The following is a 114,341-nucleotide window of genomic DNA, read 5'->3' on the forward strand; positions in this document are numbered from 1 at the left end:
GGAAAACGCCAAGGCCCGGCTGGAGATCATGCGCGCCACCGAGGATGGTTTCTTGATCGCCGAGGAAGATTTGCGTCTGCGCGGCGGCGGAGAAATCCTGGGGACGCGGCAAAGTGGCCTGCCAGAATTCAAACTGGCTGATTTGGCGTTGCATGACGACCTGCTGGCCGTCGCCCGTGACGACGCCAACCTGATCCTGACCCGCGACCCCGATCTGGCCAGCGAACGCGGTCAGGCGCTTAGAGTGCTGCTTTATCTGTTTGAACGCGACGCGGCCATTCACACCATCAGGTCAGGCTGAGTTCCGGCTGATCAGCGTTCTTGCGGTTGGGCGGAACCAGAATTCCGGTGGAAATCACCATCTTAAGCCCCTCCTCCACGTTCATATCCAAAACCCGGACCTCGCTGCGCGGCAAGAACAGCAAAAAGCCAGAGGTCGGGTTGGGCGTGGTCGGGACGAAAACGTTGACCATGTCCTCGGCAAACATAGTGCCGATTTCACCCGAGGTTCTGCCGGTAATGAAGGCCATGGTCCACATGCCCTTGCGCGGATATTCGATCAACGCCACCTCGCGGAAGGCATTGGCCTTTTGCGCCAGCATGGTCTCGAAGATCTGTTTGACGGCGGAATAAATCCCCGACAGCACCGGCATGCGCTGCAAAAAGATGTCGTAGACCCTGACCAGGAAGCGACCGACGAAACCGGCCGTCAGCATGCCGATTAGGGTCAAACCGACAATCACCGCGATCAGGCCGAAACCGGGGAACCCCCAATATTGCGGGTTGATCTCGGGCGGCACCAGCGGCGACACCTGATTATCCATGAACTTGATGAATTGCCAGGCAAGATAAAAGGTGATGGAGACCGGCGCCGTCACCAAAATACCGGCGAAGAAATAGGCGCGCAGACGCGCCATCAGACCGATGTGAAAGGGCACACCCTTGGCTTTCTTCGCCGGGCTTTCCTGGTTCTGCTCGCTCATGGGAGGCGTCGCTTACCGTTCGTGGAAGGATTGTTGAAGCTGGGTGAAGATAGGTTTGAGCATGTACTGGAACAAGGTCTTATCACCAGTAATGATTTCCGCCGACACCGTCATGCCGGGAGAGATGGTGAAATGGCTGGGGTCCGCGCCCACGTGATTGGTTTCCAGGCTGATCTGAGCCTTGAAGAAAGGCTCGCCCTTTTCGTTGAGAAAAGTCGACGCCGACAGGCGTTCCAGCTTTCCGGTCACCGAACCATAGCGGGCAAAGTCATAGGTGGTGACCTTGATCCGCACTTTTTGGCCTACCTTCAAATGACCGATGTCACGCGGCAGAACCTTGGCCTCAACCCGTAATTCGCGGTCAACCGGAACAATCTCACTGACCAGACCGCCGGGCTGAATGACCGCCCCCTGATTCTTGACCGTCAGCCCCTTGATGTGACCGCGGGCCGGCGCCTCGATGATCAGGCGGGTAACCCGATCTTCCAGACGGGAAATGGTTTCCTGCACCTGGGCGAGTTCGGCGATCGTCACCCCCATTTCGTCCAGGTTCTGCTTTTGCAGAATGGATTGGCTGTCGATCAGACGGTTTTCCATTTCCGAAACCGCTTCCCGCGCCGACACCGTTTGACCAAGAATGCGGGTCAGTTCCCCTTCGGCTCGGGCCAGTTCACGCCTGGTATCGAGATGGGTAATGCGGGTCACCAGCCCCTTGGCCACCAACTCGTCCCGGATTTTCATTTCCTCGGCCAGGGCAGCCACCTGCTCACGCAGGCTTTTGTGCTGGGATTCCATTTGCCGCAGATCGGCACGCTTTTGTTCGATCTGGGCCAAGATGATCGAGCGCGCCGTATTCCGCGCCTGGGTCTGAGCGTCGTAAATGGACTTATTATCGTTAACCAGCGACAGGTAATGCGGGCCGGCGAAGCTGAAATCGGGCTGACGACCTTCGACGAAAGCGCGCAAACGCTCTGATTTCAGCAACAGGGTCATTTCGCGGGCGCGGGTCTGGTCCAGTTCGGCCAGGGCCTGGGCCGGCGACAACTTGATGATCGGCTGGCCGATCTCGACCAATTCGCCCTCTTTGACCAAGATTTGATCGACGATGCCGCCTTCCAGATGCTGCACCGTCTGCACCGATCCTTGCGGGACAATCTCGCCCTCGGCCACAGCCACTTCATCGACGGTGGTGATGGCGCTCCACACCAAAAAGACGGCACAGGCGGCACAGGCCAAATAAAGGGTCAGCCGGATCAGCGGCGCCGTCCCGCTTTCCTCGAGCTGAACGGCTTGGGCCAGATGCCGGGCCACCCGGCTGGATTGCTTGATGGTGGCGACGGCACGATGCTCGCCCTCGGGGACCGGGGGCGATGATTGCGGGACGTTCACAAGGCTTTGACTGGTCATAGCTAAATCAAATCCGGAGGAATGCGGGCACGGACTTCGTCGGCGGGGCCGGCCAAACGCAGATAGCCGCCATCAAAAACCAGAATCTTATCGGCAAAGCGCAAATGGCTGGGCCGGTGGGTCACCATGAAGATGGTGGATTGGCCGCGGAAGAATTCAACCGCCTGCATGAACTGGCGATCACCTTCAAAATCCAAGCCGTTGACCGGTTCGTCGAACAACATCAACGGGCTGCGCTTGAGATAACAGCGCGCCAGCGACAGTTTTTGCACGAAACTGGTCGGCAGATGGTCGATGGTGCCGTCGCCAACCCGAGTCTCCATGCCCCGAGGCAGCCCCATGATCTCGTCCCAGACATCGGCCAGTTCGCAGGCCCAGCGGATATCAGATTCCGTCGCCGTCGGTTGGGCCAGTCGCAGGTTCTGGGCAATAGTGCCAAAAAACAGATTGCACACCTGCGGCACATAGCCGATGGCATGGCGCAATTCCAATGGATCGATCTGACGCATGTCGGAATTGTCGATGCGGATAGATCCAGCCTGTGGCGCGTACAATCCCATCATCAGCTTGATAATGGTGGATTTCCCCGAACCATTGCGCCCCGTGACCGCGACCACTTCGCCCGGTTCGATATCGAACGACACGCCGACCAAAGCCGGATCGGCGTCGTTGGAATAACGCAACGACACGCGGGAGAACGACACCCTGCCCTTCAGATTCTTCAAGGGCGCGACCATGGCCTTGGGATCGCGTTCGGGCTTCAAATTCATCAATTGGTCAATCTGGGTGATTGACCCACGCACCTGCTCGACCCGCTGGATCAGGGTGAAGGCGGTCTGCAACGGCCCCAAAACCCGCCAGACCAGCATCATGGCGGCGATCAGGCCGCCGGTGGTCATCACCCCGTCGATCACGCCGAGAACACCGGTGGCGATGGTGGCCAAGCCCGAAGAAACGATCAAGATATTGGAACCGGTGGTGATCATGGCGGTGAAGATGCCGTTCTTAAACCCGCCATAAGCCGCGCGCGCCGACATTTCCCGATAGCGCTTGACCCAATTGTGCTCGACCCCCGACAACTTGACCGCACGCAGCTTGCCCAAGGTCTCGATCAGGAATTCCTGGCGCCGCGATGCCGCGCGCGACGCGATCGAAACGTTCTTGCGCACCACCGGCATGACCAAAAAACCACCGATCAGGAACAAGAAGGTGGAAATCACCGGGACCAAGGCCAAAACACCGCCCAGCATGAAGATGATGGCGAAATAAAAGATGGCGAAGGGCAGTTCCATGAACACCGTCGCCAATGGCCCGGTGAAAAATTCGCGGACCGATTCGAAATCCTTGATGCGCGCCACTTGGGCGCCAATGGTGGCGCGCTCGGTGAAACCGGGCGGCAGAGACAAGATGTGCTGAAAGATATTGTTGCCCATGATGTTGTCGAGACGGGCGCCGATAAAGGCCAGAATGCGGGCCCTGACCGCGCGCAAGATGGCGTCGAAGGTCAGCGCGAAGGCCACCCCCGCGCACAAGGCCACCAGCAACGGCATGGAATTGGTGCCGATCACCTTGTCATAGACGTTCATGACGAAAATCGGCGTCGCCAGGGCCATGACGTTCAGGAACAAGGTGACGAAAAAGGCCTGCCAGAATAACGGGCGGAAACGGTCGAGCACGGTCCGGAACCACCCCACCCGGCTTGGCGCGGCTTCGCCCATGGCGGTGAAGAAAAAGGCGGTGCCTTTAAGGCTCAGGTTCTCCATGTGCCGGGTTTCGCCGCTGGCGCTGTCGAACACCTCGACGCCGCTGTCATCCTTGGCGCGAACCACCAGGGCCGGTTGCTTGTCGGGCAGGAACAGGCACGGCAACAGACGCTTGTCGATATCGGCCAAGGCCACCCGCAACGGCCGGCTGGAATAATTCAACTGGGCCATGACGTTGCGCAGCCCGGTCAAATCCAGTTCGTTGGCGAAATGCGGCAGCGATTCGGCGACGTGACGGGGATCGCCCTTCCAGCCCAACGCCTTGAGCAGCGGCAACAGACACGCGGCCAGATCCGAAGCGGCGCTGAACCCGCCCAGGATGGAATGGGCCATTTGCGCTTGATAATGCTCGATGGCCTGCTGGCTGGCCTTGACCGTGGTGGCGGCGGCGGCGACCTGATTCATGCCGTCCCCCCGGCGGCTGCGGTCAGCGCCATGAACGGCCGCGTCTCATCCTTGGCGGTCTTGGGGCTCAGGCGGCCATGATCCAGATCGAACACGCGGTCGGCCAGCTTGACCAGGGATGGCCGGTGGGTGACCAAAACCAGGGTACGCTTGCCTTTGGCCCGTTCCAGCCACACCCGCAGAAAATTGTCCCCTGCCGAATCGACGGCGGTATTGGCTTCGTCGAACAAAACGATGCGCGGATTGTTGACCAAAGAGCGGGCGATGGCGATGCGTTGCTTGATGCCGCGCGGCAAAGAATCATAGGCGCCATCGCCGACCGGGGTGTCGAAACCATAGGCCATGGTCGCCACCACCTCATCCAGCCCTAACAAGCCGGCGGTTTCCACCGCGATATCGTCAAATTCCGGCCGGAACATGGTGATGTTCTGCAAGATGGTTCCCTGGAACAAAATGCCCGATTGCGGCAAATACGCGATCTGATCGCGCACGGATTGCGGTTCATACTCGGTCATATCGACGCCATCGACCAGGACCCGCCCCTGGGTCGGCCGCAACGCCCCCTGCATCAGCGTCAATAACGTGGTCTTGCCCGATCCATTGCCGCCGGCAATGGCGATGCACTCGCCTTCTTCAATCTGAATAGAGGCGTTGTCGATCACAATCGGCATTTTTTCGCCAAAGCCGAAGCTGACCCCGTCCAATTCCAGCTTGCCCTTGGTCGCCGGCATCTTGGGCAGGCCGGCGGCGGATTCCGGCGGCAGGGCGAACAGTTTTTGCAGACGGCCACGGGCAAGAACAAAACTTTGAAAGCGGGTCCACACCCCCAAGGCTTTTTGCAGCGGCGCCATGGAACGCCCCGCCAGCAACGACGACGCCGCCAAGCCACCGGTGGTCATATCGCCCTGCATGACGATGATGCTGCCCACGGCGGCCACGGCGATGGTGGTCAATTGCGAAAAGAACGAAGAAACCCCCAAGGCGTTGGAACTGCGCAAGGCCACGGTGTAATAGCCCTCGGCGCAGCTTTCTTGCAGGCGCTCATAGCGCCGGACCATCTGCGATTCCATCGCCATGGCCTTGACGCTGTGGATGCCGCCCAAGACTTCGATGAGAAAATTGAAGCGGCGATCATCGGCGACCATGCGTTTTTCGATGGCGTCGCGCAAGGAGGTGCCAATGCGCATGGCCGACAAGCCGAACAAGACCAGCAAGACAATGGGCACCATGACCAGCCAGCCGCCCATGAACGCGACCAGCGCCAGGTAAATCAGGGCGAAAGGCAAATCCAGCAAGGTCAATAAAGCTTGGCCCGCATAAAATTCGCGCACGGTGGCCAGCGAATTAAGCCGTTCAAGATGAACGCCCGAGCCTTCCTTTTCGAAATTGTCGATACTGGTCATCACCAGTCGATCCAAGGCCTGACAGCTGGCCTTGTGTTCGAAACGGGCGCCGATCCAGCCGGTGATATAGGACCGGCCAAAATTCAACAACGATTCCAACAGCAAGGCACCCAGAACGCCGGCCATCAGCAGCACCATGGTGCCGGTGGATTTGTTGGGCAAAATGCGGTCATAGACCTGCAACAGCGACATGGGCAGGGCAAGACCAAGGACGTTCAGGAACAGCGAGGCCAGCGCCAAATCGAACATGTTCGATTTCAGCGTGGAAAACGCGCCCAGCGAAAAAGCCGGCTTTTGACTTTTTTTACCCGCCGCGGCGGCGGTCTCAGCTTCGCTCATTCGCCTCGTTCCGAATTGGCTGACATCCTCTTTGCTGGCACCCTTGCCTCCAGCACCTTATGATAGCCACGCACAACATTGTACAGCACGACGCAGCGCCGAATCTTGAGCCAGAAAGCAGGACCAGACATGCCGGAAAGCATGGACATGATCGAACGCCTTATCAGCTTCGACACCACCAGTTACAAAACAAACATTCAACTCATCCAATTCGCCGCTGACGTGTTGTCCCGCCTTGGCGCCGATGTACGTTTGACTTATGACGATGCCCACGAAAAGGCAAATCTATTCGCGACTATAGGCCCATCTCACCTGCCTGGCATTGTTTTATCCGGGCATACCGACGTAGTACCTGTTGAGGGGCAAGATTGGTCCAGCGATCCTTTTCGGCTTTTACAGCGCGACGACAAGCTGTTTGGTCGCGGCACCGCCGATATGAAAAGCTTTATTGCCATTTGTTTGGCCCTTGCCCCTGAATTCGCCGCCGCCGCCCTGCGGATGCCCATCCACTTTGCTTTTTCCTATGACGAGGAAATCGGCTGTATCGGCGTTCGCCGGCTAATCCAGGATCTAACGAACCTCCCCGTCAAGCCCAGGCTGTGCATTGTCGGTGAACCCACCGAGATGAGGGTGATTGTCGGCCATAAGGGTAAAAAAAACGTTCGCTGCCACGTTCACGGCAAAGAATGTCATTCCGCCCTTAATCACCAGGGCGTCAACGCCATCGAGATCGCCGCCGAGATGGTCACCTTCCTGCGCGCCCTGCAAAAGCGCATTCGACAAGTGGGGCCTTTCGACGCCGGTTACCAGCCCCCCTATACCACCATTCACACCGGACTGATCAAGGGCGGCACCGCCTTGAATATCGTACCGGCCCAATGTTCGTTCGAGTTCGAATTCCGCAACCTGCCCAACCATGACCCCGAGGAATTGATGGCGGAATTGCGCGGCTTTGCCCAGGATCTGGTGCCGGAGATGCTGGCCATCGACGGCGCCACCGGCATCATGTTCGATGAATACAACACCACTGCCGGGCTGCTGACCGACGATGCCGACGAAGCGGCGGTGCTGGCCCGGCAATTGTCGGGCAACAACGATACCGCCAAGGTCAGCTTCACCACCGAGGCCGGGCTGTTCAACAAGGCCGGTATCCCCACCGTGGTCTGCGGCCCCGGCTCCATCACCCAGGCCCATAAACCCGACGAGTTCATCACCATCGAGCAAATCCGCCAAGGCGAGGCTTTTATCCGCCGTCTGCTGGCGCGGATGATTACGGGATAGACCGCGCCCAGGTGCTGGCCCCACTTTCTGCCGCCAGCAAGGTTGGCAGCAACGACGGGTCTTTCAGGTTAAGTTCGGGCACCCGTTCCAATATGCCGGCCCGAAGCTCGGCCAGACGGCGCTTGAGCGCCGCGACCTCCGACGGATCACAATCGGCGCTCAAAAGCTTGCGTTGCATGGCCGCCACTTCGACGATGCATTGCTTGATTTCCGCGTCGTGAAAGGCCTCCTTGATCGGCTTGCCGCGAAACCAGCGCAAAGCGATCATGCCGCCCGACATCAACGAAAACGCCAAGCCTGCCGCCGCCTTCAGCTTTTCCAGCAATTCACTGGACAATAACGGATCCTTGCGGGCGGCAAACGACAAGGTGCCCGGCGAGATCGGATAGCCCGATGGCAGCAAGATGTTCGCCTCGTCGAAGGAAAGGTGAGTGCGGCTGGCCACCGTCGGGCTATACAACGCCTCAAGCACGGCCTGAATGGCGCGGGGCGGCACCTGGGCATTGGCCAGCAGATGCAGGTTCACACCAACCGTTTTGATGTCTTGGGCCGGAACCGGCGGATCAATGCCATAGGTATAGCCCAAGATCGTGGCATCGGCGACCCAGCCCATGCGCAAAGCCAAAGAGCCGGGGAAAGGCAGCTCCAACACGGTATAGCCGCGTTCCTTGACCAGAAAGTCAGCGAGAAACGAGGGCTGGAACGAAACATTCACCACCGCGTCGGGCAATTCATCCGCCCGCATGCCAATGATGCGGTCGTTGCTGAAATTGGTTTCGACATAATCAATGCCATCGGCCAATCCTGACGTCCGCAGGATATTTTGGGCAACCACGCGGGTCCCGCCGGATTTGCTGCCCAGGTTGACCACCTTGCCCCGCAACTCGCTAACCGATGTGATGTTCGGCTTGACGATGAAATGAATGAGTTCGGGGGCCAAGGTGGCGACATGGACGACATTGTTGAAGCTCGGCTCCAGTCCGCCTTGCGACAGCGCCAGATCCAACTCGCCGGCTTCAAGCATTTCCAGCGCCGCCAAGGTGCCGTGGGTCGGCACGATCTTCAGCGAAACCCCTTGTTGAACCGCTTCATCTTGCAGAACCTTGGCCAAGAAGTGCCGATTCCCGGTGATTTCACCGCCGGTGATGGTCAGTTCGTGCCGCCGGGGTAACAAATCATAGATGAAATAGCCCGCGGCCCCGACAAAGACCGTCACCATCAAGATACCGATGGCTTTGCGGGCGATCTGGCTGTCTTGGAGACGCGCCAAGGTGTTTTGGAGGATCAGCGTGTAATCAGGCTCCTCAGACATCGGCTATCCCCCTTATTGAACCGCGATCAGGCCAAGGCTGACCAGCAAGGCCTGCCCCGCCGGCCCCTGCGCGAAATCCATGAACTCCCGTACCGCCTTTTTTTCCGTTCCATGCGTGATGCAAAAGAACGACCGGCTAAACGGATAGCGGCCCGACAAAATGGTCCCCCGGTTCATGGGGACGCCGTCGATGGCCAGCACCTTGACCGCCGGAGTGATATCGTGCAGCGACAGAAAACCAAGGCCGCGCGGGTCGGCGGCGATCCGTTCGCGCATGGCGACGCCGCTTTCCACCACGGTGGCTTCCAAGCCCATGCGGGCGTGGTCAAGCACCAGCTTTTCCAGCGCTTTTTGCGTTCCCACCTCGGCTTTGCGGCTGTAAACCTGAACCGGACCAGGCTGGCCAGCCACACGCCCCCAATCGCGCACATTTCCCAGCAGCAACGAGGCCGCCGTTTTCCGGTCCAGGCCGGCAAGCGGATTGGCCGGATTAACCACCAGGGCAATGGCGTCCCGAGACAGCATGTATGATCGGGTCAGCTTTTCATCCTCGGTGGCTTTCAACTCGCGGGAAGCCAGGGCAATGTCGATCGCCCCGCGTTTGAGCGCCAATAAGCCCAGATCGGTTCCGCCGGCCTCGACCACCACGTCGATTCCGGGCTTGGTCTTCACGAACGCGTCGATCAGCTTCTTGGCATAGGGCAAAAACTCGTCGGATCCGGCGATCAGCAGGGATTCGTGCGGTGTGCCGCCAAAATCAATGGAACTGGTGGCGCCGCCAAGAAAGGTGACGCAAAGGGCACTGCCGCCCATGACGAAAGCCCGCCGTTTGATATCCATGAGGGATTTCCTTACTTAATCGGAAGCAGGCCGGACGCGGCCACCACCGCCTGACCTTCGGCGGACAGGAACAAAGCGACGACCCGCCGCGCCTGGGGCGTACTGGCCGAGGTGGTCACCAAGGACAATTGTCGACGGATGGGATAACGCCCGTCGCGGAGCGTTTCGCTGGTGGCGGCGATTCCATCGATGGCCAATGCCTTGACCGTGGAATCCAGCGCCCCCTGGCTGAGATAGCCCAAAGCCAAGGGATCGGTCGCCACCTTGGCTTTAATGTCCTTTTGCGTCAGCGTTTCCGCCTTGGCGCTGGGGATGGCGTCGCCGATGACCGCTTGCTTCCACCCCAAGGCGGTGCCGGAATTGGCCGGCATCACCAAGACGGTCAGCCCGGCGTCATGTCCGCCAAGTTCAGACCAGGAGCCGACCGCCCCCTGGTAGATCGCCCCCAATTGTCGCATGGTCAGCGACGAGACGGCATTGGACGGATGAACCACCGGAACAATCCCATCCAGGGCGACAGGCTGGACATCCAGGGTCAGATTGGCGGCCTTGGCCCGCTTCTCGATCTCGGGCGGAATATCCGATGAGATCATGGCGATGTCGGTGGTGCCGTCCAGCAAGGATTTTAGTCCGGGCAGGCTGTCGCTGCCGCGCACCACGACGATGGCGTCGGGATGCTGCTCCATTTGCGATTCCGCGATTTTTTGGGCAATGCGAACCAGCGATGAACTGCCGGAAAGATGCACCGCTTCCCCGGCCGAGGCCGAGACCGAAGCGGCAAGGGCAAGCGCCCCGGTCAAAAGGCCAATCCACACACTGCAATGCTTCATCGCGGCACTCTCACCAAGGGAACGGTGGAACAAAACTTGTTCCAGGATAAGTATCCGCCGACAGAAAGACCATGATGATTTTTTGATATGAAAATCCATCCGCGCCGCGCGGCGCTTTGCGCCCAACCAAGTCCCGATGAGTTGAACTCAGCCGGACTTGGTCTTATACCAGCCGCCCTTTGAAATGATCCGTTTGGGCGGCCGGCAAGCCCGCGCGGCGTTGAGCGAAACCATCTCGGCATGAACGGACCCAACGGGTCAGTTCATTGGCCGGGTGGTATTAGCGTCGGATCACCAAGGCCACCCCCAAGGCGGCCAAGCCCATGCCGGCCAAGCCGCTGAGGGTCAAAACCTCGCCGAACAGGCCCCAGGCCAAGGCCGCGGTGACCGGCGGCACCAGATAGAACAGACTGGCCACCCGCGCCGCCTCGCCGTTGCGGATCAACATCATCAACAAGGTGATCGCCCCCAGCGACAGCACCAGAACCAGCCAAGCCAGGGCGAGGACGAATTGCAACGACCACTGAACCTGCATGGTTTCCGTCGCCATGGCCACCGGCAGCAATACCAGCAGCGCCCCGACATATTGAACCGCCGAGCCGGTGCGCAGATCCATGCCGGCGCCAAAGCGTTTCTGATACAGCGTCCCGATGGTGATACCGGCCAGGGCGATCATGGCGAAACCGACCCCCAGCCACGAGACCCCGTCAACGGAAAAGCCGCCCTGGCGGGACGCCAGGACCAGGGAAACACCGACCAGCCCAAGCACCAGCCCACCCCATTGCCGGAGGCTGATGCGCTCTCCGAACAGCGGTCCGGCGACCAAGGCGGTCAGCAGCGGCTGCAAGCCAACCAGCAAGGCGGCCATGCCCGACGGCAAGCCGTGATGAATGGCGGCGAACACCCCGCCCAAATAGGCGGCATGGACCAAGCTGCCCGAGACCAGCAGATGCAGGATTTGCTTGCCTCCACGCGGCCACGGCGCCTTGGCGACCCAGCCCAGGCCGACCAGCACGACGATGATCAGGACCAGCCGGATGCTGAGAAAGGTGAAGGGTTCGGCATAGGGCAAACCGTACTTGGCGCCGATGAAGCCGGTGCTCCACAACAAAACGAACAAAGCTGGCATGGTCTTGGTGAAAACTGCCGAACGCATGACCAAGCCACCTTTAAAGCGAAACGGGCGGCAGGATAGCCGCCGCCCGTTTCAGAAACAACCTGATGAAAAGCATGGGGATCAGGGACGGACGGCGGTGTAATTGACCACTTTTTTCACGCCATTGCCGTCCCGGACACGCGCCAGGGCTTTTTTCGCCTCTTCGCCGGAGCGGGCGCGCCCCAGCAAATAGACCGTGCCATAAGCATCGGTGGTGGTGCGGAAATTGACATCGGCGACGCCGGCGGTGCCGACCAGCCGGCCTTGCGCCTTGGTCGCCATGACGGTGACGTCGGCCCAATCCAGCAGCGCTTTGCGCTTGGCGTCATCCTTGGCCAGATAGGTCACGTGCCAATACAGTTTCTTGATCCCTTGGACCTGACGAACGTCTCGCTCGAAGCGGTCGTACAATGCCTTGTCGTCGAAAATGCCGGTGATCAGCAGCCGCTGTTCGTAGATTTCGGTCGATGCCTTGATCGTCGCCAATTTCCCCATAATGCCGTTGACCTTGACGACGATCTCGTTGTCCTTGGCGATATCACCGGCCGAACGGGCTTCGATGGCACGGTCGAACAGGGTTTTCGGCGCCGTCAGCACGTCCATCAACTGCGCTTGGGCTGGTGCAATCGTCAGCAGAACCAGCAGGCTTGCCGTCAACAATGAACGCATGACGCCCTCCCTATGATTTCAGATGTTTGTGTACCGCTTGACGGGAAATGCCCAATTCCTTGCCGATCCGCGCCAAGGACCAATGCGGGTTATCGCGGCGCAGGCGATGACACTTGCTCTTGCTGCCTTCACTTTGCCCCAAGGCGATGCCCTGGGCGGTCAAACGGGCCAAATCAGCGGCCAGAACGCCATAGCCGCGGCCGTCATCCCCTCCCCGGCTGGTCCAGAAATCCAGCCGCGCATGGAGCTCGGTCACGGTCTGTGCCGGCAGCTCCCGCGCCCATAAATCCTGCACCAATCGGTGACGGGCCGTGCAGGCGGTCGGCAGCACGGCGTTGCCGGGACCGTCGGCCAGCACCGCCAGTTCCGCCAGACGTTCTTCCCAGCTCAGGCATTCCGCCCGAGCATCGGCGATGCTTTCCGGCAACGGACAGGCGATGGTGACGCTATGGGCCAATTCGTCGGGGATGGGGTGCCACGGCACCGACCAGCCGGCCAGCGGCGCCCACGGATCGGCGCTGTCGTCGGACAGAAATTCCGCCGCCTGGATGAACATCAGTTCCAGCGCCGTCGGCCCCAGCGCCGCCTCTTCCGAGCCATAGCGGCTGATAATGGCGCTGCGCTCATCGGTCATCTTGGCCGCTTCGGCCAAGGCGGTCTCGGTCTGACGGATCAAGGTGCCCGGATCTTCGGCTTCTTCGCGCAGGCGCAGGGCTGGCAACGGCTGGTCGCGGCTTTCATGTCGGGCGGCCAGAAGGTCCAGCCCGGCGGCATAGCCGCCCCATTCCTTCCCGCAAAACACCATGGCCCGGCCCATGGCTTCCTCGCGCACGGCCGGATCGTCGGATTGATAAAGCGCGACGATTGCTTCCAGCCGGTCCAGCGCCTTATGGCGCTGGTCCTCGGCATTGTCCATCAGTTGCAACAAATCCATCGCACACCCCGTCAACAAGCGGGTTGACGGTGCGCCGCATGGGAAGTGTTGTCAAGCCGGCTGCTTGCGCTCGATCAGCTCGATTTTATAGCCGTCCGGGTCTTCGATGAAGGCAATGACGGTCGCGCCATGCTTCATCGGTCCCGGTGGCCGGGTGATCTTGGCCCCGGCTGCCGCCAAGGCGTCACACGTAGCGTAAATGTCAGGCACGCCCAGGGCGACGTGACCGAATCCGGTGCCCACGTCATAGCTGGCGGTGTCCCAATTATGGGTCAGTTCGATCACCGCGTTGTCGGCTTCGCCGCCGTAGCCGACAAAGGCCAAGGTGAAGCGGCCATCGGGATAATCCTGCCGCCGCAGCAGGCTCATGCCCAGCAGGCGGGTGTAGAAATCAATGGAGGCATCCAGATTGCCCACCCGGATCATGGTGTGCAGCATGCGCCAGCTCATGGGCGTTTCCTTTCAGCGATATAATCCAAAACCACTTGGGCGGCACGGTCGCCGGGCGACGGCCCGCCCAATCCCAACCGGGTCATGGCCTCGGCCATATGGCGACGGCGGCGGTCGCGATCGTCGGCATCGGTCAACATACGCTCCAGCACCGGGGCAATTTTAGCGGCGTCACAGTTTTCTTGCAGGAATTCCGGCATCACCGGCCGGTCCAGCATCATGTTGATCAGCGTCGCCCACCTGATCTTGAAGCCGAAGAAGCGGCGGGCGACAAAGGCGGTCAACGCCGACAGGCGATAGGCGATCACTGTCGGCAGACCGGCCATGGCCAGCTCCAACGCCACCGTTCCCGACGCTGCCAAGGCGCAATCAGCGGCGGCGAAGGCGTCGTATTTCTCGGCCGCATCTTCAAGGATCAGCGGCGAAAATGGCCAGGATGAAGCCGCTTGCCGGATTTCCTCGACCAAATGCGGCACTGCCGGCACCACCACACGCAAATGCGGCTGGGAAAGGCGCAGACGTTCCAAGACGGCGGCGAAGACCGGCAGTAACCTGCCGCTTTCCGAATGCCGGCTGCCGGGCAGCACCGCCAACAGCTTGGTGTCAGCCGCCAGATGATGGCGTTGACGAAACCTTGCGCCATCGCCCTGCCCGGCCCCGCATTCGATCACCGGATGGCCGACATGGATGGTCCGCAAGCCTTCCTTTTCGAAGTAAGGCGGCTCGAACGGCAGCAATGTCATCAACAAATCCAGCACGCCGGCCAGTTCGGCCGCCCGCTTGGGCTTCCATGCCCAGACCATGGGAGCAACGTAATGGATGCGGGGAAGATCGCCGTATTGACGCTGACAGCGCTTTTGCACCCGGCCGGTAAAGCCCCAGGAATCGATGGTGATCAACGCCGCCGGCTGGCATTGCCCGATATCGTCCACGGTCTCGCGCACCCGGCGCAAAATACGGGGAATGCGCGGCACAACCTCGGTCAACCCCATCACCGTCAGCTCGGTCATGGGAAACAGTGATTGCAATCCTTGCTCTTGCATGTGCGGACCGCCGATGCCGGCAAAGCGGATAGCACCGCCGGCGCGGGCCTTCAGGGCGGCCATCAACCGCCCGCCGAGCAAATCCCCCGAAGGTTCGCCGGCAATAATATAGATCAACGGCTCCGCCATCATGTGCGGCCCAGAATGAACAATCCGGCACTGTCGGCCAGTTCCGCTATCTGCGTTCGGTCCAGCACCAAGGTGCCGCCGGCCTCGACGCAGATGCCACGCAATCCGGCGGCGATTGCCTCCCGCAAAGTGCCCAAACCGATGGTGGGCAAATCCAGGCGGCGATCCTGGCCGGGCTTCTTGACCTTGACCAGAACGCCGCCGGGACCGTCGCGGCGCAACTCGGCGCAGCGACGGATCAGGCGGTCGGTGCCCTCGATGGCTTCGACCCCCAGCACGATGCCTTGTTGCACGATAACCGATTGCCCGACATCCAGGGCGCCAAGACCCTTGGCCACCTCCCAGCCACGGCGGATATCGGCTTCGGCCTCGTCATCGGGGGCATGACGACCGAACAGCCCCTGGGGGGCCAAGCAATCGGCCAGCACGTCATCGATGCCGACCAGGCGAAAGCCCTCTTGTTCGATTTCGCCGGCGACCGCACGCAACAAGCCGTCATCGCCCAAGGCTTTTAGCCCGACTTTGGCGAAAAACTTGGTGGTGCGGAAATCGGGGGCCAATTCCTTCAAGCTCGGCCGGCGCACCGGACCGATCATCACCAAGTCGGTGACGCCGGCTTCGTGCAGTTTTTTGAAGCCGGTCCCGGCTTCACCCAGCCGGATCCAATCAACCGGGGCGTCGCCGATCACTTTTGGATCGGCGTGACCGGACAGGGCCAAAACATGAAACGGCCGGTCTTGCGAGCGACAAGCGGCGATGGCGAGTCCTGGGAACTCGCCGCCGCCGGCAATGATGCCGAGCTTACTTGCCATCCTCGAAGCCGGGTGTGCACAGCGAACGGGACGAATCATCGCGAATGAATTCGATGACTTCCATCACTGCGGCGTTGTTTTGAAACTGCTCCGAGACATCGGCCAAGCGTTCCTGAAGCGTGCCTTCCGGCCCGAACAGCAGGCGATAGGCGTTGCGCAGGCTGTGAATCTCGTCGCGGGAAAACCCTCGGCGCTTCAAGCCGACGATATTGAGACCGTTCAGATGGGCGCGATTGCCGATAACCATGCCGAAGGGAATGATGTCAGCCTCGACCCCGGACATGCCGCCGACCATGGCGTGCTTGCCGATGCGCACGAATTGATGCACCGCCGACAACCCGCCCAGAAAGGCATACTCGCCGACCATCACATGACCGGCCAAGGTGGCGTTGTTGGCCATGATGACGTTATTGCCCAAGATACAATCATGAGCGACGTGAGCACTGGCCATGAACAGGCAATTATCGCCGACGCGGGTGATCATGCCGCCGCCTTCGGTCCCCGGCTGCATGGTCACATATTCACGGATCTGGTTGTTGCTGCCGATTTCCAGCGTCGACGGCTCGCCGTGATATTTCAGATCCTGCGGCTGATGGCCGATGGAAGCGAAGGGGAAAATCCGGGTGCCTTCGCCAATGGTGGTGCGACCTTCGACCACCACATGCGACAGCAATTCGACGTTTTCGCCCAAACGGACATGCGGCCCGACAACGCAGAACGGGCCGATGGAAACCGATCCGGCGATATCCGCCTGGGGATCGACTATGGCGGTGGGATGAATATTGGGCATCAGTTGTCCAGAATCATGGCGGCATAGGTGGCTTCGGCCATCAAGGTCTCACCGACCTTGGCCTCGGCGCGGAACTTCCACACGTTACCACGCGAGCGCTCTTTGAACACGTGAACCGACAACTGATCCCCCGGCCCCACCGGCTTGCGAAAACGGGCGCTGTCGACGCTCATGAAATAAACCAGTTTGCCTTCGGCCGACGGGCCCAAGGTTTCCACCACCAGCACAGCGGCGGTCTGCGCCATGGATTCGATGATCAGAACACCGGGCATGACCGGACGCTGGGGGAAATGGCCCTGGAAGAACGGCTCGTTGATGGTGACGTTCTTGATCCCGATGGCGCTGACATTGGGGATGATCCCGATCACCTTATCGACCATCAGGAACGGATATCGGTGCGGAATCATTTCCATGATCCGATTGATATCAATCGCCTTCCCGGTCTCGGTTTCGTTCACCATGCTGTCCATCCTGTGCTTCCTTGAATGCTGATCTTTTTCAACGCTTGGTCCGCGCCATCTTACCCAGAATGACCGATTGGCGCAGCCATTCCAGGCGCGGCACCGCCGGATAGCCGCCATAGGTCTGTCCCGCCGGAACGTCGCCGATAACCCCGGCCTGCGCGGCGATCTTGGCGCCGGAACCGATCTTTAGATGGCCGGCAAAACCAGATTGCCCACCCGCGGCGACAAAGTCACCGAACTGAGTAGAGCCGGAAATGCCGACCTGGGCGACAACGACGCAGCCTCGGCCCAATTGGACGTTGTGACCGATTTGCACCAGATTGTCGATCCAGCAACCATCACCGATCACCGTATCCGGGCCGGCGCCACGGTCGATCGTGGTGTTGGCGCCGATTTCCACATTGTTGCCGATAACCACCCGGCCCAATTGCGGCACCTTAAGGTGCCCTTGCACCCCCATGGCAAAGCCGAAACCATCCTGGCCGATACGGGCGCCGGGATAGATGTTCACCTTGGCGCCGATCAGCGCGCATTGAATGGTGGCGTTGGCGCCGATGGCGCCGTCGGCGCCGATGACCACGCCGGCACCGATCACCGCATGGGATCCAATCCGGCAGCGATCGCCGATTTCAGCCCCGGCACCAATAATGACGCCATGATCGATCCAGCAATCGGCACCAATGCGGGCGCTGCCATCCACATGAGCCGAAGGCGAAATCCAGGCAACCGGCGCCGGGCTGGGATAGAAGGTCTGGGCGACCATGGCATAGGCGCGGTACGGATCCTTGGACAACAGCAACGCCGTCCCCGCCGGTCCACGCTCGGCCAGATCGGGGTGAACAATCACCGCCCCGGCGGCGGTCGCGGCAAAGGCGCTGACATATTTTCGGTTGTCGAGAAAGCTGATCTGATCGGTGGAAGCGCCCTCAAGCGCGGCGACATCGCTGATCACCTTGCCGGCATCGGCACCGGCCGACAATTCCGCTCCGCAGATTTCAGCCAATTGCCCCAGGGTGAACGGCCCCGCGACCTGAAAAAACCGAGGATCGGCCATAATTATTTCTTTCCTTTGGCAGGCGCGCCTTCCGGTTGGCTGGGTTTTTCCACATCGGGAACCGGAAAGGGAACCGAACTCAACCGCTTGTTCAGGCGTTCGATGACGGTGTTGGTGATGTCCATGCGTTCGTCGTGCAGGAAGACATGCTGCTTATGCAGCACCAACCCCACCCCTTGTTCCGAGGCCACCTCGCTGGTGACGGCGACGACGGCTTTTTGCAATTCATTGCTGGCCGCCGCGCTGGACTTGTCCAAAGCCCGCACCGCCCCTTGATATTGCCGTTGGAATTCGGCAACACGGGAATTCAAGGCGCGAACCTTTTCCTGGAACACCTCGGCCGGCAACGACGTTCGCTGCTGAGCCAGTTCTTTTTCCGAGACCTGCAATTGCTTACGCGCCGTCTCGAATTCATTGTTGAAGGTCTGCTGATAACGCTCGCGCTCGGCCACAACCGCCTTCCCGGCCAGACTTTCACGCTGGATCCGGTTGGCATCGACGACGACGATGACCGTCGGCGTGTTGGCGCCGCTGCGGGCTGGCGGATTTTCGGCCAGCGCCGCAGAAGACAACACCATGCAGACCAAACCCGCCGCGAAGCGGATGGCCCTGAAATCGGCCATCCTAGAACCTCGTGCCGAAATTGAAGTGGAAGAACTCGTCTTCGTCGAACGATTCCTTCAACACCGGCACAGCCAGATCAAGAGCGACCGGCCCCATGGGCGATTTCCACGTTACGCCCACGCCAACCGAGGCACGCAAGGAACTGGCCTGATTGATGGAGGAGGAATTGGGGTAATCCTCGGTCGGGCCAATGGCGCCGAAATCAGTGAAGACCTGGCCGGCGAAACCCAATTCTTCCGGCAATCCCAGCGGGAATTTCATCTGCACCGATCCGGTAGCCTGCCACAAGCCACCCAAGGCGTCATCCGAACTCTTGTCGCGCGGGCTGACACCCGAGCTGGCGAAACCGCGCAGGGAATCACCGCCAAGGAAATAACGTTCGGTAATCCGCACTTTTTCGTCGCCAAAGCTGGAAATCATGCCGGCGGTGCCGCTGACGCCCAACACCACCTGCTCATCCAGCATGAAATACTGGGCGCCGCTGATGTTATTGCGAATCCACTTCTGGGTCCCGCCGAAACCGGCCAGTTCATTGTTCAGCTTGATGACATAACCTTCCGTCGGCTCCAGCTTGCTGTCGCGGTAATCCCACGTCAGAGTTTGCTGGATCGACGAGGTGACCGAGCTTCCCATTTGTTCGCGAACGAAGATGGAGGCATTGTTATCAACGTTTTCAACCTTGTCGCGCTTAAGCTGATAGCGCAAATCCTGGCGCAGGTTGTCGTTGATGTAATAGCCCGTGCGCATGGCCACGCCCATGGTGCTGTGATCATACGAGCTTTCGCTTTGCAACTTACGGGTCAGGGCGAAGATATCAGCGCCAGCCGACAGCTTTCGATCGAGAAAATAAGGCTCGGTGAACGACAGCTCGGTGCTGGTGCGGCGCGTGCCCAACGAAGCCGAGAGCTTGAGATCCTGCCCCTTGCCCAACAGATTGCGTTCGCGAATGGAAGCCTCGACCAAGGGACCGACCACGGTCGACCAGCCGACACCGAAAGACAACTCGCCCGTGGATTTTTCCTGCAAATCGACCTTGACGATCGTGCGGTCAGGGGCGGTTTCCGACGGCACATTGGTGACTTCGGCTTTGTCGAAGAAGCCCAAATCCTTGATGCGCTGACGCGAGCGGCGCAACTTGGCGGTGTTGAAGGCATCGCCCTCCACCAAGCGGAATTCACGCCGGATCACCTTGTCCAAGGTGCGGACATTGCCGGTGATGTCGATGCGCTCGACATAGACGCGGGGGCCTTCCTTGACGTCATAGGTGATGTTGATCACCTTGTTATCAGGGTCACGGCTGACCTGCGGCCGCACATCGACGAAGGCGAAGCCCTTCGACCCAAGGGAATCCGTCAAATTCTGGACGATGTCTTCGACTTGATCGGCGTTGTACCACTCACCCGGAACGCTGGTCAGCATCGGGTTGAGCTCGTTCGAATCCAGGTCGCGCAGGTTGGCGTTGATGGTCGCGTTGCCAAATTTATAGCGCTCGCCCTCTTCCACCGTGAAGGTCAGGAAGAAGCCGCCGCGATCCGGGGTCAGTTCGGCGACGCCGGAAACCACGCGGAAATCGGCGAAGCCGTGCTTGAGGTAATAGCGGCGCAGCAATTCGCGATCATAGGTCAGACGGTCGGGATCATAGGTGTCGTCCGACGACAAAAAGCGATACCAACGTTCTTCCTTGGTCGACAGCACCTCACGCAGACGCGAATCGCGATAAAAGCGATTGCCGACAAAATTGATGCGCTTGACGTAAGTGGGCTCGCCTTCGGTGATCTCATAGGCCAAGTCGACGCGGTTTTGCTCGAGTTGGATCAGCTTGGGCTCGACCGTGGCGGCGAAGCGGCCGTTGCGGCGATAAAGGTCAAGGATGCGCTTGACGTCGTTTTGCACCTTGCTGCGGGTATAGACGACGCGCGGCCGCAGCTGGGTTTCTTGCTCCAGTTGCTCGTCCTTGATGCGCTTGTTCCCTTCAAAGGCGATGCGGTTGATGATGGGATTTTCCACCACGCGAACCACCAGCGCCTCGCCCTCCTGACGGATGGCGACATCGGCGAACAAGCCGGTGTTGAACAAGGTCTTGAGCGAACGGTCGATGCGCTCGGCGTTATAGGGATCGCCTTCGGCGATGGCCATATAGGATTTGACCGTCTCCACCTCGACGCGCTGGGTGCCCTGCACGACGATCTGCCGAACGGTGCCGGCATTCTGCGCCCAAGCCGGCGCTATGGCCGACAACAAAAGCGCGATCAGCACCGCGGTGTTACGTAACAAACCCATCAACGCCCCCTTCCCAATCCACCCATTCCCCTGGGCAGTTGCGAAATCAAGAGAACAACCGCTTTATGGCGTCCCAGGCCGGCAACGATACGATATCGTTACGGGTCGCGAAGACCATCAAGGCCAATACCAGAAACAGCCCGATTCGGAAACCATATTCTTGTGCCTTCTCGCCCAAGGGCCTACCAAGGATGGCCTCGAAAGCATAAAAGACCAAGTGTCCACCATCTAATATCGGGATTGGGAACAGATTGATCAGCCCCAGATTGAGCGACAGCATAATCACATAAAAGGCGACGCTCGCCACGCCCAATTGTGCCGCTTCGCCGGCGCCCTTGGCGATACGGATCGGCCCCCCCAGCTCATCACTGTCGCGGGAACCACTGATCATCTGCCCGATGCCGACAAAAGTCGCCGAAATCATCGTCCCGGTTTCGCGCACGGCCAGCACCAGGGCGGTGCCGGGGCCATGGGTGACGATACGGGTGCTGGCGCTGTCGGCGGCGATGCCCAGGACCGGCACCTTTTCCATATCGCCGAACATGCCCTTGCGTTCGACGATACGCGGCTGCGCCACCAGTTCCACCTGCTGGCCGTTGCGGTCGATCCGCAAGGTTAGCGGCTTGTCGATATCCAGACGGACGATGCGCTGAATGTCTTGGAACCGTTCGACCGAACTGCCATTGGCGATGACGATACGGTCGCCGGCTTGCAATCCAGCCTGCTCGGCGGCGCTATCGGGCAGCACCTGACCGACCACCGGCTCGGTCACCGGCTGGCCCAGGACCATGAACATCACGGCCAGACCGACGATGGCGAAAATGAAATTGGCGGCCGGACCGGCAAAGACGATGGCGGCGCGCTGACCAACCCGCTTGTGGCGGAAGCTGACGGCCATTTCCTCGGCGTTCATCGGCCGCGGATCGCCGGTGGCCGAAGCCGCGTCGGCGTCGCCGAACATCTTCACATAGCCCCCCAGGGGCAACAGACTGAAGCGCCAGCGCGTGCCGCTGCGGTCGTTGAATCCCCAGATCTCGGGGCCAAAACCGATGGAAAACACCTCGACCTTGACGCCGTTCCAGCGGGCTACCAAGTAGTGGCCCAATTCATGGACGAACACCACCACGGTCAAAATACCGAAGAAAACGACGATATAGTTCCAGAAAAATTCCATCACGTCCCGATCAGGTTCGTTTGTTGATCAGCGCCTGCGCACAAACCCGCGCCTCGCCGTCTTGCGCCAAGACATCGGCGATGCTGCCGAGGCCAACCGGGCTGAGGCTTTGCAGGGTCTGGTCGACGATCTCGGCGATATTCAAGAAGCCGATGCGGCCGGCCAGAAAAGCGGCGACCGCTTCTTCGTTGGCGGCATTGAGGACAGTAGGTGCCGACCCACCGCTTTGCAAGGCTGCCCGCGCCAGGGCCAAGGCCGGAAAACGGATCGGATCGGGGGCTTCGAAGGTCAAGGTGGCGATGGCCGCCAGATCCAGCTTGGGCGCCGGCGAACTGATCCGCCGCGGCCAGCCCAAGGCATAGGCGATGGGGGTGCGCATGTCGGGACTGCCCAATTGCGCCAGCACCGAACCATCGGCATAAGCGACCATGGAATGAATAACCGATTGCGGATGGACCAGAATATCGATCTTATCCTCGGGCATGATGAACAGGTGGTGCGCTTCGATCAGCTCCAGCCCTTTGTTCATCATCGAGGCCGAATCCACCGAAATCTTCGCCCCCATGGACCAATTGGGGTGAGCCACCGCCTGCGCCGGACTCATGGCCGCCATTTCGGCCAAGCTTTTTTGCCGGAACGGTCCGCCCGACGCGGTCAACACGATCTTGTCGATGGCGGCGCGCTGATCGGTCTCGAAAACCTGAAAAATGGCCGAATGCTCGGAATCCACCGGCAACAAGGTGGCGCCATGGGCGGCGACTTCCGCCATCACCAGCGCCCCGGCGCATACCAGACTTTCCTTGTTGGCCAAGGCGACGACACAGCCACGGCGCACCGCTTCCAAGGTCGGGGCCAGACCGGCGGCGCCGACAATGGCCGCCATCACCCAATCGGCGGGCAGACGCGCCGCCTCGATCACCGCCTGCGCCCCAGCGGCGACCGCAATGCCGCTGCCATTCAGCAAGTCCCGCAGCAGCGGCAAGGCTGATTCATCGGCCAGGACCGCCACGGCCGGGCGCAAGCGCAACGCCTGCTCCGCCAGCAAGCGGGCGCTGGTATTGGCGACCAAGGCTTGTGTGCGGTACAGATCGGGGCGAGCTTCGATCAATTCGACCGTGTTGCGGCCAATGGAACCCGTCGATCCCAAAATGGTGACGGTTCGCCTTGTGTCGCTCATACCCACCTCGTCACGACCACAACAATACCGCCTGGCCACTGGCCAGGGCGGCCAGGGCGACGGCGACAGCCGCCGCCAGCAAGCCATCAACCCGATCCAGCACACCGCCGTGACCGGGAATGATGGCGCTGGAATCCTTGACGTCGCAACGGCGCTTGACCCAGCTTTCCAGCAAATCGCCGGCTTGGGCGATCACCGCCAATACGGCGCTGCCAATGATCAAGGCGGGCAAGGTCGATACCCCCGACAGCCAAACGATTCCGGCCCCCGCGACCATGGCCGAAACCATGCCCCCCAGCAGGCCGGCCCAGGTCTTCTTTGGACTGACCGCCGGCATCAGCAACGGCCCGCCGATGGTGCGGCCGGCGGCATAGGCGCCGATATCCGTCGCCCAAACCAATAAGAACAGCCAGATGACGGTGATCAGACCGGTTTGCGGCTCTTGGCGCAGCCATACCAGCGCCACCGACGGCAGACCGGCATACAGCGCCCCCATTCCCGCCCACAGACGCGGCCGCTCGCCCGCAAGCGGCGCCATCGCCGCCGAGGCAATGGCGGCGGCGACCACCAGCAACACCGCCAAAGACGGCGAGTGCAGCGCCAACAAGGTGGCGATGGCGCAGCCAAAGGCGGCCACCCAACCGGCGACGGGAAAGCGCTTGACCACCATGCCATGCCATTCCCAGCACATGATGGCGGCGGCCACCGCCACCAGCATGGCAAAGGCCCAGCCGCCGTACCAGACCGCCGCCAGGGCCGGCGGCGCCATTACCAAGGCAGAGAGGATGCGGGTGCGCAGCACGACGGGATCAGCCGGGGGCGTTGCCGTAACGGCGATCGCGACCATGGAAGTCGCGCATGGCGTCCTCCAACTGGTCGCGGCCGAAATCGGGCCATAAGACATCGGAAAAGACGAATTCGGCGTAAGCCGATTGCCACAGCAAGAAATTGGAAATGCGCTTTTCCCCCGAGGTGCGGATGACCAGATCGGGATCGGGAATGTCGGCGGTGAACAACCGCGCCGACAGCGCCTGTTCATCAATGGCATCGGCCTGAAGGGTGCCGGCCGCCACGGCGGCGGCCAAGTGGCGGGCCGCCGCGACGATTTCCTGGCGGCCCCCATAGGACAAGGCCAACACCAGGGTCAGGGCGGTGTTGCCAGCGGTCTTGGCCTCGGATTCATCGATCAGAGTGACGATATCGGGGCTCAGACGGCTGCGATCGCCGATGATCCGCAGACGAATGCCGTTCTTGTGCAAATTGGAAACCTCGTTGCGCAAATACAGCCGCAACAAGCCCATCAGGTCGGTGACCTCGTTGGTGGGGCGTTTCCAGTTTTCAGACGAAAAGGCATAGAGGGTCAGATAGGAAATGCCCAACGCGCGCGCCGCCTCCACCGTCCGCCGCACGGCTTCGGCGCCGCGCTTGTGGCCGGCGGTGCGCGGCAACCCGCGGGCTTTGGCCCAACGACCGTTGCCGTCCATGATGATCGCCACATGGACGGGCGGCGGCGGTGAACCGGCAGGAGTGGGGGCAGTCTCCATCACCATCTCAGACCTGCATGATTTCCTTTTCCTTATGGGCCAGGGTCTCATCAACCCTCTTGATGGTCTCGTCGGTCAAGCTCTGCACTTCTTTTTCGTGCTTCTTGATCTCGTCTTCCGAGATATGGCCGTCCTTTTCCATCTTCTTCAAGGTGTCCATGCCATCACGGCGCACATTGCGAATGGCGACACGGGCCTGTTCGGCATACTTGCTGGCCACCTTTTGCAATTCCTTGCGCCGCTCTTCGTTCAGCGGCGGAATCGGCACCCGCACCAACTGGCCGTCGGTCTGCGGGTTCAGACCCAGGCCAGCGTCACGGATGGCTTTTTCCACCGCCTTGACTTGGCCCTTGTCCCACACCTGCACGGTCAGCATGCGCGGTTCCGGCACGCCGATGGTGCCGCATTGGGTCAGCGGCATGGTCTGGCCGTAGGCCTCGACCACCACCGGTTCCAGCAGCGACGCGGCGGCACGGCCGCTGCGCAGACCGGAAAATTCCTTTTTCAGCACTTCCACCGTGTTGTCCATGCGGTGGGCGACGTCCTTCTTGAGATCGCTCCAAGTGGTCGGTGCGGACACGGCTCAACCCCCTTCGTTGATAATGGTGAAACGCCCACGCCCCAACACCACCTCGGCGAAGGCCTTGTCGGTATGCATGTCGAAGACGACGATGGGCACGTTGTTTTCCCGGCACAGGGAAATGGCCGACGCGTCCATGACCGCCAGATCATTGGCGAGCACGTCATGGAAGGTCAAGGTGTCGTAGCGCACCGCGTCTTTGACCTTTTTCGGATCGGCGGAATAGACGCCATCGACCTGCGACGCCTTAAGCAGGGCATCGCAGCCCATCTCGACCGCGCGCAAAGCGGCGGCGGTATCGGTGGTGAAGAACGGATTGCCGGTGCCGGCGGCGAAAATCACCACCCTGCCCTTTTCCAGATGGCGAATCGCCTTGCGCCGGATAAAGGACTCACACACCGACGGCATGGGAATAGCGGATTGCACGCGGGTATCGATGTTGCGCGCTTCCAGCGCATTTTGCAGCGCCAAGGCGTTCATCACCGTGGCCAGCATGCCCATGTTGTCGGCCGCCGCCCGTTCCATGCCCTTGGCGGCGCCGGACAAGCCGCGAAAGATATTGCCGCCACCGACGACGCAACAGACGTCAACCCCGAGGTCGCGAACCGATTGAACCTCGGCGGCGATACGGTCGATGGTGGTGATGTCCAACCCGAACTCTCGGTCTCCCATGAGACCTTCACCCGAGATCTTGAGGAGAACGCGGCGAAACTTGGCGTCGCTGGCCATTGTGCCCCCAAAAGCCTGGATTGTTGGTGTCCCGACTGGTGCCGGGCCGTTTGCCGGGTGGCGATCATACACCATTCCACCCGCCTGTCTCCCCTGATGTGGTCAGAGGCGAAAACCGCCGCCAGAGAATACTCCCTGGCGGCGGCGGTAAACCGGAAATCAAGAATTCCCGCGAAATCAGCCGCCCAGCTGGGCAGCCACTTCGGCGGCGAAATCCTTCTCTTCCTTCTCGATCCCCTCGCCCAGGGCGAAGCGGACAAACGCGGTCAGCTTGACCGGAGCGCCGACATCCTTGGCGGCGTTCTCGACAACCTTGGAAATCTTGTTTTCCTGGTCGATGACGAACACCTGATCGAGCAGACAGACTTCTTCGTAGTACTTGCGGATGCGGCCCTGAACCATCTTCTCGATGACTTCGGCCGGCTTGCCCGACGCCTTGGCCTGTTCGGTCAGAACGGCGGTTTCACGTTCCAGAGCGGCCTTGTCGACCGAGCCGGAATCCAGGAACAGCGGGTTGGCGGCGGCCACATGCATGGCGATCTGCTTGCCCAGGGCTTCCAGCTTGGCGACATCGCCAGCCGATTCCAGGGCGACCAGCACGGCGATCTTGCCCAGACCCGGCGCCACGGCCGCGTGCATGTACGAGGCGACGACGCCCTGCGACACTTCCAGGCAAATGGCGCGACGCAGGTTCATGTTCTCGCCGATGGTGGCGATCATGGCGGTCAGATGGTCGGAAACCGACTTGCCGGCGCCGGGGAATTCGGCGGCCTTGATGACGTCGACGTCCGAACCCTTGGCCAAGGCGACCTGGGCGACACCGGACACCAAACCCTGGAACTGGTCGTTGCGGGCGACGAAATCGGTCTCGGCATTGACTTCGACGGCCACACCCTTGGCGCCGGCGGCGGCGATGGCCACCAGACCTTCGGCGGCGACGCGGCCGGCCTTCTTGGCGGCAGCCGCCAGGCCCTTCTTGCGCAGCCAATCGATGGCGGCTTCGACGTCACCAGCGGTCTCGTTCAGCGCCTTCTTGCAATCCATCATGCCAGCGCCAGTCTTTTCGCGCAGCTCCTTGACAAGCGCAGCGGTAATCTCGGCCATGGGAATATTCCTCTTCGTTTGGTGTGTGCGAAGAAACAGGTTTGTCACGCTATGCCGTCAAGAAAATGGCGGCGACGTGTGTCGCCGCCATATCCGTCAGGCAAAGACTTACTCGGCCGTGGCGGTCTCGACGACAGCGACGGGAGCGGCTTCGACTTCGGCCGGAATGACTTCCACCGGAGCTTCGGCCTGGGCGCCAATGTCACCACCCGAACGGCCGATTTCAGCCTGGATACCGTCGAGGACGGAACCGACCATCAGATCGCAATAGGTCTGAATGGCGCGGATGGCGTCGTCATTGCCGGGAACCGGGAATTGCACGCCCGACGGGTCCGAGTTGGAATCGAGGATGGCCACCACCGGAATGCCAAGCTTGTTGGCTTCCTGCACCGCCAAGGCTTCCTTGTTGGTGTCGATGATGAACAAGATGTCCGGCAGGCCACCCATGTCCTTGATGCCGCCCAAAGCGCGATCCAGCTTTTCCTTTTCGCGGGACAGAACCAGCTGTTCCTTCTTGGTCAGGCCAGCCAGGGCGCCGGAAGCCAGCTGCTCGTCCAGTTCGCGCAAGCGCTTGATCGAATGCGAGATGGTCTTCCAGTTGGTCAGCATGCCACCCAGCCAGCGGTGGTTGACATAGTACTGACCACACTTCTTGGCGGCTTCGGCGACGGTGTCGGAAGCAGCGCGCTTGGTTCCCACGAACAGGACGCGGCCACCGCCGGCAACGACGTTGCGCACGGCGGTCATGGCGGCATGCATCATCGGCACCGATTGCTGCAAGTCGATGATATGGATGCCGTTGCGAATCCCGAACAGGAACGGCGCCATCTTGGGGTTCCAGCGGCGGGTGTTGTGACCGAAGTGGACGCCCGCTTCGACGAGCTGACGCATGGAGAAAGTCGGCATGGACATGGAGAAAATTCCTTTTCGTTCTCCGGTTGAGCCTCCGCGGGTATCGCCGGGAATCCCCGGCACCGGAGCGACAGACACCCTAAGGTGCCGCCGCGGACCCGCGTGCGGATTAGTGGCCGGGTTCATACAAGCTTGCGGCCGGTTTGGCAAGCACCGGATGCGCGATCCGGTCCCGGCTCAGCGCACCGAGGCTTCCCGCGCCCCCGGTCGGTCAAGGATATTAGCACAAACCGACGGCAAATCGGGCCGGCGCGTATTGGGTTTGTCGCGCCCGTTATCGGGCAGGATCGTCGATTTCACCAGCCACGACGACAATTCGGCGCCGCAACCGTCGCCGGCCGCCACCGCCGCCTGCGGGGTGCAATTGACGTCGCCCGCGGTGCATGTCAGCCGCACATGAAAATGTTCGTCATGGCCCCACCACGGGCGCAGCTTGCCCAGCCAGGCGCGATCCCCCCGGATTGTCTTGCAAGCCGCCGCCTTGATCGCCGGATTGACGAAAATCCGATCCACCTCGGGCGAGGCCGCCGCCAATTCCAGCACCTTCAATTGCCGGGCGCCCCAGTGGCGGGTATCCACCGCGCGCCCGCGCACCATGGAGACCGGCACCGGGTTCGACCGTTCGGCCGCCGCCAAGGGCTTGCCCGGCAAGCGAAACCAGATGTCCACATCCAAGCCATTTTGGTGGCTGCCATGGCCATAGGCCATGGGACCGCCGCGCGGCTGCGACAGATCCCCCACCAATAGCGGAGCCAAGCCCTGGTGCTGCGCTTGGCGGCCCAACTGGTCAAGGAAAGCGATGGTGCGCGGATGCGACCAAACGCGATTCCGCTGCGGTCGCAAGATTTGAAGGCCCGGCGTATTGTCGGGCAAGGCGACGGCGCCGGTCAGACACCCGGCAGCGGCGCTGCCGATGGAAGACGGCGCCGACTCCACCGGCGCGGTCAACGCCGCCCATGGGCCGGCACTCATCGGCTCGGCCCAGGCAACGCCGCCCATGGCCATAACCGCCACCATTGTGGTCACTATTCCCCTGCTCACACGCATGTTCCGCCCTCCGCCATCGGCAAAGGGGAACATGGCAGGGCATCGGGGGTCAATCAAATACGGTTTCGGCGAATCGCGCCTGGATTTGTTCGATTTCGCCCTTGTTCGACAACAAGATATCGACGCAATCGGCATCGAATTTGGTCCCGGCGTTCTGGCGCAGCAATTGCATCGCCTCGTCGTTGGTCCAGGCTTTTTTATAGGGGCGTTCCGACGTCAGGGCATCGAAGACGTCGGCGACGGCGGCGATACGCGATTCAATCGGAATCTGATCCCCCTTGAGACGGAACGGATAGCCGCTGCCATCCAAGGATTCGTGGTGATAAGCGACGATATTGCGCAGCACGTCCAGGTACGGCATGGATTTCAGACCGAAATCGCGCATCATCAGATCAATGATTTCCAGCCCCTTATCGACATGCTTTTTCATCTGCTCGAACTCGTCCTCGGTCAGCCGGCCGGGCTTGAGCAAAATGGCGTCGGGCACGGCGATCTTGCCGACATCGTGCAGTGGACAGAACTGAAACAGGAATTCGACGAATTCGTCGGTCAGACCGTAATGAGCGGGCATCTTGGTGGCGATCAGACGGGCATATCGGGCCATACGGGCCAGATGCGAGCCGGTTTCCTCGTCACGGGCGGAACTGACCGACCGGATGACCTTAACCGCCGCCTGCATCATCCGCACGGTATCAAGCTCGCGCATTACCGCCAACGAGATCAGCTCGGCATAAGGGCGCAGCCGCTGCACCACCGCCGGCTGGAAAAAGCCGGTCTCAAAGGAATTGAAGAACAAGAAGCCGTAAAAGGTCCCCTTGTTGACAATCGGCACGGTATAGCTGGAACGATACCCGGCATCATAGAGGCGGCGGGCGAATTCCCGGCCTTCATGGGCCGCCGGGGCCAGATCGTTGACGATCCGCCGCGCCCCCGTCGATGCCAATTGCTTCAACGAGACGCAATCGGCCAATTGAGCGGTAGCGCCATCCACCGGATTATCGCCATCGGAGGAATGGATGAAGGTCTTGAGCAGATCCGAGGTACCGTCATAAAGAGCAACCGCGATCCGGCTCAACGAAGCCAGCGAGCGTTCCCCCTTGATTTCATCGTGCAGGCAGATCAAACGCTCGGCAATGCCTCGGTGGACAGCGGGCAACTGATACATAATCTCGGCGTCGCCCCCATCCCCATTGATTATTATCAAAACTAGGGCACACCATACGCCTGTGCTCAACGAGGGTCAATTTAACCCCTTTCATGAAGCCCTATCCTATGCGAACGACCTATTCACTGGGGTGGAGGCCTGCCCCCCTTGACAGCCCCTTCCGTTCGCGCCTGAGATAAACCATGCGCCTTGCCCTGGTCATCAACCGCTCCGCCGGTACATTCCGCCACCTGCCGCTGGAGGCAACCGCCGCCGCCATCGGTTCGGCATTGCGGCGGCACGGCCACGTCATCCACACCGATATCTGCGGCAGGCGCGACTTGTCGACGACACTGGCCGCTTGGGCAAGGCGCGACGACGTCGATGCGGTGATCGTCGGTGGCGGCGACGGCAGCTTCCTGACCGCCATCCTGGCCGGATTAGGCCGCGACAAGCCGTTGGGGCTGCTGCCGTTGGGAACGTTGAACCTGCTGGCCCGCGACCTTGGCCTGCCCGTCGATCCGCTGGCGGCGGCGGCCTTGCTGGCCCGCTGCCGCGTCGCCGAAATCGATCTGGCCGAAGTCAACGGCCTGCCCTTCGCCATCTGGGCATCCTTGGGCATGCATCCCCGCGTGGTGCGACGGCGCGACAAACTTCAGGCCGAGGGATTGAGCAAGTGGCGGGCTTTCGCCCTGGCCGCCTTGCGGGCTTTCCGCCGCTATCCCTTGATGCAGGTCAACCTTTCCGTCAACGGCCAGACCACAACGGTAACCACCCCCATCGTCGTCATCTCCAACAATGCCTGGGCCGAAACCCCTTTGCCGCTGCCGCCGTCACGGGTCAGCCTGGATCGCGGCGAATTGATGGTCCACGTGGCCAAGACCACATCGCGGTTGGGATTGCTGTGGCTGGCCCTGAACGCCTTGGTCGGACGTTGGCGGGTCAACCGCCTGCTCGACATCTTCCGCGCCGACGAGGTGGTGGTCACCGGCCGCAAAAGCCGAATGATCCTTTCCTTGGATGGCGAAGTGACGGTTTTGCGGGCGCCGCTGGTATTTCGCAGCAACCCGAAATCCCTGCGCATTCTGATTGCGGACACCTGCCCATGCGATTGATCGCCCATTTATCCGATCTGCATTTCGGCCGCACCGATCCGGTGGTGGTCGAAGCCCTGACCCGCGACCTTGTTCAGCAAAAACCCGATCTTGTCATAATTTCCGGCGACCTGACCCAACGGGCCAAAAGCCATCAATTCGCCGAGGCCCGCCATTTTCTTGACCGCCTGGAAATCCCGGTCCTGGTGGTTCCCGGCAACCACGACCTGGCGCCGTTCTATCGCCCGCTCAAGCGCCTGTTGGCGCCACGCGCCAAGTTCCAGAAATATCTGCCCAACTTGGCCCAAGCCACCTGCTGGAACGACGAGGAAATCATCGCCATCGGCCTGGACAGCACCCGGCATTTGCGCTGGCAAAGCGGCAAGCTGCGCTCGCATCACCTTGACCGCGTCGAGGAAAGCCTGAGCAACAGCGCCGACCATCATTGCAAAATCGCCTTTTTGCACCACCCGCCCAGCACGGCGCGGTCGGGGCATCCGTTTCAGACGCTGACCCAACGGGGCGTCGACCTGATCTTGACCGGGCACGTGCACAAGGCCCATGTGGAACTGATCCATTCCGCCCAGCATGGCGCCGGTGTGCTGGTTCAAGCGTCCACCGCCTGCTCGACCCGCTTGCGCGAGGATGCCAACGGCTATGCCCTGATCCAGGTCGCCTGGCCGGAAATAAGAATCGACGTGCGGGGCTGGAACGGCTTGACCTTCCATGCCGTGCGCAGCCACGGCTTCATCAAGGATAGTCGGGGCTGGCGCGAACAGGATTGCCCCCTGCCGCATGCCGCACCGCGAAACTCGCCGATTGAAGAATACTGACGCCAATGATAGCATCACCCTCTTTGGTTGTTAATCATTGAGGTTTACCATGCCGTTGCGACTAACTAATCTGTCGATTACTCACAGAATTGTCGGAAGCGCGGTTATCGGAACCGCCTTGAGTGTGGTCGCCATCGTCGCCTTGGTGCTCTCCATCGTTTCCGACAATCTGGCCCGCCAGGCGGTGGAAAGCCAAAAAGTCAATCTCAAGGTGTTTCAGGAATTGCTGCGGGCCAAGGGCGGCGGCGGTCCGCATCTGCTGGACGGCAAGCTGGCCTGGGGCAATTATGTGGTTGATGACAACCACGAGGTGGTGGATATCCTGCGTCAGGTGATGGGCATCGGCGCTTCCATCTTCAAGGGCGATCTGCGCGTTTCCACCAACGTGCTGACCACCGAGGGCAAGCGCGGCGTCGGCACCAAGCTGGCCCAAGGCGCCATCTACGACACCGTGTTGAAGAACGGCCAATCATTCTTCGGCGAGGCCAATGTCATCGGCACTCTTTATCTGGTCGGCTATGACGCCATCAAGGACGATAGCGGCAAGGTCATCGGCGCCATGGTCGCCGGCATGCCGCGCTCGACCTTCTTTTCCATGCTGGAAGACATTCGCCTGCCGGTGATCGGCATCACCGCCGCCATCGGCGCCGTCACCTGCCTGATGATTTTCCTGATCACCCGGGCGCAGATGGCGGCGTTGCCCCGGCTGGCCCAATCCATGGACCGGCTGGCCGGCAAGGATTATGCCTCGGATATTCCCCATCTGAACCGCAGCGACGAAATCGGCGCCATGGCCCGGGCGCTGAACGGGTTCAAGACCTCGTTGCGCCATGCCGAGGAATTGGACCGGACGCAAACCGCCGAACGCGAAGCGCGCGAACGGACCCGATTGGCCATGGATAGCGCCACCCGCGATTTCGCCGCCACCATCGAACAGGTGGTCAAGTCAGTGGCGAACTCGGCTTCGGATCTGCGCGGCAACGCCCAACGCCTGTCTTCGGCCGCCGATCAGACCCTGGGCCGGTCGTCGGCTGTCGCCGACGCTTCCAACACCGCATCGGGCAATGTGCAAGCGGTGGCCTCGGCCACCGAGGAATTGTCGGCTTCCATCGGTGAAATCAGCCGTCAGGTGGCCCAGGCGACAGAAGTCGCGGTCGAGGCCGTCAACGAAGCGGAAAACACCAACGCCACCGTCCGTTCGCTGGCCGCCTCGGCCGCCCGCATCGGCGAAGTGATCAAGCTGATCAACGATATCGCCAGCCAAACCAATCTCTTGGCCTTGAACGCCACCATCGAGGCGGCGCGAGCCGGCGAAGCCGGCAAGGGTTTCGCCGTGGTCGCCGCCGAAGTCAAGGGACTGGCCAACCAAACCGCCCGTGCCACCGAGGATATCCAGTCGCAGGTGGAAGCCATCCAGCAAGAAACCACCCGAGCGGTCCGCGCCATCGCTGATATCGGCCAGACCATCAACCGCATCTCGGCCATCACCGCCACCGTCGCCTCGGCGGTGACCGAACAAGGCGCGGCCACCTCGGAAATCGCCCGCAGCGTCGGCCAAGCCTCGTCCGGCACCAACGAAGTCAGCCATAGCATCGCCGACGTCACCGCCGCCGCCCGCGACACCGAACAAGGAGCCTCGGAAATCCTGGCCTCGGCCACCACCTTGACGGGGCAATCGGAAGCGCTGCAACGCGAGGTCGATAACTTCATTCAGCGGATTCAGGCCGCCTGATCGGTCCCGATCAGCGCGACACGTCAGCGCCGATTCAAACCCTCTTGCCGTTGACGGATTTCCACCGGCCAAAGGGATTTGATATAGGCCAGCGACGCCCGGATATCGTCATCACTCAACTTGCCGACAAAAGACGGCATGTTGGTTTTGTAATCCGGTGGGGCAAAACGGGCCAGACCGTGCTTGGTCACCGCGAACAGGTATTCGTCGGCATGATGCCAGGTATGGCCACTGGCATCATGCGGCGGCGCCGGCAATTCGCCGCTGGGCAAACGGGTTCGCCAATTGGGTTCGCCCTGTAACCGAAGACCATGGCATTGCCCGCAATGGCGATCATAAACCGCCTTGCCGCGCGCCACCTGTGTCGGGTTATCGGGATCAATGCGGCCTTGTCCCTGCCACCACCAGGCCCCAACGCCGATGATTGCCCCCGCCAATCCGACGATCACCACGACACTGCCCCACCTCATGCCCGTCCCCCTTGCTGATGGCCACACTATACCCCGCCGCCCATACCCATCCCAGGCTTGAAATTGCCGTTTCTTGGCGCATCATGTTGTCGTTGCCCTGCCGGAGAAAAGCTGATGACCGCCGCGCTGATCTCGATTTCCTGCCCCGACCGCCCCGGCTTGGTCGCCGCCATCACCGGCCGGTTGTTCGATCTTGGCGTCAATTTGGGCGACAGCAGCTTCGCCATGCTGGGGGCTGGGGCGGAATTCAGCTCGGTGTGTGAGCTGCCGGCGGCCTTGTCGGTCGATGAAGTGCGGGCCGCGCTGGCCGCGCTGGCGGAACTATCCCAAGCCCGGATCGACGTTCGCCGCTTCGAACTGGATTGCGCCCCTGGCGTACTGGGCCGCATTACCCATCGGGTCATCGTCTCGGGCGGTGACCGCCCCGGTCTGGTCGCCCGTCTAAGCGAGGTGTTCGGCCAATTCAGCGCCAATATCGTGCGCATGGACGCCCAGCGGGTGCCCGAACAAGACCTGTATGTCACCCGTTTTTCCGTCTGCATCCCCGAACGGGCCGCCGCCTGTCTGGCCACCATCACCAACACCGCCGGCGAATTGCACCTGTTCAGCCACATCGAAGAGGTTTAGCCCAAAGCGAAAGCCTCCCCCTCAGGGCAACAGCACCGTCAACATCAGGGTCGATTGCAGCGGGTTGAAATTGTCATCGGAAAGAATGGTCGCGACCAAACGGCCGTCGGCACGGGGGCGCACGGCCAGGGCTTCGAAATTGTCGACGGCCAAGGGTGGCTCCAGCACCACCAATTCCTCCCCTTCCAGCCGACCGCCGCGCAGATCGGCGGCGGCGATCCGCCGTAACCGCATCGCCGGGCCGCCCGGCAAGGTATAACGGCGTTCCAGAACCAGCACGCCGCCATCGGGCAAAGCGGCGGCGGCAGTGGGACGAAAACGGCCGTGATGGGGAAAATCAAGGGATTGCCACTGACCGGGCCGCCCAATCCAGGCCGGGGATGTGGCGGCGTCATCTTGTCCCTCGGCGATCAGCAGCAACCGGCCATCCCCCAGGCGGGTCATCGACTCGATGCCTTCATTGGCGCCAAGAGCCTGGGTTTGCGTCGCCAACGCCACGTTTTCCCAGCCTTGCGCCAAATCAGCGCCATAGCGCCAGACCCGGTGGCGGCGCTCGAACGCCACCAGCCAATTCCCGTTGCCGTCAGCGGTGATGTCTTCGGCATCGCCCTCGGCCTTATCGCTGCCGACGCCACCCAGACGGCCCCCGCGCAAATCGCCCACCGCTTGCGGCCGGCCCAAGGCATCGACGTGAACGGCAAAGCGCAACCACGACCCGGTATCCGAGACCGCCACGATCTCGTCAGCATCCCAGGCAATGCCGGAAATGCCGCCAAACCATGATTGCGGCGCGGTCAAGCGCCACAGCCCCAGAACCTGGATTTTGCCCACATCGGTCATTTCCGGATTTTGTCCCGACAGCGGCAACGGCGTGGCGACAAGGGTTTCGTCCCCACGGGCCAGACAGCCGGCGGGCAAGAACAGCAGCAAGAGCAAGATGATCGGACGCATGCCGCCATATTAGCATTCATTCTTGCGGCTGGCATCCCCTTCGCGCATGCGGCACAATGGCGATCATGAATGCTGAATTCGCCACCACCTTCCCGCAATTCACCCGGCTGGATCCCGAATCGGCCCAGATTCTCACGGCTGCGGCCCGCGTCGTCACCTTGCCGGCCGGTACCGCCATTTTTCACGACGGCAGTGCCTGCGCCAATTACGTGCTGGTCATCGACGGTTCGGTCCGGGTGCAAAAAGTCGCCGAAAACGGCCGCGAAATCGTGCTGTACCGGGTGGAAAGCGGGCAATCATGCGTGCTGACCACCAATTGCCTGATTTCCCACGGCGATTATGCCGCCGAAGGCATCGCCGAGACCAATGTCAAGGCGCTGATCCTGCCGGCCATGGCCTTTCGCACCTTATTGGCCCGATCCGAGCAATTCCGCGATTTCGTCTTTTCCGCCTATGCCGCCCGCATCTCCGACCTGTTGCTGCTGATTGAGGAAGTCGCCTTTGGCCGCATCGACGTGCGCTTGGCGGCATGGCTGCTGCATCATAGCGCCGGCGACGGCAACATAAAATCCACCCACCAGGACCTCGCCACCGAATTAGGCACGGCCCGCGAAGTCATCAGCCGCCAGCTCAAGGAATTCGAGCGGCGGCATTGGGTTACCCTGCATCGCGGCCGGGTCGAGGTGATTAATCGCGATGGGCTGGGGTCTTTGCGCGATTCTGTGTGACCTAGTCACCGAATGATAGGCGGAACAGGGCTATAACCCCACCATCAATTGGTTTTGCCCTTTCGGAGTCTTCGACCCATGAACAAGAATGTTGGCGGTATTGACCGCATCCTGCGCATCGTCGTCGGTCTGGTCCTGATCGCCTTGGCCGTGACCGGCACTGTCGGCGTCTGGGGCTATATCGGCGTGGTGCCGCTGCTGACCGGCCTGATCGGCTGGTGCCCGGCCTATCTGCCGTTGGGGATCAAGACCTGCAAAACCCCGTGACAACCGCTTTGTAAACGACGGTTTACAGTCGGGAAACCCGCTGAAAGCTTGGCTTTCAGCGGGTTTTTTCATTTCCGCCGACACAACAGATCCACATTGCCGCCCCGTGCCGTGACATTGATGCTGGTAACTATTTCTGTTGCGTAACGAAGCAGGGTGAAAGGTCCGCCGGATTTCGGCCCAGTTCCCGAAAGTCCCATTCCACCGAACGGCTGACATCCAACCATAGCGCCTGTCATCCCTCGGTTGACATATATGTTGCCGATTCGAGCCTCTTTGCCAATTTGTTGGCATAGCGTATCGATACGCGAATGAATCCCCAGCGTCAGCCCGTGGCCATTTTGACGCAGCCACGTCAGAACCAGGGGTAATTGATCGCGCCGCCAGCGCCGAACCTGTAACAAGGGACCAAAGGATTCATGCGTCGGCAGATGATCCCACCCGACCTCATAGGCGGTGGGGGCCATGAAAACGCCCGTTTCCGGCACCGCCCCAGTGAACAGCATACGACCGTGGCTGGCCAGGGCGCGCTGATCGGCTTGCAAGCGGGCCAATGCCGCGGCGTCAATCAACGGTCCCATGTCGGTGGCCGGGTCCAAGGGATCGCCCAACCGCATTTGCCCGGCCATGCCGGCCACCAGATCCAAGACGCTGTCGGCGATTTCTTCTTGCACGAACAAAAGACGTAAGGCCGAACAGCGTTGCCCGGCCGCGCCGAAGGCCGAGGCGACGATATCGGCCGCCGCCTGTTCGGGCAAAGCCGATGAATCGACGATCATGGCGTTGACGCCGCCGGTTTCGGCGATCAACGGCACCAGCGGCCCCTGCCCCTGGGCCAAAATGGCGGCGATCCGGCGGGCGGTGGCATGCGAACCGGTGAAAGCGATCCCAGCTATTCCCGGTTGTCCGACCAGGTCGGCGCCAAGATCGGCACCGCCAAGGACCACGGCCAACACCGCCGGGGGCACCCCGGCCCGGTGCAACAAGGCAGTGGCGGCAATCGCCATCCTTGGCGTTTGCGGCGCCGGCTTGGCCACCACGGTGTTGCCGGCGGCCAAGGCGGCGGCCACTTGGCCGATGAAAATGGCCAAGGGAAAATTCCACGGCGAAATGCAGACAAATACCCCCCGCCCTCGGATCTCCAGCTGATTGGCTTCGCCGGTGACAGCGGGCAGAACCAGCGCATGGACACATAACCGGCGGGCTTCGGCGGCGTAATAGCGCAGAAAATCAACGGCTTCGCGGATTTCGGCGATGGCGTCGACCCAAATCTTGCCGGCTTCGACGATGGCCAGATGCAGGAAGGGTTCGGGCTCGGCTTCCAAGAGATCGGCGGCGCATTCAAGCATATCCGCCCGTCTTGCCCCGCCCAAGCCATCCCAGCCGGCGAATGCGTCAATAGCTTGGTTGACAATATCCTGCGGGTCGCCCGCCGGAATTTCCACATCACCGCAAGAAAGCCCCGCAAGCCTTTGCTGCATATGGGATATTGTTTCGCCATCGCAAAGATCGCGGCCAAGCGACAAACGACGTTGCGGCGAAAAGATCATCACCGGCGGCGCCAGCCGGCTTTCGTCAACCGGCGCATTGACAACATCTTCCGGAGCCACCCGCGGATCAGCCGCCAGATGGACGAACGAGCTGTTGGCGCCGTTTTCCAACAATCGCCGCACCAGATAAGGCAACAGATGACAATGGCGGCCGACCGGGGCATAGACCCGACACGATCGTCGGTCCAACATGGGCCGGTAAACCGCCTCGCCCATGCCGTGCAGGCGCTGAAACTCCCAATCCTGGCGCTCTCCGGCCAAGACGTCGATGGCGGCGATGGTCGCGGCGTTGTGGCTGGCAAAGGCGGATTGGATCAGATTTGGCGCCGCCAGCATGGCCTGGGCACAGGCCAGATAAGACAGATCGGTGGCCGCCTTGGTGGTGAACACCGGGTAATGGGGCAATCCACGCTCCTGTGCCCGCTTGATCTCGCTGTCCCAATAAGCCCCTTTGACCAACCGCACGCTCAGCCGGCAGTGAAAGTGCCGGGCCGCCGCCGCCGCCCAGTCGATCACCCCGATGGCCCGCTTCTGATAGGCCTGAACCGCCACCCCCAAGCCATTCCAGCCAGCCAGGCCCGGCGCGGCCAGCACCGCTTCCACAACGTCGAGGGATAAATCCAACCGATCAGCCTCTTCGGCATCAATTGTCAACCCAATGTCAACCGCCTGGGCCGCACGGCACAAATCCACTACAACCGGCACCAGCTCGGCCATTACCCGTTGTTTCTGCAAGGGATGATAGCGCGGATGCAAGGCCGACAGCTTGACCGACACCCCCGGACCACTCAGCGGCCCCTGCCCCGGCGAAGCCGCGCCAATGGCGGCGATGGCCGCGTGATAGGAAGCCCGATAGGATTCGGCTTGGCCGGCGGTGCGGGCCTCTTCCCCCAGCATGTCGAAAGAATGACGAAATCCGGCCTGATCGGCGGCGGCGGCACGCCGCAAGGCGGCCGCGATAGTTTCGCCCATGACGAAAATACCGCCCAGACGGCCCATGCCAAATTCAAGCGCCTGCCTGATCGGCCATTGCGCCAAATCCAGGCCAACGCCACGCCGCGCCAATGTCAATGCGATACTTGACAAATTGACCACTGCCGAGTCGGAATGGCCGCGATGCCCATCCCACTGCCCGCGCTCCAAGGTGTCGGCGATCATTGCATCCTTGGTCGCGGCGTCGGGGATGCGCAACAGCGCCTCGGCCAAGCCCATCAAGGCCTGACCGTCGGCGCTGGACAGGCTGTATTCCAGCAAGAACGCTTCGATTTCACTGGGACCATGCGCCCGCGCCGCCGCGATCAAGGCCAAGGCCTTACCATGCATGGCCTGCCGCATTTTGCGCGGCCATTGGCAAGGACGCCGCAGATATTCAAGGCATTCCGCCTCGTCCATGCGGTGCAACAGGCGAATATGGGCGCGGCACTCGGCAAGACTGGCCATGGGCTTTCCCCTGGAGCGATTACCCCATGGAAATCATGTGAGAGGGCCGCGGCGTTCCGGCAAGGGGTCAGAAACGTCCGAGCAGGGCGGCCATGGCCAAGCGAATGGGCATGGGTTGCGGGCGAAACGAACGGGAATCGAAAACATCGCCGCCCAAGGCCCGCATCCGCCGGCCATAAGCCGCCGCCAACACCGCCGGCAGCAAGGCGGCAATCGCCGCCCGTGGCGCCTTGTGCCGGCGGGCTTGGACTAGTTGCTGCTGGACCACGCTCAGCAAGTTCATCACCACGGCGGGCAAGGCCGCTTTGTCGGCCTTGGCCGCCGCGACCATCTCGGGCTCCAGCCCGGCGGCGCGCAGCGCCTCGACCGGCAAGGTCATCCAGCCTTGCGCCAGATGAAAGGGTAAGGAACGCAACAGCCCGGTCAACGCCCAAACGGTGCCGACCGGCTGCGCCGCCGCCGCCTCGTGCCCCAGCACCAGGGCGGCCAAATGGGTCAAGGCCCCCGAAGTGTCTTGGCCGTAAGCGTGCCAATCGGCGATGCTGGCAAAAGGAACGGCGTCGAAATCGCGTTCACGCCCCTCCAGCAGCCGGTGAAAATGCGTCAATGGCAGTTGACGCGATTCGATCAGTCTCAGCAATTTACCGCCGACCGGATGGCGCAACGCCTCTTCCCGCCGCGTCCCTTCGACCACATCGCGCCACCATTGCAGACGGATCATCCCGGCCAGCGGCTCACGCACCTGCGCCCGGATCTGGCTAAGCTCCAGGTTAAAGGCGTACAGCACCCACAAATCGGCCCGCCGTTCGGGCGGCGCGAACATGGCGGTAACGAAACGATCGTGGTCGTGACGGCGCAGGCTTTCGCCCAAGGCGGAAAGATCAGCAAGATCATCAAGCAAAGCGGAATTTCCCTGTGGGGCAACGATGGATTGCCATATATAATCCTTCTCTGTCGCAACACCAATGGGAGGACGCCCATGGCCCGAGCCGTCGCCGTTCCCCTGCCCGCTTCGGCCGGCAAGCATGCGGGGGACGAGAATTTTCCCGTCGCCTCGTTGCTTCTCAGCCCCACCTTGCGCCCCCAGGTGTTGGCGTTTTATCGCTTTGCCCGCGCCGCCGACGATATCGCCGACAATCCCGCCCTGGATGGCGAGGACAAGTTGATGCAGCTTGATGATTTCGACCGTGGCCTGGGGGGATTGTCGGGGGCGCAACCGGCCTTGGATCTGCACGCGGCTTTAGGCGGCAATTCCCGTCTGCTCGGCCATGCCGCCACCTTGCTGCATGCCTTTCGCCGTGACGCCATGGTCAATCATTGCCGGTCATGGTCCGATTTGATGGCCTATTGCGCGTGTTCAGCCGCTCCGGTCGGGCGCTTTTTGCTGGATTTGCACCATCAGCCGGTGAATTTGCACGCACGCGCCGACTGCCTGTGCTGCGCTTTGCAAATTCTCAATCACCTGCAAGATTGCGGTGACGATTATCGCACGCTTGACCGGGTCTATCTGCCGGCCGATTGGCTGGCCGCCAGCGGTTTTCCGCTGTCCCAGCTGGCACAGGACAAGGGCGGCGCCGCCTTGCGCCATGTCATCGACCTGATGCTTGATCGGGTCGAGATGCTGATCGACCAGGCCGCCGGTCTGCCGGCGGCGATGACTGATCGCCGCCTGGCCATGGAAACCGCGGTGACGATCGAGGTCGCCCAACGCCTTGCCGCCCTGCTGCGGCGCCACGACCCCCTGACCAGACGGGTGCGCTTATCCCCCCTGGCCTATGCCGGCGCGCTGGTCCGGGGCGTCATCAAGGGATTGCGGCCGACGGCATGACCTCTCGATCCTCGTTTTATTGGCCCATGCGGTTGCTGCCCCAGGCCAAGCGTCAAGCCATGTTCGCCCTGTACGGCTTTTGCCGGGCCGCCGACGATATCAGCGATGGCGCCGATGACATTGCCGTCAAGCAGGCCAAGCTGACCACCTTGCGCGCCGCCTTGGCCGCCTGGAGCCAAACCGGGATCGCCCTGCATCCGGCCGTTGCCGCCCTGGCTCCGTTCATCCGACGCTTCGACCTGCCCGTCAGCGAATTAGAGCTGTTGCTGGACGGCATGGAAACCGATGTCAATGCGCCATTGACGGCTCCGGCGCGGCGGGAATTACGCCTGTATTGCCGCCAAGTCGCCGGCACCGTCGGCATTTTGGCCATCCACATCATGGGCCGCCCCGATGCCGGAACCTTTGCCTTGGCCTTGGCCGAAGCCCTGCAATTGACCAATATCTTGCGCGACGTTGCCGAGGATGCGCGCCACGGCCGCCTTTATCTGCCGCACGAAGACCTGCATCAGGCCGGGATCATCACCCCAAGCCCGCGCGCCGTGCTGACCCATCCGGCATTGCCCCGGGCCTGTATGATCTTGCACCAGGCGGCCGAGGAAAAATTCACCGAAGCGCAAGCCGAATTGGCCCGCGTCGGCCGGCGGAACTTGTGGCCGGCGGTGGCGATGATGGCCATCTATCACGCCTTGCTGCTGCGCCTGCCCCGCCGCGACTGGACGACGCCGCCGCCCCGCCTGGGGCATTGGCATCGATTGTGGATCGCAGTTGGGGCGGCCATTCGCTTGGCATGACCGCAATCTTGCACATCGTCGGCGCCGGATTGTCCGGGCTGGCCACCGCCGTCGCCGCCAGCCAAACCGGCCACAAAGTCCGGCTGTACGAAGCCGCCGGCCATGCCGGTGGCCGCTGTCGGTCCTTCCATGATCCGGTTCTCGATCGGGTCATCGACAACGGCGCGCACCTTGTCTTGGGCGTCAACCGCAATGCCTTGGCCTTTGCCACCGCCATCGGCGGCATCCAGGCGATGGACGCCCTGCCCGCCCACATCGCCTTTGCCCATCTGCGCCAGGGCTGGCGCCGCACGGTGACCCCCCGGCATATGCCCGTCAGTCTGGCCGAAGCCTTGCGCGCCTGCCGACCATGGATCGGCCAAAGCGTGACCGTGGCCGAACATCTGGGCCACCGCCAAGGCTTCGCCGATTTCTGGCAACCGCTTTGCTTGGCCATCTTGAACACCGCCCCGCAACACGCCTCGGCCCAATTGTTCGCACGGGTGTTGCGCACGATCTTGCTGGCCGGCAAGGATGGATTGCGGGGCTATGCCTTTCCCCACGGCCTCAGCGCCGCCTTGATCGATCCGGCCCTGGCCTTGTTGCGCCGAAACGGGGGGGAAATCCACTTTCACCACCGGCTGACCGCCATCAGTCAATCAAAGTTGACATTCACCCCCAATGACATCCCCTTGACCGCCGCCGATCGGGTGGTGCTGGCGCTGCCGGCATGGGTAGCGGCGGATTTCGTCCCCCAACAGATTCAGTTACCAACCGAAACAATCGCCAATGTTCATTACCGCTTGGCGTCGGCACCGGATATCCCCAGCCCCTTGGGCTTGCTTGGCGGTGTCGGGCAATGGCTGTTCGTGCGCGACGATGTCGCCTCGGTGACCATCTCCGCCGCCATTGCCGCCCCCGATCCTGTCGCCCTATGGGCGGAAATCGCCCCGCTGCTGGGGCAAGAGCCCCCCATCCCCCCCCATCGGGTCGTGTGGGAAAAGCGCGCCACCTTGTCGCACCGCCCCCATGTCCTGAACCATCGCCCTGGTACGCTCAGTGGTCTTGAAGGGGTGTTTCTGGCCGGCGATTGGCTGGCCTCGCCATGGCCCTGCACCATTGAATCCGCCATTTCTTCTGGCCTGATGGCCGCGCGGGCGGCGTTGGGTCGCGACGATCTCCGATTCTCGTGATAGGATTTTGCCACTTCACATTCGCGCCGCGCCTCCCTATGTTGTGCGGCAGGTTTAGACATTTTCCAAACTATCCTTCAACACTATGCATAAGAGGCAATGATGGCTTTCGAGCTTCCCCCGCTTCCCTATGACAAGACCGCCCTTGAGCCGCATATCTCGGCCAACACGCTGGACTTCCATCACGGCAAGCACCACAACGCCTATGTCACCAACCTGAACAATCTGGTCAAGGACACCGATCTGGCGACCAAGTCGCTGGAAGAAATCATCCTGATCGCCGCCAAGGATTTGCCGGCCAAGCAGGGTGTTTTCAACAACGCCGCCCAGGTTTGGAACCACACCTTCTTCTGGAATTGCCTGAAGCAGGGCGGCGGCGGCAAGCCGACCGGCACCGTTCTCGCCCGTATCGAGGCTGATTTCGGTTCCTACGAAAAGTTCGCCGAAGAATTCAAGAACGCCGCAATCACCCAGTTCGGTTCCGGCTGGGCCTGGCTGGTCGAAGAAAACGGCACGTTGAAGATCACCAAGACCGCCAATGCCGATCTGCCCCTGGCCCACGGCCAAAAGGCGCTGCTGACGGTGGATGTGTGGGAACACGCCTATTATCTGGACTTCCAGAACCGCCGCCCCGACTTCGTCCAGACCGTTTTGGACAAGCTGGTGAATTGGGATTTCGTCGCCGCCAACCTGGGTTAAACCCCAAGTTTGATGCGACCGCGAAACGGCCCTTCCCTTTCGGGAGGGGCCGTTCCATATTTCCGCCACGTTCCATGGCGATCATCGCCAGTCGGACTCACTTTCCTAGGGGACATGAACATGCGTCGTCTCGCTGTTTCTTTCACCGCTCTGACCGCTCTTTTGGCCGTCGCTGCTTGCTCTGACACCGCGCAGCAGACCGGCGGCGCCACCGGTTCGGGCTCTAATGTCGGCTCCAACACCGCGCAGCGCCCCACCGGCAGCGTCATGAGCGAGGCCGAGCGCCTGGCCCAGATGCAGCGCGAATTCCAGACCTCGGTCGGCGACCGCGTCTATTACGGCACCGACAGCCACGCGCTGAACGCCGACGCCAAGGCCACCTTGGACCGTCAGGCCGCCTTCTTGCGCCGCTATCCCGCCATCATGCTGCGCATCGAAGGTCATGCCGACGAACGCGGCACCCGCGAATACAACTTGGCGCTGGGCGACCGTCGCGCCCAGTCGGTCAAGGAATACCTGTTGGCTCAGGGCGTCGCCTCGGGTCGTCTGGCGACCTCGACCTTGGGTAAGGAACGCCCGGAAGCCATCGGCTCGAACGAGCAGGCCTGGGCCCAGAACCGTCGCGCCGTCAGCGTCATCGCCCAATAAAGGCGGTCCGTTTGAAAGAAAAGCCCGGAACCATCGGCTCCGGGCTTTTTCTTTTGTCATTCTGACGAAGACTTATCCGCGCTGGGGGGCACCGGCTTGCGCCGCCGATCCCTGTTCCAGCATTTTCCACAATGCCATCCCCGCCACCATGGCCAAGCAGAACCATAAGGCCTGATATACGCCGCCGCCCGCAGCCAAGATGGCGGGGCCAGGACAATATCCCACCAAACCCCAGCCCAGGCCAAACAAAGCAGAGCCGACGAACAGCCGCGCATCCAGGCTTTGGCTGGTCGGGATTTGATAATGTACCGCGCAAAGCGGGCCGGACCGGCGCAGGCACCAGCGATAGCCCAAAGCCGTCACCCCCAAGCCGCCAGCCATGACCAGGGCCAAGGTCGGATCCCACAGGCCGAACAGGTCGAAAAAACCAAGAACGCGGGCCGGATCAGCCATGCCCGACAGCAACAGCCCTCCCCCGAACAACAGACCCGCGGCAAAGGCCGACAACAGGCGCTTCATCTTAGCCCCCCCACAGATGACGGCTGGCGTAAACGGTGAGCCCACACACCAGCATGAAGGTGACGACAGCGGCCAGCGACCGTATGGACAGCCGCGACAGACCGCAAATGCCGTGCCCCGAGGTGCAGCCATTGCCCATGCGACTGCCGAAACCGACCAGGAAACCAGCCGCCAGCAGCACCGGCAAACCAAGATCGACGGCCGGACCCTTCAGGCCGCCGACCAAACCGGCACTCAGCGCCGGCACCAGCAGACCGGCGACAAAGGCCAATCGCCAGGAAGTATCGGGATCACGCGCGCCATTCAACAGCCCGCCCAAGATGCCGGCGATCCCCATGATGCGGCCATTGGCCAGCATCAGCAGCACCGCCGCCGCTCCGATCAGCATGCCGCCGGCCAGTGCCGTCAGCGGTGAAAATTCCGCGATAACCATTCGCGTGCCCCCATGAGCGAAGCCAGAAACAGCGGGGACTAATTTAGCATCCGCAGCAAAACGTCAATGAATGTTTGCGCATAGCTTGAATCTGGCGGCAGAAGCGGCTACTTCGTGCATCAAATCCCCTTGCCCGTAAGGAGCACCACCATTCCCAAGATCGGCATCGTCAGCCTGGGTTGCGCCAAGGCCCTGGTTGATTCGGAACGCATCCTCACCCGTTTGCGCGCCGAAGGCTACGACATCTCGGACAGCTATGACGGCGCCGATGTGGTGGTGGTCAACACCTGCGGCTTCCTTGACACCGCACGGGCGGAATCGCTGGAAGCCATCGGCGAGGCCATGAACGAAAACGGCCGCGTCATCGTCACCGGCTGCATGGGCGGCGAGGAAGATCTCATCCGCAAGGCCCACCCGGATGTGCTGGCGGTCACCGGACCGCACCAATACCAACAGGTGGTTGACGCCGTGCATCAGGCGGCGCCGCCCGAAAGCTCGCCGCTGCAATCGCTGGTGCCGCCGGAAGGCCTGCACCTGACGCCGTCGCATTACGCCTATCTGAAGATTTCCGAGGGCTGCAATCACCGTTGCAGCTTTTGCATCATCCCCGGGATCCGTGGCGATCTGGACAGCCGGCCGGCGGCAGAGGTGCTGGAAGAGGCCGAGCGTCTGGCCATGGCCGGAATCAAGGAAATCCTGGTCATCAGCCAAGATACCGGCGCCTATGGCCTGGATATCAAATACGCCGAAAGCCAATGGCACGGCCGCCCGGTCAAGGCGCGGCTGACCGAACTGGCCGAAGCTTTGGGCGATCTTGGGATCTGGACGCGCCTGCACTACGTCTATCCCTATCCCCATGTGGACGAGGTCATTCCGTTGATGGCGGCGGGCAAGATCCTGCCGTATCTGGATATCCCGTTCCAACACGCCAGCCCGAAAATCCTCAGGGCCATGCGCCGCCCGGCCGATCACGAAAAGCTGTTGGAACGCATCAAGGGCTGGCGCGAAATCTGCCCCGATCTGGCCATCCGCTCGACCTTCATCGTCGGATTTCCTGGCGAAACCGAAGAGGATTTCGAGTTTTTGCTGGAATGGTTGGAACAGGCCAAGATCGACCGGGTCGGTTGTTTCAAATACGAAAATGTCGGCGGCGCCGCCGCCAACACCTTGGCCGACCATGTGGACGAAGACGTCAAGGAGGAACGCTATAACCGCCTGATGGAAGTGGCGCGGCAAATCTCCGACGAAATTTCCAGGGCCAAAATCGGCAAAACCATCGAAGTCATCATCGACGAAGTCGACGAAGACGGAGCCTTTGGCCGCTCATGGGCCGACAGTCCCGAAGTCGATGGCACCGTCTATATCAACGGCCAAACCGACGCGCAACCGGGTGATCTGGTCATGGTCGAGATCGAAGAAGCCGAGGATTTCGACCTGTGGGGCCGCATTGTCGGCCCGGCGGCGCAGCGTCAGCGGAAATACTGATAAACGCCCACCCGCAAATAGCTTTCCATGGCCCTGACAACAAAAGAGGCCATGGAAAGCGGAGCTAATGAGCAAACGGATGGTTGCGGCGGGAGAAACAGGCTGACATCAGGCTGAGCAAGGGACGATGACCTCATCCCCTGCCATCCAACCACGCTTCCCGCAAGCAACTAATGCCGCGTCAGCTTTTTGATGAAAATCCAGAAGGTTCCCAAAATCGGGCTGGTTTTCAGGTGAATGCGGACCTTGTAAGCGAGGTTTTCAACCGCGCAATCAAACACCACATTCATGCCGTCGCCATCGACGCCGCGCCGGAATTCCTCGGCGATCATCGACGCACCGGCCCAAGGGGCGATCTGGGCGAAGAATTTGGCGCCGCCCTTCGACGCCGCCGCAGGACCGCGATCCCCCGGTTCGGTATCGATATAGCTTACCACCGCGCCATCGCGGTCAAGCTCCGCCGCGCCGAAAGGCAGACGCTCCACCTCGGCGACGGATAAACGAAGAAGCGGATTTTCCGGGTCGTCTTGCGCAAATGCAAAGACGGTCATATTCCAAGGCCCGGCCTGTGTCGTGATTGTTGGCATGTTTAGTTCTTTTGGCCCTATTCCCAAGTCAGGAATTTGACGTATTATCGTTCGTGGGTCCACAGGGAAAACGCGGTTACACTTTTATGGAAATCAACGAGCAGAATGGAAGACTTGTAATTGAACTGCCGGCTGTGCTTGACCTGCCGGCCGCAGCCGAGATTCGTGATTTGCTCATTGATGCCGCCGCCCGTGACACTGCCGCCGACGTTATTCTTAACTTTCATAACGTTGACCGCATTTCAACCGCCGCCATTCAAGTGACCTTGGCCGCCGCCGCCGCTCTGCGCCTCGCCGCTCGCCGGCTGGAAGCCGAGGCGGTAAGCCCGGCTGTGGTCGATGCCTTCCGCAATCTGGGCCTTGCGTCCGATCTTGATCAACTTTTAGACACCTGACAGAGGATGAACATGGCTAAGTGCGTTCTGGCCGTCGACGATTCGAAAACCATGCGCGACATGGTGTCGTTTACCTTGCGCGGCGCCGGCTACACCGTCGTGGAGGCCGAACATGGAATCGCCGCCCTGAAGGTGCTGCAAGGCCAGAAGGTCGATGTCATCATCACCGATGTTCAACATGCCCGAAATGGATGGCATCACCCTGGTGCGCCGTGTTCGCGGCCTGCCCAGCTATACCGGCACGCCCATTCTTATTCTGACCACCGAAAGCGATCAGAGCAAAAAGGACGAGGGCCGCTCTGCCGGGGCCACCGGCTGGATCGTCAAGCCGTTCAGCCCCGACAAACTGTTACAGATCGTCGCCAAGGTCTGCCCCTGAGGTCGCCTTAGTTTAAGGAACGACGAAATGTCAGACGATCAAGGCTATGATCTGTCACAATTCAAGGCTACCTATTTCGAGGAATGCGCCGAGCTGTTGGCCATGGCCGAGGAAACCATCGCCCGCCTGCAAGAAGGCAGCGGCAGCGACGAGGATTTGAACGCCGTTTTCCGTTGTGTCCACTCCATCAAGGGCGGCGCCGGCGCTTTCGCCTTCGACGATTTGGTTAATTTCGCCCATGTGCTGGAAACCGCGCTCGATCACCTGCGTTCGGGCCGGGTGGCGCTGACCCCGCACATGGCCGACCTGATGGTGCGCGGCAACGACGTCTTGGGCGATTTCGTTCGCGCCGCCCAAGCCGGCACGGCCTTGCCGCCCAATCACGGCGCCGATATCTTGGCGCAACTGAACACCCTGATCGGCGGGGAACAAACCACGCTCAAGCCGGTTCTCGCCACGCCGCCAACAGCACCGCCCGCCAGCGCCGAAGCCGCTAAAACCTTCCATATCAGCTTTCGCCCCGCCCCGGACATGCTGCGCACCGGCAACGACCCGTTGTTGATGTTTCGGGAATTGGCCGGTCTGGGCGATTTGTCGCTTGTGGTCGACCGTTCGGCCTTGCCGCAACTGACCGAGATGGAGTCTTCGCGCTCTTATCTGTCGTGGAATGCCACGCTGGTCACCAGCAAGGGCCGCAACGCCATCGACGAGGTGTTCGAATTCGTCGCCGGCGACACCGCCGAAATCATCATCACCGAAGGCGATGCCGCCGCCGCTTTTGTCGGTGAAGCCGAGGAAGGCGAGGGTTGGGGCTTGTTCGCCCCCCCGCCCGTCGAAACCCATCCTGTCGCCCCCTCCGCCCCCGCCCAAGCGGCCAAACCGGCGGGCACCGCTCCGGCCGCCGGCGGCGATGCCGTGCATACGGCGTCGATCCGCGTCGATCTGGACAAGATCGACCGCTTGGTCAACATGGTCGGCGAACTGGTCATCACCCAAGCCATGCTGGGACAACAGGCCAGCGGCTTCACGGTCGAATCCCACCCCGAGCTGATCCAAGGCTTGCAGGAACTGTCGCATCACACCCGCGAATTGCAAGAAAACGTCATGGCCATCCGGGCACAACCGGTCAAGGCGCTGTTCTCGAAGGCGCCACGTCTGGTGCGTGATCTGTCGGGCAAGCTGTCCAAGCAGGTCCGCTTGGTGATGAGCGGCGAGAACACCGAGGTGGACAAGACCGTTATCGAGCAATTGTCCGATCCCCTCACCCACCTGATCCGCAACGCGCTGGACCATGGCATCGAGACGCCGGAAGAACGCATGGCGGTGGGCAAACCGGCCGAAGGCACCATCCATCTGGGGGCGGAACATCGCTCGGGCCGCATCTTCATCCAAATCCAAGATGACGGGCGCGGCATCAACCGCGAACGGGTGCTGGCCAAGGCCCTGGAAAAAGGGCTGGTCGAGCGTGGCCAGCAACTGACCGACGAACAGATCGACATGCTGATCTTCGCGCCGGGCTTTTCCACCGCCGCCGAGGTTTCCGACGTTTCCGGCCGGGGTGTCGGCATGGACGTGGTGCGCAAGAACATCCAAGACGTCGGCGGCCGCGTGGTGGTGCAATCCACGCCGGGGGTCGGGTCGCGTTTTATCTTGTCGCTGCCGCTGACGCTGGCGGTGATGGATGGCATGCTGGTGCAAGTCGGCGGCCAGCGTTACGTGCTGCCGCTGACCAATATCGTCGAATCATTGCGGCCGACGGCGCAACAGGCGCGCTCGCTGGTGGATGTGGGCGAAGTTCTGACCATTCGTGGCGAATACATCAACCTGATGCCGCTGCATGCCATTTTCGGCATCGAAAACGCCATCACCGACCCGACCAAAGGCTTGGTGGTGATCGTCGAGACCGAAGGCGGCGAGCGGGTCGGCCTGCTGGTGGATGAATTGCTGGGTCAGCAGCAAGTGGTGATCAAATCGCTGGATTCCAATTTCCGCCCGGTACAGGGCATTTCGGCCGCGACCATTCTGGGCGATGGCCGGGTCGCCTTGATTCTTGACGTTAGCGCCTTGCGGCAAATGGGGGCCTTGGCCCTGGCGGCGCAATAGCGTTCCGTTTGCCGTGAAAGCAATGGCCTGTGGCCGTTGCCGTTTGAAACCTTGGTCTGTATTTGCCAGAGGGATGGATTATGCAGAACGCTGCCCCCGCACCCGAAGTCCAAACCGGAGGGACGCGCCAATTCATATCGTTCACCATCGGTGACGAAGAATACGGCGTCGATATCATGGCCATCCGCGAGATCAAAGGCTGGACGGCTTCGACCGAATTGCCCAATACCCCCCAATATATGCGCGGCGTCATCAACCTGCGCGGCGCCATCGTGCCTATCTTCGACTTGCGATCACGCTTTTCCGGCGGTCTGACCCAAGCCTCGGCGCGACATGTCATCATCGTCGTTTCCGTGCATGACCGGGTGATTGGCATCCTGGTCGATGCCGTCGCCGACATCATCACCGTTTCCGCCGCCGACATCCAGCCGGTGCCTGAATTGGATCATCACGATCATTCGGGCTTTCTGACCGGCTTGGTCACTGTCGATGGCCGCATGGTCGCCCTGCTCGACCTGCATCAGTTGTTCGATATCGAATTAGTCGCCGACGCCATTACCGCGGCCGCGTGATTCAAGGGGAAATTATCATGTCGACCAAAACTTCCGGCCTGACGGTCAAAGGCCGTATCTACGGCGGCTTCCTGCTTATCCTGGCCTTTTTGGCCGCGGTCGCCGGAGTCAGTTTCTTCGGCTTTTCCACCGCGGAAAAGGGCACCAACGACCTGAGCTTCGTTTCGGGCGCGACCCTGCGCGTGTCTCAAATCGAGCGCGAAGTGGTCGGCATACGCCGCAACGCCTATCTGTATGCCGACAGGGGCGACAAGGCGGCGCTGGACCGCATCCACGAATTGGAACCGTCCTTGCGCAAGAACCTGAAGGACGCGCTGGCGGCGACCGTCAGCCCCGAGCGCAAGGCCTACCTGGAACGGATGACCCTGCTGTTCGAGCAGTACATCAACAATCTCAATCGCGCCGTCGAACAAAAAAATCGGCGTGACGAGGTTTACAGCGTCAGGCTGGTCCCCATCGCCAACGAGCTGACCAAGGCCTTGTCGGGCCTTCTCGACGCCACCTTGGCCGCCCATGACATGGAAACCGCCGCTCTTGCCGGCAAGGCGCAGGAACAGATGTTGCTGATGCGCATCCAGGCGCTGCGTTTCGTCGATAACCCGACCCAAGCGGTGATCGACACCTACAAAGAGCAATTCATCGTCGCCACCCGGACGATCAAAGCCCTATCGGACAGCGAAAAAGACGCCGAACACCGCAAGGTCATCGATTTCGTTCGCGACAATCTGCCCAATTACGACCGCCTGTTCCTGGAAATGGCCCAGTTCACCATGCAGGTGGACAATCTGGTCAATAAGGAAAACTCGGTCCTGGCCTCGGAATTCTCTGATCTGGCGGCCAAGACCAAGGCGTCGCAGCAGGCCTATATGAACGAGATCGAACATTCGACCGTGAACAGCGTCCAGGCGCAAAAGCTGACCGCCACCATCGTTTCCATCGCCGCCATCGGCCTGGGCCTGCTGTTCGCCTGGCTGATCGCCCGTTCGATCCTGACCCCGATCGGCGCCATGACCGGCGCCATGGGCGAACTGGCCGGCGGCAAGCTTGACCTTACCGTTCCGGCATTGGAGCGGACCGACGAAATCGGCGCCATGGCGCAAGCGGTGCAGGTGTTCAAGCAGAACGCCATCGACAAGGTGCGCATGGAAGAGCAGCAGCGCGCCCGCGAGGAAGCGGAACGCCAGGCCGAAGCGGCGCAACGGGCCCGCGAGGCGGCGATCGTCGCCGAAGTGGCGGAAGTGGCCAAGGCGGCATCGGAAGGCGATCTGGATCGCCGTATCGATCTGACCGGCAAGGACGGCTTCCTGCTCAACCTGTGCGAGGGCGTCAACAATCTGGTCAAACTGACCGGGATCGCCCTGACCGATGTCGCCGGCGTGCTGTCGGCGGTGGCCCGCGGCGATCTGACCCAGCGCATCACCAACAATTACAACGGCCTGTTCGGCCAGTTGAAGGGCGACGTCAATCAGACCGCCGACAAGCTGTTTGAAATCGTCACCAACATCAACTCGTCGGCCGGTCAGATCGGTTCGGCCGCGTCGGAAGTCGCCGCCGGATCGCAAGATCTGTCCGAGCGTTCGGAGCAGCAAGCCAGCGCGCTTGAAGAAACCGCCGCCTCCATGGAAGAACTGGCCGCCACCGTGCGCCAGAATGCCGCCAACGCCCAGCAAGCCAATCAATTGGCCGCCGGGGCCCGCGAAGTCGCCGCCGGCGGCGGTCAAGTGGTCTCCGACGCCATCGACGCCATGGGCCGCATCGAAAGCTCCAGCCAGAAGATCGAGGATATCGTCGGCATGATCGACGAAATCGCCTTCCAGACCAATCTGCTGGCGCTGAACGCGGCGGTCGAGGCGGCACGAGCCGGCGATGCCGGCAAGGGCTTCGCCGTCGTCGCCCAGGAAGTGCGCAATCTGGCCCAGCGTTCGGCCCAGGCCTCGAAAGAGATCAAGGGGCTGATCGCCGAAAGCTCGACCCAGGTGCGCTCTGGCGCCGATCTGGTCAAGGGCGCCGGCAAGACCCTGGAAGACATCCTGGGCAGCGTCAAACGAGTGGCCGATATCGTCTCTGAAATCGCCGCCGCCTCGTCGGAACAGGCCAGCGGTATCGACCAAGTCAACGCCGCCGTCAGCCAGATGGACGAAATGACCCAGCAAAACGCGGCCTTGGTGGAAGAATCCGCCGCTGCCGCCCATGCCTTGGAAGACCAGTCGCGCGAACTCAATCGCCTGATGGGCTTCTTCCATACCGGTGAAGCCGCCGCTGCGGTTGAGCAGGCGTCGTTCCGCCCGGCGGCCAAGCCGGCGGCCAAACCCGCCGCCAAGCCGGCCATGAAACTGGCGGTCAAGGCCAAGCCGGCCCCGCAACGCGGCCATCTGGCCAAGTTGCAGCAAAAGGCGGGGGCTCCGTCGCCGACACCGACTGCTTCTAAAGATGAAGATTGGGCTGAATTTTAGTATGCTTACAAAATCCCCCGCCGCGATCATCGCGGCGGGGAGTGTTCCCGGGGGGGAATTTAAGTGCAAAACCGGCAAGAAACCGCCAACGGTCAGCGCCGCGAGTTTGAATTAGGCGACGAAGAATTCCGCTTCCTGGCGTCCTTCATGTCGCGGGAAACCGGCATCGTCTTGTCCGAGCACAAACGGGAAATGGTCTGTGGCCGCTTGGTCAAGCGTTTGCGTGCCCTGGGCCTGCGTGAATTCAGCGAATATTGCGATATGTTGCGCGGTCGCCAAGGGGCGGCCGAGGTGGAAAACCTGGTTAACGCCATCACCACCAACATCACCCATTTTTTTCGCGAACCTCATCATTTCGACCATCTGCGCGATCAGGTTCTGGCCCCGCGCCTGACCGAACGGCCGCGCCGGCTCCGGGTCCGCATCTGGTCGGCGGGGTGTTCCTCTGGCGAGGAACCCTATTCCATCGCCATGACCATGGCCGATGCCTTGAAGGGCTGCGACGGTTGGGACGCCTTGGTGCTGGCCACCGACATCGACACCAATGTGTTGCATCGGGCCGAGGCCGGCATCTATCCGGCGAAAGCCGTCGAACATATTCCGGAAACCTATCGCAAGCGTTTCCTGCGCCGGGCCCAAGAAGCCGACAAGATGCAGATTTCCGAAGACGTGCGCCGTCTGGTCCGCTTCCGCCGTCTTAATTTGCACGAAACCTGGCCGATGAAAGGACAGTTCGACGCCATTTTTTGCCGCAACGTCGCCATCTATTTCGACAAGCCGACACAGCGCCAGCTTTTCAACCGCTATGCCGACAGATTGAACATGGGCGGCATCTTGTATCTTGGCCATGCCGAAAGCCTGATCGGCGTCACCGATCGCTTCGAGGCCGTGGACAAAACATCTTATCGGCGGATAAAATGAGCGGCGAAGGCTGGGGATCGGCGGCGGAAGAAGCAGAACGGCGCCGTTGGTTCGATCCCACCTTCAAGATCATGGCCGTCAAGGTGCTGCCGGGGGAACATTACGTTTCCACCGCCGGCCAGGAAATGATCGTCACCGTGCTGGGTTCTTGCGTTGCCGCCTGCGTCTGGGACACCCGCATGCGCATCGGCGGCATGAATCATTTCATGCTGCCCGATTCAGGTTCGGACGTGCCGGTGGACAAAGCCATGCGCTATGGCAATTTCGCCATGGAAGAGCTGATCAACGATGTGCTGCGCCGCGGGGGCCGCCGCGATTCCCTGGAAATCAAAGTCTTTGGCGGTGGCAATGTGCTGCCTGGCATGGGCGGTTCGGGCAGCGGCTCCAAGCCCATCGGCGACCGCAATGCCTTTTTTGTTCGCCAGTATCTATCAGAGGAAGGCTATCGCATCGCCGCCGAGGATTTGGGCGGCCCCCATCCGCGCCGCATTCATTTTTTCCCACGCCTGGGCAAGGTCATCCGCCTTTTCCTGAAAAAGGATGTGGAACGGGCCGTGCTCAACCGCGAAATCTCTTATCGTTCTCGCCTGCAAACCGTTCAGGTCGAAGGCGAAATCGAATTGTTCGATTAAGGCGCCGCCATGCCAAACCGCCCAGCCCGCGTATTGATCGTCGATGATTCCGCCCTGATGCGGCAGATGCTGACCAGTATCTTGTCGTCCGATCCCGGCCTCGAAGTCATCGGCACCGCCCCCGACCCCTTGGTCGCGCGGGAAAAAATCAAGGCCTTGAACCCGGATGTGCTGACGCTGGACGTGGAAATGCCGCGCATGGATGGCTTGGCATTTCTGGAAAAACTGATGACGCTGCGGCCCATGCCGGTGGTGATGGTGTCCTCGCTGACCGAAAAAGGCGCCGAGGTGACCATGCGGGCGTTGGAACTGGGAGCTGTCGATGTGTTTTGCAAGCCCATCGACGCCGCCGATGGCGGGATGCAAGCCCATGGCCAAATTCTGATTGACAAGGTCAAGGCCGCCGCCCTGGCCCATGTCCGTGCCCTTGGCGACCGCCCCCGGCAATCGCAGCCACGGCTGGCGGTGACCACCCTTTACAAATCCACGGATCGCTTAGTCGCCATCGGCTCGTCCACCGGCGGCGTCGAAGCCTTGCGCGACATTATCCTGGCCCTGCCCCCCGATTCGCCGCCCATCGTCATTACCCAACATATTCCGCCGAAATTTTCGACCAGCTTCGCCGAGCGGCTGGACAATATGGCCGCAGTCCGCGTCAAGGAAGCCCATGATGGCGAACGTATCGTCGCCGGCCATGTCTACATCGCCCCCGGCGATCGTCATATGGCGGTGCGTCGCTCTGGCGCACAATTGATCTTGCATTGTTATGATGGGCCATTGGTCAGCGGTCATAAACCCAGCGTCAGCGTTTTGTTCCACTCGGTGGCGGAAACCTGCGGCGCCAAGGCTGTCGGCATTATCCTGACCGGCATGGGCCGTGACGGGGCCGACGGCCTGTTGGCCATGCGCAAGGCCGGCGCCGCGACCCGAGGCGAGGATGAATCGTCTTGCGTCGTCTATGGCATGCCCAAGGCGGCCTTTGAAATCGGCGCCGTGGAAAAACAAATCCCGCTTTCACATATGGCGGAAGAAATCCTCAGACTGTGCCGCCAGGATGCGGCAAGGACATAAGATGAACGACAACATTCCTATTATTGACCTTTTGGCTCATTGGCAGGCGTTTTCCCAATTGCAGCAACGGGCGTTCGAATTCTTGGCCTCGGAAGCCATCGCGACCGGACAGGAATTCGAACATTCCACCGCCGGCGCCACCGGTGTGTTGACCCGCATCGGCCAGTTTGCCGGCGAAAGCGAAGCCGGTGAGTTGCAGGCCCGCACCAACGAGGTGGTTCAACGGCTACAGGCCGCCGACCGCTCCCGCCAGGGTCTCGAACAAGTCGCCTCGGTGCTGACCACCTTGCGCCGCCAACACGCGGCACTGGAAGAGGCCACCCAACGCCACGCCCAGCCGCCGGCCGTGGATGATGCGGTCGAACAATGGATCGCCGCGTTAAGCGAAAATGTCTCCCTGGCCGATTGGCGCCGCCGCCTGATCGACGCGCTTTATGGCCGCGAATCGAAAACCACCATCGTCGTCGATGACGATATCGAGTTATTCTGATCCAGCAAAGCGCGTACGGACACCACACCGCCAGGGGAGAAGACGCAGATGAGTTCGTCTGAGGACGTCGGAAAATGCGATGCCCGATGCGCGGTTGCGCCTGATTTTTCCTTCGTCATGGCCTTTCAGCCGGTCGTCGATCTCAACGCAAGGCGGATTTACGCCTATGAGGCCCTGGTGCGCGGCAGCGATGGCGCCGGGGCGGCAAGTATCTTGGCGCAGGTCACTCCAAGCAATCGCTATGCCTTCGACCAAGCCTGTCGAGTCAAAGCGATCGAAACCGCAGCGCGGCTGAAACTTGACCGCCGGCTGAACATCAACTTCATGCCCAATGCGGTCTATCATCCCGAAGCATGCCTGCGGCTGACATTGTCGGCGGCCAAGGAACACGATTTTCCCGCCGATCTGATCACCTTTGAATTCACCGAAGACGAGCAGGTTATCGACCGCGCCCACCTCAAATCAATCATCGAAACCTATCGCCAACATGGCTTTCGCACGGCTTTGGATGACTTTGGCGCCGGCTATGCGGGATTGTCGTTGCTGGCCGATTTCCAACCCGATGTCATCAAGATCGACCGCTGCCTGGTCACCGAAATCGACACCAGCACACCACGTCAGGCCATTGTCGCCGGTTTGGTTAAAACAGCCGGCATTTTGAATATCTCCATCGTCGCCGAAGGGGTGGAGCGGATGGAAGAAATAAAAACCCTTGAGGAAATGGGCATAAACCTGTTCCAAGGCTATTATTTTGCCAAGCCAACCATAGAATACCTTACCCTAGACCACGATATCCCCTGGGCAATGGTGAATTGAACAATTCAATTTATGAATATTTTGTGACAGACACTGTGCACACTTGCCGATCATAGACTTACGAACTACTCATATCCATACTTTCGTCTGAGTATGGTGTCATCATGTCCTTCCTGCTCTCCCGCTTGTCGCTGAAACGACAGATATCAGCGATCATCGCCTTGGCCGGAATCGTCTTTGCCTTGGTCGGGGGGGTATCGGTCCTGAGTTCGTTGCGACAGGACCGTCATGATCGCGACTTTCTCGGCTATGTGGAACTGGAACGGATCACCTCGGTTCTTGCCTTCGACCTGTTGGACGCGCGCCGGCGCGAAAAGGATTTCCTGGCCCGGCGCAGTGATGTCGAGGTGGATAAGCATGCCGCCGCCTTGGCCGATGCCCGGTTGCAATTGGACAAGCTGGCCCGCCTGCATGAGGGCCCGCAGATCGCCAAAATCGGCGACCACTTGACCGCCTATGCCGACATTTTCGCCAAAGTCGTCGCGGCCCAGCGCTTGATCGGCTACAGCGAAAAAGACGGGGCGCTGGGGGATTTGCGTAATTCCGTCCACGCGGTCGAACAATTGCTCAAGGATCATGACGCGCCGCGCCTGGCCGTGCTGATGTTGATGATGCGCCGCCATGAAAAGGATTTCCTCGCCCGCCGCGACCCCAAATATCAAGACGACATGAGCAAACGGGCGGCGGAGTTTGCCGCATTATTGGCGCAATCGGCCATGCCGGCGGCGGTCCAAGATGACATCACCGCCAAGATGCGCGCCTATCATCAGGATTTCGCCGCGGTGGTCACCGCCACCATGGCCCTTGGCGCCCACACCGACGGTCTGGCGCGGATTTACGCCGCCATCGAACCCGATATCGATTCGCTGCGCCTTGTTTCCCGCGTCGAGGCGACCAAGGCCCAGACCGCGCGCGAAGATGTCGCCCGCTTCGGCCAACGGGCCAGCTTAAGCGCCATCCTCATCGGCGGCGCCCTGATCGCCGTGCTGGGATCGGCCATCGCCCGTGGCATCTATCTGCCGCTTCAGCGGATGACCGCCGCCATGGAGCAACTGGCCGCCGGCTCCATGCAGATCGAAATTCCCTCGGGCCAGCGCCGCGACGAGGTCGGAGCCATGGCCAAGGCCTTGCAGGTCTTCAAGGACAACGCCGCGGCCGCGCAATCCCTGCGACACCGGCAAGAGCAGATGCGGACCGAGGGCGAACAGGCGAAATTGGCGGCGCTGACCACCATGGCCGAAACGGTGGAACGGGAATCGCGGCTGGCGGTGGATCGCGTGGCCGAACGCACCCGCTCCATGGCCGGCAACGCCGAAGCCATGGCCCACTCGGCCGATCTGGTCGGCAGCAACGCCCAAGGCGTGGCCGCCGCCGCCGATCAGGCCTTGGCCAATGCCCAGACCGTGGCGGCGGCTTCGGAACAACTCAGCGCCTCCATTGCCGAAATTGCCCAGCAGGTTTCTTCGGCCACCCAGGTAACCCATGATGCGGTCCAATCCGCCAGCCAGGCCCAGGAAACCATCGCCCGCCTGTCCGATGCCGTCGGCCGCATTGATGAAATCACCGTCTTGATCAGCGAAATCGCCAGTCAGACCAACCTGTTGGCCCTGAACGCCACCATCGAAGCGGCCCGCGCCGGCGAAGCCGGCAAAGGCTTCGCCGTGGTCGCGGGCGAGGTCAAATCCCTGGCTTCACAAACCGCGCGGGCCACTGGCGAAATCTCAACCCAGATTGCCGCCATCCAATCAACCACCCGTCACGCTGTCGAAGCGGTCGGCCAGATCGCCAGCAATATTGACGCGGTGGAAAGCATCGCTTCGGCCATCGCCGCCGCCATCGAGGAACAAGGGGCCGCCACCGGCGAAATCGCCCGCAACGTCGCCCAAACCTCGGATGCCGCCACCGAAGTATCGGCCCGGATCGCCGATGTCAGCGACGAGGCGCAAAGCACCGGCCAACAGGCGGCCCAGGTCAGCGCCATTTCCGCCGAAGTCGCCGACGCCATCCAAAACCTGCGCGATACCTTGATCCGGGTGGTCCGCACCTCCACCCGTGAAGTCGACCGCCGTCAAGATCAACGCTTTAGCCTGAACCGAGCGGCCCGCCTGATCATTGATGGACAGGCTCTTGACGGTCAAACCGTGGATTGCGGCAAGAATGGCGCCACCTTGGCCATTGATGGCGGGTTGGAATTGAACGGCGGCAGCCAGGCGATGGTGAGCATCGACGGCATCGGCAAGGATATCGCCGTCGAAATCGTGGCGGCGGCCGGCGGTCAGGCCCACCTGCATTTCCTCAGGCCGTTACCCGAAGCCGTCCTGGCCAGCATTGCCGCCTAACACCATATCCCGGTGAGTTCCACTCCGCGGGATTTGGTCTAAGCTCAATCCTCGCCGTGACCGCCGATCAGCGCCCGGCGAAGACGACGAACACCCAAGACCACCGCGCCGATGATAACCGGCAACGCCACCAGGGCGGCGATATCGGGGTCGACCGGCAGGCCGGCCCCCTTGAGTCCCTTGGCCGCATACAGCACCAGACCCAGCAGATAATAGCTGATCGCCACCACCGACAGGCCTTCCACCGTTTCTTGTAAGCGCAATTGCACTTGGGCGCGGCGATTCATGCTGCGCAGCAGATCGCGGTTTTTTTCTTCAAGGGCGATATCGACGCGGGTGCGCAACAGATCACCGGCCCGCGCCGCCCGCCGCGCCAAAAGCTGCTGCCGCTCGGCCGCCGATTCGCATGTTTTCATCGCCGGAGCAAGCCGACGGTCCATGAACTCGCCGATGGTCTGAAGTCCGGGGATGCGGTCTTCGCGCAATTCGGCGATGCGTTGGTTGACGATGGCGTAATAAGCCCGTGCCGCGCCTAGGCGAAAGCTGGTGGCGGCATCTAGCCGTTCGGCCTCGGCCGCCAAGGCGGTCAGCCGCTCCAGCAATTCGCGGTCATTTTGGGCGATGGCCGGATCGGCCAGTTCGGTGACGATGGCCGCCAAGCCGCTATCCATGCGAAACATCTCGGCATTGGCCTGCCGGGCCGGGGGAAAGGCCAGCAGCGCCATCATGCGATAGGTCTCGATTTCCAGCAGGCGCTGCATCACCCGGCCGCTTTGGCCCTTGGTCAGATCCTTGTCGCGCACCCAGATGCGGCCAAACCCATCGGCGTGCAGGCGAAAGTCGGTCCAGCATTCCGCCGCCGAGCCGATGATCTTGGCGGCAATCAGCGGATTGCCATCAAACAAAGTGCTGATGTCGTCGGCTGAACGCGGCGCCTTTTCCATCGCCAGATGGGTGGCGGTCAAGACCTTGCCGGGCAAACGCTCCAGCCATTCCGCCGGCACCAGGGCCAGGGCCGGATCGTTGAACGGATGATCGTAGGCATCAAAGCGCAGGAAGGTATAGGTGGAAAACTCGGCATGCCGTTCCCAGCGCAGGCGCAAGGCGCCAAGATCGCGGGAAAAATAATTGGTGGTCTCGGCCGGCGCCTCGGCACCGTGAATATCCAGCAATTCGGTCAAATAGGCCCGTTCATCCGCCGCCGCCAAACCGTCGTGCAAGATCGCCAGATGACTGGCCCGCAAGGGCGCGGCAATCTGTTCATAGGGGCGCGCATGCACCTCGCCGGCCAAAGCCCGCCGCATGGAATGTTCATTCAAGGCCCAGCTTCGCCCTGGCATCGTCTCGCCCATTGCCTATATTCCTTTTACAGACGAGTTTTGATGTACAGTACGACAGATAGCCTGCCAATACCTGAGCGGCTTGCTCATGCCCTACCCGCGCTCCCTACCCTCCCCCAGGAGATTCCATGCCTCACGATAGCCAAGCCCATCAATTGTTCTTCACCCGTGCCGGGCTGGATCAAGGCAAAGTGGTCGGCATCATCGGCGACGCCCTGACCGGCGCCGATGATGGAGAACTTTTTCTGGAATACCGGCAATCGGAAAGTGTGGTCATGGATGACCGCCAGATCAAATCGGCCAGCTTTGACACCGCCCAGGGGTTCGGCTTGCGCTCGGTGGTCGGCGAAGCCCACGGCTATGCCCATGGCTCGGTGCTGTCCGAAGACGCCATCCGCCGCGCCGGCGACAGCGTCAAGGCCGTGCGCGGCGGCCATACCGGCACCATGGCGCTGGCGCCGTCGGGCACCAACGCGGCGCTTTACACCGACATCAACCCCCTGACCCTGGTGCCGTTCGAAACCAAGGTCAAGCTGCTGGAAGCCATGGATTGCTATGCCCGCGGCAAGGAACCGCGCCTGCGCCAAGTGTCCGCCTCGCTGTCGGGATCGTGGCAGGCGGTCTATATCCAACGCAGCGACGGCAGCCACGCCGCCGACATCCGGCCGCTGGTCCGCCTGAATGTCTCGGTGGTCATGGGCGACGGCGACCGCATGGAAACCGGCAGCCATGGCATCGGTGGCCGCTTCGCCTATGATCAGGTGATCGGCGAGGATTCATGGCGGGTCTGCGTCGACGAGGCCATCCGTCAGGCTGCCGTCAATTTGGAATCCGTTCCCGCTCCCGCCGGAGAAATGAGCGTGGTGCTGGGGCCGGGCTGGCCCGGCGTCATGTTGCACGAAGCCGTCGGCCATGGTCTTGAAGGCGATTTCAACCGCAAGGGCACCTCTGCCTTTTCCGGCATGATCGGCCAGCGGGTGGCGGCCAAGGGCGTCACCGTCGTCGATGACGGCACCTTGATGGACCGGCGCGGATCATTGTCGGTGGATGACGAAGGCACCCCCACCAGCCGCACCACCCTGATCGAGGACGGCATTCTGGTCGGCTATATGCAGGACCGGCTGAATGCCCGGCTGACCGGGGTCAAGGCCACCGGCAACGGCCGGCGGCAATCTTATGCCCATGCGCCGATTCCGCGCATGACCAACACCTTCATGACCGCCGGCGCGCAAGACCCGGCGGAAATCATCGCCTCGGTGAAAAAAGGCATCTATGCCGTCAATTTCGGCGGCGGGCAGGTCGACATCACATCGGGCAAGTTCGTCTTCGCCGCCACCGAGGCCTATCTGATCGAAAACGGCAAGATCGGCCCGGCGGTCAAGGGCGCCACCCTGATCGGCAATGGTCCCGACGCCATGACCAAGGTGACCATGATCGGCAATGATCTGGAACTGGACCCCGGCATCGGCACCTGCGGCAAGGACGGCCAGGGCGTGCCCGTCGGCGTCGGCCAACCAACCTTGCGCATGGACGGCCTGACCGTCGGCGGCACGGCGGTTTAGGCGAAGCCCGATGCCTTCCAGCTCGCAATACGGAAAACTGTACACCTCCTTGCTGATCAAAAAGCTGGCAGAGGCCGGGGCGATCACCACGGTGATCGATTGCGGCTGCGGCGACGGCACCTATCACCGCCTGCTGTCGCCCGTGCTGCCCAAATGCGTCTGGACCGGCATCGAGGTGTGGCAGCCCTATATCACCGCCTTCGCCCTCGACACTCTGTATCACCGCCTGATCCATTCGGACCTGCGAAATGCTGATTTTCGTCGTTTAGCTCCGGCGGATCTGGTCATTTTCGGCGACGTTTTGGAACATATGAGCAAGCTTGAGGCTCAGATGGTGGTGGGGCGGGCCCTGGAAATCGCCCCCTTCGTGCTGATTTCCATCCCGGTGGTGGATTATCCCCAGGGCGAAGAACACGGCAATCCGCATGAAGCCCATGTGAAAGATGATTGGGACCACACCGAGGTCATGGCCAGTTTTCCCGGCATCACCGCCTTCTTCATCCACGATCACATTGGCGTTTACGTTCTGACCTCCACCAGTCAGGCCGCGATCTATGTCAATGCCGTGCAGGCGGTTTTACCGCAATTGCTGCATCAGCAATTCCCGCAAGACCGCATGGCTTGGGGCGGCTGGCAGGTCGCCAACCACCTGTAGGATCAGGGGCGCTTTTGCCCATGCAATTGGCCGGCGCGTTTCTCGAAGGCGCCGACCATTAGCTTGACCGCTTCGTTGAACAGCGAACCGATGACTTTTTGCAAGATTTTCGATTTGAATTCGAAATCGACGAAAAAGTCGATGGTGGTGGTGCCGTCGGGATTGGCGACAAAGCTCCAGTGATTGTTCAGATACTGGAACGGCCCTTCGGTATAGGTGACGTCGATGCGCATGGCGGCATGGTCCAGCACCACCTTCGAGGTGTAGCGCTCGCGGATCATCTTGAAGCCGATGACCAAGTCGGCGAAGAACATGTCGCCATCACGCTTGCGAATACGGGCGCCGACACACCAGGGCAGGAATTCCGGGTAGCGCTCGACATCCGCCACCAGGTCGAACAACTGGTCTTGGCTATAGGGCAGCGCCCGCTTTTCCGCATGGGTCGGCATGATCGTCCCTATTCCGCCGCGTCGATGGCCGCGCGGGCTCGACGCAATTCGTCGAAATCGCGGTCGGCATGGTGCGACGACCGGGTCAGCGGCGTTGCCGCCACCTGCAAGAATCCCTTGGCCTTGGCGGCGGCGCGGTAATCGTCGAATTCATCCGGGGTGACGAAGCGATCAACGGCGACATGCTTAAGCGTCGGCTGCAAATACTGACCGATGGTGATGAAATCGATGCCGGCGGAGCGCATGTCGTCCATCACCTGCAAAACCTCGGCCCGCGTCTCGCCCAGGCCGACCATGATGCCGGACTTGGTGAAGCTGGCCGGATCAATTTCCTTGACCATCTGCAACAGCCGCAACGAATGGAAATAGCGCGCCCCCGGACGAATACCCGGATACAGACGCGGCACGGTTTCCAGATTGTGGTTGAAGACGTCGGGTCGGGCGCGAGCGACCACAGCGATGGCGCCTTCCTTGTCGCGGAAGTCCGGGGTCAGCACCTCGATGGTGCAATTGGGGCTGGTGGCGCGAATGCGGTCAATGCAGGCGACGAACTGGAAAGCGCCGCCATCGGCCAGATCATCGCGATCGACCGAGGTAATCACCACATGCTTCAAACCCATGGAGGCGACGCTGGCGGCCAAATTCTCTGGTTCCGACACATCGACGGCGCCGGGCTTGCCGGTTTTCACGTTGCAAAAGGCACAGGCGCGGGTGCAGGTGTCGCCCAAGATCATGAAGGTGGCGTGCTTGTGCTTCCAGCATTCACCGATATTGGGACAGGCTGCTTCCTCGCATACCGTGTGCAAATTCTTGTCGCGCATCAGCTTGCGCACCTCGGCGGCTTCGGCCGAGGTCGGCGCCTTGACCCTGATCCAATCCGGCTTCTTGGGCGACGGATTGTCGGGACGGCGGGCTTTTTCGGGGTGACGGAGAACGGGCTTGTCAGTCATGGCTTGGGTATCGTCCACGTTGCGGCCAAGGTCAAGAAATTCGTAGCCCTGCCAGAACAAAGGGCACGGGGAAGCTTATCCTCCCCGTGCCCCCTCCCTTTGCCCATCAGGCGCACGGTCCTAAAAATGAATGGCGCGGCCATAAGCCGACAACACCGCTTCGTGCATCATTTCCGACAAGGTCGGATGCGGGAAGACGGTGTGCATCAGCTCGGCCTCGGTGGTTTCCAGGGTCTTGGCGATGGTATAGCCCTGGATCATCTCGGTCACTTCGGCCCCGATCATGTGGGCGCCCAGCAATTCGCCGGTCTTGGCGTCGAAGATGGTCTTGATCAGGCCTTCCGGCTCGCCAAGCGCAATGGCCTTGCCGTTGCCGATAAAGGGGAAGCGGCCGACCTTGACCTGATAACCCTTCTCGATCGCCTTTTTTTCCGACAATCCGACGCTGGCCACCTGCGGATGACAATAGGTACAGCCGGGAATCTTGGAGTTTTCCAAGGGGTGCACGTCCTTCAAGCCGGCGATCTTCTCGATGCAGATGACGCCTTCGTGGCTGGCCTTGTGCGCCAACCACGGCGGCGCGGTCAGATCGCCGATGGCGTAGACGCCCGGCTCGTCGGTTTCGCACCATTTGTTGGTGACCACATGGCCGCGATCGACCTTCACCTTGGTGCCCTCAATGCCGATATTTTCGATATTGGCGACGACGCCGATGGCGGAAATCACCCGGTCGACGACGATATCCTCGATCTTGCCGCCGACTTCCACCTGCACCGAGACATTGCTGGCCGATTTGCGCAAGCCCTTGACCGTGGCCCCGGTCAGGATGCGCATGCCCTGCTTTTCAAACTGCTTGCGGGCCAAGATGCTGATTTCCTCGTCTTCCACCGGCATCACCCGATCCATCATTTCGACGACGGTGACATTCGCCCCCAGGGCGTTGAAGAAGCTGGCGAACTCGATGCCGATAGCGCCCGAGCCGATGACCAGCAGCGCCTTGGGCATGCTGTCGGGGACCAGGGCTTCCTTGTAAGTCCAGACGAATTTGCCATCGGGTTCGAAACCGGGCATGACGCGGGCGCGGCCGCCGGTGGCCAAGATGATGTGCTTGGCCGACAACGTCGCCGGAACCTTGCCGTCAACGACGACCTTGCCCCAACCATCCTTTTGAGGCCCGGCCAGCTTGCCATGGCCGTCGAACACGGTGACCTTGTTCTTTTTCAGCAAGCCCTTGACGCCCGCCGACAATTGCGCCGACACCCCGCGCGAACGCTTGACGATGGCGGCCAGATCAAAGCTGGCCCCCGGCGCCGACAGACCATAAGAGGCGGCATGCTGCATGGTGCGGTAAATATCGGCCGAGCGCAGCAGCGCCTTGGTCGGAATACAGCCCCAGTTCAGACAGATGCCGCCCAGATGTTCGCGTTCGACCAGACCGGTCTTCAAGCCCAGTTGCGCGGCGCGGATGGCTGCCACATAACCGCCCGGACCGCCGCCGATCACCACCACATCGAAATTATTGTCCGACATTCGCTGTCTCCACCCAAATCAGTTATGACCTGCCCGACGTTTAGTCGTGGGCGGCGGGAAAAAAGGCGGCCACGCGGCCATCGACGTCCAGATCGTGAATATCGGCCAGACGCCACAGATAGATGCCCATGACGTCGCGAAAGGCGCCGAGCAATTGATAAAAGCGATAGCTGGGCATGGCGTGACGCCGCCCGGCCTGCCGGTCCCAGGCTTCGGCCGCATCCACATAGCGGCGACAGGCGGCCCGCATGGCCAACAGCGTATCGTGGGAAACGGCGTCGTCGCCGATGATCTGGCCGGTATCACCGATCAGCCGGCGCAGATCGCAGACGGCGCGGTAACACCGTTCTTGTTCTTCCGGCAACAGCAGATGCTCGCCGAACAGAGCCGAGCCGCCGACCATGTCGATCAGACCGGCAATCGCCTGGGATTCAGCCGGCGACGGGTTCGCCTCGGTCTTGCAAAAACCGGCCAGCGGCCGATCGAGTTCACGCACGCGGATCCGCATCAGATCCCCCCCTCCACCATCGGGCGCCAAGCCCGGTCCATATCGAACATCAAGTCGTGATCGGCGATGTAACGCCACAAGAAGGCGTCGAAATCGCCGCCATAGCGTTCGCCGATAAAGCTGTCCATGGCCTGGGACTTGGCCTGATAAATGGCCATCAGGTCGAAGCGCCAGCCCTTGCCGCCCTTATCCACTTTCAGACGGGCGCCGTCGCATACTCCGGCCACTACCCGGCTGACCAGCCAGTTGCCGTTTTCGTCATAGCCCATGTGATCGCCGATGACCAATTCGTCCATCAACGCATCCAGATAAGGAAACGCGGTAAACGCCATCAGAAAACGCGCCGCCGCCGAGGCATCGTCGATGGCGGCCGGTTCCGGCATGCCGCGATAGCGGGTAACGAAAAAACGGGTCAGCGGATCGCGCGCCGACAGGGCCGTTCGGCCCTCGCCGGCATAAATGGCGCGCAATTCCTCGCCCCACACCAGGCAAGACCCGAACAGGGCCGAGGTGGCGGAGTGCACCCGCCCCTCGCGCAGATCCTGCTTCAGAGTCTCGAACTCCTGACGGATGGCCGGCATGGCATGGGCGATCTTATCCCGGTCCATGGCCGCAATCTCCCTTACAGCAGCATGGAAAGCGGATCTTCGACCAGCTTCTTGAAGGCCGCCAGGAACTCGGCGCCGACGGCGCCATCGACCACCCGGTGATCCACCGACAGCGTGCAGGTCATCACCGTGGCGATGGCCAGGGCGCCGGCCTTGACCACCGGACGCTGTTCGCCGGCGCCAACGGCCAAAATGCAGCCTTGCGGCGGGTTGATGATGGCGGCGAAGTCCTTGACGCCGAACATGCCCAGATTGGAGATGGTAAAGCCGCCGCCCTGGAATTCCTCGGGCTTGAGCTTGCCATCGCGGGCCTTGGCCGCCAGTTCCTTCATTTCGCCCGAAATCGTCGCCAGCCCCTTGTGATCGGCATGGTGGACGATGGGAGTGATCAGACCGTTGGGGGTCGCCACCGCCACCGAGACATCGACGTCGGTGTAACGCTTGATCGCCTCTTCGCCCCACGAGGCATTGGCGGCCGGCACCTTCTTCAACGCCAGCGCCACCGCACGGATGATGAAGTCGTTGACCGACAGCTTATAGGCGTCGGAACGGCCATTGAGATCGGCCCGCACCTTGAGCAGGGCGTCCAGTTCGCAATCGATCGACAGATAGAAATGCGGAATGGTCGATTTGGCTTCGGTCAGGCGCCGGGCGATGACCTTGCGCATGGAGGAATTGGGAATTGCCTCGAAAGCCGGTTCGAACGGATTGGCGGTGGCCGCAGCCGGAGCCGCAGCCGCCTTGGGCGCAGGAGCCGCAGCGGCGGCGCTGGCCACCGGGGCGGCGGCGACACCGCCCTTGAGCGCCAATTCGACGTCGGCCTTGACCACCCGGCCGTAAGGACCAGAGCCCTTGACCGCCTTGAGATCCAGACCCGCATTGCCGGCGATGCGCTTGGCCAGCGGGCTGGCGAAGACACGGTCGCCACCATGGGCGGACGCGGCCGGCGCGGCGGCGACCGGGACAGCGACGGCCGCCGGAGCCGGGACCGGAGCGGCGGCGGCAACCGGCTTGGCGACGATGGCCGAAGCATCTTCGCCTTCTTCCAGCAACACGCCGATGGGGGTGTTGACGGCAACGCCGGCGGTGCCGTCGGCGATCAGGATCTTTCCCAGCACGCCTTCATCGACGGCTTCGAACTCCATGGTCGCCTTGTCGGTTTCGATTTCGCACAGCACGTCGCCGGATTTGACGGCGTCGCCTTCCTTTTTCAACCAGCGGGCCAAGGTACCCTCGGTCATGGTCGGGGACAGCGCGGGCATCAGCAGTTCGATGGGCATTTCGCGCTCTCCTTACTTGGCGTAGCAGACCTTGCGGGCGGCATCGGCGATGCCATCCGGGGTCGGCAGATACAGGCGTTCCAGATTGGCGGCATAGGGCATGGGCACGTCGGCGCCGCAGACGCGAATGACCGGGGCGTCCAGCCAATCGAAGCAATGCTCCATCATCAAGGCGGCGATTTCCGAACCGATGCCGGCAAAGGCCCAGCCTTCTTCCACCGAGATGATGCGGTTGGTCTTTTTCACCGAGGCGACGATGCTGTCGATATCGATGGGACGCAGGGACCGCAAGTTCAGCACTTCGGCGGAAATGCCGTCTTTTTCCAACAGCGCGGCGGCTTCCAACGAAGTCCCGACCATGCGCGAATAGGTGACGATGGTCACATGTTCGCCCGGCCGTTCGATCTTGGCCTTGCCGATGCGAACGATGAAATCCGGATCGTCGGGCACGTCGAAGGACTGACCGTACAAGATTTCATTTTCCAGCACGACGACCGGATTGGGATCGCGGATGGCGGCCTTGAGCAATCCCTTGGCGTCGGCCGCCGACCACGGCGCCACCACCTTGAGACCGGGGCAATGGGCGTACCACGAGGCGAAATCCTGGCTATGCTGAGCGCCGACGCGGGCGGCGGCGCCGTTGGGGCCACGGAAAACGATGGGGCACGGCTGCTGCCCCCCCGACATGTACAAGGTCTTGGCCGCCGAATTGATGACGTGGTCGATGGCCTGCATGGAGAAGTTCATGGTCATGAACTCGACGATGGGCTTAAGGCCGGCGAAGGCGGCGCCGACGGCCAAGCCGGCAAAGCCCATTTCGGTGATCGGCGTGTCGATCACCCGCTTATCGCTGAATTCGTCCAGCAAACCTTGCGAGACCTTATAGGCGCCCTGATATTGCGCCACTTCCTCGCCCAGCAGGAACACCGATTCGTCGCGGCGCATTTCCTCGGCCATGGCGTCGCGCAAGGCTTCGCGCACGGTCTGGCGGATATACTTGGCATAGTGCTTTTCCACCGGGGCCGGCGCACTGGCCTTCGGCGCCTGCGCCATCAAAGCGGCCTGCGGACCGCCGTCATGGATCACCGGGGTGACGCTGGGGCCGGCCTTTTCCATCACCTTGCCCAGATCATCGGCGGTTTCGCCCTCTTCCAGCATGATGGCGATGGCGGTGTTGACAGCCACCCCCTCGGCGCCATCGGCGATCAGGATCTTGCCCAACACGCCTTCTTCGACCGCTTCCAGTTCCATGGTCGCCTTGTCGGTTTCAATTTCGGCCAGCACGTCACCGGATTTGACCGTATCGCCCTCGGCCTTCAGCCAACGGGCCAACTTGCCTTCGGTCATGGTCGGCGACAGCGCCGGCATCAGAATTTCGATAGCCATCGTCTCGTCTCCCCCTCAGGCTTCAATCAGCACGTCGGTCCACAATTCAGCCAAGTCCGGCTCGGGGCTGGCTTGGGCGAATTCGGCCGCTTCGGTGACGATAAGCTTGACCTCGCGGTCCATTTCCTTAAGCGCCGCCTCGTCGATCAGGCCGGCATCCAGCAATTTGGATTTCAGCGTGTCGATGGGATCATGCTGCTCGCGCATTTTGGTCACTTCTTCCTTGGTCCGGTACTTGGCCGGATCGGACATGGAATGGCCGCGATAGCGATAGGTCTTCATTTCCAAGATATAGGGACCGCTGCCGGAACGGCAGTGGTCCAGCGCCTTGATGGCGGCGGTGTAGACCGCCTGCACATCCATGCCGTCCACCGCCTCGCCGGGGATGCCATAGGCGGCGCCGCGCTTGTACAGATCGACGCCGGCGGCGTGACGCTCGGACGAGGTGCCCATGGCGTATTTGTTGTTCTCGATCACATAGACCACCGGCAGCTTCCACAGCGCCGCCATGTTGAAGCTTTCGTAAACCTGTCCCTGGTTAAGGGCGCCGTCGCCGAGATAGACGTGACAGACGCCCTGGTCGCCGGTGTATTTGTGGGCAAAGCCCAGACCGGTGCCGATCGGCACCTGGGCGCCGACGATGCCGTGACCGCCATAAAAGCGTTTTTCCCGACTGAACATGTGCATGGAGCCGCCCTTGCCGCGGGAATAGCCGCCGCTGCGCCCGGTCAGTTCGGCCATGACGCCCTTGGCATCCATGCCACAGGCCAGCATCTGGCCGTGATCGCGGTAGCTGGTGATGACCGAATCGGTCTCACCCGCCGCCGATTGCATGCCGACGACCACCGCTTCCTGGCCGATATACAGGTGACAGAAACCGCCGATCAGACCCATGCCATACAATTGGCCGGCTTTTTCCTCGAAACGACGGATTTGCAGCATGTCGCGGTACCAGCCGATCAGCTGATCCGGTCCGATTTCCGCCGCCTTGGCTTTACGCTTGGACGTGGTCGCCATGGTTCCTCCCAGGGCCTGATGGTGTGATTGCAAGAGAGATAGGTAAAGCAACCTTCCCTTTTTGACAAGTCGTTTAACCGCAAAAAACGCTTATTTTGCAATGCAATAATGACGGTTAACTGGATAGTGGTTATTTATCACATCCTAACCAAACGGGCGGGCAACGGGTGGTGCGATGCAGCAACCCTTTTTGTTCCGTGGGTTAGCCCCTGGCAGGGCATATTGGGAGCCGACGCGTAAAAGAAAAGTCCGCCTCGCCACCCACAGAGATATTTTGCCAATCCCCCCATACCGATCAACCGCATGACAGAACGGCAAAAGAGATTAAGTTAGTCTAAATTGCTTTATGCAGGGGGCTGTCATGCTGAAAGACCTCAAAGTATTTTATAAAATAATACTAATATTAATACTCTTCAGCGTGGCTCTCGCCGCCGTCTCTCTGCTCTCCATCGCCTCGCTCCAGACTCTGGGCCGACAATTACATGCCGTCGCCGCCGATGGATCCTCCGCCCTGCTTGCCGCCCGAATGAACACCAACGTGCAAGCCATGAACGCCATCCAAGCCATGGCGGCAGCCGATCCAACGCCGGACGCCCTGGCCGACGCGGCAAAACGGCTGAACGCCGAGCTCGCCTTGTTTCAGCAACGAATGAGCAAGACCAAGGAACTGACTTCCGAGACAAAAAGCTTGCAGTTGATCGCGGAAATGGAGGCTGGAAAAATAAGTTTCGAGCAAGCGGCAACCAAGGTCCTGAGCATTGCCCGCAGCAGCAGCGATGGCGGCGATGCGTTGCGGGCGCAAGCCAAGATCGCCACCGCCGAGGCCGCCGCTTTGCGTGAAACCGTCCGCGCCTTTTTTAAATTGCAAGAAGACGTCTTGTCCGCCCGGACGGAAAGTTCCAACGCCCTCATCACCACCCGGACCATGGTGGTGATCGTCACCTCCCTTGCCGCCCTGGTCATCGGCGTCGCTCTGAGTGTCGCCATTGCCCGGAGCAGCATCGCCAAGCCGCTGGCGGCAAGCGTCGCCGGCGTGCACGCCCTTGCCCGCGGCGAACTCGATGTCACTATCGGCGGGGCCGAACGCCGCGATGAACTGGGCGATGTCGCCAAGGCGTTGATCACCCTGCGCGACCACCTGCGCCGGGATCGCGCCCTCGAAGCTGCCGCCATCCGCGAACAGGAAAACAAGATCGCCCACGCCAATCATCTGCACGAACTGGCGATTACCTTCGAGAAACGAAGCAAAAGCAGCCTGCACGAGGTTGTCGCCGCGTCGTCCGCCATGGAGGAGACCTCGTCCGGCCTTCTCCGCGACGCCGAGAATACCTGTACCCGCGCCATCAGCGGCAGTGCCGCCGCCGCTCAGGCCGCCGCCAATGTGGAAACCGTCGCCGCCGCCGCCGAAGAACTCGCCGCCTCGATCGGTGAAATCTCGCGCCAAGTCACCTTATCGGCCGACGCTTCCGTCAATGCGGTCCAAGCCGCCGACAGCGCCACCGTATCCGTCCGGTCGTTGACCCAATCGGCCAGCCAGATTTCCGCCATCGTTGAAATGATCAGCGCCATTGCCAGTCAGACCAACCTGCTGGCGCTCAACGCCACCATCGAAGCCGCCCGCGCCGGCGATGCCGGCAAAGGCTTCGCCGTCGTCGCCAACGAAGTCAAATCCCTGGCGACCCAGACGGGGCACGCCACCGAAGACATTACCCGGCAGATTGCCACCGTGCAGAGCCAAACCCGGGATGTCGAGCGCGCCCTGGACCAAGTCATCGTCGCCATCCGGCGCATGGAAAGCATTGCCAGCGGCATATCGGCGGCGATGGAGGAACAGAACGCCGCGACCCAGGAAATTGCCCGCAATGTTGAACAAGCCGCTCAGGGAACCAACGCGGTTTCCGATGTCATGGGCGGCATTCAACAAGCGGCAACCCACAGCGGCAACGGCGCCACCCAGGTGCGGCAATCGGCAACCCATTTGGCCAGCACAGCGGAAACACTCAAACACGCCATCGAAACATTTTTGTCGTCAATCGACAGAACCTGATCACTTCTGGAAGATCACCACTTCGTCGGCGCGGCCCATGTTGAGCATGGTCCGCGCCCGTTCTTCCAGCATATCGGGGTCAAGATGGTCGGGGCGCAGCAACAGCACGCGGTGTTCCAGCGACTGGCGTTCGGTCGAGACCGTGGCCAATTGCATTTCAGCCGCCAGGATTTCCTTGTCGAGCCGAACCCAAGCCAAGACGCCGCGATCGCCTTCCACCGTGTGGTAGGCGAAATAGGCCAAGGCACCGACCCCGATCAGGGGACCCATGACATGGCGGAGACGTCGGTTGAGTTCTTTCAACATGGATGGGATGGGATCACAGTCGGATTCGTCACGTCAACAAGATGTGAATGACTTGATTCATTTTCTTGAACGAAACGCCACTTCTGTGACGGAAAAGACTCAGATGACCGCGCCGCAAGTAGAACGGCCGGTGAACGCTAACACAAGAGCGTTAATACGACGTTAGTATGTGGGCTTTAGCGTTAATTTTAAATAAAAGCGGCCGGGACTTCTCCCGGCCGCTTTACACGTTCAAGTTAAAGCTAAATCAACGCTTCATGATGGTGGCGCCGGCATAACGGGCTGCCGGGCCAAGCTCCTCTTCCAGGCGGATCAGCTGGTTGTACTTGGCCAGACGGTCGGAGCGCGACAGCGACCCGGTCTTGATCTGACCACAATTGGTGGCCACCGCCAGATCGGCGATGGTCGAATCCTCGGTTTCACCCGAACGATGGCTCATGACGGCGGTATAGCCGGCCTTGTGGGCCATGTCGACGGCTTCCAGGGTTTCGGTCAGGGTGCCGATCTGGTTGACCTTGACCAAGATGGAATTGGCCAGGCCCTTGTCGATGCCCATGGACAGGCGGGCCGGGTTGGTGACGAACAGATCGTCGCCGACCAGCTGGACCTTGCCGCCCAGTTCCTCGGTCATGATTTCCCAGCCTTCCAGATCGTCCTCGGCGCAGCCGTCTTCGATGGAGATGATGGGATAGGCCTTGACCAGCTTCGAGTAGAACTTGACGATGCCCTTTTGGTCATAGGTCTTCTTGGCCCCGACCATTTCGTACTTGCCGTCCTTGAAGAACTCGGTCGACGCGCAATCAAGCGCCAGCATGATGTCCTCGCCCGGCTTATAACCGGCCTTTTCGATGGACTGCATGATGAAATCAAGCGCCTGTTCGGCCGATTTCAGATTGGGGGCAAAGCCGCCTTCGTCGCCGACATTGGTGTTGTGACCGGCATCCTTAAGCTGCTTTTTCAGCGCCTGGAATACTTCCGAGCCCATGCGGATGGCGTCGGTGCACGACGGCGCCCCCACCGGCATGATCATGAATTCCTGGATGTCGATGGGGTTGTCGGCATGGGCGCCGCCATTGATGATGTTCATCATCGGCACCGGCAGCAGCGAGGCGAAGGCGCCGCCGACATAGCGGTACAGCGGCAGGCCGGCATCCTCGGCGGCGGCGCGGGCAACCGCCAGCGACACGCCCAAGATGGCGTTGGCGCCCAGGCGGGCCTTGTTGGGGGTGCCGTCCAGATCGATCATGGTCTTATCGAGAGCGACCTGTTCTTCGGCGTCCATACCCGACAAGGCGTCATAAATCTCGCTGTTGACGCTTTCAACCGCCTTCAGCACGCCCTTGCCGCCATAGCGCTTATTGTCGCCGTCACGCAGCTCCACCGCCTCGTGCGCGCCGGTCGAGGCGCCCGAGGGAACGGCGGCGCGGCCCATGACGCCGCTTTCCAGCACCACGTCAACTTCGACGGTGGGATTGCCGCGCGAATCAAGAATTTCGCGGGCGTGGATATCGATAATGGCAGTCATCGGAAATCTCCAGACTTCGGACGGTTGGATTGTCAGTCGATGCTCAGGGGATGGGCCTTGGCCAAGCGGTCAAAGGCCATCAGGGACTCGATCAGGGCCGGCATGTCGGCCAGACGGATCATGTTGGGTCCGTCGGACGGGGCATGGTCAGGATCGGGATGAGTTTCAATGAAAACGCCGGCAATGCCAAGCGAAACGGCGGCACGGGCCAGAACCGGGGCGAAGCGGCGGTCGCCACCAGAGGACCCTCCCTGCCCGCCCGGACTTTGCACCGCATGGGTGGCGTCCATGATCACCGGGAAGCCGGTGCTCGCCATGATCGGAATCGCCCGCATATCGGCGACCAGATCGCCATAGCCGAAAGACGCGCCGCGCTCGGTCAGCAAGATGCGCGAATTGCCGGTGCTTTCCACCTTGCTCGCCACGTTGGCCATCTGGGACGGCGCCAGGAACTGGCCCTTTTTCACGTTGATGACGGCGCCGGTACGGCCGGCCGCCAGCAACAGATCGGTCTGCCGGCACAAAAAGGCCGGGATTTGCAATACATCCACCGCCTTGGCGACGGGGACGCATTGCTCTTCGTTATGGATGTCGGTCAGCACCGCCAAGCCTAAGGATTCGCGGATTTCGGCGAAGACCGGCAACGCCGCTTCCAGCCCCAGCCCGCGCCGCCCCGACAGCGAGGTGCGGTTAGCTTTGTCGAAGGATGACTTATAAATCAGGCCGATTCCGGCCTTTTCGGTCATCTCCTTCAACGCACCGGCGCATTCCAGCGCGTGTTCGCGGCTTTCCATCTGGCACGGGCCGGCGATCAGAACCAGGGGCAAGTCATTGCCCAAAACCAGATGACGACCGACGGCGACGTGATGATGGGTCATGCTGCTCATACCAATCGCGATTGCCGCACCGCCGCTTCGATGAAGCTGGTGAACAGCGGATGGGGATCGAAAGGCTTGGATTTCAGTTCGGGATGGAATTGCACGCCAATGAACCACGGATGGTCCGAGAACTCGACGATTTCCGGCAACACCCCGTCGGGCGACAGGCCCGAGAAAGTAAGGCCGGCGGCTTCCAGCCGTTCGCGGTAATCCATGTTCACTTCATAACGGTGACGGTGACGCTCGGAAATCCGCTCGGCCCCGTAAATCGCCCGCACGCGCGAACCGGCCTGAAGGTCGCAATCATAAGCGCCCAACCGCAAAGTCCCGCCAAGATCGCCGGAAATCGTACGCTTTTCCAGCGCATTGCCCTTCAGCCATTCGGTCATCAGGCCGACCACCGGCTCGGCGCTGGGGCCAAACTCGGTCGAGCTGGCGCCGGCCAAACCGGCCAGATTGCGGGCGGTCTCGATCACCGCCATCTGCATGCCGAAACAGATGCCGAAATAGGGCACCAAGCGTTCGCGGGCGAACTTCACCGCCTCGATCTTGCCCGAAGCGCCACGCTCGCCGAAGCCGCCGGGCACCAGGATGCCGTGGCAGGGTTCCAGATAATGAACCGCGTCCTCGCGTTCGAAAATCTGGCTGTCGATCCAGTTCAGCCGAACCTTGACGTTGTTGGCGATCCCGCCATGGGTCAGCGCCTCGGCCAGCGACTTATAGCTGTCCAGCAGGCTGGTGTACTTGCCGACCACGGCGATGGTCACCTCGCCTTCCGGCTGGCGGACGCGGTCAACGATGTTGACCCAGCGATCAAGGTTGGGTTCTTGCGATTCGTCGATGCCGAAATGCTTGCACACCTGGGCGTCCAGGCCCTGTTCGTGATAGCTGACCGGCACCTGATAGATGGTATCGACGTCCAGCGCCGGAATCACCGCGCCGTATTGCACGTTGCAAAACAGGGCGATCTTCTTGCGCTCGCCCTCGGGGATGTCGCGATCGGAACGGCACATCAACAGATCGGGCTGAATGCCGACGCTCAGCAATTCCTTGACCGAATGCTGGGTCGGCTTGGTCTTCAACTCGCCCGCCGACGGAATATAGGGCAAAAGCGTCAGATGGATGAACATGGTGGCTTGGCGCCCCAGTTCATTGCCCAGCTGACGAATAGCCTCGAGGAACGGCAGCGATTCAATGTCGCCGACCGTCCCGCCGATTTCGCACAAGATGAAATCCTCGTCGGTGATGTCCGACTTGACGAATTCCTTGATGGCGTTGGTGACGTGCGGAATCACCTGAACGGTGGCGCCCAGGTAATCGCCCCGGCGTTCGCGGGCGATGACGTCGGAATAGATCCGACCGGTGGTGATGTTGTCGGATTTGCGCGAGGCGACGCCGGTAAAGCGTTCGTAATGGCCCAGATCCAGATCGGTCTCGGCCCCATCATCGGTGACGTAGACTTCACCGTGCTGATACGGGCTCATGGTGCCCGGATCGACGTTCAGATAAGGATCGAGCTTGCGCAGGCGCACCTTGAACCCACGCGCCTGCAAGCAGGCCCCGAGGGCGGCGGAAGCCAAGCCCTTGCCCAAGGACGACACGACGCCGCCGGTAATAAAGATGAAACGCGTCATAGGCCCCTTGCTTTCAAGCTTACGGCTGTCACACGCGAAGACCGCCGGCCACACAGACGGCCGGCGAAATCCCCAAATCAAACTCCGCCCGGAGCATTCCGGGGCGTCACGCCCTTGAAATCAGCGCGCCAGCGGAGCGGCAGGCTCGGCCGGAGCCTGAGCCGGAGCAGTCACCGGAGCAACCGCCTTGACCTTGTCGAACGGCGAACCGCCGCCGGTCCGGTTGTTGGCGATGATGGCCAATGCCAGACTGGTGACGAAGAACGTCGCGGCCAGAATGCCGGTGGTCTTGGTCAGCAGGTTGCCCGCCGCCCGGCCGCTCATCAGGCCGCCGCCGCCGCCGCCAATTCCCAGCGCACCGCCTTCAGAGCGTTGCAGCAAGATGACGCCCACCAGGGCGACGGCCAGCAGAAGATGAATGACGAGGATGATCGGAAAGACGTCCATGTGCACACCAAAAATGTCAAACCACCAAAACGGTCCGCCCGGAGCCGCCGCGTGTTCAGCGGGCGGCCCCGGGCGCCGTAAATGTTCGAAGGCGTTTTTAGCCCCCCGCGCCGCGGAAGGCTAGTGCAAAAGTGACATGCCTAAGCGCAGTTACAGGCAATGGCCCAGAAATCATCGACCTTGAGCGCGGCGCCGCCAATCAGGCCGCCGTCGACATCGGGCAGCGCGATCAACTGCGCCGCGTTTTCCGGCTTCATCGAACCACCATAAAGAATACGCATCTTCATCGCTTCGGCCTCGCCGATCAGAACGGCCAGTTCGGCGCGAATGGCGGCATGGACTTCTTGCGCCTGTTCCGGGGTGGCGACACGGCCGGTGCCGATGGCCCAAACCGGCTCGTAGGCGATGACGGTGTTGACGGCATTGGCCCCTTCGGGCAGCGACCCCTTAAGCTGGCTTTTGTTGACCTCGATGGTCTGGCCGGCATCGCGTTGAGCCAAGGTCTCGCCGATGCAGACGATGGCCAGCAGACCGGCGGCATGGGCGGCGACGGCCTTGGCCTTGACCTGCGCGTCGGTTTCGCCGTGGTCGGTGCGACGCTCGGAATGGCCCAAGATCACCGCCGAACAGCCCACATCCTTTAAAAGCGCGGGCGAGGTGTCACCGGTATGGGCGCCGGCGGTCTTGCCATGACAATCTTGGCCGCCAACCGTGACGCCGGAACCGGCGACGGCGCCAACCACGGCCCCCAGCAACGGGAAGGGCGGGCAAATCAGCATGTCGCAAGCCAGATCAGGCTGCGCCTTGCGTTTGGCGGCGATGCCTTCGGCCAGGGCGACGCCATCGGCCAGCAAGCCGTTCATCTTCCAATTACCGGCGATCAGCGGACGTCTGCTCATTTTATTTCTCCCTTGGGCAATTCTGGCGACCTTGGCCGCGTATAGCACCAACCGAAGGCTGCGTCCAAAAAAAGGCGGACCGCGCCGCGATCCGCCTTTGCGTCATCGTGATGCCGCGGATTATTCCTGCGCCATCGGCGCCCCCTTGCCGATCACCACCGCCCGCCGCCGCAACGCGCACGAGAACGACAGCATGAAGCGCAGGGATTCCTGGGTTTCCGGCTTCGACAGCATCTTGATGGTGCCCATCAAGCCGGGGGAAGCCGCCGGAATCGAGCATTCGGCGATGGCGTCTTCCATGGCCCCCTTGGCTTCGTATGCCAAAGTGGCCAGATCCTCGGTGCCCAGGTTGTTGGCCATGTGCTCGATGAACGAGAACGCCCGGTCGATCATGCTGTCGGAAGCGGCCCGGCGAGCGCCATGGATCAGTTGCACGGCGTCAAGCAACGTCTCTAAGGCGCCATTGCGGTGCAGACTGCCGATGCCTTCCAGCAGGGCCGAAACCCCCGCCTGCACATCGGGATCATTCAGCTTGTCCAGAACCTCCAGCGAATTGCCGGCGGTGATGGCCAAGCGTTCAACCATGGAATCGCACATGGCGTTGCGGGCGCCCTGAACCAGTTGCGCCAATTCGTCCATGGCGGGGACGCAAGCGGCGGCGGCATCGTCTTTCATCGCGTCCTCCTACAACAGGCCGCGGGCGGACAGCCAGTACAAGCGGTTATAAGCCAACTTGAACCAGTGCAGCATCTGCGACGGCGGCGCCACCGTCGGCGGCGTCTTATAGTTGAACCAAACATAGGTGCCGGTGGAAAAGCCGGTTTCGATGAAGCAAAAGGCCTTGCCGTCATATTCCCGCGCCCACCGGCCTTCCTGCACCAGCGACGCCAGATTGTCGATCAACACATCGGCTTCGAAATGGGCCGTCGAGCCAGCCTTGGAAATGGGAATGTTGGTGGTGTCGCCGACAACGAAGATATCGTCCGAGCCTTCGCGATGCAGCGTCTTGGTGTTGGTCGGCACCCAGCCGCCCTTCCCCAGGCCGGATTCGGAAATCACCGACGCGCCTTCATGCGGCGGGATGGTCACCAGCAGGTCATACGGCAATTCCGAGCCTTCCATCGAGGTGATGGTCTTGGCCTGGGGATCAACCTTTTCCGTGTTGAAGAACACTTCCGACTTGATGCCCAATTGCTCGAATACCGGTCCGGCCCAATGAGCCACCGGCTCCAGCGAATGCAGACGGCCGATGGGATAGGTATAGGTGATCTCGCTCTTGTCGCGCAGGCCCTTGGCTTCCAGGAATTCATGCAGCATCAGGGTGAATTCAACCGGCGCCACCGGGCATTTGTGCGGGGCGTTGATGTTGACGACGATCTTGCCGCCCTGGAAGGCGTTGAGCGCGTCACGCAGTTTACGCGCCCCTTCCAGGTCATAAAACCAATGGGCGCCTTCCTGCATGCCCGGCACGCTTTGCGGCATGATGCGCGAGCCGGTGGCCAGCACCAGATAATCGTATCTGAAGGTCCGGCCGGAATCCGTCGTCACCTGTTTCTTTTCCGCGTCGATGGCCTTGGCCGGATCGACGAAGAAATTGATCCGCCGGTCCAGCACCCGGCTTTGCTCGCGGAACATCTCGTGTTCGCGCATGCGACCGAACGGCACATACAGCAAACCGGGTTGATACATGTGGGTATCGCAGGTGCCCAACATGGTGATGCTGACGGCGCCAGAGCGCAACTGAGTGCCCAACTGGCGGCACAAACCATTGGCGACGATGGTGCCAGCCAGGCCACCACCGACGATCAGGATCGTCTTCGACATGTGTTCCCTCCCAGGGATTGTTTTGCGCTTGAGCCGTCTTTGGTCGCGGCTTTGGGCAGAAAAACGCGCCCATCATTGTGTGGGCGCTTCGTCTTCTTGATTACTTCGCCTTCTTGACCACCACGCTCCAATAGCCGTCATGCTCGGTGCTGCCGACGAAGCTGTGACCAACCTTGGCGACCCAAGCCGGAATATCGGCCACCGATCCTTTGTCCGAAGACAAAATCTCGACTTCCTCACCGATCGCGGCCAGCTTCAGCGCCGCGATCAACTCCATCAGCGGCCCCGGACAAAAAGCCCCACGGGCGTCAACTGTCTGGCGTTCAGCCATGTTTTTCATCCTTCCGCTTACAGAGTGATCAATTCGCCGTCCTCGGCGTCGGACAGAAATTTGGCCAAGCCGGCGGTGCCGTCGAACAATCCTTCGACCAGATCTGCCTGGGCATCCCAGTGATTGAGGTCAAGCACCAGCGAACAGGCCCACATCTGCATTTCCCCCAGCATCCGGCCTTGCTCGAACAGCTCCATGGCGTCGGGGACGTTCTTGGTGACGAATTGTTCGTGGAAATAACCGCCGTGATAACGTTCCTGCGGCGTCACCCCCCGGCGGAACGCCAAGATGGCGTTCATGGTGACGAACACCTGAACCGGACGGTCGGAAACCGCCGCCACCGATGCGATCATGGCGGCAAGCTGGATCTTTTCATGCTCGCCCGAGGCAAGCATGATGAATAAAGGCTTTGAAGCCATCTATGGTCCCTCCCTATCGAGGCTTTCTTATTTAAGAAGGTTCTTACCTTCATTACTTGTTATATACATCAATCAGGGACCCTGGGGGCAAGCAGATTCGTAACCGCTTGGCCCCGCCGGCAATGACGGCCGATTCCACAGTTGCGGCCCCCGCCCCCCCCTCTTATGATGCCGACCACTTTGCCCAAGGGTCATACGGCCCAGGCGCCTCTTACTTTGTCGGGAACCATGCTCGATTCTTTCCGCTCCGCCTCGAAGTCCTGGGTCATTAAACTGCTGTTCGGATTGCTGATTCTCAGCTTCCTTGCCTGGGGTGTCGGCGACGTGATCCGCGGCGGCCTGTTCGGCCGCGGCCCGGCCATCGAAGTCGGCGACCGCCAGTTCACCGCCGCCGAGGTGATGAGCGAATTCAAGCGTGACATCGACGTGCTGCAACCCCAGTTCGGCGGCAAGCTGACCACCGCCGACGCCCGCAAGCTGGGGCTGCTGGACCGCACCATCGACACCATCGTCACCCGCACCCTGATCGACGAAGCCGGCCGCAAGCTTGGCTTGACCACGGCGGACGAAGTGGTGGTCGCCAAGGTGGCGGCCGAACCCAGTTTCCGCAACGAGCTGGGACAATTCGACCGCGACCTGCTGCGCCGCGCCCTGTCCCGCGCCGGCTGGTCGGAAGCCGAATTCATGCGCCAGGAAAAAGACAACATCTTGCGCACCCAGGTGGCCGAGGCTCTGAGCGGCGGCGTCACCGCTCCGCAAACCCTGACCGACCCGCTGGTTCGCTGGAACCGCGAAAGCCGGGTCGCCGACACGGTGACCATCAAGGCCAGCGCCATGGCCCAGCCGGCAACCCCCGACGCCGCCGTTCTGGAAGCTTATTACAAGGCCAACGCCACCAGCTTCATGGCGCCGGAATTCCGCGCCGTCACGGCGTTGATGCTGCGATCGGCCGATGCCGGCCGCGATATCCAGATCACCGCCGACATGGTCGCCGAAGCCTATAAAACCCGCGAAGACGAATTCCACACCCCGGAACGCCGGACCGTCTCCCAGATTGTCGTCGTCGACGACGCCAGCGCCGACAAGGCCGGCGAAATGGTCAAGGCCGGCAAGGATCTAAAGGTTATCGCCAAGGAATTGGGGGTCAACCTCATTGATCTGGGACTGGTGGAAAAGGGTGACCTGCCCGACGAATTGTCCGGTCTGGTGTTCGAGACCGCCGTCGGCGCCGTCACCCAGCCGGTCAAGACCGCGCTTGGCTTTCATATTGCCAAGGTCATCTCAAGCACCCCCGAGAAAATTCGCCCCCTCGACGAGGTCAAGGACCAACTCGCCAAGGATTTGCTGCGGGAAAAATCCGTTGATCGGATGTCCGAACTGGCCAATCAGGTCGAAGATTCCCTGGGCGGCGGCGCCACCTTGGAAGAAACCGCCGCACGCTTCCAATTGTCGGTGATCCGCATCGCCGCCCTGGATGCCAGGGGGCTTGCCCCCAACGGCAAGCCCGCCGCCAACATCCCCCACAGCGATTCGTTTCTCGATGTGGCCTTCCACACCGAACAGGGAACGGAAAGCCAGTTGACCGAAATCGACAACGAGGGGTTGTTCCTGCTGCGTGTCGATTCCGTCACCCCGCCGCAGCCCAAGGCGCTGGCGGAAGTCCGCGCCGACGTGATTGCCGCTTGGCAAGCCGAGCAGCGCCAGGCCGCCGCCAAGACCATGGCCGACAAGATCACCGACCGGGTCAAGGCTGGCGAAACCCTGGCCAAGGTGGCGCAATCGCTGTCGCTGAAGCTGGACACCACCGTCGCCTTCACCCGCGAGGGCAGCGACGCCGCCAAGCTGCCCCCCGATGTCGTCAGCGCCATGTTCGACGGCAAGCCCGGCACTGTCGGCGCCGCCGCCACCCGTGACGGCTGGATGGTGGCGCAGCTGGACAAGGTCGTGCCCTACGACGGCAAGACCGACGCCAAGGCGGCGGAACAATTGCGCCTACGCACCGCCAGCGCCATTTCCGTCGATCTGATCGATCAATATATCGCTGCCCTCAACGCCGAAATCGGCGTCAAGGTGGACCGCAGCCAGCTTGCCCGCGAAGAGTGATCATGACCGCCAACCCCGAATACGCCACCTTCCGCCAGAGCTATGACGCGGGAAAGCCGCAGGTGGTTTGGCGGACTTTGGTCGCCGATCTGGAAACGCCGGTTTCGGCCTTTTTGAAACTGGCGGACAACCAGCCGCATTCCTTTTTGCTGGAATCGGTCGAAGGCGGCGCCGTGCGCGGGCGCTATTCGGTTCTGGGCATGAAGCCCGATCTGCTGTGGAAATGCGTCGGCAACCGGGCCTGGATCAACCGCAACGCCCGCACCGACACCGATGCGTTCGAGCCCTGCCCGGTGGCCGAGTCCCAGGGCACCTTGGCGTCGTTGCGCGCCCTGGTGGCGGAAAGCCGCGTCGATATTCCGCCAAACCTGCCGCCGATGGCCGCCGGTCTGGTCGGTTACATGACCTATGACACCATCCGGCTGGTGGAAAAGCTGCCCGACAACAATCCCGACACCATCGGCATTCCTGACGGCATCTACATGCGGCCGACGGTGATGGCGGTGTTCGACAACGTCAACGGCACCTTGACGGCGGTGATCCCGGTATGGCCGCGTTCGGGGGTTGACGCCCGCGCCGCCTTTGAACTGGCGCAAGAACGGCTGGGCTTTGTGGTCGAAGCGCTGGAAAGCCCGCTGCCCCATGCGGCCAGGATCGAGGACCGGGCCAGCCACGCCCCCCATCCGGTGCCGTCGATGACGCCAGAGGAATATTGCGACAAGGTGCGCAAGGCCAAGGAATACATCGCCGCCGGTGACATTTTCCAAGTGGTGATCAGTCAACGCTTGGCGGTACCGTTCAAGCTGCCGCCGTTTTCGTTATATCGGGCGTTGCGCCGCATGAATCCCAGCCCGTTTCTGGTTTATATGAATCTGGACGGTTTTCAGCTGGTTGCCTCCAGCCCGGAAATCCTGGTGCGGCTGCGTGACGGCAAAGTCACCGTCCGCCCCATCGCCGGCACCCGCAAGCGCGGCGCCGACGCCGTCGAAGACGAAGAATTGGCCGCCGATCTGTTGGCCGATCCCAAGGAACTGGCCGAGCATCTGATGCTGCTGGATCTGGGCCGCAACGATGTCGGCCGGGTGGCCAAGATCGGTTCGGTCAAGGTGACCAAAAAGATGTTCGTCGAGTATTACTCGCATGTCATGCACATCGTTTCCAACGTCGAAGGCGACATTCGCGACGATTGCGACGCCATGGATGCGTTGATGGCCGGCTTCCCCGCCGGCACCACCTCGGGCGCACCGAAGATCCGCGCCATGGAAATCATCGACGAGCTGGAACCCGAACGCCGGTCCTTTTATGCCGGTTGCATGGGCTACATCTCGGGGAACGGCAACATGGATACCTGCATTGCCCTGCGGACCACCCTGGTCAAGGATGGCACCATGTATGTCCAGGCCGGCGCCGGCATCGTCGCCGATTCGGTTCCGGAAAAGGAACACGAGGAATGCATGAACAAGGCCCGCGCCTTGGTGCGGGCGGCGGAAGAAGCGTTGGAATATACGCTGATCCGTCAATAAGCGGAAAAAGCCGGGGTCTGCCCCGGCTTTTTTTCGCCACCCCTTAGGCTGCGCCGTGAAACTCGAAACCGGCGCCGTCCACCGCCTTCTTAACCTGGCTCTCGTCGGCGCCATCGACGGTGACGGTGGCAGTTCCCAGGTCGATGGTCACGGCAGCGGCCGGAGCTTCGGCCTTGATCGCCGATTCCACCGAGCGGGCGCATCCCCCACAGGTCATGCCCGTCACCTTGTAAGTCTTGCTCATTACGGTCGCTCCAGCTGCGATTGAACATTTCCAGTGTGAAGCTTCCTCCCACCGGAAGGTCAAGCGGAAGTGTTGCTTGCGCTTCACTCGTACCATGCCATAGTACGTATTATTGCGGCATATGACATATGCGGAATTAATGAAGCTTCGCCCCCTGACCATCCGCCGGCTGTTTGTATGGTTGGCGCTGGCGCTGACCCTGTGCGCATTGCCATTTCCTGCAAGCCAGGCCTTGGCCCAAACGATTGAACTGACCGTTCAAGACCAAGACATTGAACTGAACGCGCTGCTTGAACACCGCGTCGATCCCGATGGGGTGTTGAATGCGGCGAACCTGATCAAATCCGATGTCTATCAATGGGACCACGATGGTTTCCAAGCCTTCGGCTATACCAGCGACGTGCATTGGTTCCGTCTGCGTTTGCTCCGCCCCCCCCCTGTGGCCGATGAATGGGTTTTGGAATTGGGCCGCCCGTTCATGGATGACGTCCGCATTTTCATCGACGACGGGCGAAAGATGGAAGAACACCGCCTGGGCGACCATATCCCCGTCGCCCAGCGCCCCTTGCCCACGCGCATGATGGTTTTGCCGCTGAAACTGCCGGCTGATCGTCCCATCACCCTTTTGATCCGCACCCAAACCACCAGCGCCACCGCCCTGACCGCCAGCTTGTCCCGCCCCTTGTTCTTCGCCAACCGCGAGGGACGCGAAAGCCTGTATTACGGCGTATTCTATGGCATCTATATCGTCGTCATCTTGTTCCACCTGACCATCGGCAGCTGGATCGGCGACCGGTTGCATCTGATTTACGCCGTCTTCGCCAGCTGCCAAATGATTTCGTACACGTTCATCAACGGATATGGGCAGATTCTGCTTGATCAAAGCTGGCCCTATCTCAGTGATCGCGTCATCAACATCACCAACTTCACCTCTTGCTTCCTGGCCATATGGCTGTGGATCGAAATTTTGGGGATGAAGCGCAATTACCCAAGAATTTTCAGGGTGTATCAGGGGATCGCCGGGCTATTCCTGGCCGCCCTTGTGGTCGGCTGGGGCGATCTTTACCCCCGCATCGCCCCGGGGGCCTTTTTTCTCATCGCCGGCACGTCCTTCGCTTCGTTGGGCTTGGCCGCCGACCAATTGCGGCAAAACCCCGCCCATCGCACCTTGTGGTTCTTCACCGTGGGTTTTGCCGTGGTTTGTGTCGCCTTAAGCATTCACGTGTCGGCGTTGCTGGGCCTAGTTCCGTTATACCTGTTGCCGGAAAATCTGCACCAGATCAGCGCCCTGACCCATCTCACCTTATTATCCGCCGGACTGATCTATCGCATCCGTGAAATGAACCAAGAACGATCCTCGGCCCGCGAAGAGGCCATCACCGCCTCGGCCCGCGCTGATGGCCAACGTTCACTGGTGGCCATGCTGTCACACGAATTCCGCACCCCCTTGGTCATGATCCATTCGGCCGCGCAAATGATCCGCTTCCGCGAAACCGCCATGGCTTCGGGCACGCGGGAGCGGCTGGAACGCATCGAAGGAACGGCGCGGCGGTTATCTGCTTTGATCGACGTGTTTTTGGCCAGCGACGCCTTGGACCAGGGCAAGATCGTCCTGACCCCGCGTGAAGGGGAAATATCGGTGCTGGTCGAGCGGGTCCTGCCCCAATTCGGCGGCCAAGCCCGGCGCATCCAGGTCGCGCAATTTCCCCCCATCCGTTTGATCGCCGACCATGACCTGCTGGGGGTGGCGCTGCGCAATTGCTTGGCCAATGCCTTGAATTATTCGCCGCCCCAAAGCCCGGTCTGGCTGAGTTTAAGCGTTACCGACGGCACCGTCAGCATCTGCGTCAGGGATGAAGGCCCCGGCATTGCGGCGGAAGAGCTGGAACATATCGGCACGCCTTATTATCGGGGCCGTCACAGCAGCCACAAAGCCGGCAGCGGCTTGGGGATCAGCATGATCCGCACCATCATCCAAGCCCATGGCGGCTCGATGACGGTGCACAGCGTCCTTGGCGCCGGCACCACCATCACCTTGTCCTTGCGTGATTTCAGCGCCCCGTCCCCTGCTTGACGATGGTGGTCAGCGGAACCAGGGTGAACCCCCTGGTTTCCAAACCGGGCAACCATGTCGCCAGGGCCTCGATGGTGCCGTCATGGGGGTGGCCGATGGCGATGGCGACGCCGTGCTTGCGGGCATAAGCCTCGGTCTGCGCCAATTGTCCGCGCACCGCCGCCACCGACATCTCGTTATCAAGAAAGATATGGCGGGCGGCAAAAGGAACGCCGTATTGCCGGGCCAAATCGGGGGCGACACTCTTTTGCGTGGTCACCGAATCCAGGAACAGCAGGCCACGGGCGCGGATTTCCTCCATCACCACATTCATGCCGGCGCGATCGGCGGTAAAGCGCGAGCCCATATGGTTATTGATGCCGACGAAGCCATCGAAACGGCTTAAGCCCCAGCGCAGCCGACGCCGCAATTCCTCGATCGGCAAACCAACTTCCAACACGTCGGGACCGGGGTCATAGGATTCGCTTTGCGGCTGCATGGGGACATGAACCATCAATTCATGCCCGCGCTGATGCGCATTTTGGGTAATGCCGCGCAGGTTCTCGGCATAAGTCATCCACGCCAGGGTCAAGGGCGGCGGCAAGGCCACCACCTTTTCGCTGCGACGACGATCAACCCCCAGATCGTCGATGACCACGGCGATCAGCGGCCGCCCCGCCAAGGGCGGCGGCGGCACGGCAAAGCGAATCCAGGCCGGTTTGCCGGTCGGGGAAATCGGCGCTGGCGGCGGCGGCAACGGCAACGGCAACGCGGCCAGTTCGGACGGTGCCGGCGATGGCGGCGCCGGATCTTCGTCCGACGGATCGAAACCATCATCGGCCATGCCGCCGGGGCGAGGCATGGGAATCGGGGTCAAGGGGTCGAATTTTTCCGGCTCGGGCTCGGGTTCGGGCAGAACCAGCATCTCGTCCTGCGGCGACGGACGGTCAACCTGCATTTCCGCCTGTTCCCAGGCCTTGCTTTGCTGACGTTCCGAGCGTGCCGACAAAATCCCATAGCCGACACCAACGCCAATGCCGACACCGCCCAACAGCACGACGGCCATCAGCAAGGTGACCGCCCATGGCTTGTGATGGGTGGGGGCACGCCTGCTTTCCATCAACATGCGCCGAATTTCGCGCCGCGACACCCAAAACCCTCCTACCGAACCGGAAGCCGGTTTATAGCCCCTGCCCCGTATCGCCGCAACAACCGGGAGCCAGTCCTTCCAGGATCGGACAATCGGGGCGATCGTCGCCGTGACAGCGACTGATCAAGCCTTCCAGGGTTTGGCGGATGGCTTGCAACGCGGCGATTTTTTGCTCCACCGCCAGCACGTGACCTTGGGCGATGCGCCGAACATCGGCGCTGGCGCGGTCGCGGTCGCGCCACAAGGTCAGCAAATCGCCGACATCGTGGACGGAAAACCCCAACGACCGGGCTTTTTGGATGAATTTCAGCGTCTCGACCTCGGCATCGCCGTAATCGCGATAGCCCGAGGCAGTGCGTCCCGCCGCCGGGATCAGGCCGATTTCCTCATAGTAGCGGATGGTCTTGGCGGCGACACCCGACCGCTTGGCCGCTTGGCCGATATTCATTTCCCCCTCCACCGTCGCAGCAACAAGGAATTGGAAACCACCGAGACACTGGAAAAGGCCATCGCCGCCCCGGCGATGACCGGCGTCAGCAAGGCCAGGGCCGAAGCCGGAATGGCCACCACGTTATAGAAAAAGGCCCAGAACAGATTTTGGCGGATCTTGGCCCGTGTCGCCCGCGAAATCGACAATGCCGCCGGCAGCAAGGCCGGATCGCCCTTGACCAGGGTGATCCCCGCCGCCTGCATGGCCACGTCGGTGCCGGTGCCCATGGCGATGCCCACATGGGCGGCGGCCAAGGCCGGGGCGTCGTTGACGCCGTCACCGACCATGGCAACCACAGAGCCCCCGGCCTTCAGCCGTTCGATCTCGGCGGCTTTGTCTTCGGGCAGAACTTCGGCGATCACCCGGCTGATGCCCAGCGCCTGGGCCACCACGGCGGCGGCGCGGGCATTATCGCCGGTCAGCATCACCGATTGCACCCCCAAGGCGGCCAGACCGGCCACGGCGGCGGCGGCGCTGTCCTTGACCGGGTCGGCGACGGCGATACAGCCCAGCACCACGCCGTCGGCGGCAACCCACATGACGGTCCGGCCGGATTGTTCCTCGGCGGTGGCGGCGGCGGCGAAAGCGGCCATGGACAATCCCCGTTCGCTCATCAGCCGCGACGAGCCGACCAGCACGGCGATCGCATCCACCTCGGCCTCCAATCCCCGCCCCGGCAGGGCCTTGAACGAAGCCGGCGACGACAGCGCCACACCGGCCGCGTGGGCCAGCACCGCCCGCGCCAGCGAATGCTCGCTGCCCTGCTGAGCCGATGCCGCCAGACGCAGCAAGGCCGGATCACCATGCACCGCCACCACCGCCGGTTTTCCCTGTGTCAGCGTCCCGGTCTTGTCGAAAACCATCACCGTGATCGAATGGGCCAGTTCCAGCGCCTCGGCGTCCTTGATCAGGATGCCGTGACGGGCGGCCATGCCGGTGCCGACCATGATGGCGGTGGGCGTGGCCAGTCCCAGCGCGCAGGGGCAGGCGATCACCAGCACCGAAACGGCGGCGACGAAAGCCAGATGCAGATCACCGGCCAATAACCACCACCCCAGGAAGGACAGCGCCGCGATAGCCACCACCACCGGCACGAAAATAGCCGAGATGCGGTCCACCAGTTTTTGCACCGGCGCCTTCGATGCCTGCGCCCCCTGAACCATGCGAATGATGCGGGAAATGGTGCTTTCCGCCCCCACCCGCGTGGCGCGGACCCGCAACAGGCCATCGCCATTGATCGCCCCGGCGACGACATCGTCGCCGCTTTGCTTGGCCACCGGCAGGCTTTCGCCGGTAATCAACGCCTCGTCCACTTGCGAAACGCCCTCGATCACCAGACCATCCACCGGCACCCGCTCGCCCGGACGGATTTGCACCACGTCGCCCGGATGCACGGCATCGGCGGGAATTTCCAACAACCGCCCGTCGCGTTCCACCCGCGCACTTTGCGGCCGCAACGTCATCAGGGCGCGGATGGCGCCGGCGGCCGAGCGCTTGGCCCGCGTCTCCAGCAATTTGCCCAGCAGCACCAGGGTGATGACCACGGCGGCGCCTTCGAAATAAAGATCGGCATGATCGCCGTGACCTTGCGCCACCGCCCAGGCCGAAATCCCCCAAGCGGCCGAAGTCCCCAGCACCACCAACACATCCATATTGCCGGCGCCGCCGCGCAACGAAGTCCAGGCGCCGCGATAGAAACGCCAGCCGATCCAAAACTGTACCGGCGCCGACAAGATCAATTGCCCCCACCCCGGCACCGTCCACGGCCAGCCGGCCAGATGGGCGACCATCCCCAGCACCAGCGGCAAGGTCAAAAGCGCGGACACCGCCAATCGCCAGCTTTGCCGCCGCAGATCCGCGGCATGGGCGACTTCGTCCCGTCCCATCTGGACGTCTTCGTTGATCACCACCTGGGCGGTGAAGCCGGCTTTTTCCACCGCCAGCACCACGTCGGCCGCCGCCACCGTGCCGGCGGCGAAGCCGACCCGCGCCCGCTCGGTGGCCAGATTGACGCTGGCCTGGGTCACCCCCGCCACCTTGCCCAGCACCTTTTCCAACCGGGTCGAACACGCGGCGCAGGTCATGCCGCCAATGGCCAGTTCAAGTGTGTCTTCGGCAACGGAAAAGCCGGCCTTGCCGACGGCCTCGACCAAGGCGATGCCGCCGATGCGGCTGCCGTCGAAATGGATATCGGCCAGTTCGCTCGCCAGCGACACCTTGGCGTCAACGACGCCATCCAGCCGAGACAAGACTTTTTCCAGCCGGGTCGAGCAGGCGGCGCAGATCATCCCCCGCACCGGCAGCGAAATATGGGTTTGGATGGATTGGACAGACATGACGTTCAGGCCCCGGATTTCGACCTTGACCAGTAAGGACCTTCCAGTCACCGGAAGGTCAAGGGGTTAATACCAAAAATCGGCTTTTTAATACCGTTTTAAACGGGCACACTGCCCGCCAATGGAGTCCGACAAGAATCTCCAAGCCACTTGAGGGAGGAAAATGTATGAGTCCGGAGATTTTTGCCGTCGAAATTCTGGCGCGGGTCGAGAAGCTTGTCCTTGAAGTCGCCGACATTGCCGGCAGCATCGACGATGTTTCTAAATTCGTCGTCCAGCAACGCGATGGCTTCGCCCATATCCGGACCATCACCCAGCAGCTTGATGGCCTGATCGGCCAAATCGCCGCCGATGGCGACGCCACCAATCAGGTAGCGATCGAAGCCGGCGACAATTCCCGCCGATCGCTGGCCACCGTGCGCGCCGCCTTGGGCGATATCGGCGCTTTGGCTGAATCGGTCCGCGCCATTCAGGCGCAATTGTCGCACCTTGACGCCATGTTGTCGGAAGTGGGCAACAGCGCCCAATCCATCCAGATGATCGCCGGCCAGACCAATCTGCTGGCACTCAACGCCACCATCGAAGCGGAACGGGCGGGCGAAGCCGGCCGCGGCTTCGCCGTCGTCGCCTCGGCGGTGAAAACCCTGTCGCGCCGCACCTCCGAGGTCACCGCCGGTATCGACGGCGCCGTCTCTTCGCTGTCCGAAAGCATCGCCGAACTGGTCCGGGCCAGCGCCGCGACAGTGGACATCGCCGGCGACGTCAACCAAGGCGTCAACATCATCAGCGCCACAGTGGAAGGCTTTGATCAGGCATTGTCCACCGTCGCCGCCAAGGTCGAGGATATTTCCGCCGCCAGTGCCGATAGCCGGGTGCAATGCGAGGACGTGGTCGATTATGTCGATACCTTTAACGTCAGCCTGGAAACCACCGGCAACGATTTGAAGGACGCCGACGAACGCATCACCGCCTTGCTGCACAAGGCCGAGGAATTGATGGGCTTCATCAGCGATCATGGCTATGACACCCCCAACCGCATTTTCATCGATTCGGCACGCAGCACGGCTGCGGCCCTGTCGACCCTTTTCACCCAAGCCGTGGACCGGGGCGAAATCGGCATCACCGCCTTGTTCGACGAGAATTACCGCCTTATTCCCGCCAGTAACCCGGAACAATTCCTGACCGGGTTCAATGATTTCGCCGATCGCACCTTGCGCCCGATCCAAGACGCGCAACTGGCGCTGTCGCCGCTGCTGCTGATCTGCGCCGCCGTCGATCGCAACGGCTATTTGCCGACCCATCAAGAGCAATATTCCAAGCCGCAAGGCAATGATGTGGTGTGGAACAACGCCAATTGCCGCAACCGCCGTTTCTTCGCCGACCGCGCCGGCCTGCGTTCGGCCCGCAATCAGGCGCCCTTTTTGTTGCAGACCTATCGCCGCGACATGGGCGGCGGCAAATTCATCTTGCTCAAGGAGGCCTCGGCCCCGATCTGGGTCAAGGGACGCCATTGGGGCGGCTTCCGCGTCGCCTTCAAGGCCGGCGATCAAGGCTGAATTCGACGCCGCGTCCTTGACCTGAGCGCATCGCCCCTGCATTCTTCGCCCCTGATCCATCTTCCGGGGCGATTGTCAGCCATGTTCCTGCTGATCGACAATTACGACAGCTTCACCTATAACTTGTGGCACTATTTGGGCGAATTGGGCGCCGCGGTCGAGGTGCGGCGCAACGATGCCCTGACCGTCGCCGAGGCCATGGCCATGAACCCGGAAGGCATCGTCATTTCGCCCGGCCCGTGCGATCCCGATCGCGCCGGCATCTGTCTTGATCTGATCACCGCCGCCGCCGCCGGCAAGGTGCCGCTGTTCGGCGTCTGCCTGGGCGAACAGGCCATGGGCCAAGCCTTCGGCGGCAAGGTCATCCGGGCGCCGCATCCCATGCACGGCAAGGTCGACACCATCCATCACGATGGCACCGGCTGCTTCGCCGGCCTGCCCTCGCCCTTCAGGGCCACGCGCTACCATTCGCTGGTGGTCGATCGCGCCAGCCTGCCCGATTGCCTGCATGTCTCGGCCTGGACCGAGGATGGGCTGATCATGGGCCTGACCCATCATGATCTGCCGGCCTGGGGCGTCCAGTTCCATCCGGAAAGCATCGAGACCGAGCATGGCCACGCCATGCTGCGGAATTTCGTCGATCTGTGCCGCCGCACCAAAGGGAACGCCGCCTGATGAACACCCCCGCCCCCGTCCCGACCAGCCTTGCCTTGATGAAGGAAGTTCTGGGCCGCGTCGCCGCCGGTCACTCCATGTCCGAGGATCAGGCCGAGGAAGTCTTCGAGGTCATCATGTCCGGCGACGCCACCCCGGCCCAGATCGGCGGTCTGCTGATGGCCCTGCGCGTGCGCGGCGAAACCGTCGAGGAAATCACCGGCGCCGCCCGCATCATGCGGGCCAAGGCCTTGCCGGTCGAGGCTCCGGCCGGAGCCATCGACACCTGCGGCACCGGCGGCGATGGTTCGGGCACCTATAACATTTCCACGGCCGCCGCTTTCGTCGTCGCCGGCGCCGGCGTGCCGGTGGCCAAGCACGGCAACCGCGCCTTGTCGTCGAAATCCGGTTCCGCCGACGTGCTGGCGGCGCTGGGGATCAAGGTCGATGCCGACATGGCCTTGATCCGTGAAAGCTTGTGGGACAACAATATCGGCTTCATGATGGCGCCGCGTCATCACAACGCCATGCGCCACGTCGCCGGCCCACGGGTCGAGCTGGGCACCCGGACCATCTTCAATCTGCTGGGACCGCTGGCCAATCCGGCCCAGACCAAGCTTCAAATCCTCGGCGTTTTCGCCAGCCAATGGGTCGAACCCATGGCCGAGGTTCTGGGCCGCCTGGGCATCGAACGGGCCTGGGTGGTGCATGGGCTGGATGGACTGGACGAATTGACCACCACGGCGCCGTCCGTGGTGTCGGAATGGAAAGACGGCAAAGTCCACAGCTTCGAAGTCCGCCCCGGCGATGCCGGCCTGAAAATGGCCCATGCGTCGGAACTCAAGGGCGGTGACGCCGAGGTCAACGCCGCCGCCCTGCGCGCTTTGCTGGACGGCGCCCATGGCGCCTATCGCGATATCGTGCTGTTCAACGCCGCCGCCGCCCTGATCGTCGCCGGCAAGGCCGCCGATTTGAAGGAAGGCGCGGCCATCGCCGCCAAATCCATTGATGACGGCGCCGCCAAAGCGGCATTGGAACGCATGATCGCCATCACCAACCGCGAGGTCTGAACCATGTCCACCGGGACCATTTTGGACCGCATCTGCGACGACAAGCGCAAGGAAGTGGCCCTGCACAAAAGCCAGCGGCCGATTCAGGAATTGTTGCGCCGGGCCAAGGATCAGGCCCCGCCGCGCGGTTTCGCCGCCGCGCTGGATCGCAAGGTCGCGGAAATCGGCATCGGCCTGATCGCCGAGATCAAGAAAGCCTCGCCCTCGGCCGGGCTGATCCGGCCGACCTTCGAACCGGGGCAACTGGCCCGTGCCTATGCCCGCGCCGGCGCCGCCTGTCTGTCGGTGCTGACCAACAAGTTCTTCCAAGGCACCGACGCCCATCTGGGCGAGGCCCGCTCGGCGGTGGAATTGCCGGTGATCCGCAAGGATTTCGTCGTCGATCCCTATCAGATCGTCGAATCGCGGGCGCTGGGCGCCGATTGCGTGCTGCTGATCGTCGCCGCCCTGTCCGATGACGAATTGGCCAACATGGAGGATATCGCCCTCGGATACGGCATGGATGTGCTGGTCGAAGTCCATGACGAAGCCGAATTGGAACGGGCGCTGAAGCTGAAATCGCCGCTGATCGGCGTCAATAACCGCAATCTCAAGATCATGAAAACCGATCTTGGCACCACCGAACGGCTGGCGCCGCTGATTCCGGCCGATCGTCAGTTGGTGTGCGAAAGCGGCATCGACAGTCCAAGCGACATCAAGCGCATGATCGCCGCCGGGGCCAAACGCTTCCTCATCGGCGAATCGCTGATGAAGCGCCCGGATGTGGAGATGGCGACCAAAATTCTATTGGCCGGGGCCAAGGGCTGAACCATGGCTGACCTTACCCATTTCGACGCCACCGGCAACGCCGTCATGGTCGATGTTTCAGACAAGGCCGAAACCGAACGGGTGGCGGTGGCCGCCGGTTCGGTGATCATGGCGGCTGAAACCATGGCCCTGATCGAAACCCGTGGGGTGAAAAAGGGCGATGTGTTGGCGGTGGCGCAACTGGCCGGCATCATGGGGGCCAAGCGGACCCCCGACCTGATCCCGTTATGCCATCCGCTGGCGCTGACATCGGTCAAGGTCGAACTGAGCCTGGCACCGCAGCGCAATGCCGTCGACATCGTCGCCACCTGCAAGCTGAAGGGCCGCACCGGGGTTGAAATGGAGGCGCTGACCGCCGTCTCGGTGGCGGCGCTGACCGTTTACGACATGGTCAAGGCGGTGGATAAATCCATGCATATCACCGATATCCGCCTGCTGCACAAAGCCGGCGGCAAATCCGGCACCTATCAGGCCGCGCCATGATCGCCGTCGAGGTCGCCCTGTCCCGTGTGGTCGCCGACCTTGTCCCCACCACCGGCGAAACCGTTGCCTTGTCCCAATCCCTGCACCGGGTGCTGGCCGCCGATTGCGCCGCCCGCGTTTCCCATCCGCCGCTGGACGTTTCCAGCATGGATGGCTATGCCTTGCGCGCCGCCGACGCTCCCGGCCCGTTGACCGTCCTGGGCGAAGCCGCCGCCGGCCATCCGTTCGAAGGCGTCATCGCCAGCAAACAAGCCATCCGCATCTTTACCGGCGCGGCCATCCCCGCCGGCGCCGATTGCGTCGCCATGCAGGAAGATTGCCGGCGCGATGACAATCTGGTCAGCATCGATAGCCCCATCGCCGCCGGCGCCCATATCCGCCGCGCCGGAATGGATTTCCACCACGGCCAGGTTTTGCTGAAAGCCGGCACCTTAATGGGGCCACGCCAGATCGCCCTGGCCGCGGCGATGAACCTGCCCTGGCTGCCGGTGCGCCGCCGGCCCCGTGTGGCGATCATGTCGTCCGGCGATGAAATCACCATGCCGGGCGAGCCCATGCGGGCGGGACAATTGCCATCCTCCAACGGTCCGGGCTTGGCCGCCCTGGTCCAGGCCAATGGCGGCGAAGCGGTGCAATTGGGCATCGCCGCCGATACCCGGCAATCCCTGGCCGCCATGATCGCCGCCGCCCGCGGCTGCGATCTGCTGGTGACGTCGGGCGGGGCCTCGGTCGGTGATTACGACATGGTTCAAGACGCGCTGACCGATCACGGGCTTACGCTGGATTTCTGGAAAATCGCCATGCGTCCGGGAAAACCGCTGATGTTTGGCCACCTCCGCCACGTCCCGGTGCTGGGATTGCCCGGCAATCCGGTGGCCGCCATGGTCTGCGCCACGGTGTTTCTGCGCCCCATGCTGCGCTGCCTGTTGGGCTTGCCGCCGCATAATCCGCTGGTCAGCGCCACACTGGCGACCGAGATGCCGGCCAATGACGCCCGCCAGGATTATGTTCGGGCCACCCTGACCCGCAAACCCAACGGCGCGATCATCGCCCAGCCCTTCGGCCGCCAGGATTCCGGCGCCCTGTCCGGCCTTGCCGGCGCCGATTGCCTGATCGTGCGCGCCCCCCACGCCCAGGCCGTCAAAGCCGGCGACGCCGTCGCCATTCTCCCCCTGCACGGCGATTGCTGAACCCCGCATAAGAGCCTTGACGACAAGATGGAACAGGCATAGAACAAAAGCCGAAGTTTAGGCTTTGTTCCAATGTGCCGCCCAGCCAGATTCCACTGGAGGCGGGGAGGAAGCATCCATGCTGACGCGCAAGCAATATGAATTGCTGATGTTCATCGACGAGCGCCTTCGCGCCACCGGTATTTCGCCGTCTTTCGACGAAATGAAGGACGCCTTGGACCTGAAATCGAAATCGGGTATCCACCGTCTGATCACCGGCCTGGAAGAACGCGGCTTTATCCGCCGTCTGGCCCATCGCGCCCGCGCCCTGGAAGTGGTCAAGCTGCCGGAAAATCTGGGCGACCAGCCCTTGCCGGCGCCGTCGGCGAAATTCTCCCCCACGGTGATCCAAGGCGGGTTCAATCAGAACGCCTTGGCCGGCGCCACCCCGATGGCCGGCGCCGCCGATGCGGTGTCGCTGCCGCTATATGGCAAGATCGCCGCCGGCACCCCCATCGAAGCCCTGGCCGACCACACCAATACGGTGGAAGTCCCCGCCGCCTTGTTGGGGGGCGGGCAGCATGCCCATTACGCCCTGACGGTGGAAGGCGATTCCATGATCGAAGCCGGCATTCTTGACGGCGACACCGTGTTGATCCGTCGCTGCGACACCGCCGAAGCCGGAACCATCGTCGTCGCCCTGGTCGATGACCAGGAAGCCACCTTGAAGCGGCTGCGCCGCAAGGGGGCCTCCATCGCCCTGGAACCGGCCAACAAAGCCTATGAAACCCGCATCTTTCCGCCGGACCGGGTCAAGGTCCAGGGCCGTCTTATCGGCCTGCTCCGCGCCTATTGACGAACAGGGAGGCCCCCATGCCGATGTCGTCCACCCAGCGTTTCGCCTTCACCGCCGATGGCCGCCCCACCGACGGTCCCGCCGGCATGAACGTCACCTATGTGGGCCGCATCAACCGCAAATTGGCCGAAGCCGATGCCCGGCGGCGGTTCGAGGAATGGCAAAGCCTGCCCAGTCTTTTGGCCCGCCGCTGGTCCAGCAATCAGGTCGTGGTGCGCTGACCCCAGACGGAATTCCAGCAAAAAGCCCCTTCCGCCAATGGCGGAAGGGGCTTTTTTCATGAATGAGGTCAGGCCATTTGCGCCGAACCAAGTCCAAATAAGCAAAAGATCGGGGGCAAAAGCCCCCGATCTGAAATTTTCCGCTTTCTATTCGCTCAGCAGCTTGTTCCACCAGCCGCGACGGGAAGGCACGGCCGGAGCCGGGGCCTCTTCCGTCACCACTTGCGGGACCGGGGTGACCTCAACGGCGACATTGTCGCTCGCCTCTGTCACCGGAGCAGACGGAACCTCGACAAGTGCAACAGCCTCTGGGGCTGGGGCCGCGGGATTGGGAGCTTCGGCAGCAACAACCGCCTCTTCCACCTTTTCCTTGGCCTTGGCCCGGCTGCGCGGCTTTTTCGCCGGCTCTGCCGCAGCCTCACCCTCGGCGCTCTTGGCCCGGCTGCGACGCTTGGGCTTGTCCTCGACGGCGGCTTCGTCTCCGGTTTCAGCCGTTTCGGTCTTGGCCCGGCTGCGACGCTTGGGCTTATCCTCGCTGAGGGTCGCGTCGGCGCCGTCTTCGACCTTGGCCTTCGCCCGGCTCCGCCGCTTGGGCTTGTCCTCGGCGATCGCCGCCACCTCTTGGGTGGTTTCAACCGCATCAACCACCATGTTCTCAACCGTCGCGGCCTTGGTGGCGGCGGCTTCGGCCTCGGCTTCGGCAGCCGCCTCGGCCCGGGCAAAGACGTCGGCGACGGCGTCGGGATTGGACATCAGCGAAATGTCGGGCACACCACCTTCCGGCAATTGCTGCGGCGCTTCGTTGATTTCACCGTCGCGATTGCGGCGACGGCGACGACCGCCACGGCGACCACGACGACGCTTGCGCCGCTCTTCCTCGGTTTCGCCTTCCACCCGGTCGGCATCACCGTCTTCATCGTTATCTTCGGCCGATTCACCGGCTTCGCTCTCGCCTTCGCCGATTTCGGCGTCACCTTCGGCGGCTTCGTCCTGTTCGTCTTCGCCACCAGCTTGCGACGATTGTTCTCCTGGCGTCTTCCGCCGCCGACGCCGACGCCGACGCCGCTTGCGATTCTCGCCATCCGCGTCCTTGTCGCCACCGGCTTCGGCATTTTCAGCCGCCTCATCCTCGGTCTCGGCCTCGGATTCGATCTCGGATTCCTCTTCGACCTCATCCTCTTCATCCTCTTCGGGGACGCTGAGCGGGATGTCTTGGACCGGAATCGGGCGGGGTTCTTCGGGCCGGTTCTCGCCACGCACCCGCTCCATGCGCAGGTTCGGCGCGATCAGCTCGTCATCACCCAGCAAGAAGACGCGGAACTGATAGCGCTCCTCGATGGCGGCCAGGGCGTCACGCTTTTGGTTCAAGATATAAAGCGCGATCTGCGACGGCACGTAAACGGTGACTTCCGACGACCGGCGGCGGATCCCTTCTTCCTCGATGGCGCGCAAAACATGCACCGCCGACGATTCCACCGCCCGCACCAGACCGGTGCCGGCGCAATGCGGGCACGGCGAGAAGGTGGTTTCCTGCAAGGACGGGCGCAAACGCTGACGCGACAGTTCCAGCAGGCCGAAAGCACTGATCTTGCCGACCTGGATACGGGCGCGATCATTCTTCAACGCGTCCTTCAACCGGCGTTCGACCGCATGGTTGTTGCGGTTTTCTTCCATGTCGATGAAGTCGATGACCACCAGACCGGCAAGGTCGCGCAGACGCATCTGCCGGGCGATTTCCTCGGCCGCTTCCACATTGGTCTTGAACGCCGTCTCTTCGATGTGGCGTTCCTTGGTGGAACGGCCGGAATTGACGTCGATAGCCACCAAGGCTTCGGTCTGGCTGATGACGATATAGCCGCCCGAGCGCAATTGCACGATGGGCGAGTGCATGGCGTCAAGCTGACTTTCCACCTGATAGCGATGGAACATCGGCATGATCGGGTCTTTGTAGGGCTGGACCTTCTTGGCATGGCTGGGGGTCAGCATGCGCATATAGTCCTTGGCCAGACGGTAGCCTTCGTCGCCGTCAACCAACACTTCGTCGATGTCACGAGCATAAAGATCGCGGATCGAGCGCTTGATCAGGCTGGCTTCTTCATAGACCAACGACGGCGCGGTGGATTTCAGCGTCAGCTCGCGCACGCTGTCCCAGGCCCGCAACAGATATTCGTAATCGCGCTTGATCTCGGTCTTGGACCGTTCCGAACCGGCGGTGCGGACGATCACCGCCATGCCTTCCGGGCATTCCAATTCGCCGGCGATGGCCTTCAAGCGGCGGCGATCGGTGGCGCTGGTGATCTTGCGCGACACCCCGCCGCCCCGGGCGGTGTTGGGCATCAAGACGCAATAGCGGCCGGCCAGCGACAGATAGGTGGTCAGCGCCGCGCCCTTATTGCCGCGTTCTTCCTTGACCACCTGCACCAGCATGATCTGGCGCCGCTTGATGACTTCCTGGATTTTGTAATTGCGCAACAGACGGGCGCGCCGACGTTCCAGTTCCTGTTCGCTGACTTCGTCGCCGCCGCCGACGGTTTCCACCGGCTTGGGCGCGGCTTCGTCGCCACCTTCGGCCGCCGGGCCGGCTTCGCCTTCCGGCTGGGCTTCGTCGCCGGTTTCGACATCGGCGGTGTGCGCGACCTCGTCGCCCCGGGCTTCGGCTTCGGCCCGAGCGTCATCGTCGTTGTCTTGGCTGCTTTCGCGCATGGCTTCGGCCTTTTGCGCGGCCAGCAAGGCCTGACGATCCGCCACCGGGATCTGAAAATAATCCGGGTGGATTTCGCTGAACGCCAGGAAGCCGTGACGGTTTCCGCCGTAATCAACGAAAGCGGCCTGCAACGACGGTTCGACGCGAACCACCTTGGCCAGATAAATATTGCCCTTAAGCTGCTTTTTGGCGCTGGTCTCGACGTCCAGTTCTTCCAGTCGAGTGCCGTTGACCACGACGACCCGGGTCTCTTCCGGGTGTGTGGCGTCGATGAGCATACGCTTGACCATTAAATCCTAATCTCCGTGGCGCCGCCGGCACTGCGCCCGGCCGGATCAAGTCCAGACCTGGGGGCGCCTGATAGCCAAGGCGGGAATATGCTGAAACGAAGCCGGCGGCGCCTGCGGGGGAATCCACTGTCGATGCGCTGAATGCGGACATGGGCGGAACCTGCTGGCGGGCATCGCGCCCGGCTTCGAAAAGGTTTCTAGACGGCAGACAGCAAGTCCGAAACTGGCTTAAGAGCTTGAAGGCATTGGCGAAAATCGCTCAACGCCAGACTCTTTCGCGCCATCCATCCCAACGGGAGGTCCAGGCCCACTTATCTGCGATTGTCAAAATAGCCGGCCTGTTGGCTTTCCACAATCATCTTCTTGTGCCATGACAAATTCGCATCACTTGGATGAAGAGTCATCGGAATCAATGCGTTTTGAGTTGAAGCTGAGATTCCGTGTGCGCTATACCCGTTAACACTCGCTCAATCATCTGTGAGAGAGAATGGAGGCCATGAAGGCTCAATCGGGTTTCCTGCGCGCCACGCTGGCGTTCATAGTGCTGATGACGGCGGCCAGTTTGGCCACCGAAGCCTTGGCGCGGGCGCAGGTCTTGGCCACCCGGCTGGGGACGCACCCCGACAATGTCACCCGCGTGGTCATGGACGTCTCGGAAAATCTGACCATTTCAAGTTCCGTCCAAGCCGCGCCGGAACGCATTATCTTGAATGCCGGTGAACTGGACTGGCGCGACGTGAACGCCGCCCGCCGTTCGTTTGGCGTGGTCCAGGGGCTGCGTTATGAGAACGGCCAGATTCTGGTCGATTTGAAAGAACCGGCGCTGGTCAAATCGTCGTTCATGATCCCCCCCCGCGACGGCCTGGGCTGGCGCTTGGTGGTGGACGTGCAAAAGACGACACGGGCCAACTTCCTGGCCGCCGCCTATCCCGCCGCGTCCGTACCTGCGCCTGCGGCACAGCCGCGCCGCATTGCCGCCCCGGCCACCGCCCCCACCCCGGCGCCGTCCCGTTCCATCGTTGTCTATTCCCCCGAAGTAAGCCCCGCCGCCACGGCCCCGGCGCCGGTCATTGTGGCGGCGACGCCGCTTCCCGCCCCGCCGCCGCCGGCCCCCGTCATCACCGCCGCCGAGCCTGAAGCGGTCGTTGCCGTCCAGCCGCCGCCCGCTCCGCCGCCACAACGGCCAAGGACCACCAATACCGGTGCGCCCATGCTATCGGCGCCGGTGCCGCCGCCGCTGGCCCGGCCGATTGTCGAAGTCTCGACCGCTTCGGCGGCGCCAACGCCAGCCCCCGCCATTGCCGAAGAACCCGAAATAGCCGCCGCCCCGGTCCGCGCCCCCGCTGCCGCGCCGCAACCACGCAGCCCGCGCAGCGAAGGCAAGGTGGTGGTGGTGATCGATCCCGGTCATGGCGGCGTCGATCCCGGCGCCCTGGGCGTATCGGGTATCTATGAAAAGCACATCACCTTGGCCATGGCCCGAGAGGTGAAAAGCCAATTGGAACGCAGCGGCCGCTATAAGGTCCATCTGACCCGCGACCGCGACATCTTTATCCGTCTGCGCGAACGCGTCGCCATCGCCCGCCAATACGGCGCCGATCTGTTCATTTCGTTGCACGCCGATTCGGTGTCCAACCCGCAATTGGCCGGCCTGTCGGTCTACACCTTGTCGCAGACCGCCTCGGACGGCGAGGCGCAATCCCTGGCCGACAAGGAAAACAAGGCCGATCTGCTGGCCGGAATCGACCTGTCGCACGAATCCGCCGATGTCGCCAACATCCTGATCGACTTGGCCCAGCGCGAAACCATGAACCGCTCCGCCGGTTTTGCCGGCGGCGTCGTCGATGAATTGGGCCGCGAAACCACGTTGTTGGGCAATACTCACCGCTTCGCCGGCTTTGCCGTGCTCAAAGCCCCCGATGTTCCGTCGATCCTGGTCGAACTGGGCTATTTGTCCAACCCCAGCGAGGAACGTCAATTGCGCCAGCCCGATTATCGGGCCAAGCTGGCCAAGGGCATTTCCCGCGCCATCGACCGCTATTTCCTCGAAGGACAAAAGGCGCGACGGCCTTAAGCTTGACGCTGGCAGGCCAACGGGGTACCACCGGCTGCACCTTGTTGTGTTGGAAGCCATGCTGCGAATCCTGACCATTTTGTTCAGCCTGCTGATCCTGCTGGCCATCGCCGCCGGCGGCGGCTCTTTGTACCTGTTCTGGCATTTCGGTCAGGGCCTGCCCGATTATCACCAATTGGCCCATTACGAGCCGCCGATCACCACCCGCGTCTATGGCGGCGACGGTCGTCTGGTGGCCGAATACGCGGTGGAAAAGCGCGCCTTTGTTCCCATCGGCGTTATCCCGCAACGGGTCAAGGACGCCTTTTTGTCGGCCGAGGACAAAGGGTTCTACGAACATCCCGGCGTCGATTTCATCGGTGTGGCCCGTGCCGTGCTGATCAACCTGCGCAATAAGGGCATGGGCGCCGATCGCCGGCCGGTAGGGGCGTCGACCATCACCCAGCAGGTGGCCAAGAACTTCCTGCTGACCAACGAAGTGTCCATCGAACGCAAGGTCAAGGAAGCCATCTTGGCCTTCCGCATCGAACGCGCGTTCTCGAAGGACCACATCCTCGAGCTGTATCTGAACGAAATCTACCTGGGCATGGGCAATTACGGCGTCGCCGCCGCCGCCAACAACTATTTTGACCGCGGTCTGGAAGAATTGAGCGTGGCCGAGGTCGCCTATCTGGCCGCCCTGCCCAAGGCTCCCAACAATTACCACCCGGTCCGCCATGCCCAAGCCGCCAAGGAGCGACGCGACTGGGTCATCGGCCGCATGCTGGAAGACGGCAAGATCAGCCAGGCCGAGTACACTGCCGCCATTGCCGAACCCCTGATCATGCGCAAGCGCGACGACGCCGCCATGATCGTCGGGGCCGATTACTTCGCCGAGGATATCCGCCGCGATCTGGTGACCAAATATGGCGAATCCGCTCTTTATAAGGGCGGATTGGTTGTGCGTTCGACCGTCGATGCCGATTTGCAGGCCCAGGCGTCGAAAGCGTTGCGTCATGGCTTGATGGCCTATGATCGCCGCCATGGCTGGCGCGGCCCGGTGACCCGCATCACCGCCGGTTCCGGCTGGCAGCAGCGTCTGGCGGCGATCGCCTATCCCAATGGCGGCGAGCCGTGGGATCTGGCGGTGGTGCTGACGGTCAGCGACGGCAGCGCCCAGATTGGCTTGGCCAACGGCGCCGATGGCACCATCCCGTTCAGCGAAATCCGCTGGGCTCGCCCCTGGCTCAAGGAAGAACATGTCGGGGTGGCGCCCAAGCGCCCCGCCGACGTGATCCAGCCCGGTGACGTCATCTTGGTCGAGGCCGTCGGCAAGACCGAAGACGGCAAGAATGCCGCCGCCGGGACCTATGCCCTGCGCCAGATTCCCAAGATCGAAGGCGCCTTGGTCGCCATCGACCCGCATACCGGCCGCGTCCTGGCCATGGTCGGCGGCTGGGCCTATGGCAAAAGCCAGTTCAATCGGGCGACACAAGCGCTGCGTCAACCGGGCTCGTCGTTCAAACCCTTCGTCTATCTGACGGCGTTGGAAAATGGCTATACCCCGTCCTCGCTGATCTTGGATGCCCCCATCGCCCTGCCGCAAGGGCCGGGCCTGCCCATGTGGCGGCCCAAGAACTACAGCGGCGATTTCCTTGGCCCGACGACGCTGCGCGTCGGCATCGAAAAGTCACGCAATCTGATGACCGTGCGTTTGGCCCAGGCCATCGGCATGGAAGCCATCGCCGATTACTCCAACCGCTTCGGCATCTATGATTCCCTGCCCCGGCAATTGGCCATGAGCCTGGGGGCCGGTGAAACCACCGTGCTGCGGCTGACCGCCGCCTATGCCATGCTGGTCAATGGCGGCAAGAAGATCGCGCCAACCCTGATCGATCGGGTGCAGGACCGCAACGGCCGCACCGTCTTCGTCCACGACCAGCGCTTCTGCGAAGGCTGTTGGCCGGTGCAATATTCGCAGCAGGAAATGCCGCGCCTGCCCGATATCCGTCCCCAGATCGTCGACCCGGTGTCGGCCTATCAGATGGTGTCGATTCTGGAAGGCGTGGTCCAACGCGGCACCGGCCGTTCGGTTTCCGCCGTCGGCAAGCCGCTGGCCGGCAAGACCGGAACCTCCAACGACAGTCTCGACACGTGGTTCGTCGGTTTTGGCCCCGATCTGGCCGTCGGCGTCTTCGTCGGCTTCGACGAACCGCACAGCCTGGGCGACCACGAAACCGGCGGCTCGGTCGCCGCGCCGATTTTCCGCGATTTCATGATGGACGCGCTGAAGAACCAGCCGGCAACCCCCTTCCGCGTGCCGCCGGGGGTGCGCATGGTTCGCGTCGATGCGGCCACCGGCCGCCCCGCCAGCCCCGGCGAGAACCGGGCCATCTGGGAAGCCTTCAAATCCAACGATCGCTTGCCGTCGGATCAGGAAGACGTGCTGGATGGCGGCGCATCGGACGGATTCAGCTTTAATCCATTGCCCGACGAAAGCGATGCGGCGCATGGCTTGGTGTCACCATTGCCGCAATTGCCGGCCGGGGCCACTCCGCCCTTGCCCGGCGGCTTGTATTGACAGTAAAAATGCCGGCTTGACCTGAGACCCGAGAGGAACAAACCTTTGCGCGCCGAAATCGAAGCGCTGGCCGCCGACATCCGCAAATCCGTCGCCCTGTTGAAGCGTCACCTGAACTGGGACGCCGCCCTGATGCGCCTGGATGAACTGAACGCCCAGGCCGAAGATCCCAATTTGTGGAATGACGGCGACAAGGCGCAAAAGCTGATGCGTGAGCGCACCCAGTTGGAAACCCAGATCACCGGCTGCCGCAAGTTGGAAGGCGACATGGATGACATGCTCGGCCTGATCGAACTGGCCGAGGCCGAGGGCGACAACGACGTCGCCGCCGATGCCGAGGCGCAGTTGCGCGGATTGAAGGATCTGGCCGGCAAGCTGGAACTGGAAACCCTGCTGTCGGGCGAAGCCGACGCCAATGATTGCTACCTGGAAATCAATTCCGGCGCTGGCGGCACCGAGGCCCAGGATTGGGCGGAAATGTTGCTGCGCATGTATAGCCGATGGGCCGAGAAAAAAGGCTATAAGCTGGAATTCGTCGAAGAAAGCGCCGGCGAAGGCGCCGGCATCAAATCAGCGACCATCCGCGTTGTCGGCCACAACGCCTATGGCTGGCTGAAGACCGAAGCCGGCGTGCACCGGCTGGTGCGCATTTCCCCCTTCGACAGCAACGCCCGGCGTCAGACCAGTTTTGCTTCGGCCTGGGTCTATCCGGTGGTCGATGACACCATCGATATCCAGATCAACGAAAGCGATTGCCGCATCGACACCTATCGCGCCTCGGGCGCTGGTGGCCAGCACATCAACAAGACCGATTCGGCGGTGCGCATCACCCACATCCCCACCAACATCGCCGTCGCCTGCCAGACCGAGCGCTCGCAGCACCAGAACCGGGCCCGCGCCTGGGATATGCTGCGCGCCCGCCTGTACGAAGCCGAATTGCAAAAGCGTGAGGCCGCCGCCCAGGCGCTGGAAGACACCAAGACCGACATCGGCTGGGGCCATCAGATTCGCTCTTACGTGTTGCAGCCTTATCAGATGATCAAGGACTTGCGCACCAACGTCGAAACCTCGGACACCCAGGCGGTGCTGGACGGTGATTTGGATATGTTCATGGCCGCGTCCCTGGCCAGCCGCATCAAGGGCTCGGACGAAGCGACAAACTAACCAATCACAATCATTTGAATCAGCGATGGCGGCACCTATATCAGGGCCGCCATCATTGTTTTGGGGTCAAGGAACCATGAAACGCCATCACTTTTTTACCGGCCTCTTGATCGCTTTGATCGCGTTTTCCCTGTCGGCCGAGGCCTGGGCCAAGGCTGGCAGAAGCAGCAGCATGGGATCACGCGGGTCACGCACCTTTGACCGTCCGATCGAACGCAGCGTCACGCCGCCGCCGGCCACCCAACCGGGACTGAGCCAGCCCGGCACCGCCAGCCCCATGTACAACCCCAACGCCATGCGCCCCACCGCCCCCATGGCCAGCCCGGCCATGGGTCAACAGCCGGGCTTCTTTCAGCGCAATCCGATGATGGGCGGCCTGATGGGCGGCCTGCTCGGCGTCGGCATCGGCTCGATGCTGTTCGGCAATAATTCAGCCATGGCCGCCGCCTCCGATGCCGCCCCCATGGCCAGCATGTTCGGAACGCTGTTGCAAGTCGCCCTGATCGGCGGATTGATCTGGATGGGCTTGCGCCTGTTCCGCCGCCGGGCACAAGCCGCGGGCAACACGCCCGCCGCCGCCTCGCCCTATCAGCGCGAAGCCATGGCCGCCGCCCCCACGGGGCATGGCGAGCGCGCCGCCAAGGAATTCGAGGTCAGCCCCGACGATCAAAGCCAGTTCGGCCGCATCATCGAAGGCGTGCAAAAAGCCTGGAGTGACGGCAACCCCGTCGCCTTGCGCCAATTGGTGACGCCGGAAGTGGCCGGCTGGATCGCCGAAGACCTGGCCCGTGATCAAGCCAACGGCCAACGCAATGTGGTCGAAGACGTCACCTTGCTAAAGGGCGATATCAGCGAAACCTGGCGCGAAAACGGTGTCGATTACGCCACCGCCATCATCACGTTCTCGGCTCGCGACTACATGGTGCGGCTGGATAACAACGCGGTGGTGGAAGGCGATTCCCACAATCCGGTGGAAACCACCGAGGCGTGGACCTTTGTCCGCGGCGCCAACGGCACCTGGGTGTTGTCGGCCATCGAGCAGATGTAAAAGAAAAGCCCCGCCACAAAGCGGGGCTTTTCTGTGCTCGGCTTTAACCTGAAAGCGGGCATGACGGGAGAGTTTCGGAGGCGATGGCCTCTGAACCGGGAATCAACACGAGAATATGCGAAACGGCGCCGCCTGCTCGCCCATGCCCCAGGTGACCGCCTCCAGGAAGGTGGCCACCCCGCAGGGCTTGGACACCAGTCCGACGAAGCCCGCGGCCTGCAATCTGTCGATCAGATCGGGCAGGCACGACGCGGTCAAGGCCAGGATCGGCGGCGCTTCGGCCCCCAGCGCGGCGATAATCTCGGCCGCCACCTCCAGGCCGCTACGGCCCGGCAAATTGATATCCATCAGCACCAGCCCCGGCCGATGCTGGCGCGTCACCGCCAACGCCTGATCGCCACCGTCCAGGGCAATGGCGGTGAACGGCGTCATTTCCAGCAGATCGCTGTACAGATCGCGGTTGGCGGCGTTGTCATCGACGACCAGGACACTGCGCTGCGTCACTTACTCTTCCCCTTGGGTCAATTCCTGCACAGCTTGCAAAAAAACATTGAAATCCAAAGGCTTGGTCAGATAACGGTCAAACCCTGCGGCAAGACCGGCCCGAACCGCGTCGGGCATCACATTGGCCGACAACGCGATGATCGGCAAGTCCCGCAAATGCGGCAAGCTCCGCCAGTGGCGCACCGCCTGCAAACCGCTCATGCCCGGCAAATTGATGTCGAGAACGATGATGTCGGGACGGGACAGCTTTATCTTTTCCAAGCCACTTTCGATGGTGTTGGCGCAATCAAGCGCAAAGCCGTCTATTTCCGCCAGAAATGCCTCCATCAACAAGACATTGGCCGGATTATCCTCGACATAAAGCACACGCCGGCGACCGCCGCTCAGATGATCGGGCAGATGGATGACGGTCTGGTGGCGCCCCATCACCGCCTGATCCAAGGCGGCCGTCGGCATATCAACCCAAAAGGTCGAACCCTGTCCCTCGGCGCTGGTGAAGCCGATGGCGCCCCCCATGGCTTGGACCAATCGCTTGGTAATGGTCAGGCCGATCCCGGTTCCCTCGGTGCCGGACGCTTCGGCCCCCAGACGATTGAAGGGTTCGAACAAATTGCCTTGCTTGACGCGAGGAATTCCTGGGCCGGAATCGGTGACGGAAAAGCGCATGATCCCCTGGCCCCAGGGTTGGGCCGTCAGCATGACCCGGCCATTGTCATCATTGTACTTGATGGCATTGGAAATGAGATTGAGCAAGATCTGCTTGAAGCGGGTGTAATCGACCAAGATGGGCAGGACCGGGCCGCCCTGCCACGCGATGATGTCGATGCCGCGGGGGCGGGCATAAGAACGGCCGAAGGCCAGACATTCATCCATCACCGCGCGCGGGTCGATGGATTCCACCGACAGCGACAATCTGCCGGTTTCAATCCGCGCCAGATCCAGCACCTCGTTGATCAATTCCAACAGGTGCTGGCCTCCACGGGTGATGTGATCAATCTGCCCGGCCTGTTTCGCGGTCAAGGGACCGGGACGACCGGTTCGCAGCAATTGAGCAAAGCCGATGATGGCATTCAAGGGGGTGCGCAATTCGTGGCTCATGGACGACAGGAATTCTGATTTGGCCAGATTGGCGCGATCCGCCGCCAGCTTCGCTTGCTCCAAATCATGTTGCTGGCGTTCCAGGCTGATCAGCGCCGCGCTCAGCGCGCCAGTCCGTTCCGCCACCCGACCTTCAAGTTCATCTTGGGCCTGTTGCAAACGGATATAGGGATCGCGGATAGTGCTGATGAACAGGCCCTGATACAGCAGACCATAGGCAATGACATTATAGATGTGCCCGATCTGGTTGTAGATATCGAAGGGGTTGTCATAAAGGCAGAAATAGCCGCCCGCCAGCCCCATCACCCAACAGGCCGAAGCCATCCAGCGCGCATTGGGCAACCCCGCCCCCGGACGCAGAAACAAAAGCGCGGCCAACAGATAAATTCCCACCAAGGCCGCCTCGGCCGTCACCTTGAACGTGGTCAAACCCGTGTCAGGCAAAAAGGTGCGCGGCAAAAGATGAGGCTGGAACAACACCAGCCAATAGGTCAAGGCCACCCACAGCAAGACCATTGCCAAGATGGCGAGATGTCCTTGCGGATGGGAAAAACGGCGCCAAGGCAGCAATGCCGCCAGCAACAGACCACAGGCGCCACACGCGCGCATGGACAGCCAAAACCCAATGGCCTTTTCCGACCCGCTGGGGGTGACGAAATCGGGCATGCCCTTATAAGACAGGGTATGCGCCAAGGTGATCAGCGCCACCCCAAGAAAGGTCGCCGACAAGATGCTGATATTGCCGGGCCGAACCTCGCGATGGACGTTCCAACCAACGGCGAAAACCAAACCGGCGACAACCATCGCGAAAATCTCGACGATTTGATGCGCGGCAAGATAATCATTGAGATGATGAAAAAGGGTGATCCGGGGAAAAGCCGGCGTCACCAGCAAAAGAATGGTCAAAGCCCATGCGGTCAGGACGGCGAAGCGGTCATCCGATGTGCTTTTATTCTTATTCATCACTCGGGCTGGAACCGGATCCGCCATTTCTTTGTCCGACACGGTTGAGCAATACCATTAGCATAATTCGACCTCAGGTAAAACGACCTAAGACAAATGATAACTTTTCCAAATCACCGCACCAACTGCCGTCCATGATGCGAATGCTGATGGCCCCCACCCTTGTACCGGGGCGGCGATAAAGGCATAGTGTGGATTGTTTCGACATCGGGTGGGAAACCAATGGCGTTCCGTGTGATTGCGGGCAATCCAACTCAATCGGGCGGTCCAGAGGGGGGGAATCCTCAGGCCATGGACGTGGCGGCAAAGCCCGGCACGACGGTTGCGCACGCCAGCGCGGCCCATGCGCCGGCGGATCAATCCGGCTTGGTGCCGTTGGTCGAACGGCTTGAAGCGCTGTCCTTTACCTTCGAGGCGATGAATGCCAGCAGCCGCACCTACGCCGCCGAGGCGGTGCTGGAAACGCTGGGCCGGATGGAACGGCGCGACCTGCAATCCTTGGCCGCCGTCGAGGCTTTTGCCAGTGCGCTGAAAACCGTCAGTCAGCATCTGGCCGGACTGCGCAACGCCATTCAGACCACCGCCCACGACACCGCCAACGGTTTTCACCTGATCGCCGAACGCCTGGATGGGCTGGAAAGCCGCCTGGGCGGCCCCTTGGCCTTGCCCAGCGGCCAAGGCAATCAACTGTCGGTGATTTCCGAACGTCTGGGGCATCTCGAGGAGATGATCGGCCAAGGGGAATCCTTTGATTCCTCCCCCTTCACCCAATTGCTGGAAGAAGTGGTCCACAAGGTCGAGCAAGTCGAGGAAAAGATCGACGACCTGCCCAACCGCATCGTCAACGAACCCGTTGACATGACCCCAACCAACACGCATCTGGAAACCATCGCCGAACGCGTCGCCAATGTGGAACGCAAGATCGACGAGGCGAAACAGATCGATGTCGCCCCGCTGCGCGACGCCTTGGACACCATCGCCCAGCGGGTCGCCCGCATCGAACAGCGCATGGAATCCTCGCCCGACGCCGTGCCCGAAGGCTTTGACCCCGCCCCGATCACCGACGTCCTCAACACCATCGCCAACCGCATTTCGTCCATGGAAAACCGGGTCGAAGCCGGGCCTGATCTTGGCGCGCTGACCTCGTTCCTGGGCATGGTCAACCAGCGGCTGGAACGCATGGAAACCGGCTTGGGCATGGTCGCGACGGAAGAAAGCGCGCCCCCCCCCAGTGCCGAAGACGCCGCCGAAGCCGAGCCGCCAGAACCGGTCGCGGAACCTAAAACGGAAATGAAACAACTGAGCCCGTCGGAACTGGCGGCGACAATGCAAGCCAACACTATGGAACACCTGCCACCCGCCGCCGCCCGCCAACAGGTGGATAATTTACTGGAACAGGTGTTACGGGTTTTGTCGCGCTAAAGGCACGGCGAAACACGCAGCCCCCCTCTTGCCATCGGGTCAGCGCGCGGGCGTCCAAGCCGCTAACCGGTGATTTTGGCCTGCCATTGCGCCATTAATGCCGCCAGCGCCTCTCGACGGACAGGCTTTGGCAAAAAGCCATCCATGCCGGCCTCCTGGCAATTGCGCCGGTCCTCTTCCATCACGTTGGCGGTCATGGCGATGATGGGAATATTGGCATGCTCGCCGGGCAAATCGCGGATCAGACGGGTGGCCTCCATGCCGTCCATGTCGGGCAATTGCAAATCCATGAACACCAGATCGTAACCACCGCGCAGCACCATGGCGACACCGTCGCCGGCATCGTCGGCCACATCGACTTTGTGCCCCAAGGCGGCAAGAAAGCCCTTGGCCACTTCCTGATTGACCAGATTGTCCTCGACCACCAGCACGTTGAGCGGGCGAGCGTGGCCCAGACCCGCGGCGGGAGCCGTCACTTCGGCGGCGCGGGCGGCGGCGGAACGCCCCAATCCTTTGACCTGCAAGACCGCATCGACCAGATCGCCATGACGACACGGCGCCGCCAACACCAGATCGGCGCCACGTTGGCTCGCCTGGGCGATGACGTCACGGTTGCCCCCCGGCACCACCACCACCATCTTGAGCCCGGCCAAATGCGGATCGCTGCGCATCATGGTCAGTAATTCCATCCCGCCCATCAGCGGCATGTCCTGGTCGGCCACCACCACCGGCGCCGATTCCAACACCCCCGGCTGGCGCAACCATGCCAAGGCTTGCGAGACCGATTCCACCAGATGGCATTGCCCCCCCGCCTCGCTCAGCACATCACGGTTGATCGTGCCGGAAACCGCCATGTCATCGACCACCAAAACAGTGATGCCGCTCAGGCATGGCGGCGGGATTTCAATTTCAGCCTCGGCCTTGGCCTCGGCGGGCAAGGGCACCTCGAACCAGAAGGTGCTGCCCTTGCCTTCCTCTGAGCTGAAACCAATCTCGCCGCCCATGCCGTCAACGATACGCCGACAAATCGCCAATCCCAGCCCGGTGCCGCCAAAGCGGCGAGCCGTGGAGGAATCGGCCTGGGCAAACATGCCGAACAGGCTGGCCTGCGCCTCTTGTGGCACGCCAATGCCGGTATCGGCGACGATGAAACGGACACGCCCGGCCGCACCAGCGACCACATGCAAAGTGACGGCGCCGAATTCAGTGAATTTAGCGGCATTGCCCAACAGGTTCAAAATAACCTGGCGCAAGCGTACCGGGTCTCCCAACCACTGGCCGCGCACTTCCGGCGCCAGCCAATAGCCCAAATCCACATTCTTGCCGCGCAGACGTGGCGCGATGATGTCGATGGCTTCCTCGACGTGGAGCTGCATTCCGAAACCGACGCTTTCAAATTGCAACCGCCCGGCATCCAGTTTGGAAAAGTCCAAGATATCATTGAGGATGGTCAGCAGCGATTCGGCCGAGGTGCGAATGGTTTGGGCGAATCGCAAGCGTTCCGGCGTCAGCCCGGTATCAATCAACAACTCGGTCATGCCGACAATGCCGTTCATGGGCGTGCGGATTTCGTGGCTCATGGTCGCCAGAAATTCCGATTTGGCCTTGGTGGCCTGTTCCGCCGCTTCGCGGGCCTGGGCATTTTCCGCCGCCAAACGGATCAGGCTTTCATTGTGCTCGGCCAATTGCAAATCTTGCCGAAGACGGGCCATATCCAACTGCCAGACGATGAAAATCAGGCAGAAAATGGCGAAAAAGAAGAAACCAGCCATGGAAACGGCCAGTTTGCGCAAGCCA

Annotated in this window: 106 protein-coding genes and 1 pseudogene (2 of these 107 running past the window's edge); 44 read left to right on the top strand and 63 right to left on the bottom strand. The window is 61.8% G+C overall.

Annotated elements, in window-relative coordinates; genetic code table 11:
* Nucleotides 1-301, top strand: partial view of an ATP-dependent DNA helicase RecG gene (recG, locus tag KEC16_RS02650; protein ID WP_211546093.1) — the final stretch only. The gene continues 1,781 nt to the left of window position 1, outside the view; the window shows 301 of its 2,082 coding nt (coding positions 1,782-2,082); its start codon lies off the left edge, out of view; the stop codon is at nucleotides 299-301.
* On the opposite strand, the gene KEC16_RS02655 is transcribed toward recG, so the two are convergent.
* The 5 genes from KEC16_RS02655 to KEC16_RS02675 are packed head-to-tail and all read right to left on the bottom strand — an operon-like array spanning nucleotide 288 to nucleotide 6,449.
* Entirely contained in the window at nucleotides 288-983 is a 696-nt protein-coding gene (locus KEC16_RS02655) for a DUF502 domain-containing protein (protein WP_211546094.1), read from the bottom strand. The genes recG and KEC16_RS02655 overlap by 14 nt on opposite strands.
* Nucleotides 984-995: 12 nt before the next feature.
* Nucleotides 996-2,390, bottom strand: coding sequence for an HlyD family type I secretion periplasmic adaptor subunit (locus tag KEC16_RS02660; protein ID WP_211546095.1), 1,395 nt, complete (start codon nucleotides 2,388-2,390; stop codon nucleotides 996-998).
* Nucleotides 2,391-2,392: 2 nt separating this feature from the next.
* Nucleotides 2,393-4,558 carry a peptidase domain-containing ABC transporter gene (locus KEC16_RS02665; protein ID WP_211546096.1) on the bottom strand — a complete coding sequence of 722 codons (2,166 nt, stop codon included), beginning with the start codon at nucleotides 4,556-4,558 and terminating at the stop codon, nucleotides 2,393-2,395.
* On the bottom strand, nucleotides 4,555-6,300 hold the full coding sequence (locus KEC16_RS02670) for a peptidase domain-containing ABC transporter (RefSeq protein ID WP_211546097.1): 1,746 nt from the start codon (nucleotides 6,298-6,300) through the stop codon (nucleotides 4,555-4,557). Before KEC16_RS02670 ends, KEC16_RS02665 begins: the two co-directional genes overlap by 4 nt.
* Entirely contained in the window at nucleotides 6,297-6,449 is a 153-nt protein-coding gene (locus KEC16_RS02675) for a hypothetical protein (protein ID WP_211546367.1), read from the bottom strand. The genes KEC16_RS02670 and KEC16_RS02675 overlap by 4 nt, the downstream gene beginning before the upstream one ends.
* Here KEC16_RS02675 and argE point away from each other — a divergent pair.
* Entirely contained in the window at nucleotides 6,448-7,581 is a 1,134-nt protein-coding gene (gene argE, locus KEC16_RS02680; protein WP_249208648.1) for an acetylornithine deacetylase, read from the top strand. The genes KEC16_RS02675 and argE overlap by 2 nt on opposite strands.
* On the opposite strand, the gene KEC16_RS02685 is transcribed toward argE, so the two are convergent.
* From KEC16_RS02685 to KEC16_RS02800, 24 genes are all read right to left on the bottom strand, one after another.
* Nucleotides 7,571-8,893: a TAXI family TRAP transporter solute-binding subunit gene (locus KEC16_RS02685; protein WP_211546099.1), complete on the bottom strand. Its 1,323-nt coding sequence runs from the start codon at nucleotides 8,891-8,893 to the stop codon at nucleotides 7,571-7,573. The two genes, argE and KEC16_RS02685, sit on opposite strands and share 11 nt — an antisense overlap.
* 12 nt (nucleotides 8,894-8,905) lie before the next feature.
* On the bottom strand, nucleotides 8,906-9,733 hold the full coding sequence (locus KEC16_RS02690) for a phosphate ABC transporter substrate-binding protein (protein WP_211546100.1): 828 nt from the start codon (nucleotides 9,731-9,733) through the stop codon (nucleotides 8,906-8,908).
* An 11-nt stretch (nucleotides 9,734-9,744) separates the two neighbouring features.
* Nucleotides 9,745-10,563 carry a PstS family phosphate ABC transporter substrate-binding protein gene (locus tag KEC16_RS02695; RefSeq protein WP_211546101.1) on the bottom strand — a complete coding sequence of 273 codons (819 nt, stop codon included), beginning with the start codon at nucleotides 10,561-10,563 and terminating at the stop codon, nucleotides 9,745-9,747.
* A 280-nt stretch (nucleotides 10,564-10,843) separates the two neighbouring features.
* On the bottom strand, nucleotides 10,844-11,719 hold the full coding sequence (locus KEC16_RS02700) for a DMT family transporter (RefSeq protein ID WP_249208650.1): 876 nt from the start codon (nucleotides 11,717-11,719) through the stop codon (nucleotides 10,844-10,846).
* 81 nt (nucleotides 11,720-11,800) lie between these two features.
* A complete protein-coding gene (locus KEC16_RS02705) occupies nucleotides 11,801-12,388 on the bottom strand; it encodes a BON domain-containing protein (protein WP_211546102.1) in 588 nt (195 codons plus the stop codon).
* A gap of 10 nt (nucleotides 12,389-12,398) precedes the next feature.
* Nucleotides 12,399-13,322 (bottom strand): helix-turn-helix domain-containing protein, encoded by a 924-nt coding sequence (locus KEC16_RS02710; RefSeq protein WP_211546103.1) that lies wholly within the window; start codon nucleotides 13,320-13,322, stop codon nucleotides 12,399-12,401.
* Nucleotides 13,323-13,373: 51 nt separating this feature from the next.
* Entirely contained in the window at nucleotides 13,374-13,772 is a 399-nt protein-coding gene (gloA, locus tag KEC16_RS02715) for a lactoylglutathione lyase (RefSeq protein WP_211546104.1), read from the bottom strand.
* On the bottom strand, nucleotides 13,769-14,932 hold the full coding sequence (gene lpxB, locus KEC16_RS02720; RefSeq protein ID WP_346344014.1) for a lipid-A-disaccharide synthase: 1,164 nt from the start codon (nucleotides 14,930-14,932) through the stop codon (nucleotides 13,769-13,771). The genes gloA and lpxB overlap by 4 nt, the downstream gene beginning before the upstream one ends.
* 11 nt (nucleotides 14,933-14,943) lie before the next feature.
* The gene (locus tag KEC16_RS02725; RefSeq protein WP_211546106.1) at nucleotides 14,944-15,756 is read right to left on the bottom strand and encodes an LpxI family protein; all 813 of its coding nucleotides are present in this window, start codon (nucleotides 15,754-15,756) and stop codon (nucleotides 14,944-14,946) included.
* Nucleotides 15,746-16,546, bottom strand: a complete 801-nt coding sequence (lpxA, locus tag KEC16_RS02730) for an acyl-ACP--UDP-N-acetylglucosamine O-acyltransferase (RefSeq protein WP_211546107.1) — start codon at nucleotides 16,544-16,546, stop codon at nucleotides 15,746-15,748. The genes KEC16_RS02725 and lpxA overlap by 11 nt, the downstream gene beginning before the upstream one ends.
* Nucleotides 16,546-17,016: a 3-hydroxyacyl-ACP dehydratase FabZ gene (gene fabZ / locus KEC16_RS02735; protein ID WP_211546108.1), complete on the bottom strand. Its 471-nt coding sequence runs from the start codon at nucleotides 17,014-17,016 to the stop codon at nucleotides 16,546-16,548. Before fabZ ends, lpxA begins: the two co-directional genes overlap by 1 nt.
* Nucleotides 17,017-17,044: 28 nt before the next feature.
* Nucleotides 17,045-18,064, bottom strand: a complete 1,020-nt coding sequence (lpxD, locus tag KEC16_RS02740; RefSeq protein ID WP_211546109.1) for a UDP-3-O-(3-hydroxymyristoyl)glucosamine N-acyltransferase — start codon at nucleotides 18,062-18,064, stop codon at nucleotides 17,045-17,047.
* A 2-nt stretch (nucleotides 18,065-18,066) separates the two neighbouring features.
* The gene (locus KEC16_RS02745) at nucleotides 18,067-18,687 is read right to left on the bottom strand and encodes an OmpH/Skp family outer membrane protein (RefSeq protein ID WP_211546110.1); all 621 of its coding nucleotides are present in this window, start codon (nucleotides 18,685-18,687) and stop codon (nucleotides 18,067-18,069) included.
* A 1-nt stretch (nucleotide 18,688) separates the two neighbouring features.
* Nucleotides 18,689-20,968: an outer membrane protein assembly factor BamA gene (gene bamA, locus KEC16_RS02750; protein WP_211546111.1), complete on the bottom strand. Its 2,280-nt coding sequence runs from the start codon at nucleotides 20,966-20,968 to the stop codon at nucleotides 18,689-18,691.
* A 46-nt stretch (nucleotides 20,969-21,014) separates the two neighbouring features.
* Nucleotides 21,015-22,142: an RIP metalloprotease RseP gene (gene rseP, locus KEC16_RS02755; RefSeq protein ID WP_211546340.1), complete on the bottom strand. Its 1,128-nt coding sequence runs from the start codon at nucleotides 22,140-22,142 to the stop codon at nucleotides 21,015-21,017.
* 10 nt (nucleotides 22,143-22,152) lie between these two features.
* Nucleotides 22,153-23,319 carry a 1-deoxy-D-xylulose-5-phosphate reductoisomerase gene (locus tag KEC16_RS02760; RefSeq protein ID WP_211546112.1) on the bottom strand — a complete coding sequence of 389 codons (1,167 nt, stop codon included), beginning with the start codon at nucleotides 23,317-23,319 and terminating at the stop codon, nucleotides 22,153-22,155.
* Between the two features lie 10 nt (nucleotides 23,320-23,329).
* The gene (locus KEC16_RS02765) at nucleotides 23,330-24,166 is read right to left on the bottom strand and encodes a phosphatidate cytidylyltransferase (protein WP_249208652.1); all 837 of its coding nucleotides are present in this window, start codon (nucleotides 24,164-24,166) and stop codon (nucleotides 23,330-23,332) included.
* Complete coding sequence (locus tag KEC16_RS02770) at nucleotides 24,129-24,863, bottom strand: isoprenyl transferase (RefSeq protein WP_211546342.1); 735 nt, start codon at nucleotides 24,861-24,863, stop codon at nucleotides 24,129-24,131. The genes KEC16_RS02765 and KEC16_RS02770 overlap by 38 nt, the downstream gene beginning before the upstream one ends.
* 7 nt (nucleotides 24,864-24,870) lie before the next feature.
* On the bottom strand, nucleotides 24,871-25,443 hold the full coding sequence (gene frr / locus KEC16_RS02775) for a ribosome recycling factor (RefSeq protein WP_346344015.1): 573 nt from the start codon (nucleotides 25,441-25,443) through the stop codon (nucleotides 24,871-24,873).
* Nucleotides 25,444-25,446: 3 nt separating this feature from the next.
* Nucleotides 25,447-26,172: a UMP kinase gene (gene pyrH, locus KEC16_RS02780; RefSeq protein WP_211546113.1), complete on the bottom strand. Its 726-nt coding sequence runs from the start codon at nucleotides 26,170-26,172 to the stop codon at nucleotides 25,447-25,449.
* A 177-nt stretch (nucleotides 26,173-26,349) separates the two neighbouring features.
* Nucleotides 26,350-27,276 (bottom strand): translation elongation factor Ts, encoded by a 927-nt coding sequence (tsf, locus tag KEC16_RS02785; protein ID WP_211546114.1) that lies wholly within the window; start codon nucleotides 27,274-27,276, stop codon nucleotides 26,350-26,352.
* A gap of 108 nt (nucleotides 27,277-27,384) precedes the next feature.
* On the bottom strand, nucleotides 27,385-28,188 hold the full coding sequence (gene rpsB, locus KEC16_RS02790) for a 30S ribosomal protein S2 (protein ID WP_211546115.1): 804 nt from the start codon (nucleotides 28,186-28,188) through the stop codon (nucleotides 27,385-27,387).
* Between the two features lie 177 nt (nucleotides 28,189-28,365).
* Nucleotides 28,366-29,205: a penicillin-insensitive murein endopeptidase gene (gene mepA / locus KEC16_RS02795; protein ID WP_211546116.1), complete on the bottom strand. Its 840-nt coding sequence runs from the start codon at nucleotides 29,203-29,205 to the stop codon at nucleotides 28,366-28,368.
* A gap of 79 nt (nucleotides 29,206-29,284) precedes the next feature.
* Nucleotides 29,285-30,400 carry an HD domain-containing phosphohydrolase gene (locus KEC16_RS02800; RefSeq protein ID WP_211546117.1) on the bottom strand — a complete coding sequence of 372 codons (1,116 nt, stop codon included), beginning with the start codon at nucleotides 30,398-30,400 and terminating at the stop codon, nucleotides 29,285-29,287.
* Nucleotides 30,401-30,582: 182 nt separating this feature from the next.
* Here KEC16_RS02800 and mamU point away from each other — a divergent pair, with 182 nt between their 5' ends.
* From mamU to KEC16_RS02815, 3 genes are all read left to right on the top strand, one after another.
* Nucleotides 30,583-31,494, top strand: a complete 912-nt coding sequence (mamU, locus tag KEC16_RS02805; RefSeq protein ID WP_211546118.1) for a lipid kinase MamU — start codon at nucleotides 30,583-30,585, stop codon at nucleotides 31,492-31,494.
* Nucleotides 31,485-32,306: a metallophosphoesterase family protein gene (locus KEC16_RS02810; RefSeq protein ID WP_211546119.1), complete on the top strand. Its 822-nt coding sequence runs from the start codon at nucleotides 31,485-31,487 to the stop codon at nucleotides 32,304-32,306. The genes mamU and KEC16_RS02810 overlap by 10 nt, the downstream gene beginning before the upstream one ends.
* 124 nt (nucleotides 32,307-32,430) lie before the next feature.
* Nucleotides 32,431-34,038, top strand: coding sequence for a methyl-accepting chemotaxis protein (locus KEC16_RS02815; RefSeq protein WP_346344021.1), 1,608 nt, complete (start codon nucleotides 32,431-32,433; stop codon nucleotides 34,036-34,038).
* A 23-nt stretch (nucleotides 34,039-34,061) separates the two neighbouring features.
* Here the strand turns inward: KEC16_RS02815 and KEC16_RS02820 are convergent, their stop codons facing one another.
* Nucleotides 34,062-34,508 (bottom strand): c-type cytochrome, encoded by a 447-nt coding sequence (locus tag KEC16_RS02820; RefSeq protein WP_211546121.1) that lies wholly within the window; start codon nucleotides 34,506-34,508, stop codon nucleotides 34,062-34,064.
* A 114-nt stretch (nucleotides 34,509-34,622) separates the two neighbouring features.
* Here KEC16_RS02820 and KEC16_RS02825 point away from each other — a divergent pair, with 114 nt between their 5' ends.
* Nucleotides 34,623-35,135, top strand: a complete 513-nt coding sequence (locus tag KEC16_RS02825; RefSeq protein WP_211546122.1) for a glycine cleavage system transcriptional repressor — start codon at nucleotides 34,623-34,625, stop codon at nucleotides 35,133-35,135.
* 21 nt (nucleotides 35,136-35,156) lie between these two features.
* Here the strand turns inward: KEC16_RS02825 and KEC16_RS02830 are convergent, their stop codons facing one another.
* The gene (locus tag KEC16_RS02830; protein WP_211546123.1) at nucleotides 35,157-36,086 is read right to left on the bottom strand and encodes an esterase-like activity of phytase family protein; all 930 of its coding nucleotides are present in this window, start codon (nucleotides 36,084-36,086) and stop codon (nucleotides 35,157-35,159) included.
* Between the two features lie 65 nt (nucleotides 36,087-36,151).
* On the opposite strand from KEC16_RS02830, the gene KEC16_RS02835 reads away from it, so the two are divergent.
* Both KEC16_RS02835 and KEC16_RS02840 read left to right on the top strand, forming a co-directional pair.
* The gene (locus KEC16_RS02835; RefSeq protein ID WP_211546124.1) at nucleotides 36,152-36,814 is read left to right on the top strand and encodes a Crp/Fnr family transcriptional regulator; all 663 of its coding nucleotides are present in this window, start codon (nucleotides 36,152-36,154) and stop codon (nucleotides 36,812-36,814) included.
* Nucleotides 36,815-36,892: 78 nt separating this feature from the next.
* The gene (locus KEC16_RS02840) at nucleotides 36,893-37,081 is read left to right on the top strand and encodes a YgaP family membrane protein (protein ID WP_211546125.1); all 189 of its coding nucleotides are present in this window, start codon (nucleotides 36,893-36,895) and stop codon (nucleotides 37,079-37,081) included.
* Nucleotides 37,082-37,149: 68 nt separating this feature from the next.
* Here the strand turns inward: KEC16_RS02840 and KEC16_RS02845 are convergent, their stop codons facing one another.
* Together KEC16_RS02845 and KEC16_RS02850 are read right to left on the bottom strand one after the other, a co-directional pair.
* A complete protein-coding gene (locus KEC16_RS02845; protein WP_211546126.1) occupies nucleotides 37,150-40,071 on the bottom strand; it encodes a proline dehydrogenase family protein in 2,922 nt (973 codons plus the stop codon).
* Nucleotides 40,072-40,138: 67 nt separating this feature from the next.
* Entirely contained in the window at nucleotides 40,139-40,972 is an 834-nt protein-coding gene (locus tag KEC16_RS02850; RefSeq protein WP_211546127.1) for a squalene/phytoene synthase family protein, read from the bottom strand.
* 78 nt (nucleotides 40,973-41,050) lie between these two features.
* Between KEC16_RS02850 and KEC16_RS02855 the strand changes: the two genes are divergently transcribed.
* From KEC16_RS02855 to pal, 5 genes are all read left to right on the top strand, one after another.
* A complete protein-coding gene (locus tag KEC16_RS02855; RefSeq protein WP_211546128.1) occupies nucleotides 41,051-41,899 on the top strand; it encodes a squalene/phytoene synthase family protein in 849 nt (282 codons plus the stop codon).
* Nucleotides 41,896-42,693: a squalene/phytoene synthase family protein gene (locus KEC16_RS02860; protein WP_211546129.1), complete on the top strand. Its 798-nt coding sequence runs from the start codon at nucleotides 41,896-41,898 to the stop codon at nucleotides 42,691-42,693. The genes KEC16_RS02855 and KEC16_RS02860 overlap by 4 nt, the downstream gene beginning before the upstream one ends.
* Nucleotides 42,690-43,865, top strand: coding sequence for a hydroxysqualene dehydroxylase (locus KEC16_RS02865; RefSeq protein ID WP_211546130.1), 1,176 nt, complete (start codon nucleotides 42,690-42,692; stop codon nucleotides 43,863-43,865). The genes KEC16_RS02860 and KEC16_RS02865 overlap by 4 nt, the downstream gene beginning before the upstream one ends.
* Nucleotides 43,866-43,967: 102 nt before the next feature.
* Entirely contained in the window at nucleotides 43,968-44,564 is a 597-nt protein-coding gene (locus KEC16_RS02870; RefSeq protein ID WP_211546344.1) for a superoxide dismutase, read from the top strand.
* A gap of 120 nt (nucleotides 44,565-44,684) precedes the next feature.
* Entirely contained in the window at nucleotides 44,685-45,212 is a 528-nt protein-coding gene (gene pal / locus KEC16_RS02875; protein ID WP_211546131.1) for a peptidoglycan-associated lipoprotein Pal, read from the top strand.
* Between the two features lie 72 nt (nucleotides 45,213-45,284).
* Here pal and KEC16_RS02880 read toward each other — a convergent pair whose 3' ends face one another.
* Together KEC16_RS02880 and KEC16_RS02885 are read right to left on the bottom strand one after the other, a co-directional pair.
* Nucleotides 45,285-45,731, bottom strand: a complete 447-nt coding sequence (locus tag KEC16_RS02880; protein WP_211546132.1) for a YeeE/YedE family protein — start codon at nucleotides 45,729-45,731, stop codon at nucleotides 45,285-45,287.
* Nucleotide 45,732: 1 nt separating this feature from the next.
* Nucleotides 45,733-46,164: a YeeE/YedE family protein gene (locus KEC16_RS02885; RefSeq protein WP_211546133.1), complete on the bottom strand. Its 432-nt coding sequence runs from the start codon at nucleotides 46,162-46,164 to the stop codon at nucleotides 45,733-45,735.
* A gap of 129 nt (nucleotides 46,165-46,293) precedes the next feature.
* On the opposite strand from KEC16_RS02885, the gene rimO reads away from it, so the two are divergent.
* Nucleotides 46,294-47,649 carry a 30S ribosomal protein S12 methylthiotransferase RimO gene (gene rimO / locus KEC16_RS02890; protein ID WP_249208655.1) on the top strand — a complete coding sequence of 452 codons (1,356 nt, stop codon included), beginning with the start codon at nucleotides 46,294-46,296 and terminating at the stop codon, nucleotides 47,647-47,649.
* A gap of 170 nt (nucleotides 47,650-47,819) precedes the next feature.
* Here the strand turns inward: rimO and KEC16_RS02895 are convergent, their stop codons facing one another.
* Entirely contained in the window at nucleotides 47,820-48,200 is a 381-nt protein-coding gene (locus tag KEC16_RS02895; protein ID WP_211546134.1) for a hypothetical protein, read from the bottom strand.
* A gap of 122 nt (nucleotides 48,201-48,322) precedes the next feature.
* On the opposite strand from KEC16_RS02895, the gene KEC16_RS02900 reads away from it, so the two are divergent.
* The 11 genes and pseudogenes from KEC16_RS02900 (at nucleotide 48,323) to KEC16_RS02950 (ending at nucleotide 60,407) form a co-directional block, all read left to right on the top strand.
* The gene (locus tag KEC16_RS02900) at nucleotides 48,323-48,631 is read left to right on the top strand and encodes an STAS domain-containing protein (protein ID WP_211546135.1); all 309 of its coding nucleotides are present in this window, start codon (nucleotides 48,323-48,325) and stop codon (nucleotides 48,629-48,631) included.
* Between the two features lie 12 nt (nucleotides 48,632-48,643).
* Nucleotides 48,644-49,010: pseudogene (locus KEC16_RS02905) on the top strand (response regulator).
* Nucleotides 49,011-49,037: 27 nt separating this feature from the next.
* Complete coding sequence (locus tag KEC16_RS02910; RefSeq protein WP_211546136.1) at nucleotides 49,038-51,113, top strand: chemotaxis protein CheA; 2,076 nt, start codon at nucleotides 49,038-49,040, stop codon at nucleotides 51,111-51,113.
* Nucleotides 51,114-51,193: 80 nt separating this feature from the next.
* Entirely contained in the window at nucleotides 51,194-51,685 is a 492-nt protein-coding gene (locus tag KEC16_RS02915) for a chemotaxis protein CheW (protein ID WP_211546137.1), read from the top strand.
* Nucleotides 51,686-51,702: 17 nt separating this feature from the next.
* A complete protein-coding gene (locus KEC16_RS19940) occupies nucleotides 51,703-54,138 on the top strand; it encodes a methyl-accepting chemotaxis protein (protein WP_283091863.1) in 2,436 nt (811 codons plus the stop codon).
* Nucleotides 54,139-54,201: 63 nt separating this feature from the next.
* The gene (locus KEC16_RS02925) at nucleotides 54,202-55,059 is read left to right on the top strand and encodes a CheR family methyltransferase (protein ID WP_346344017.1); all 858 of its coding nucleotides are present in this window, start codon (nucleotides 54,202-54,204) and stop codon (nucleotides 55,057-55,059) included.
* Nucleotides 55,056-55,691 carry a chemoreceptor glutamine deamidase CheD gene (gene cheD, locus KEC16_RS02930; protein ID WP_211546138.1) on the top strand — a complete coding sequence of 212 codons (636 nt, stop codon included), beginning with the start codon at nucleotides 55,056-55,058 and terminating at the stop codon, nucleotides 55,689-55,691. The genes KEC16_RS02925 and cheD overlap by 4 nt, the downstream gene beginning before the upstream one ends.
* A gap of 9 nt (nucleotides 55,692-55,700) precedes the next feature.
* Nucleotides 55,701-56,762: a protein-glutamate methylesterase/protein-glutamine glutaminase gene (locus KEC16_RS02935; RefSeq protein ID WP_211546139.1), complete on the top strand. Its 1,062-nt coding sequence runs from the start codon at nucleotides 55,701-55,703 to the stop codon at nucleotides 56,760-56,762.
* Nucleotide 56,763: 1 nt separating this feature from the next.
* A complete protein-coding gene (locus KEC16_RS02940; protein WP_211546140.1) occupies nucleotides 56,764-57,252 on the top strand; it encodes a hypothetical protein in 489 nt (162 codons plus the stop codon).
* Between the two features lie 48 nt (nucleotides 57,253-57,300).
* Nucleotides 57,301-58,068 carry an EAL domain-containing protein gene (locus tag KEC16_RS02945; protein ID WP_249208657.1) on the top strand — a complete coding sequence of 256 codons (768 nt, stop codon included), beginning with the start codon at nucleotides 57,301-57,303 and terminating at the stop codon, nucleotides 58,066-58,068.
* A gap of 104 nt (nucleotides 58,069-58,172) precedes the next feature.
* Complete coding sequence (locus KEC16_RS02950) at nucleotides 58,173-60,407, top strand: methyl-accepting chemotaxis protein (RefSeq protein WP_211546141.1); 2,235 nt, start codon at nucleotides 58,173-58,175, stop codon at nucleotides 60,405-60,407.
* Between the two features lie 44 nt (nucleotides 60,408-60,451).
* Here KEC16_RS02950 and KEC16_RS02955 read toward each other — a convergent pair whose 3' ends face one another.
* Entirely contained in the window at nucleotides 60,452-61,759 is a 1,308-nt protein-coding gene (locus tag KEC16_RS02955; RefSeq protein ID WP_211546142.1) for a DUF3422 family protein, read from the bottom strand.
* 116 nt (nucleotides 61,760-61,875) lie between these two features.
* Between KEC16_RS02955 and tldD the strand changes: the two genes are divergently transcribed.
* Together tldD and KEC16_RS02965 are read left to right on the top strand one after the other, a co-directional pair.
* Entirely contained in the window at nucleotides 61,876-63,309 is a 1,434-nt protein-coding gene (gene tldD, locus KEC16_RS02960) for a metalloprotease TldD (protein WP_211546143.1), read from the top strand.
* A 10-nt stretch (nucleotides 63,310-63,319) separates the two neighbouring features.
* Complete coding sequence (locus KEC16_RS02965) at nucleotides 63,320-63,964, top strand: class I SAM-dependent methyltransferase (RefSeq protein ID WP_211546144.1); 645 nt, start codon at nucleotides 63,320-63,322, stop codon at nucleotides 63,962-63,964.
* A gap of 2 nt (nucleotides 63,965-63,966) precedes the next feature.
* On the opposite strand, the gene KEC16_RS02970 is transcribed toward KEC16_RS02965, so the two are convergent.
* From KEC16_RS02970 to pdhA, 8 genes are all read right to left on the bottom strand, one after another.
* On the bottom strand, nucleotides 63,967-64,413 hold the full coding sequence (locus KEC16_RS02970; protein ID WP_211546145.1) for a type II toxin-antitoxin system RatA family toxin: 447 nt from the start codon (nucleotides 64,411-64,413) through the stop codon (nucleotides 63,967-63,969).
* 8 nt (nucleotides 64,414-64,421) lie between these two features.
* Nucleotides 64,422-65,363, bottom strand: a complete 942-nt coding sequence (lipA, locus tag KEC16_RS02975; protein ID WP_211546146.1) for a lipoyl synthase — start codon at nucleotides 65,361-65,363, stop codon at nucleotides 64,422-64,424.
* 120 nt (nucleotides 65,364-65,483) lie between these two features.
* Nucleotides 65,484-66,893, bottom strand: coding sequence for a dihydrolipoyl dehydrogenase (gene lpdA / locus KEC16_RS02980; protein WP_211546147.1), 1,410 nt, complete (start codon nucleotides 66,891-66,893; stop codon nucleotides 65,484-65,486).
* 40 nt (nucleotides 66,894-66,933) lie between these two features.
* Complete coding sequence (locus KEC16_RS02985) at nucleotides 66,934-67,401, bottom strand: DUF6650 family protein (RefSeq protein WP_249208658.1); 468 nt, start codon at nucleotides 67,399-67,401, stop codon at nucleotides 66,934-66,936.
* A complete protein-coding gene (locus KEC16_RS02990) occupies nucleotides 67,401-68,009 on the bottom strand; it encodes a hypothetical protein (protein WP_211546148.1) in 609 nt (202 codons plus the stop codon). Before KEC16_RS02990 ends, KEC16_RS02985 begins: the two co-directional genes overlap by 1 nt.
* Before the next feature lie 14 nt (nucleotides 68,010-68,023).
* Nucleotides 68,024-69,289 carry a pyruvate dehydrogenase complex dihydrolipoamide acetyltransferase gene (locus KEC16_RS02995; RefSeq protein ID WP_211546149.1) on the bottom strand — a complete coding sequence of 422 codons (1,266 nt, stop codon included), beginning with the start codon at nucleotides 69,287-69,289 and terminating at the stop codon, nucleotides 68,024-68,026.
* 12 nt (nucleotides 69,290-69,301) lie between these two features.
* Nucleotides 69,302-70,675, bottom strand: a complete 1,374-nt coding sequence (locus KEC16_RS03000; RefSeq protein ID WP_211546150.1) for a pyruvate dehydrogenase complex E1 component subunit beta — start codon at nucleotides 70,673-70,675, stop codon at nucleotides 69,302-69,304.
* Between the two features lie 15 nt (nucleotides 70,676-70,690).
* On the bottom strand, nucleotides 70,691-71,692 hold the full coding sequence (gene pdhA / locus KEC16_RS03005) for a pyruvate dehydrogenase (acetyl-transferring) E1 component subunit alpha (protein ID WP_211546151.1): 1,002 nt from the start codon (nucleotides 71,690-71,692) through the stop codon (nucleotides 70,691-70,693).
* Nucleotides 71,693-72,110: 418 nt separating this feature from the next.
* Here pdhA and KEC16_RS03010 point away from each other — a divergent pair, with 418 nt between their 5' ends.
* Nucleotides 72,111-73,739, top strand: coding sequence for a methyl-accepting chemotaxis protein (locus KEC16_RS03010; protein ID WP_211546152.1), 1,629 nt, complete (start codon nucleotides 72,111-72,113; stop codon nucleotides 73,737-73,739).
* On the opposite strand, the gene KEC16_RS03015 is transcribed toward KEC16_RS03010, so the two are convergent.
* The 10 genes from KEC16_RS03015 to KEC16_RS03060 all read right to left on the bottom strand — a co-directional run bounded on the left by KEC16_RS03015 (nucleotide 73,740) and on the right by KEC16_RS03060 (nucleotide 82,002).
* Complete coding sequence (locus tag KEC16_RS03015; protein ID WP_249208660.1) at nucleotides 73,740-74,009, bottom strand: FtsB family cell division protein; 270 nt, start codon at nucleotides 74,007-74,009, stop codon at nucleotides 73,740-73,742.
* A gap of 283 nt (nucleotides 74,010-74,292) precedes the next feature.
* Nucleotides 74,293-75,570 (bottom strand): phosphopyruvate hydratase, encoded by a 1,278-nt coding sequence (eno, locus tag KEC16_RS03020; protein ID WP_211546153.1) that lies wholly within the window; start codon nucleotides 75,568-75,570, stop codon nucleotides 74,293-74,295.
* 32 nt (nucleotides 75,571-75,602) lie between these two features.
* Nucleotides 75,603-76,448 carry a 3-deoxy-8-phosphooctulonate synthase gene (gene kdsA, locus KEC16_RS03025; protein ID WP_211546351.1) on the bottom strand — a complete coding sequence of 282 codons (846 nt, stop codon included), beginning with the start codon at nucleotides 76,446-76,448 and terminating at the stop codon, nucleotides 75,603-75,605.
* Nucleotides 76,449-76,453: 5 nt separating this feature from the next.
* Nucleotides 76,454-78,082 (bottom strand): CTP synthase, encoded by a 1,629-nt coding sequence (gene pyrG / locus KEC16_RS03030; protein WP_211546154.1) that lies wholly within the window; start codon nucleotides 78,080-78,082, stop codon nucleotides 76,454-76,456.
* 120 nt (nucleotides 78,083-78,202) lie between these two features.
* Entirely contained in the window at nucleotides 78,203-78,529 is a 327-nt protein-coding gene (secG, locus tag KEC16_RS03035; protein WP_211546155.1) for a preprotein translocase subunit SecG, read from the bottom strand.
* Between the two features lie 140 nt (nucleotides 78,530-78,669).
* Nucleotides 78,670-79,428, bottom strand: a complete 759-nt coding sequence (tpiA, locus tag KEC16_RS03040) for a triose-phosphate isomerase (RefSeq protein WP_211546156.1) — start codon at nucleotides 79,426-79,428, stop codon at nucleotides 78,670-78,672.
* 120 nt (nucleotides 79,429-79,548) lie between these two features.
* Nucleotides 79,549-80,103 carry a helical membrane plugin domain-containing protein gene (locus KEC16_RS03045; RefSeq protein WP_249208661.1) on the bottom strand — a complete coding sequence of 185 codons (555 nt, stop codon included), beginning with the start codon at nucleotides 80,101-80,103 and terminating at the stop codon, nucleotides 79,549-79,551.
* A 9-nt stretch (nucleotides 80,104-80,112) separates the two neighbouring features.
* Nucleotides 80,113-81,252 (bottom strand): NAD(P)/FAD-dependent oxidoreductase, encoded by a 1,140-nt coding sequence (locus KEC16_RS03050; RefSeq protein ID WP_211546157.1) that lies wholly within the window; start codon nucleotides 81,250-81,252, stop codon nucleotides 80,113-80,115.
* Nucleotides 81,253-81,352: 100 nt separating this feature from the next.
* A complete protein-coding gene (locus KEC16_RS03055) occupies nucleotides 81,353-81,583 on the bottom strand; it encodes a sulfurtransferase TusA family protein (RefSeq protein WP_211546158.1) in 231 nt (76 codons plus the stop codon).
* Nucleotides 81,584-81,600: 17 nt separating this feature from the next.
* A complete protein-coding gene (locus KEC16_RS03060) occupies nucleotides 81,601-82,002 on the bottom strand; it encodes a hypothetical protein (protein ID WP_211546159.1) in 402 nt (133 codons plus the stop codon).
* 228 nt (nucleotides 82,003-82,230) lie between these two features.
* Here KEC16_RS03060 and KEC16_RS03065 point away from each other — a divergent pair, with 228 nt between their 5' ends.
* Nucleotides 82,231-84,105, top strand: a complete 1,875-nt coding sequence (locus KEC16_RS03065) for a peptidyl-prolyl cis-trans isomerase (RefSeq protein WP_211546160.1) — start codon at nucleotides 82,231-82,233, stop codon at nucleotides 84,103-84,105.
* A 2-nt stretch (nucleotides 84,106-84,107) separates the two neighbouring features.
* Entirely contained in the window at nucleotides 84,108-85,628 is a 1,521-nt protein-coding gene (trpE, locus tag KEC16_RS03070; protein WP_211546161.1) for an anthranilate synthase component I, read from the top strand.
* 43 nt (nucleotides 85,629-85,671) lie between these two features.
* Here trpE and KEC16_RS03075 read toward each other — a convergent pair whose 3' ends face one another.
* A complete protein-coding gene (locus KEC16_RS03075; protein ID WP_211546162.1) occupies nucleotides 85,672-85,872 on the bottom strand; it encodes a heavy-metal-associated domain-containing protein in 201 nt (66 codons plus the stop codon).
* Nucleotides 85,873-86,011: 139 nt separating this feature from the next.
* Here KEC16_RS03075 and KEC16_RS03080 point away from each other — a divergent pair, with 139 nt between their 5' ends.
* The gene (locus tag KEC16_RS03080; RefSeq protein ID WP_211546163.1) at nucleotides 86,012-87,946 is read left to right on the top strand and encodes a sensor histidine kinase; all 1,935 of its coding nucleotides are present in this window, start codon (nucleotides 86,012-86,014) and stop codon (nucleotides 87,944-87,946) included.
* Here the strand turns inward: KEC16_RS03080 and KEC16_RS03085 are convergent.
* The 3 genes from KEC16_RS03085 to KEC16_RS03095 all read right to left on the bottom strand — a co-directional run bounded on the left by KEC16_RS03085 (nucleotide 87,924) and on the right by KEC16_RS03095 (nucleotide 91,901).
* Nucleotides 87,924-89,045 (bottom strand): divergent polysaccharide deacetylase family protein, encoded by a 1,122-nt coding sequence (locus KEC16_RS03085; protein WP_249208663.1) that lies wholly within the window; start codon nucleotides 89,043-89,045, stop codon nucleotides 87,924-87,926. The genes KEC16_RS03080 and KEC16_RS03085 overlap by 23 nt on opposite strands.
* A 61-nt stretch (nucleotides 89,046-89,106) precedes the next feature.
* The gene (cueR, locus tag KEC16_RS03090; protein WP_211546164.1) at nucleotides 89,107-89,523 is read right to left on the bottom strand and encodes a Cu(I)-responsive transcriptional regulator; all 417 of its coding nucleotides are present in this window, start codon (nucleotides 89,521-89,523) and stop codon (nucleotides 89,107-89,109) included.
* Nucleotides 89,520-91,901: a heavy metal translocating P-type ATPase gene (locus KEC16_RS03095; RefSeq protein WP_211546165.1), complete on the bottom strand. Its 2,382-nt coding sequence runs from the start codon at nucleotides 91,899-91,901 to the stop codon at nucleotides 89,520-89,522. The genes cueR and KEC16_RS03095 overlap by 4 nt, the downstream gene beginning before the upstream one ends.
* 167 nt (nucleotides 91,902-92,068) lie before the next feature.
* Here KEC16_RS03095 and KEC16_RS03100 point away from each other — a divergent pair, with 167 nt between their 5' ends.
* The 8 genes from KEC16_RS03100 to KEC16_RS03135 all read left to right on the top strand — a co-directional run bounded on the left by KEC16_RS03100 (nucleotide 92,069) and on the right by KEC16_RS03135 (nucleotide 98,717).
* Nucleotides 92,069-93,457 carry a methyl-accepting chemotaxis protein gene (locus KEC16_RS03100; RefSeq protein ID WP_211546166.1) on the top strand — a complete coding sequence of 463 codons (1,389 nt, stop codon included), beginning with the start codon at nucleotides 92,069-92,071 and terminating at the stop codon, nucleotides 93,455-93,457.
* A gap of 81 nt (nucleotides 93,458-93,538) precedes the next feature.
* Nucleotides 93,539-94,132 carry an anthranilate synthase component II gene (locus KEC16_RS03105; protein ID WP_211546167.1) on the top strand — a complete coding sequence of 198 codons (594 nt, stop codon included), beginning with the start codon at nucleotides 93,539-93,541 and terminating at the stop codon, nucleotides 94,130-94,132.
* Nucleotides 94,132-95,181, top strand: a complete 1,050-nt coding sequence (gene trpD, locus KEC16_RS03110) for an anthranilate phosphoribosyltransferase (protein WP_211546168.1) — start codon at nucleotides 94,132-94,134, stop codon at nucleotides 95,179-95,181. Before KEC16_RS03105 ends, trpD begins: the two co-directional genes overlap by 1 nt.
* 3 nt (nucleotides 95,182-95,184) lie before the next feature.
* On the top strand, nucleotides 95,185-95,988 hold the full coding sequence (gene trpC, locus KEC16_RS03115) for an indole-3-glycerol phosphate synthase TrpC (protein ID WP_211546169.1): 804 nt from the start codon (nucleotides 95,185-95,187) through the stop codon (nucleotides 95,986-95,988).
* 3 nt (nucleotides 95,989-95,991) lie between these two features.
* Entirely contained in the window at nucleotides 95,992-96,471 is a 480-nt protein-coding gene (gene moaC / locus KEC16_RS03120; RefSeq protein WP_211546170.1) for a cyclic pyranopterin monophosphate synthase MoaC, read from the top strand.
* Complete coding sequence (locus KEC16_RS03125; protein ID WP_211546171.1) at nucleotides 96,468-97,661, top strand: molybdopterin molybdotransferase MoeA; 1,194 nt, start codon at nucleotides 96,468-96,470, stop codon at nucleotides 97,659-97,661. The genes moaC and KEC16_RS03125 overlap by 4 nt, the downstream gene beginning before the upstream one ends.
* Before the next feature lie 118 nt (nucleotides 97,662-97,779).
* Nucleotides 97,780-98,496 carry a transcriptional repressor LexA gene (gene lexA / locus KEC16_RS03130; RefSeq protein ID WP_211546172.1) on the top strand — a complete coding sequence of 239 codons (717 nt, stop codon included), beginning with the start codon at nucleotides 97,780-97,782 and terminating at the stop codon, nucleotides 98,494-98,496.
* A 17-nt stretch (nucleotides 98,497-98,513) separates the two neighbouring features.
* Nucleotides 98,514-98,717 carry a hypothetical protein gene (locus KEC16_RS03135; protein ID WP_211546173.1) on the top strand — a complete coding sequence of 68 codons (204 nt, stop codon included), beginning with the start codon at nucleotides 98,514-98,516 and terminating at the stop codon, nucleotides 98,715-98,717.
* Between the two features lie 147 nt (nucleotides 98,718-98,864).
* Here the strand turns inward: KEC16_RS03135 and KEC16_RS03140 are convergent, their stop codons facing one another.
* Nucleotides 98,865-101,711, bottom strand: coding sequence for an Rne/Rng family ribonuclease (locus KEC16_RS03140; protein ID WP_211546174.1), 2,847 nt, complete (start codon nucleotides 101,709-101,711; stop codon nucleotides 98,865-98,867).
* 496 nt (nucleotides 101,712-102,207) lie between these two features.
* Here KEC16_RS03140 and KEC16_RS03145 point away from each other — a divergent pair, with 496 nt between their 5' ends.
* The 4 genes from KEC16_RS03145 (at nucleotide 102,208) to KEC16_RS03160 (ending at nucleotide 108,557) form a co-directional block, all read left to right on the top strand.
* Entirely contained in the window at nucleotides 102,208-103,785 is a 1,578-nt protein-coding gene (locus KEC16_RS03145) for an N-acetylmuramoyl-L-alanine amidase family protein (RefSeq protein WP_249208665.1), read from the top strand.
* 58 nt (nucleotides 103,786-103,843) lie between these two features.
* Nucleotides 103,844-106,345: a penicillin-binding protein 1A gene (locus KEC16_RS03150; RefSeq protein ID WP_211546175.1), complete on the top strand. Its 2,502-nt coding sequence runs from the start codon at nucleotides 103,844-103,846 to the stop codon at nucleotides 106,343-106,345.
* Between the two features lie 45 nt (nucleotides 106,346-106,390).
* The gene (gene prfB / locus KEC16_RS03155) at nucleotides 106,391-107,509 is read left to right on the top strand and encodes a peptide chain release factor 2 (protein WP_211546176.1); all 1,119 of its coding nucleotides are present in this window, start codon (nucleotides 106,391-106,393) and stop codon (nucleotides 107,507-107,509) included.
* Between the two features lie 76 nt (nucleotides 107,510-107,585).
* Nucleotides 107,586-108,557, top strand: a complete 972-nt coding sequence (locus KEC16_RS03160; RefSeq protein WP_211546177.1) for a Tim44 domain-containing protein — start codon at nucleotides 107,586-107,588, stop codon at nucleotides 108,555-108,557.
* Nucleotides 108,558-108,659: 102 nt separating this feature from the next.
* On the opposite strand, the gene KEC16_RS03165 is transcribed toward KEC16_RS03160, so the two are convergent.
* A complete protein-coding gene (locus KEC16_RS03165) occupies nucleotides 108,660-109,061 on the bottom strand; it encodes a response regulator (RefSeq protein ID WP_211546178.1) in 402 nt (133 codons plus the stop codon).
* A complete protein-coding gene (locus KEC16_RS03170; RefSeq protein ID WP_211546179.1) occupies nucleotides 109,062-111,122 on the bottom strand; it encodes an MASE3 domain-containing protein in 2,061 nt (686 codons plus the stop codon).
* 291 nt (nucleotides 111,123-111,413) lie between these two features.
* On the opposite strand from KEC16_RS03170, the gene KEC16_RS03175 reads away from it, so the two are divergent.
* Complete coding sequence (locus KEC16_RS03175; protein WP_211546180.1) at nucleotides 111,414-112,544, top strand: hypothetical protein; 1,131 nt, start codon at nucleotides 111,414-111,416, stop codon at nucleotides 112,542-112,544.
* Nucleotides 112,545-112,606: 62 nt separating this feature from the next.
* Here the strand turns inward: KEC16_RS03175 and KEC16_RS03180 are convergent, their stop codons facing one another.
* On the bottom strand, nucleotides 112,607-114,341 hold the 3' portion of the coding sequence (locus KEC16_RS03180; protein WP_211546181.1) for a hybrid sensor histidine kinase/response regulator. The gene runs 551 nt beyond the window's last position; only the last 1,735 of its 2,286 coding nucleotides appear in the window; its start codon lies off the right edge, out of view — the gene reads right to left on this strand; its stop codon occupies nucleotides 112,607-112,609.

Source organism: Magnetospirillum sulfuroxidans (genome assembly GCF_018224925.1).
Taxonomy (GTDB): domain Bacteria; phylum Pseudomonadota; class Alphaproteobacteria; order Rhodospirillales; family Magnetospirillaceae; genus Magnetospirillum; species Magnetospirillum sulfuroxidans.

Bases quoted from the DNA above. Each gene is read 5' to 3' on its own strand.
- KEC16_RS02665 (WP_211546096.1), bottom strand. From the start codon at position 4,558: ATGAATCAGGTCGCCGCCGCCGCCACCACGGTCAAGGCCAGCCAGCAG.
- KEC16_RS02995 (WP_211546149.1), bottom strand. From the start codon at position 69,289: ATGCCCATCGAACTGCTGATGCCCGCGCTGTCCCCGACCATGACCGAG.
- KEC16_RS02915 (WP_211546137.1), top strand. From the start codon at position 51,194: ATGCAGAACGCTGCCCCCGCACCCGAAGTCCAAACCGGAGGGACGCGC.
- KEC16_RS02765 (WP_249208652.1), bottom strand. From the start codon at position 24,166: ATGGTCGCGATCGCCGTTACGGCAACGCCCCCGGCTGATCCCGTCGTG.
- KEC16_RS03150 (WP_211546175.1), top strand. From the start codon at position 103,844: ATGCTGCGAATCCTGACCATTTTGTTCAGCCTGCTGATCCTGCTGGCC.
- KEC16_RS03085 (WP_249208663.1), bottom strand. From the start codon at position 89,045: ATGGAAAGCAGGCGTGCCCCCACCCATCACAAGCCATGGGCGGTCACC.
- tsf (WP_211546114.1), bottom strand. From the start codon at position 27,276: ATGGCCGAGATTACCGCTGCGCTTGTCAAGGAGCTGCGCGAAAAGACT.
- KEC16_RS02900 (WP_211546135.1), top strand. From the start codon at position 48,323: ATGGAAATCAACGAGCAGAATGGAAGACTTGTAATTGAACTGCCGGCT.
- lpxD (WP_211546109.1), bottom strand. From the start codon at position 18,064: ATGGCCGATCCTCGGTTTTTTCAGGTCGCGGGGCCGTTCACCCTGGGG.
- KEC16_RS02810 (WP_211546119.1), top strand. From the start codon at position 31,485: ATGCGATTGATCGCCCATTTATCCGATCTGCATTTCGGCCGCACCGAT.
- cueR (WP_211546164.1), bottom strand. From the start codon at position 89,523: ATGAATATCGGCCAAGCGGCCAAGCGGTCGGGTGTCGCCGCCAAGACC.
- KEC16_RS02690 (WP_211546100.1), bottom strand. From the start codon at position 9,733: ATGGATATCAAACGGCGGGCTTTCGTCATGGGCGGCAGTGCCCTTTGC.
- lipA (WP_211546146.1), bottom strand. From the start codon at position 65,363: ATGACTGACAAGCCCGTTCTCCGTCACCCCGAAAAAGCCCGCCGTCCC.
- KEC16_RS02705 (WP_211546102.1), bottom strand. From the start codon at position 12,388: ATGCGTTCATTGTTGACGGCAAGCCTGCTGGTTCTGCTGACGATTGCA.
- KEC16_RS02760 (WP_211546112.1), bottom strand. From the start codon at position 23,319: ATGAGCGACACAAGGCGAACCGTCACCATTTTGGGATCGACGGGTTCC.
- trpD (WP_211546168.1), top strand. From the start codon at position 94,132: ATGAACACCCCCGCCCCCGTCCCGACCAGCCTTGCCTTGATGAAGGAA.
- KEC16_RS02870 (WP_211546344.1), top strand. From the start codon at position 43,968: ATGGCTTTCGAGCTTCCCCCGCTTCCCTATGACAAGACCGCCCTTGAG.
- KEC16_RS02940 (WP_211546140.1), top strand. From the start codon at position 56,764: ATGAACGACAACATTCCTATTATTGACCTTTTGGCTCATTGGCAGGCG.
- pyrG (WP_211546154.1), bottom strand. From the start codon at position 78,082: ATGACGCGTTTCATCTTTATTACCGGCGGCGTCGTGTCGTCCTTGGGC.
- KEC16_RS03050 (WP_211546157.1), bottom strand. From the start codon at position 81,252: ATGTCGAAGACGATCCTGATCGTCGGTGGTGGCCTGGCTGGCACCATC.
- KEC16_RS02950 (WP_211546141.1), top strand. From the start codon at position 58,173: ATGTCCTTCCTGCTCTCCCGCTTGTCGCTGAAACGACAGATATCAGCG.
- KEC16_RS02845 (WP_211546126.1), bottom strand. From the start codon at position 40,071: ATGGCCAGTCTTGCCGAGTGCCGCGCCCATATTCGCCTGTTGCACCGC.
- KEC16_RS03000 (WP_211546150.1), bottom strand. From the start codon at position 70,675: ATGGCTATCGAAATTCTGATGCCGGCGCTGTCGCCGACCATGACCGAA.
- KEC16_RS03060 (WP_211546159.1), bottom strand. From the start codon at position 82,002: ATGGCTTCAAAGCCTTTATTCATCATGCTTGCCTCGGGCGAGCATGAA.
- KEC16_RS03045 (WP_249208661.1), bottom strand. From the start codon at position 80,103: ATGAAAGACGATGCCGCCGCCGCTTGCGTCCCCGCCATGGACGAATTG.
- KEC16_RS02840 (WP_211546125.1), top strand. From the start codon at position 36,893: ATGAACAAGAATGTTGGCGGTATTGACCGCATCCTGCGCATCGTCGTC.
- KEC16_RS02955 (WP_211546142.1), bottom strand. From the start codon at position 61,759: ATGGGCGAGACGATGCCAGGGCGAAGCTGGGCCTTGAATGAACATTCC.
- KEC16_RS03135 (WP_211546173.1), top strand. From the start codon at position 98,514: ATGCCGATGTCGTCCACCCAGCGTTTCGCCTTCACCGCCGATGGCCGC.
- KEC16_RS03170 (WP_211546179.1), bottom strand. From the start codon at position 111,122: ATGAATAAGAATAAAAGCACATCGGATGACCGCTTCGCCGTCCTGACC.
- eno (WP_211546153.1), bottom strand. From the start codon at position 75,570: ATGACTGCCATTATCGATATCCACGCCCGCGAAATTCTTGATTCGCGC.
- KEC16_RS03140 (WP_211546174.1), bottom strand. From the start codon at position 101,711: ATGGTCAAGCGTATGCTCATCGACGCCACACACCCGGAAGAGACCCGG.
- KEC16_RS03095 (WP_211546165.1), bottom strand. From the start codon at position 91,901: ATGTCTGTCCAATCCATCCAAACCCATATTTCGCTGCCGGTGCGGGGG.
- KEC16_RS02945 (WP_249208657.1), top strand. From the start codon at position 57,301: ATGAGTTCGTCTGAGGACGTCGGAAAATGCGATGCCCGATGCGCGGTT.
- KEC16_RS02670 (WP_211546097.1), bottom strand. From the start codon at position 6,300: ATGAGCGAAGCTGAGACCGCCGCCGCGGCGGGTAAAAAAAGTCAAAAG.
- argE (WP_249208648.1), top strand. From the start codon at position 6,448: ATGATCGAACGCCTTATCAGCTTCGACACCACCAGTTACAAAACAAAC.
- KEC16_RS03160 (WP_211546177.1), top strand. From the start codon at position 107,586: ATGAAACGCCATCACTTTTTTACCGGCCTCTTGATCGCTTTGATCGCG.
- trpC (WP_211546169.1), top strand. From the start codon at position 95,185: ATGTCCACCGGGACCATTTTGGACCGCATCTGCGACGACAAGCGCAAG.
- gloA (WP_211546104.1), bottom strand. From the start codon at position 13,772: ATGAGCTGGCGCATGCTGCACACCATGATCCGGGTGGGCAATCTGGAT.
- KEC16_RS03080 (WP_211546163.1), top strand. From the start codon at position 86,012: ATGAAGCTTCGCCCCCTGACCATCCGCCGGCTGTTTGTATGGTTGGCG.
- KEC16_RS02655 (WP_211546094.1), bottom strand. From the start codon at position 983: ATGAGCGAGCAGAACCAGGAAAGCCCGGCGAAGAAAGCCAAGGGTGTG.
- KEC16_RS02855 (WP_211546128.1), top strand. From the start codon at position 41,051: ATGGCCCGAGCCGTCGCCGTTCCCCTGCCCGCTTCGGCCGGCAAGCAT.
- moaC (WP_211546170.1), top strand. From the start codon at position 95,992: ATGGCTGACCTTACCCATTTCGACGCCACCGGCAACGCCGTCATGGTC.
- trpE (WP_211546161.1), top strand. From the start codon at position 84,108: ATGACCGCCAACCCCGAATACGCCACCTTCCGCCAGAGCTATGACGCG.
- KEC16_RS02865 (WP_211546130.1), top strand. From the start codon at position 42,690: ATGACCGCAATCTTGCACATCGTCGGCGCCGGATTGTCCGGGCTGGCC.
- cheD (WP_211546138.1), top strand. From the start codon at position 55,056: ATGAGCGGCGAAGGCTGGGGATCGGCGGCGGAAGAAGCAGAACGGCGC.
- KEC16_RS02725 (WP_211546106.1), bottom strand. From the start codon at position 15,756: ATGGCAAGTAAGCTCGGCATCATTGCCGGCGGCGGCGAGTTCCCAGGA.
- KEC16_RS03065 (WP_211546160.1), top strand. From the start codon at position 82,231: ATGCTCGATTCTTTCCGCTCCGCCTCGAAGTCCTGGGTCATTAAACTG.
- mepA (WP_211546116.1), bottom strand. From the start codon at position 29,205: ATGGTGGCGGTTATGGCCATGGGCGGCGTTGCCTGGGCCGAGCCGATG.
- KEC16_RS03125 (WP_211546171.1), top strand. From the start codon at position 96,468: ATGATCGCCGTCGAGGTCGCCCTGTCCCGTGTGGTCGCCGACCTTGTC.
- KEC16_RS03055 (WP_211546158.1), bottom strand. From the start codon at position 81,583: ATGGCTGAACGCCAGACAGTTGACGCCCGTGGGGCTTTTTGTCCGGGG.
- KEC16_RS02880 (WP_211546132.1), bottom strand. From the start codon at position 45,731: ATGAAGCGCCTGTTGTCGGCCTTTGCCGCGGGTCTGTTGTTCGGGGGA.
- KEC16_RS02970 (WP_211546145.1), bottom strand. From the start codon at position 64,413: ATGCCGACCCATGCGGAAAAGCGGGCGCTGCCCTATAGCCAAGACCAG.
- KEC16_RS02695 (WP_211546101.1), bottom strand. From the start codon at position 10,563: ATGAAGCATTGCAGTGTGTGGATTGGCCTTTTGACCGGGGCGCTTGCC.
- KEC16_RS02710 (WP_211546103.1), bottom strand. From the start codon at position 13,322: ATGGATTTGTTGCAACTGATGGACAATGCCGAGGACCAGCGCCATAAG.
- rpsB (WP_211546115.1), bottom strand. From the start codon at position 28,188: ATGTCCATGCCGACTTTCTCCATGCGTCAGCTCGTCGAAGCGGGCGTC.
- KEC16_RS02935 (WP_211546139.1), top strand. From the start codon at position 55,701: ATGCCAAACCGCCCAGCCCGCGTATTGATCGTCGATGATTCCGCCCTG.
- lexA (WP_211546172.1), top strand. From the start codon at position 97,780: ATGCTGACGCGCAAGCAATATGAATTGCTGATGTTCATCGACGAGCGC.
- KEC16_RS02830 (WP_211546123.1), bottom strand. From the start codon at position 36,086: ATGCGTCCGATCATCTTGCTCTTGCTGCTGTTCTTGCCCGCCGGCTGT.
- KEC16_RS02800 (WP_211546117.1), bottom strand. From the start codon at position 30,400: ATGTATCAGTTGCCCGCTGTCCACCGAGGCATTGCCGAGCGTTTGATC.
- mamU (WP_211546118.1), top strand. From the start codon at position 30,583: ATGCGCCTTGCCCTGGTCATCAACCGCTCCGCCGGTACATTCCGCCAC.
- KEC16_RS02825 (WP_211546122.1), top strand. From the start codon at position 34,623: ATGACCGCCGCGCTGATCTCGATTTCCTGCCCCGACCGCCCCGGCTTG.
- pal (WP_211546131.1), top strand. From the start codon at position 44,685: ATGCGTCGTCTCGCTGTTTCTTTCACCGCTCTGACCGCTCTTTTGGCC.
- KEC16_RS02675 (WP_211546367.1), bottom strand. From the start codon at position 6,449: ATGTCCATGCTTTCCGGCATGTCTGGTCCTGCTTTCTGGCTCAAGATT.
- KEC16_RS02770 (WP_211546342.1), bottom strand. From the start codon at position 24,863: ATGGAGACTGCCCCCACTCCTGCCGGTTCACCGCCGCCGCCCGTCCAT.
- KEC16_RS03100 (WP_211546166.1), top strand. From the start codon at position 92,069: ATGAGTCCGGAGATTTTTGCCGTCGAAATTCTGGCGCGGGTCGAGAAG.
- lpxA (WP_211546107.1), bottom strand. From the start codon at position 16,546: ATGCCCAATATTCATCCCACCGCCATAGTCGATCCCCAGGCGGATATC.
- tpiA (WP_211546156.1), bottom strand. From the start codon at position 79,428: ATGAGCAGACGTCCGCTGATCGCCGGTAATTGGAAGATGAACGGCTTG.
- pdhA (WP_211546151.1), bottom strand. From the start codon at position 71,692: ATGGCGACCACGTCCAAGCGTAAAGCCAAGGCGGCGGAAATCGGACCG.
- KEC16_RS02685 (WP_211546099.1), bottom strand. From the start codon at position 8,893: ATGTCTGAGGAGCCTGATTACACGCTGATCCTCCAAAACACCTTGGCG.
- KEC16_RS02745 (WP_211546110.1), bottom strand. From the start codon at position 18,687: ATGGCCGATTTCAGGGCCATCCGCTTCGCGGCGGGTTTGGTCTGCATG.
- KEC16_RS03175 (WP_211546180.1), top strand. From the start codon at position 111,414: ATGGACGTGGCGGCAAAGCCCGGCACGACGGTTGCGCACGCCAGCGCG.
- KEC16_RS03015 (WP_249208660.1), bottom strand. From the start codon at position 74,009: ATGGGTCCCCTGATCGGGGTCGGTGCCTTGGCCTATTTCGCCTACCAC.
- KEC16_RS02985 (WP_249208658.1), bottom strand. From the start codon at position 67,401: ATGCGGATCCGCGTGCGTGAACTCGATCGGCCGCTGGCCGGTTTTTGC.
- kdsA (WP_211546351.1), bottom strand. From the start codon at position 76,448: ATGACCCATCATCACGTCGCCGTCGGTCGTCATCTGGTTTTGGGCAAT.
- KEC16_RS02990 (WP_211546148.1), bottom strand. From the start codon at position 68,009: ATGGACCGGGATAAGATCGCCCATGCCATGCCGGCCATCCGTCAGGAG.
- fabZ (WP_211546108.1), bottom strand. From the start codon at position 17,016: ATGGACAGCATGGTGAACGAAACCGAGACCGGGAAGGCGATTGATATC.
- secG (WP_211546155.1), bottom strand. From the start codon at position 78,529: ATGGACGTCTTTCCGATCATCCTCGTCATTCATCTTCTGCTGGCCGTC.
- KEC16_RS03145 (WP_249208665.1), top strand. From the start codon at position 102,208: ATGAAGGCTCAATCGGGTTTCCTGCGCGCCACGCTGGCGTTCATAGTG.
- lpdA (WP_211546147.1), bottom strand. From the start codon at position 66,893: ATGTCGGACAATAATTTCGATGTGGTGGTGATCGGCGGCGGTCCGGGC.
- KEC16_RS02965 (WP_211546144.1), top strand. From the start codon at position 63,320: ATGCCTTCCAGCTCGCAATACGGAAAACTGTACACCTCCTTGCTGATC.
- bamA (WP_211546111.1), bottom strand. From the start codon at position 20,968: ATGGGTTTGTTACGTAACACCGCGGTGCTGATCGCGCTTTTGTTGTCG.
- rseP (WP_211546340.1), bottom strand. From the start codon at position 22,142: ATGGAATTTTTCTGGAACTATATCGTCGTTTTCTTCGGTATTTTGACC.
- KEC16_RS19940 (WP_283091863.1), top strand. From the start codon at position 51,703: ATGTCGACCAAAACTTCCGGCCTGACGGTCAAAGGCCGTATCTACGGC.
- KEC16_RS02700 (WP_249208650.1), bottom strand. From the start codon at position 11,719: ATGCGTTCGGCAGTTTTCACCAAGACCATGCCAGCTTTGTTCGTTTTG.
- KEC16_RS03075 (WP_211546162.1), bottom strand. From the start codon at position 85,872: ATGAGCAAGACTTACAAGGTGACGGGCATGACCTGTGGGGGATGCGCC.
- pyrH (WP_211546113.1), bottom strand. From the start codon at position 26,172: ATGGCCAGCGACGCCAAGTTTCGCCGCGTTCTCCTCAAGATCTCGGGT.
- KEC16_RS02910 (WP_211546136.1), top strand. From the start codon at position 49,038: ATGTCAGACGATCAAGGCTATGATCTGTCACAATTCAAGGCTACCTAT.
- KEC16_RS02820 (WP_211546121.1), bottom strand. From the start codon at position 34,508: ATGAGGTGGGGCAGTGTCGTGGTGATCGTCGGATTGGCGGGGGCAATC.
- KEC16_RS02660 (WP_211546095.1), bottom strand. From the start codon at position 2,390: ATGACCAGTCAAAGCCTTGTGAACGTCCCGCAATCATCGCCCCCGGTC.
- KEC16_RS02895 (WP_211546134.1), bottom strand. From the start codon at position 48,200: ATGACCGTCTTTGCATTTGCGCAAGACGACCCGGAAAATCCGCTTCTT.
- KEC16_RS03105 (WP_211546167.1), top strand. From the start codon at position 93,539: ATGTTCCTGCTGATCGACAATTACGACAGCTTCACCTATAACTTGTGG.
- KEC16_RS02835 (WP_211546124.1), top strand. From the start codon at position 36,152: ATGAATGCTGAATTCGCCACCACCTTCCCGCAATTCACCCGGCTGGAT.
- KEC16_RS02860 (WP_211546129.1), top strand. From the start codon at position 41,896: ATGACCTCTCGATCCTCGTTTTATTGGCCCATGCGGTTGCTGCCCCAG.
- tldD (WP_211546143.1), top strand. From the start codon at position 61,876: ATGCCTCACGATAGCCAAGCCCATCAATTGTTCTTCACCCGTGCCGGG.
- KEC16_RS02885 (WP_211546133.1), bottom strand. From the start codon at position 46,164: ATGGTTATCGCGGAATTTTCACCGCTGACGGCACTGGCCGGCGGCATG.